The following is a 115343-nucleotide window of genomic DNA, read 5'->3' as shown; positions in this document are numbered from 1 at the left end:
TTTTATAAAATATTGCACCATCTTGCATAACATCGCCCGATTTTACTATCTTGCAATCAAGATTTTTATAACCTTCATTTTTAAGATTCTGTATAGCTGTATCCGTAGGACAAAATAATATATCACTTACTCTATCTGTAAGGATTCTATTTACTTCTTCAGGCATACGCATATTGAAGCTTCTAAGTCCTGCTTCAATATGCGCTAATTTTATATGAAGTTTGCTTGATACTATTGCACCTGCCAGTGTAGAGTTTGTATCACCATATACCATAATCCAATCAGGTTTTTCTTTGATAGCTACCTCTTCAATTTTCTCTATCATTTGTCCAGTCATAGCACCATGAAATTTTCCACCAATTCCTAAAAAATAGTTTGGCTTTGGAATTTTCATCTCATCAAAAAATATATCACTCATATTTGTATCATAGTGTTGACCTGTGTGCACTATGATTTCTTCTATTTTATTATGTTTTGATATCTCTCGACTTACGCTTCCTGCTTTTATAAACTGTGGCCTTGCACCTAAAATTGTTAGTATTTTCATTATATATTCTCTACTATATACTCAATCTCTTCATCAGTAACATAAGGATTCATAGGTAAACTCAGAATTTCATTTGATACTATTTCTGAAACAGGGAAATCACCTTTTTTATATCCAAGATATGTAAAACACTCTTGAAGGTGTAAAGGCATAGGATAATGTACTGCTGTTGGTATTCCTGCCTTTTTTAATTTTTCTTGTAACTCATCTCTATTTTTTACTCTCAATGAGTATTGAGCCCAAGCTGATGTTGCTTTTTCATCTATATATGAAAGAACTAAATTTGATTTGTTTGCTAAAGCTTTTGTATACTTAAAAGCAACTTCTTGTCTTAAAGCCAAATCTTTTGCATAGTATTTAAGTTTCACATTTAAAACAGCTGCTTGAATAGTATCTAGTCTTCCACCAATTCCTATATATTTATGATGATATCTTTTTAGCTGACCATGAAGTCTTAAAGATTTCATTTTATTTGACAAAATTTCATCATTTGTAAATATGGCTCCTCCATCACCATAACATCCAAGAGGTTTTGCGGGGAAAAATGAAGTTGTTGATATATCTGCAAGTGATGAGTCCATCGTGCCATTGTAAGTACTTCCAAAACTTTGAGCACCATCAACTATCACTTTTAAGTTATATTTTTTAGCTATTTCATTTATTTTATCCATATCAGCTGGCTGTCCATATAAAGACACAGGAATAATAGCCTTTGTTTTTGAAGTGATTTTTTCTTCTATTAAATCAGGATTGATATTATAAGTTTTTTCATCAATATCTACAAATACTGGAGTTGCCCCTAAAAAAGCAATAGTTTCAGTAGTTGCTATAAAAGTAAATGGTGTTGTTATCACTTCGTCACCTGGTTTGATGTCTAGTGCCATCATTGCGAGAAGTAAAGCATCTGTACCACTACTACAAGATATAGCATATTTTGCACCTGTAAACTCTTGAAGACTAATTTCGAGTTTTTCTACTTCATTTCCCATGATAAAGTTGCAATTTCTTGCTACTTTTAAAATAGCTTCTTCTATTTCATTTTTATATAATTCATGTTGATATTGTAAGTTTGCGAAATCTATCTTCATATTTATTCTTCTATTATAATTAAATTATCATTTTGGATTTTATACTTTGTATTATCAAAGCTATCAATAGCCATCCCATTTTCATCAAATTTTAGTGTATTTCCAGCTTTTGATACCCATCCAATTTGCTTTGCGGGTACTCCAACCATTAAAGCATACGGTTTTACATCTTTATTTACTACTGTTCCACTTCCAATAAGTGCATATTCTCCAATTGTTACACCACAAACTATCGTTACATTTGCACCAATTGAACACCCCTTTTTAAGAACTGTTTTTTTAAATTCTTTTCGTCTTACTATAAATGCTCTTGGATTTGTAACATTTGTAAACACCATAGAAGGTCCTAAAAATACATCATCCTCTATTTCAACACCTTCATAGATAGATATATTATTTTGAACCTTTACACCATTCCCTATATTTACTTTTGGGCCAACTACACAGTTTTGACCAAAAGAACAGTTAGTTCCTATATTTGAACCACTTAAAATATGAGAAAAATGCCAAATCTTTGTATCATCACCTATATTTACATTTTCATCTACGTAACTTGATTTGTGAGCAAAAAACTTAGCCATTAATTTAATACCTTTTTACAAAATGGATGATATTCACCTTGGAGTCCAAGTGGCGTTAGTTTTCTAATAACTGAAACAATATTTATAGAGTTTCTAGCTTCTTCAAGTCCAAATCCACTACCATTTAAGATATGTTCATAAGATCTTGTATGTAAATCTGTAAATCCTTCAGAGAACTCAAACTCTTCACCATCAACGATGATACTCCTAAAAGTTGTTTTTCCAGTAGCTTTTACATTTTCTGGAATATAGTCATAGTTTACAGATAAAAACCATCTTACATTTGCATTTTTTAACTTCATTAATCCTGCGTTTGCATCTGGTTGTTTTAGATGTACTATATTTTCTTCAATTGGTCCAAATATCCAAGATAGCATATCAAAAAAGTGAACACCTATATTTGATGCGATTCCACCACTTTTTGCTTCATCACCTTTCCATGATACAAAGTACCATTTACCTCTACTTGTTAGATATGTTAAATCAATGTCATATACCTTATTTGGATTTTGTTCCAATTCTTTTGTTATTTTTTCTTTTAAGGCGATAATAGAATCATGAAGTCTTAATTGTAAAATATTATAAACTTTTTTACCAGTTTCTTCTTCTATTATTTTTAATTGGTCAATATTGTGTGGATTTAAAACCAAAGGTTTTTCACAAATAGCATGAGCACCATTTTTTAGTGCAAATCTAATGTGTGAATCATGTAAATAATTTGGAGTTGTAATTCCTATATATTCTATTTTTTTATTTCCATCTCTATGCCATTTATCCACAAATCTATCAAATCTTTCATATTCAGTAAAGAAATGAGCTTGTGGAAAGTTACTATCCATTATACCAATACCGTCATAAGGGTCAAGTGCAGCTACAAGTTCATTTCCTGTCTCCTTTATAGCTCGCATATGCCTTGGTGCGATATACCCACTAGCACCGATTAGCGCAAAAATTTTTTTATTTAGCATTTTTTACAACCTCCATGTTGGTTTTTCAACGATACCTTTAACATCGATAATAATTGGGTCACCATTTGACATACTTGCATATTGTTCTGTTGTGATTTCTTTGAATTTATCGTGCCCAACAGCAACTATAATAGAATCATATTTTTTACTATATAATGGTAATTCATCTATGAAATTAAGATGTTTGGTTTCTTTATCACTTCTATCTACCCAGTAATCATAAACTGCAACATTACATTCATACTCTTCAAGCTCTTTAATAATATCCATAACTTTTGAGTTTCTAATATCTGAACAATTTTCTTTAAATGTAATACCCAATATTAATATGTTTGTATTTTTTAGTTTTTTATCGAATTTAACCATCTTTTTGATAGCTTTATCAGCTATTAGTTTACTCATTCCATTATTTATTTGTCTGGCACCAAGAATCAAATTTGGCATATATCCTAAACTTTGAGCTTTATGAGTCAAATAATATGGATCAACACCAATACAATGTCCACCTACTAATCCTGGAGTTAATTTGATAAAATTCCATTTTGTTCCAGCTGCTTTGATAACATCATGTGTATCTATATTCATAAGGTCAAAAATCATGGCTATTTCATTAATAAGTGCTATATTTACATCTCTTTGAGTATTTTCTATAACCTTTGCAGCTTCTGCAACTTTGATAGCTGGAGCTAAGTGAGTGCCTGCTGTTATGATAGATTTATATAAATTATCTACTTTTATAGCTATTTTAGGAGTTGAGCCAGATGTGATTTTAAGTATTTTTGTAACAGTATGTTTTTTATCACCTGGATTGATTCTTTCAGGAGAGTAACCACAGAAAAATGTTTCATTAAATTTTAATCCAGATTCTTTTTCAAGTATTGGTACACAAACGTCTTCTGTAACACCTGGATATACTGTACTTTCATAGATTACAATATCATCTTTTTTTAAGATTTTTCCAACAGTTTCAGTTGATTTTATAATAGGAGTTAAATCAGGTTCGTTATTATCGTCAATAGGAGTTGGAACAGTAACTATATAAATATTACAATCTTTTATATCTTCTACATTCAGAGTAAATTTCATTCCATTTCTTATAGATTCTTTTACTTGTATTTCTGTTAATTCTAAAGTTCTATCAAAACCACTATTTAAGTTATCAATTCTAGTTTTATTTATATCAAATCCTACAACTTCATACTTCTCACTAAAAGCATGGGCTAAAGGAAGTCCCACATACCCTAATCCAATTACACATATTTTATCTTTCAAACTTTCCTCCAATTGTAATTTTCTCACTCTACAATAATTGACTTTGCTAAATTTCTTGGCATATCTACTATATACTACACAAGAGTATTTACCAAAATGATATCTGTAGGCTTGCCATGTGTTGTCCATCTCGTATGCTCAATACTATTTTGACAAGATAAGAGATTTTGATTGACTTTCTCTTCAAGGTTTACAAGCTTTTCTACATCTTTATAGGTTTTTATATTTTTACCAAAAACTAAATACCAGCACTGTCGTAATTTCTTATTCTAACCTCTTTTAAACCATCAATTGAAAATTTCTTAGTATCGTTTTTTCTTAAATATAGTAGACAATACCACACAAAGCATCTAAACTATGCTTAGATTCTCAGCAAAGTATCTCTTTTGCCAAAGTTGGTTGGTTCTGAATAAAACTCTGCAATGTCTCCTGCATGCCTTGGCATAATCATATAAGGTATATCTTTACCACAAACTTTGTTAAAAAAAATTAATAACCTCTCTAATACACAATAGCCCTTTTGGGCACCAAAATTAATCACTGTCATTGAGGTTTATTCAATTGATTGAAGAGCTTTAACATGACCAAAAGCTAGACCAATGACATGGATATAATCTCTTACTCCTGTACTGTCATGAGTAGGATAATCATCCACCGAAAAAATTAACTTTATCTTATCTACCAATAGCTACTTATGCAATATAAGACATAAGGTTATTTGGAATTCATTGTGGAAATTCACCAATGAGACCACTTTCATGTGCCCTTACAGGATTTATAATAACGAAGAATAATTATCTACCATGTGTTGAATTATTCGCATACAAATTGTGTAACATCTCTTCAACGACCAGTTTTGTTTAAGCATAAAATTTGTTGTACGTAAATGATGCTTTTCTGAAAAAGGTAAAAATTTTGGTTCGCCATAAACAGTGGCAGATGAACTAAAATAAATAATATTTATATTATGAATTTTAACAAGCATTCGCTTTGTTTTAAGTTAATTTTTTTTCCTATTTAATTAGAAATTATTCAAATATTTCCTAGCAAAAGTAGTTATAATCTCCAAGCATACTTAGTATTTTCAAAGTACGTCTTAAATATGAAATCTTTGTTTTAATAAACTTAATGATGTACTTTAACAATTTTTTTTAATAATTAAAATAATAGAAATTTATAAATCTATTTTAGTTTGATTTTGTCTCAATCACCATAGGTCAATCAATTATAAATACCACTTAAAATTTTATTTATATCAAAATAAATAAGATACTCTTAATATTTTAGACTTTTAAAAAAATATCTTATTTCTAAAAAATATTTCGTATAATAGAAATGATCTGTTATTTTTTATGTTACATGTAAGGATTAAATCCTTACATGTAACCATGTTTAAATCTTCTCAATGTGCACAGGAATCGCTTGCCTTGCATTAGAGCCAACCACAAAATCACTGAGTGTGGCAGTATTGAGGCGAGAGGCGTCGCTTAGCCCTAATGTGTTGATATTCACGCCGCTTCGTCTGGCGATTCTGCCCTCTTTTTTGACACCATCAATCTGTACACTTAAACCGCCCTCGCCCTCTCTTCCACCACCATGTTCGATGCCAATGGAGCGAGGATGCAACCCTTCACGAATACGACAAATGCCCTGCACTTTTCCTTCACTTGAACGCACAACTACATGATCTCCATGGGCAATGCCATAGTTTTTTGCGGTTGTCGTGCTAAGATCAATAAACGTGGTATAGCGGGTATCGCGTAAGCTCTCCACCGAAGCTGAGGCAGAAGAGAGTACATTGGATTTGTAACTAAACGCTAAGAGATTGAACTCTTTAGAGTCCATATCAATCTTTGCTCCCGTGTAAAATCGAGGTGCATAGTAACGTGGCACGCCACTGTAAGGCTCTCCATTCATGGAATTAAACGCGGTTCCGACACTTTGGTTGTAAATGGCAATCGGTTTTTTGTAAGCATTACTCATTTTATTGCCTTCATATGCACTCGCCTTATCGGCAAAGCGTCCGCCCCTGCTCATCACATACGCGACTCTTCGCCAGTTATCCGTACAGATACGCTGCAACAAAGGAACGTATTCCTCAAATCCTGCAAGAGCGATCTCATCATCACTCGCTTCTGGCGCAGGAGTCGCTCCATCCATAGCAACGTTTTCAAAAGCGCGTAGGTAAAAGTCTTCAGGCTTATCAAAATCAAACTTTGCATTTGTACCATTAATCGCATTTTTGCCAAAGCCAGCCAATCCCAAAGCTTTTCCAAGCTCAATCATAAAACTATCCATACTGATAGGCTCACCGTTAGCAAATGTCGCATTGGGCGATTTTAAAATCGGATAACGCACATGCGTTGTTTTAGTGAGATGTCCCGCCCAAGGCGCCAATACACCCCATGTCTCATACAACACCGAATCAGGCACGATATAATCTGCGTAGCGGCTCGTTTCGTTGATAAACGGATCAATCGCAACAAAAAGAGGAATCGCCTTTGCAGGGTCTTTGAGCAGCGGCAACAGATGCTCACTCCCGCTTTGACCATAGACAAAATTTGCATTCCAACTAATAAGCGCTCCTAGTTTATAAGGGTATGCGTTGGCACTGCTGTTAATCACCTCTGATTCAATGGCAGGGCTAAAAGGAAACCACGCATCTTTGGCAGGATAAGGATTGACGCCTTGCTCGATTTTACGTTTGTACTCACTACTTTTTTCATACGCCATCCTCGCTCTATCAATGCGAACCCCAAAGGGTTTTTGCTTACCGACATAGGCAAGAAGATTGTAACAAGCGCCATTAAAGTCTTTGAATTTTCCTCCCCCTACGCTCATACCGCCTTTATGATTGAGATTGCCCACGAGGGCTCCTAGCATCATAATGGCATAGGTCGTGTAAAATCCTGTCGAATGCATTGTTCCACCGTGACAATCCACGCCAACACTTCTGCCATAGGAGGTAAATTCACGGGCAAGTTCTAGAATCGTTTTTTCATCGACCCCACTCTCTTTGGCATAAAAATCAAGGGGGTGCTCAAACGCAGCCTCTTTAAGCAGGACAAAAGAGCTTTTTACAGCATATTTCACGCCCTCTAGGCTTACTTCACCTTCATACAAGATGTCGGCTTCCAAGACATTAGCAGCATTTTTAAGCAATCCATCGGTTTTGTCAATGACATGTACCGCTTTGTTTGCATCGACTAAAATCTCACCTTTTTTTGCTCCATCTATAATGACAAGATGCGTTGCATTGGTAAAGCTCACCTCGTTCAATGTTTTTTGAGCAACATCACTCGGTATCGCAAGATAGGATTTTAAATAACGCTCTTCTTCAATAATCACACGAATCATTCCCATCACCAACGCCAAATCGCCACTGGGTTTGATCGGCAACCAACGTGAGCGATCCCCCACCGCAATCGAGTCACTGTTGGTTAAGATAGGTGTTACGATCACATAACGAAGCGCTCCGCTTGTGCGTCCTTTGGCAAGCAGTTTGGCTTGCCGCTTAAAGGGGTTTCCCGCTTGTGCGGGAGCGGTTCCGATGCTAAGTAAAAATTCACAATGTTCAAAATCTGGCTTCATGTGGGGAGAGCCTGCAAAATCATCCAAATACGCCGCTTCTCCCGCACGCATGGAGAGCCCACAGATGGACGTGTGTCCCATAAAATTGACTGTGCCAAAGCTTTGGACAAAACGGTGTACCATGTAGTTTTGACGCCCTTCATCCGCCGTTCCTAAAACACAGAGTTTATTGGCGATGGGACCATACTCTGGATTTTGCGCATCGATCAAGGTTTTAGTATCTGCCAAAGCCTTAAGTCCTTGCACGTCGCCTTCACCAAAGAGATTGCCACCTTCGCTAATCTCTTTAATAAGCTGTTCGATGGAAATGCTCGCCCATTTATCTTCGCCTCTCTTGCCTACACGTTTAAGCGGCGTTGTGACACGGAAAGGATCTTTCAGTTTTTCATAGACAAGATTACCGCGTGAACATGCCGTTGAGCGCATCTCTAGCCCACTCTCTTTCCAACCTGACGTCGCTTTAAAGCTCTCTTCCAATGGTGTTTTGTACGGTAGCCACGGATCACTCGAGAGCAAACTATAAGGATTTCCAAAAACACGTACCACGTCGCCACTTTTGGCATCGATTTTGACACGCACCGAACAAAAGGTTGTACAGCCATTGCAGACACTTGGCTTGACAACAAAATCGTTTGAATAGGCGATTTTGCCCTCTTTTTGGATGATCTCCGTCACAGGTGCATTGCCATAGATCGCATCTTTGACTTTTTCACCTCTTCGCTGCATCGTGATGGCTTTTCCGAGTGTCTCATGATACCCTCCCACCGCGGCACTTCCTGCTACGATGCTTGTGCCGATCAAAAAATTTCTGCGTGATTTTTCCATGATTATCGCTCCTCGTGTTTAACATAATAATTTGCCATCTCTTTATCCCAAGGGAAAAGCACCATCACCAAAGCGATCAATGCAATCAAAAGACTCCAGTTAGAAAGTACCGAGAGGATGCTATCAAACCCTGTAAAATGCGGATGGTATTCAAGTAAAAAAGGTGTGGTTTTGCCAATACTTTGACCTCCAATAACGGTATTCCAACGAAAAATCCACACACCAATGGCGGAGAGAACACCTGCAAAGAGAACCCATTTGAACGAGCGTACGAAATAGTTTGTAAAGCCGATGATCATAGGCACAAAAAGACAAATGACGTAATCAACGATCAACACTTCCCAAAAATTTTCACCAAAGAAAAGTTTGAGCGCGTATTTTTCTTCACCGTTAAACGTAATGGCAAAGGTAAGCCAAAAAAAACGAATCACAAGATCAATCACAATAAACCATGCTAAAAGACGCGCAAGTCGTTGCATCATTTCCATGTCTACGCGTTTAAAATCCGTAAAAAACTTTTGAAAAATGGGGAGTAAAATAATGAGCAATCCTGTTCCAGAAACCATCGCCGAAGCTAAAAATAAAATAGGCATCAGTGGTGTATGAAACAAGGGTATCGCATGCACAGCCCCTAAAATATAACCAGTGTATCCATGCACACTGAGTGCTAAAGGTATACCAATCGCACCTAAAATAACGCCTAAATGGTGGTCTTTTTCGATTTGTTCTTGGCTTCGAACAATCCCTTTTGAAAACCAAAAATAGGGGCGGTACAGCACCAACGCTTCGACTAAAATGAGCAATGGATAAGCGATCAACAGTAAAACACCCCACTTCATTGGTGACGTAGGGAAATTCTCCCAGCCATAGAAGAAAAAGTTGATGATGCGCCCTGGTTGGCGAAGATCATCGATCAAGTTCATAGGTGCGGCAACAAGCAACACAAAGGCTAAAAGAAGGGAAAAGCCCGCGATGGGTTTGTACTCTTTCATGCCAAAAACATGGGCAAAACTGGAGATAATAAACGCCGCCGCAGAGCTTCCCGTAAACCAAAAATAGTTGGGAATATCAATGCCCCAAGGGCGATCGGGCGTAATTGAGTTTATCGTATGTAGTAGTGTTCCAAAGTCCATCTTATTCTCCTTTTCCTGACCACTCGTGTGTAGCTATTCCATCGATTTTTCGTGCCATATCGTCTAATACTTTTGGAGAATACGGCAAGCTTTGAATTTCGCCACTAAGCGCTATGTAAAAGACTCGTGGCTTGGTTCCACTGGCAGGTTTTAAAACCGTCGTTGGGAAGCTTGAAAGGAGTTTGGAAACAGCAGAGTGAGGGTCATTAAAATCACCAAAAACACGCGCCCCTCCTACACAGCTCTCCACACACGCAGGCAATAAGCCGTGATCGACTCTGTGCGCACAAAGCGTGCATTTATCAGCAACATTGGTAATAGGATTGAAATAGCGTTTGTCGTAAGGGCAGGCGTTGATGCAGTACCCACATCCCCAACACACTTCACTGTCGACAACGACAATGCCATCTTTGCGTGCAAACGTCGCACCCGTAGGACAGACACTCACACAGGAAGGTTCAGCGCAATGGTTACAGAGTTGGGGTAAAAATGCCTTATGAACATTGGGGTAACTCCCTAGTTCATACTCAGGCACATAGGTTCTAAATTTCTCTTTAGGGACTCTGTTTTCGCTTTTGCAGGCACTCGTACACGCTTGGCAACCAACGCATTTGCGTAGATCCATCACCATTCCAAAGCGTTTACCCTCTTGTCCGATGTAGCGCGCATCGCCACTTTCACGTCCCGGGTTGGTAAGGCTTATGGCTTTAGCACTTGGTGCGGCAAGTACAGCGGCACTTAAAAGGGCGGTTGTCTTTTTGACAAATCCCCTTCGACCTTGTTGCAGCTCTTTCTCATCCATCATAACTCCTTTTGGTCTATTCCAAAAGAAATCATAACAATCACAAGAGAGAAACTAGGGAGAAAGCCTTAGAGGATGATCTCAAATACTGCGCCTTTATCGCTGTTATAGGCACGTAAAATGCCATTGGCATTTTTTTCGATGATGGTTTTGCTCATATATAACCCAATGCCAGTCCCACTCTTGGCGTGTTTGGTACTCACATAAGGCTCAAAGATTTTTTCGATCGGCTCTAAGGCAATGCCGCCACCATTATCCGCAATGCGAATCAGCGTTTTTCCCTCTTTACATGTAAGGGTTATCCAAATCGTTGGATCACTGATGGCGCGCTCTAAAAGAATGTCTTTGGCATTGCTGATGATGTTTAAAATGGCTTGGGCAAATTGGCTGGGGTAGCCCTCCACTTCACAGCGATCAACTTCGTGAAACTCAAGTGCGATGTGATGGTTTTTCAAAGCAGATTCAATGAGACCGAGTGATTTATAAATCGCCTCATTGACACAGTAACGCTCTTTTTGATTGTCACTGGCAAAGAAGTTACGAAAATCATCAATCGTTTTGGACATGTAGGCGATCAAACCTTCTGAGCGCTTAATACGGTCCTCAAAAACCGACGTGGTAAGTTTCTGTTTTTCCCAAAGGATTTGCAGATTCATCAGTGTTGCACCCAGCTCACTCAGAGGCTGGCGCCATTGATGCGCAATATTACCGATCATCTCACCCATACTGGCAAGCCTGCTTTGGTGCATCAAAATTTGCTCATTTTCCATGCGCCTTGTTATCTCTTCATTAACACGATCTTCGAGCGTATGGTTGAGCTCTTTGAGACTTGATTCACTCTCTTCGAGCCTTCGAATCAACACATTAAAACCATAATTGAGGATGATGAGAAGCACAGCCATCATACTCAGTGCCACAAAAAAAGCTTCATACACCGCATCTAAAAGCTTTTGTTGTTGATCGCTAATGTCTTGGAAAAAGAGCAATTGTGCTAAATCGTCTCGGATGATCCCCTTGAGATTAATAACATGGGTAATGTAAGTGCTTTTTTTATTTTGAGAAATTTCACCATCACGAAGGCTAATGCCTAAAAGTGCTTCATCAGGAGGTATAAACTCCTCTCCTTTAAAAAGAATATACCCTTTAAGCCCCGAAAATTCTTGAACTTCATTGAGAAAAAACTCAGGCGCAATCGCAAATTCTAACATGCCAATGATTTTTTGATTGACAGACACGGGAACAATGATGTGATACGCTGCGTAATGTTTTGAGAAGAAAAAACCAATTTTAGGCTCACTGGGAACTTCACCGCTTTGCTCGATCTCTTCTTGTTTAGGCTCTTTTCCAAGGTATGCAAGAAGGGAGAGTTTTTCATCGTAAAAACGAATTCCGAGCAAAAAAGGATTTTCTTGTTTGAGTACATTCCAGCGAAAACTTGAAAGCCCTGTAAGCTGTTCAATATCTTTTTGCGCTAATGCCTCTTTAATGCCATAAGAATCAAGATTAGCGTAAGCACGGTTGAGATAAAAAGCACTGGTACGCTTCAGTGTCATCTCATAAATACTGTGAATTTGAAGCGAATAATCTTTACGGGATTTTTCAATCCCCTCTTTTACATCCAAATAGCGCATCCAGCCAAAAATCGTCGCCATCGCAAGAAAAAGTATCAATACAAAGATCATGGTTTTGGTCTTTGTTGAAGGAGTGGAAAGGACTTTAACGTATGGCAAGTTTATATCCTATGCCAAAAACATTTTCAATGCTCTCTTTGTCAAGCTTTTTACGCAGCTCCTTAACGAGTGCTTTAAGCGCTTCTTTACTACCACCCTCTTCTGCCCAAATAGCCTCTTCAAGCTCTTCAAATGAGATCACTCGGTTTTTTTGACGCAAAAGATACTCAAATAAGAGACGCTCTTTTTTGGTCAGTAAAAATTGCTCTTTTTCTTTTAACAGCATCCCCGAAATTGGGTCGTAAAAAAGGTCGTTTCCAACACGAATCAAACCCCCTTCTCCCCATTCATACATCCATCTCGCGCAGGTTTTGAGTGCGTCTAGAAAACTCTCTTTCGAGAAGGGCTTGAGAAGGTATTTGCAGATATTGAGTTCAATGGATTGTTGAAAATAAGCAGGTTCAGCATAGGCACTCATAATGATCACGGGGACTCGTTTATGCGATTTACGAATCTCTTTAAGCAGTTTAAGTCCATCGCATTTTGGCATACAAATATCTAAAAGTAAGATGTCGGGCTTATGCTCAAAAAAAAGTTCGAGTGCTTCTTCGCCATCTTTTGCTTCAATGACTTTATCAAAAAAAATCTCCAGTGTTTGACACACACTTCTTCGTAAACTCTCTTCATCTTCAGCATACAAAATGGACAAACGCTCAAACAGGGCAAGAGAATTGTGCATATCTTTCCTTATGAAAAAGGACTATTCTAACGCACATGAGAACAATTGTCAAATAACTTTACATGTAAAGATTTTTAATGTTTGATAACACCTAAATCTACGCAAGCGATATGTGTGGGTGTTGCTTTTGCACTCTTTTTCAACACACCAAAGATCTCATTGAGCTCATTATCATCAAGGTCATGCTGGTAGCCAAAACCATGGCAAATCACAGCAGCACTGACCGTCATCAAAGAGAATGGCTGTATGACGCCATCACGGTTTTTCGCCATAATATAACCCGAACTCAGTCCTTGTTCACAATAAAAACTTTTTATATCTTCCGAAAACTTGGTGACTATTTCTAAAATAATCCCATAGACTTTCTCAAAGGTGTCTTCCTCTTTGAGGCTCCAACCGAGAAAGAAGTCATCGCCGCCCACATGCCCAACCAAACACTCATCAAACCCCACAGAGCTTTTTAGGATGTCCGCAAAAAGCGTAATCGCGCGATCTCCTTTACGAAAACCATAATAGTCGTTGAAGGGTTTGAAGTTATCAAAATCAAAGTAAGCCATCATCACTTTCTCTTTGCTATCCATTGCATTGGCAACAAACTCATTGATGATACGATTGCCTGAAAGCCCAGTCAGCGGGTTTTGATCTTTTGCATCCACAATATTTTTTTCATTGACAATATCCAAAAGGGTTTTTGAACTTAGATAGCCCAAATATTTCTCATTTTCCGTAATCAAAATGGCATCATTGTCATCATCAAACGCATAGATTTTCAAAATCTTCTCAATGGGATCGTTGATGTCCGCTCGCCCGCAATGTGAAATAATTTTTTTAAGGCTCCCTTGCGTCAGATTATAAAGTAAAGCTTTGCCATAATTGGAGTAAAGATACGCCTTAATATCGGCATCCCTGATAATGCCAAGAGGTGTAAAATCACGTGCAAGGACTGGCACAAAATGGTTTTTTTTGTCCCCTTTAAGCACTTCATACACATCGTTAATAGGTGAATCTATAAAGACCGTATGGCTTTTTTGGAGGTATTTTTCGATATTGGCGATCTTTCCATTTTTGCGTTTATCACTTTGAGCGACCATCTTGAGATGTTCATAAGAAGAGAGTATTTCCCACACATCAAGGGTAGGTTTTTGAACAAAATAACCTTGAACCATATTGCAACCAAGTTTTTTGCACTCGTTATATTCCTCTTCGCACTCGACACCCTCAGCAATGGTAAAAATGCCCATGGCTTGCGCGATCTGAACAATGGAGCTGACAAAAAGTTTCTTCTTTTTACTAAGATGAATTTCGCTGATAAAAAAACGGTCTATCTTGATGAAATTTGGATCGGCATTGAAAAGCATTTGAAGACCTGAGAACCCCACACCAAAGTCATCAATCGCCATCTTATAACCTTGTTGTTTATAGAGATTAAGAACAAGCTTGTCGACGCCAGCATACATACCCACTTGATGCTTTTCAGAGAGTTCAAAACAGATATTGGAGGTGTCCATTTCGTATGTGGAAAGCAGCTCACAGGTATAACCAGACTTAAAATCGGGCATCATCGTAATGCGATTATCAAGATTATAAAAGAGTTTAATATGCTTAGAAAAAGGGAGTAATGAAAACTTGTGAATGGCTTTTTCACGTAGTTTTACATCAATAAGATAAAGTGTTTTTTCACTATAGGCTGTGTCAAATATGCAGTCAATTGTCGTAAAACCAGCCGGTTCGTAGTTGCGTATCAATGCTTCAACAGCGTAGAGTTTACCTGTATAAATATTGACAATGGGCTGAAAGGCAAAGTCTGCCACTTCAATGAGCTTTTGCCATTTTTCGTTTAACATCGTTTATGATTCCTTCATGGGAAATGAAGGAATCATACATTCAAGCGATTACTAAATCATTACATGTAAAAGTTTTTAGTCGCAGTTTTCCACACAGATTTTATGCGGTATCACTTGACCACCACACCCCACAAAGCAGTTGTCATAACTTTGCTCACATCCACAATTTGTGGTACAAAAACTCTGCTGATTCACTAAAATCTGCTCAAAGGTTGGACGAGCAGGCACATAAGGCTCACGAGGGCGTTCATGGCTTAAACGATTTATATAGTGACGTAATTCATCACGCTTTTTACAAGCATAAGGGTCTTTATCTCGCTCACATTGGTTTTGATAATGGCTAAGATCACGACTGTAATCATAATAATCTCTCTGCCAATGTTGTAATTCAAACTGATAATGTGTGTAGTCCATCTGATAACGACTGTAAGCCATCTCGTAGGCGCGTTGCTCATTCACTTCCACCGCTTTGGCTTTGGCATACGCATCATCAAGGCAATACTGATAATTTTGCTGACACTGGTTTTGACACCCTTGTCGTATATGGGAACAGTTATTCAAGCACGTTTGGGATACGGCAGAAGAAGGAGGAATATATTGATTTTTAATGACGTAACGTGGTCCGCAACCTGCGAAAAAAAAGATAATACCTACTAAGATGAAGCGAATCATACAACCTCTTTTAAACATTTTGGCGTATTATAGAGTAAAATTGTCAATTTTTGTGAAAATTAGGGTTTTAGCACAGCTCCATTGAGGTAATTGGATACAAGACGATCATACATGCTACCACCTTTTCCATCAGGCTCTTTTAAACGGTTAAGTTGTGCTTGCATGATATTAAACTGCTCTTTAGGCACCTCTTTACCCACGCAAATATAATAGTCTGTATTTAAAATGACATGTGCCATACGGTATTGTGAGACATCTTGTCCTTCACTCACTAAGTAGTAAACAAAAGGAACATCGGTATAGATAAGGGCATCAATTCTGCCATATTCCAACATCTTATACGCTTGAATAGGCGTTGAAACACGTGTAATATTAAGCCCATGCTTTTCGCCAATTTCTTTAAAAAGTAATTTTTCAGAAGATGTCTCTTTGATGGTCGCCAATTTAAGAGGACGCAAAATTTCCATAGTGGTTTGACCTTTTGGAATATCGGTTGTTCTCTTGGTTATAAGCCCCAATCGCACAGTTGCGATAGGTCCAAGCCAATTAAACTGTTGTTCCCGCTCTTTAAGTCTCACCATCGTTACTAAAAAAGATTTTGGATGTCTAAGCGCTTCATCATACATCTTGTTCAACGCTTCAAGTTCAATCTCTTCTTGCGCAAAACGCGGTCTTATGGTAGCAAGACTCGCCTCTAAAAGATCAATACTCAACCCTTTAACAGCACCTTTATCTCGAAAACTAAATGGAGGATTAGGAACAGCATAGAGTGAAGTTTCTCCTGCTATGAGAGAGCTCATGACTGAAATGATTCCACACAATATAAAAGCTTGAAAACGCATGTTCTGTCCTTACAAAATTATTTAAGAAAGGCTAACAGTCTCAAAACTTAAGAAATTATTTAAAATAACACTTAAAATTGTAACACATGCAGACTTACGAGAAACTCAAATGATTAGGAAAAGAAGAAAAGAGCGTTTCTTAAATGTTCGGCTCTTTAGAAACAGCGTAGCTTAAATAGAGGATATTGCTCATTGCACCACTGCTTAAAATCATTGCCATGACAACAATCTGATAACGCACAGCAATGAGTGGATCGACACCAGAAAGAATTTGTCCTGTCATCATGCCAGGCAATGAGACAAATCCAACGGCTAGAAAAGAGTTGATTTGAGGAATCATTGAAGCTCTAAAAGCTATGGCTCTCGCTTTTTCCTTTTCGTGATGTTCCCTCTCTTTTTCATAACGCTCTGCCGCCAACGAGATGGCATTCATAGCATTCGCATAGATCATACCCGCAAGCGGTATCACAAAACGAGGATCGAGTGGATTTTCAAGATCTAACACGCACCATAAAACCAGCGCTAAATTGATAGAACCGCCAAGCGCGATAGCGACTAAAATCGCACTATAGGTTTGAAAATCTTGGTGGTGAAGGTTGCGCCTTACGATAAGAGAAGCCGTCGTAATCATCACTGCAACCAACAGAGCTAAAAGCCACAAAGCATTGGTTGTAAATAATGAGGTTAAAACATACCCAATCAAAATAAGCTGTATGCTCATACGTGCTGTTGCAAGCGCTATTTCTGCTTTTTTGCCTACCCAAAGGTAATAAAAAAAAGCAACCACGCAAAGGGGTAAAAGCATATAGGTTAAATTAATTAAAGGTATGGTTTGCATAAATGTGCCTTAGAAAATTCAGAGATATGCTAAAAGCATACCTCTGAGTAAAAAAACAAGTGATTAAATACCTTGGTTTTTGAGTGCCGCAACAATCGCCGCAATGTGCTCATGTTTGGTTTCATCTTCTTCGATGTCGTGGATGGCATCAAGCGTGAAGGTAGGGAGTTTTTTATCAAGGTATGTGGTGTTAAAAATACCTTGTTTAAAATCTTCATCACGTACAATTTGACGGTGAAGAGGAATATTGGTAGGGATACCTGAAATGATAAATTCATCCAATGCACGTCTGGCTTTTCGTACAACACCATCCCAATCAAGCCCTACGATGATCAATTTACCAATCATAGAGTCATAGTTTGTAGGTACCACGTAATCTTTAAAACCAATCGCATCAAGTCTTACACCAGGGCCGCCCGGTGAAAGGTAAGTTGTAATGCGACCAGAAGAAGGAATAAAGCCATTTTTAGGATCTTCTGCGTTGATACGAAATTCAATCGCATAACCTCTAAATTTGATATCTTCTTGCATCACAGGAAGTGGTTCACCCTCAGCAATGCGAATCATGCTTTGAACAATGTCCATACCCGTAATAGCTTCGGTGATCGTATGTTCGACTTGAACTCTGGTATTCATCTCGATAAAGAAAAAATTGTCATCTTCATCAACAAGATACTCAACCGTTCCAACACTCTCATAGCCCAATTTGAACATCGCTTTTTTAGAAGCGCGGAGCAACTCTTTACGGACTTTGTCATTAAGGCGTGGACTTGGAGCTATTTCAACTACTTTTTGGTGACGTCTTTGAATCGAACAGTCACGCTCGCTTAAGTGAATGACATTACCGTATTTGTCAGCCATAACTTGCACTTCGATATGACGAGGATTTTGAACATATTTTTCAATAAAAGCATCACCTCTACCAAAAAATCGTTCAGCTTCTTTTGTTGCCGCTTCAAACATCGCAACAAATTCTTCCTCTTTTTTAACAATACGCATACCTTTTCCACCACCACCAAAAGCTGCTTTGATGATAACAGGAAAACCAATTTCACGCGCCACTTTAATAGCTGCATCCATCTCAAGAATCGGCTGATCTGTACCACCAAGAACCGGTACACCCACCGCTTTCATTGCGATTTTAGATGCCATTTTGTCACCAAAAAGCGCAATATGGTCAGGCTTTGGTCCAATGAAAACAATGTCATGATCAAGACAATACTGTGCAAAATCAGCGTTTTCAGACAAAAAGCCGTATCCTGGATGAATCGCATCTGCACCTACCTCTTTGGCAAGGGCTACAATATTTTTATAATCCAAATAGACTTGAATAGGATCACCTTTGAGCAGATAACTCTCATCTGCTTTACGGACCCAAACACCATTCGCATCAATTGTTGAAAAAACACAAACACTTTTGATCTCCAACTCTTTACATGCTCTAATGATCCTAAGCGCGATTTCCCCGCGATTGGCGATCAATACCTTTGTGATTTTTCGTTTGTACACTATTCTCTCCCACTTCAAAATAGAGCATAAATTATAGCACTAAAATATTAAACTAACCTCTGATTTAAAGACATAATTTTTACATAACTCTCAAAGCCAATCAGATCGTTTGACACTCTCGTCTATATCGCGTCCCATGGACTGATGCAATGACCAATAATAACCCACAAACGAGCGAACACTTGGCTCATGAGGGAGATAAACGCCTTCTTCTTTAGTCGCAAATTGCTCTAAAAAGAGTTTGGCATCTTTTTTGTCAAGATAATGATTTAAAAGTTGTGTATAAGTTTTGAGATACCATGCTTTTAACACTTCATAAGCTTCATTGGAGAGATCGATGTGCAATGTGTCATCAAATTTCAAGACACCGCTTTGAAAAAGCCCTGTTAGATGGATCAATCCTTCACAGTAGTATGGCTCAACTTCGCCTGTTTTCATCCAAGCAACCAATCCAACAGAACGCTTAATTGTATCACGCAAGATAGCCTCTTTTAAAGAGGTGTCTTCATCAAAGAAAAAGGAAACAAGACCGCCTGTGGTCGCTTTAAATTCTTCAATATTTTTGAAAACACCGCTTTGATTCATCTTCGTTTCAGTGTCATGATCCATCCACAAAATATGCCCAAATTCATGCCCTATGGTTGTCACTTCATAGACGCGATGCCATGTTTTTGCATCATGGAAAATAAGTTCTCGCTCTTTATCCATAAAAGCTTTACCAAAGACCTCTAGATTAATTTTTAAAAAAGGTTTTGCACGCAAAGAATCTAAGATGTTATCGGAAAATGCAAAAATCTTTTTGCCCATTTCTCGACTGACAGTTTCGTCGTTTGGAACAACTTGAGCCGAAAAAAGTCCATTGAATTCTGCCGCATAAAAAAGAGCAGGTCTGCCAATGTAAAGCTGAACATTTTTGAGGCTGGAGAGAACGTTATCTTTTACATGTAAAGCATTGGCTCCATTTTGATCAAAAAGGCGAATGAAGGCTTTAAGAATTCGCTCATACGTTACATAAGCGCCTTTATTCTCAGGATTTGAAACTCTTACATCCCACTCAAGCGCAACCGCTTTTTTGTAGTGGTCTTCATAGTACTCTAAAGGATGTCCGATTTGAATCGGTGTTGTAATACGCATCCATTTTCGATCAACCTCCGCCCATTTTGCGATGAGTTCACTGCGATCTTCTTCACCAAACGCCTCATCAATCGCTTTGAGATATTCAATATATGCCTCTTTTTGATCAAAATCAGGATCGTCCATTTCAGAGAGATCATCGCACAAACCCTGAAGCGCATTTCGTACGTGTGAAACTTCTTTAGCAAAAGCGGTGGCATAAGCCTTCGCAACATAACCGCCCTCCACTTTTTCCAAAACAGAATACGACCTGTCGCCATCATTTCCCAAAGGATCAGGATCAAAAAGCCCTTTTTCATGTAACATTGTTGCGATGGCTTGAGCGTCTTTATTGAACTCTAATTCTAAAAGAGGATTGATGGTGTTGATGATGTGCTCTGTCCAATGAGACTGCCATGCGCTTAATGCAAGCCCTACTTCATGAATGCCTCGAAGAAGCCTCCGATAAAAAGGTGAAAAGAGCCACTCTTTTTGTATCTGCGCGATTAATTCAGCATGTGCTTTGAGGTAAAACTCTTTAACCCAAAGATACGCTTTTTCTTTGGCTTGTGCTATAAAGACTTCATCTTTGCCCTCTTTCTCTAACGCTTGCACCATCTGTTCATCGCGAAGATTGATCAAACGCGTAAGTGCCGCTACCCTATTTTCACGAATAAGACTTAGCTCAATACTCTCTAAAAAGGTATCAATAAAACTCTCAATTCGCTTATCGTAATCTTCTGATTCAACAATGTTAAAGTAACTCCCAAGTGCTCGTTGACGTTCCCCTAGAAGCTCGTAAAATCGTTTCAAATCATTTTCAAATTTTTGGTTCATTTTCATTCTCACATTTTTTTGTATTTTTTTAAGTATAATTTTATCTCCCCTTATATCATGAAGAGATTAACTATTGCCTTAATATGCCTAAATGTTGAAGTTAAATCTTTACGTAGGCTTTTTGTGCAAATGGGGATTACGCCACATCATAAGGAAACGCTATGACCAGTCGCTATGAGTCCATAAACGCTTATCTCAATCGAGGCATTATTGAGGCCAATATTGCTTACGCAAAGATGCACCAAACCTCTTTTTCGATTGTTAAATTTGGATTTGAAGTGGACTTGGAAGATGGTTTTTTCTTTAAAGACCTCATCGCGTTCATTCATGCCGAACTAGGCTTTCATACCCTTCTTCAACAAAGCGTTGACACTTTTTTGATTGTCCTTCGAGATATTAAAATTCATCATGCCAAAAAAGTGCTCAAAAAGCTAGAACACAACATCAAACAAAACTTCAAAATTGAGATTAAAAACATCGGACTCACCCTCTTTGATGCAACAGATTCGTATAAAAGCTTGTTAGACCGCTTGGATAAATACTACGTTATGTCGCGTCTTTCTACTCGTAAAAAGATCTTTTACGGTACGCTTGATTTTGATTTTTACGAAACCCAAAATAAAAACGATGTTTTAGCCGCCATTCTTCGCAAAGAAAAAACAGTGACCCTGCACAATCTTTACAATGGCATTCCCATTAAAGAAGAGGCGATTATCGCAAAATTCGATGAAGGCATTGCCCAACTTAAAGTCAATACACCTAAGATTCTTTACTACTCCAAAGAGAGTTTTACCTTTATCCAACACGACAAAATCCCTAGCATCATTAAAGCTAGAATCATTAAAGTTGACCCAACAAAATCACTGGTCGTATTGGCAAATTTAGAGTTTTTAGATGCGTCTCCACTGGATCGTAGCTATATTAGAGTTCAACCTCAAAAGCCTATCAACGCGACACTTTTACTGAATAAAATCAAAATGATAGACGGTCTTATCGATACAATTTCAGAAAGTTCCATTGTTTTACATGTAAAGCTTGCTGACATTGAAAAACTGCTGCATAAAGACCTTATTGAAAAAGAGTTTGACATCTCGTTTCAAATCCCAACAGATAAGGGATTTTTGACCATGATTTCATCTAAAGCGACAATTTTTAGCATTATAAACGAAACAATTGTGCTTAACATTCAACCGAATACCTTTATGAAATCCAAAATAAGACAGTACGTCGCACTGCGCCAAAGTGGGCTTTTAGTGGATTTGAGACAACAACTTAAACACCTAAGCTAACAAGGTATCACGATATTTGGAGCACTCGATTCATCGCTCAATGCGTAAAATTAATGAAGAAAAAGCTATAATATCTCTATATCAATAGGAGTAAAACTCCTCTAGTTTTTTAAGGTTTGAGTTCACACTAAATCTTATTTTTATATTTATCCCCTCGCTTGACACGCAAGGGAGCGTCTACATGTAACACTCTTTCGAGTCGATAAACCGCTGTGACACAACGTCTCTTTATGACAACCCAAAAGGAAACCCCAATTTATGTTATTTTCACAATTAAACCTTAGTGCGCCTATCTTAAAAGCGATTCAAGATGAAGGTTACACGACCCCAACACCTGTTCAAGAAAAAGCGATCCCACCTATCTTAGAAGGCCGAGATATGCTAGCAGGTGCTCAAACAGGAACCGGTAAAACCGCTGGCTTTACGCTTCCCATCTTAGAACTTTTGTCTAAAAAACCTCATAACAAAGCCAGACCCATTCTTCGTGTACTTATTCTAACCCCAACACGTGAGCTTGCTGCGCAAGTACAAGAGAGCGTTAAAGCCTACGGTAAATATTTACCCTTTAAAAGTGCCGTCATCTTTGGAGGGGTGGGTATTCATCCCCAAATTCAAACATTACGCGCTGGTATCGACATTCTTGTCGCAACACCGGGACGTTTACTTGACCATGTATCGCAAGGCACGATTGATCTTAGGCATATTGAAACGTTAGTGCTTGACGAAGCCGATCGCATGCTTGATATGGGCTTTATCAAAGATATTCGCCGTGTCATCGCCCTGCTTCCAACCAAGCGTCAAAATCTGCTTTTTTCAGCGACTTACTCGGATGACATCAAAAAACTGTGTGAATCTATCTTGAAAAACCCCGCGATTGTCGAAGTTGCCCGTCGCAATACCTCCAGTGAACTCGTCAATCAACGTGTTATTATGGTTGATTGCAAACGTAAAACGGCACTTTTGGGCAAGCTTATTCAAGAAAACAGGTGGGAGCAAGTGCTGGTCTTTACACGTACTAAACACCATGCGAACAAAGTCTCAGAATACCTTGCAAAAATTGGCATTAGCTCTGCCGCCATTCATGGCAACAAAAGCCAAAGTGCCCGTACTAAAGCTCTCAGTGATTTTAAAAATGGCTCTATCAAAGTGCTTGTAGCCACTGACATTGCTGCACGAGGTCTAGACATCGACCAGCTTCCTCATGTGGTCAATCTTGAGCTTCCAAACATTGCCGAAGACTATGTTCACCGTATTGGTCGAACCGGACGTGCTGGCAATAATGGAGAAGCCATTTCTTTGGTGTGTGTCGATGAGCATGAGTACTTAAAAGGCATCGAAAAGCTGATTAACCGTAAGTTTGAGCGTGAAATCGTTGAAGGTTTTGCACCCGATCCAAACATCAAAGCAGAACCGATTCAGCAAGGAAGAGGCCAAAAACCTCAAGGTCAACCTAAACGCAGAGACAACGCTCCTCGCGAATACGTCGAAAAAAGAAGAGAAAGACAGCGATGATGATCTACGTCGATGCCGATGCCTTTCCCAACACACTCAAAGAAATTCTTCTTCGAGCGGTCTTTAAACGCGGCATCACCACGCATTTTATCGCCAATAAAAAAATACCGCTTCAAGACTCGCCGCTGCTGAGTATGATCATCGTGGCACTTGGAGCGGATGAAGCCGATCACTACATCGTTGAACACGCCTGCGCTGAGGACTTGGTCATCACAGCGGACATCCCGCTAGCGGATCGTTTGGTAAGCAAAGGCGTTCTTGCCCTTGATCCTAGAGGTACAATTTATGATGAGAGTAACATCAAAAGCCTACTTGCCATGCGCAATCTTATGCAAGAACTTCGCGATGCGGGAGAGATCACAGGAGGGCCAAGTGCCATTGGTGAAAAGCAAAAAAGAGCCTTCGCCGATGCGCTCAATACCCTTTTGCAAAAAAAACCCATTAGACACTAATAAGCAGTCTTTTCTAAGAAACTGCCAACTCGGGCTTAGAAGAGTTTGTCAACACATAAAACCATGAATGTTTGAGTGATTCTAGGTGCATTTTGATGTATTTGTTATCGCTTGGTTTGATGTATCTAAACAAGGGGATGCCTGATAGATTGCCAACATGTTCAAAATCTTCCAAGGCGTTAATGCTCTCAAAAAAGGCGTGGGTCTCTTCGAGTTTTTCAACAAAATTTTCCAATCTTTTGGTCGCAAATGCACTGTTTAATTGTCCATCGTGACATAAAGAGTATCCAGAATCCTGATTGACAGAGGGACAAGCGGTGTCGATAAAGAGCTGCTCAAAATAAGGACTTACAGGATAAAGTTTACACGCAGGTGGTCTTTGCAAGTAAATGCTACATTGTTGATTGACATAATATCTACAATAATTTTTGCCATCGTTTAGAAGGACATACGCCATTAGTTTTTGTTCTGTGACACTAAAAAGAATCGGAAAGTTTTTATAAACCTCTTCAAAATCTTCTAAAATGAGAGGAGACGCGGCAAAACCCTTAGCCCCATTGCAACAGTGACCTTCACAGGTTGAACAACCGTGAAAATGAAAATTGTGACTCTTAATATTGACAAAACTTCCTATACTTTCCATCAAACCCACTTTGCCATAAACTATAATTTTGCGCGTTTATACTTAAAACGACATCTACATGAAGTCTAGAAAAGCATGATTCATTCCAAAACGGCTAAATATCCGCAAACGCCTACATATAGGCTATTCGGACGTTTACGGAACAAGAAGTTTTGTAGTCTATTATTGCAGCTTATTTCCCAAAAATGATGGCTCCGTTTGTCCCTCCAAAACCATAATTGGCACTCAAGACGGTACGCAACTCCGCTGCTCTTGCTTTGTTGGGAATGTAATCCAATTGCATATCTTCGCTTGATGCTTCGAAATTAATCGTAGGCGGCATGATATTAGCATTTAATGCCATAATGGAGACAACTGCTTCGATTGTCCCCACAGCACCAAGTGTATGGCCTGTTGAGCCCTTGATGGAGCTTAATGGCGGGACTTTTTCAAATAGGCTTTCAAACATTTTGCTCTCATACAAATCGTTGTAATAGGTGCTGGTTCCATGCGCATTGATGTAATCAATTTTAGGACTTCCTGCCATTGCAAGTGCTGCTTTGATCGCCCTTGAAGCACCTTCGTGATTAACCAAAGGCGTTGTAATGTGATGAGCATCAGCACTCTCCCCAAAACCTAATAGCTTGGCATAGATGGTTGCCCCTCTTCTTTGAGCTGATTCTAGGCTCTCTAAAATGAGCGCTCCCGCACCTTCTCCGAGAATAAAACCATCTCTGTTTTTGTCAAAAGGGCGTGAGGCATGAGTGGGGTCATCATTGCGTGTGGAGAGTGCATTCATGTTCGCAAATCCTCTTAAACCAATGGGGCAAATACACGCTTCAGCACCAACCGCAACCATCGCGTCGGCACCGCCAAGCATAATCGTTTTTGCAGCTTCCGTGATCGCATGAAGCCCTGCTGTACATGCAGTGGTACTGGAAAGATTGGGCCCTCTTAAATCGTGATAGATAGAGACATATCCGCTTAACATATTGGTGATGGTAGAGGGAACAAAAAAGGGTGAAACACCTTTAGCCCCTTTTTGAAAACTACTAATAACATTTTTTTCAATAGTAGGAAGCCCTCCAATACCGGTCGCGCCACACACACCAAATCGATCTCGATCAATATCTTCAATTTTGATATTAGCACGTTGCATCGCTTCTGCAACTGCTTGCAATCCAAGATGAATAAATCGATCCGCTTTTTTCTGCTCTTTCTTGTCCATCACGTCATCAGGATTAAAATTTTTAACTTCGCAGGCAATGCGTACTTTTTCATTGCTTGCATCAAAATGAGAGATGATGTCTACGCCACTTTTGCCAGCCAAAAGAGCACTAAAGGCATCGTTCGCGTTATTGCCTACACCATTAATCATGCCGTATCCCGTGATGACGACTTCGTGAATTTTCATACTACTTCTCCAAATACAGTGCTTGTTTTTACGAATGCGTTGATATATACGCTTTATTGAGCATATTAAGTGCAAAACTTGGAGCGATGCGACTCATCATTTTAAGGAGATTACTCTGCCCTGGCCTTATCTCTTCTTCATCACTCTTAATGCCTTCTATTGCTAACTTGGCCAATTTTGTGACATTCATAATTGACATACTTTCTTGTTCACTCGCGTCAAATTCATTAATTAATGGTGTCTCTATAGCAGGTGGTGCTAATTCAAAAATTTTGACCTTAGTATTGCGCAATTGAACGCGTAACGATTGTGTATAAGAGTGTAGTGCTGCTTTCGTTGCACAATATACTGGTGTACTCACAAAAGGAACAAAAGCAAGTGCCGATGAAACATTGATAATTGCCGCATTTTTTTGCTGTTTCAAATGAGGCAAAAACTGTGTACACATGCGTAGAACACCGTTTACATTGATATCGATCTCTTGTGTGAGTGTCAGCAGGTCAACCTCTTGTTGCAAATCAATTTTTTTCATTATCCCCGCATTGTTCACCACGATATTAAGGGCAGGAAACTGTGTTGTGACGGCTTGATGCAAATTGATTATCTCTTGAGGATTGGCTACATCGCATTGAAATGTGTGAACATTTTTTAAGTTGGCTTTAGCCTGATCCAGTTTTTCTTGATTGCGCCCCGTTATGATGACTGTGTTGCTTTCGCAAAGTTGACGAGCCAGCTCATAGCCAATGCCGCTTGTTCCACCTGTAATGAGGATTGTATTATGTGTCATATTCATTTGCTTTCCTTTTGATCTATTTGAATACAATTTTACTTGCATGATGATAGTATAATATTTTTGCTATAATAATGCAAGTAAAATGGAGAATCTTATGAAACGAAAAAGTTACAATGAAATGCCATGCCCCATAGCCCAATGTTTGGAGCATATTGGAGAGTGGTGGAGTTTGCTCATTATTAGAGATGCCTTTAGGGGGCTTAAACGATTTGATGAATTTCAAAAAAGCCTCGGCATTGCGCCCAATATACTGACACGAAGGCTTAACGACCTTGTAGACTCTGGAATTTTAGAACGCCAGAGTTATGGAGAAAGCACGAAACGTTATGAATATGTTTTATCCAAACAAGGTAAAGATTTGTACCCTTTAATGGTCGTTATGTTTGAATGGGGAGATAAACACTCTGCCCCAAAAGGTCTAAAAAGCCACTTCATCAATATTAAAACGGGAGAAATTGCAGAACCTGTTTTAATCGACAAAAAAACAGGACAGGAGATGACTCTTGATGCCTATGAGGCAACTTTTGTATCAAACAACGGATAACTTTCGAATAGAGTGTAAACGCCAACATACAAAGGTTTTGGCGTTTACATGTAAAGATTTAAAGTGTATCAATGTGTCGTTCAAAGACCTCTTTATCCCAAACACCACCGAGTTATTTGTAAAGTGAAATACTTGCTAATATATAGGCTAAATAAACCCTATTTTTAGTCATTTTAGACTTTATTGCTTGAACTAATTTATATTGAAGAATTAATAAGTTTTAATGGCTTATATCGATAGAAAATAGTCTACTATAATTTCCTAATTCTGCTTTTACATTGACAGATAATGCCTCAAAACAACACTTTAATTCTCTTCTAAAGCATAATACCTGTTGTAATCAAATTGTAATGAAGTCTTATTAAAATTCAACCTGTTAAAACAAGGGTAAATGGGGACAGGCTACTTTTTCTTTACATATAAAAGATTTATTTTTCAATTTCATTAAAGTAGCCTGTCCCCTTTATCTTCCCTTTATCTTTTGACTGTCCCTATTTTCTTTGCTAGAACGTTATTTGGATTCATTTTCTTCACTGTAATACCACTCTAAAAAGTCATAAAATGAAGTAAAAAGTGGTTGCAACTTTCCAGCCATGAAATCATCCATATCTTTCCACTCTACCTCGTAAACGGCATCAGTCTCTTTGTCATAAAAATAACTTCCTTCTCCTTCTATGGACGAAATTCTTAAATATTTTTGTTCAATACCTGGATATTTATCTCCCCAAAATGGATGTCTATATTCTTCTACTATTTCTTTAAGATTCATAAAATGCTGTATTATTATTAATCTTAAGTTCATTTAACACTTGAAGTGCTTCATCAACAGTTAGAATTTTAAAAACTTTATTAAATTCCTCTGAAACTTCATTACGATTTTTAGGGCGTATTCCTTTATATGTATACATAAATTTTGGTAACATTACTTTCCACCTTCCATCTCTTTTAATCTATCTTTCCAGTATTGAGTTCTGTCTTTATCAAATGCACTTCTATCGACAGGATCATTTGGATTTTTTTCATTTCCATAAGAAGTGTAAAGTGTAAATGGGGACAGGCTACTTTTTATTACATGTAAAAGATTTATTGCTTAATTTCATTAAAGTAGCCTGTCCCCTTTATTTTTATTCCTAATAAAATTAAGAATAATGTAAAAAATTAAAATAGGCAGAATTAAAAGTAATCCATATCTAATTTTTTTCCACCAAATAGAATCAGTGACGCTACTTTTATTCATTTCCTCAAAAATATTTTCAACATAATAAAGGCTATATTTAGGAGTAACAACTTCTTTCCAAAAATCATCTCTCGTTTTTGGTTGAATCTTAAAATCAAAAATATTATTTATATCAATGTTTTCATTTAGCGTATTTTCTATACATTTCCAGTTAGCTTTTAAATAATAATTTTGATCAGCAGGATACCAATTAATATATCTTTCCGTCATGGTAATAATAGACATAAATTGGAAAATATTTGTTTTTTCAATACAATAATTATTTGTAGGGGGCAAATAATTTTCATATCTATAAGGAATTACATAATAATTTCCATTCAATTGATAAAAGGCTCTATAAAAAGTGATTACTTTAGATTTATCTGGACTCTCATAATAAAAAGTTTGATACAATGGAATACAATTCATTATTATAAGCAATACAATTAAACCACTTGTCAAATAAATTATTTTTTTCATTTAGTCTCCATTTAATTTTAATCTTGTAATTTATTAGTTATTGCTTGATATCCTTTTTCCCAACCAAGGAATTGTGCAGAAGTTGATTGTCCAACTTCTGTACCATCTCCAAAAATATTACCATTTTGTTTGGCTTGAAAACGCTCAAAAGTAAATTTTGATAAATTCCATGGCATTAAACCATATCCAGCTACATACCCTGCACCAATGTTACCAAAGTCTCTCGCACTTGCATAAACACCTGGATAAATTTGACTACCTCGATAGGTATAATCAGCTCTTTCTTGACCTGGAGGATACTTTTCTGCCCCTATATCCTTAAAATTATAATTCCTCCATTCATTTATGTAAGATGCAATAGAAGGAGTATCTGAGTAGATTTTGTTATTTAAAAAATTTGCCCCCTCTTTAGAAGTTGTATCAATAATTCCTCTCGCTAGAGTAGCTTTAGATGAACCATCTGCATAATAAAATGAATCTATAAATATTGATTCACCTATTTTTTCACCAGTACGTTCACCTTTGTCATTAACAACATATATTGATTTATCATTGTCTTTCAAATTAACATTCACAACTTTATATCTTCCATCAGGTAATTTTTGAACATCCGTACTATAATCCACATTTTTTGGATCATTAATAGCCTTATCCATAAACCACTCTGTGTTTTTGTCTATCAGTGCAGAATCACCTTGGGTGATAGGTTTATTGACATTGTCAGTTTTTACTTCACCATACCCTGCATTGGTATAGACAAACACAAAGTCTTTATTGCCATATCCTTCCATAAGTCTAGCGTATGCTTCATTAAGTTCTGGAGTTCCTCTATTGCTGATAAACCCTTGATTTATGCCAGCATGGATTCCTTCATGGGTGGTTGTCTCTGCATAATCAAGTGCATTATTGTTGCCATTGGCATTGACAACAATCGTATTGGATTTAGGTTGATTATACGTTGCCCCTTTCATAAATGAAGCAGCTGCGATCAGTTTTGCTTCATCAAGAGAAATGTTGTATTGATAAGCAATGACTTTAGAAAAAGCATTGGTTGCTTCTTGGATCTGCTCTGGTGTTGCATTGACTTGGTCATTCCATATTTTGGCATATTTACCATCTTCGGTTTGTATAAACTGCTTCATGACTTCATAGGTTGCATCTACAACACCTTGATGTTCAAAGAAGTTTTTGAGTCCTACTTCATCTTTTGTGATGGCATCACCCATGGCACTAAGCGCATTACTTGCTTTTTTGACATCTTCTTTTATCTGATTCCTTCCATCTTCTGTGAGTAACCTATGATCTAGTACCGCTGTCACCGAAGTACCCACACTTCCTGAGTAAAGCTCTTTGTTGACTTTCGTGGTATCTCGGTTAAGTCTAGTAAGGTCATCGGAGTTTTCAGTGTCGCCTACTTCTAGCTTGCCTTGACCTACAGTGGCTAAGGTTTTAGAACCACTGTAGCCCATTTGATTGCTAAGTGATAGAGAGGAAGAATTGACTTTAGTGGTTGATTCTTTCACATTAGTTTTGGCATTGGTTTTTGTTTCAAATCCTATATTAGCTCCTACATTAAAGCTATTGCTAGAGCTAAATTGGGTATTGCTAGAGTTTGCAAAGGTTAACGTATCGGTTTTGAATTTGAGATTACCATTATCTTCAAACTGACCTTGCTCATTGGTACTACCTGCAGCTATAAGGGCACCTTTGATGTTCGTATTTTTCTCAACATCAATATTGACATTATCTCCTGTCAGAGAGGTAAGAACCGTTTGTTTACTTTGGCTTGTCCCAGTATTGGCTCCAAAGCTGGCTCCTGTACTGCCTAAGCCATTACCAATTCTAGCACCTGCTGTTTTATTGAGCGCATTTTGTGCAGCTTTATATGCTTCTGGAGTTGCGTAATCACTTTGATTTGCTGTGTAGTCTTTATCCTTCCCTAAAGAGGCACTGACACTGACATTAAACCCTTTGGAGTTAGAGGAGCTACTATCTCTTTGAGATTCAACACTGAGGTCACCTCCAACTTTGACATTCAAGGTATCGTCTGCTTTAACTGTGGCTCCTTTAAAGGAAGCATCGTTTGTGGTAGTGATGTTGATGTTTTTAGCAAGGAGTTCTGCATTGGTATTGGTGGTACTATCACTGTTTTGATGTCCTTCGCCATACCCTAGTGTAGCTCCTAGTCCACTGCCTCCACCGTACATGGTCATAGATAGCGTTCCACTGAGGTCTTTACTGTCTTGTTTGGAGGTTGTGGTATCGACTGAGGATTTTACATGTAAGTCATGGGTTGTGATATTTAGGTTATCTTTTGCTGCTAAGGTTGAACCACTTACTGTCGTTGTGGTGTCAGTTGCAGTGTTGGTGTTTATAAGGATGTCATTGCCATAGATACTTGAAGCAAGGCTTTTGGTGTAACCAGCATCACTGAGCAGTTGAGAGCCTTTCATATCGAGGGCTAGTCCTGCGGAGAAGCCCCATGTACCTGAACTTGCAGCAGCTGTAGCGACTTGAGATGCGATAGCAACGGTTTTAGTAGCCAGATCCGCTGCAGCCGCGGCAATTGCTGCTACATAGTACTTTTCATTGTCTTTGACATTGTCAATTAGGTCTTGAAGATCACCGATGTCTTCAAAGTCAATGCCTGCTTCTTTAGCTTTATAGCGTGCTTTAACATCACTGAGAGTTGATTCGAGTTTGCTGACTTCATCTTTATACTTGCTGTAGTCCTCTTTGACTTTTTTAAGTTGTTTGGCGGACTCTGCGGCTGCTTTAACGGCAGAGCCTATTTCCACATATTCGTTTTGTACGGTGATGCTTACTTCTGCACTGGCATGTTTTTCTTTAGCGTTTTCAGTAAAGGTGTCTATGGACTCTTTGATGGTGACATCGCCTTCTTGGGTGGTGAGTTTCACTGTTTTAGCCGCTTCAAGTTTGGAGCCATCGACCATGATGTCTTTTTTAGAATCCATCACGATGTCACCGCTTTTACTGGTAAGCGATGAGCTTTTATGGGTTAGGCTCTCAGTTGATGTGGCTGAGTTGTCATAGGTTGCTTTGGCGACGGAGATTTTTATCTTTGTGTCTTGGTCTTTACCCGGTTGTGGCGTAACAACTTTTTGAATGGACTCTGCCATCTCAAAGATATTGCCTAAGCTCACTTCTGTTTTTTTACTGACACTTGAAGTTTTTGCACTCTCTTCAGCGGAGAGCACTTCGATGGAGCCTGTGTTGGTTGTGGCTTGGATGGTGTTAGTCGCACTGAGGTTCGAGCCTACCACTTTGGCATTGCCACTGTCGATGATGATGTTATTGCCACTGTTAATGTTAGAAGACTTTGCACTGACTTTGGTCTTATCATCTTTCTTAAACTCTGATTCATACACAGGTCCTGTTTTAGTAAGACCAAATGTTGCAAGAGAAGTGAGCATATTGCCTAGGTTGAAGCTGCTTTTTTTACTCCACTGTTCATTTTGGCTAAACTCTTGGGCTGCTGCTATAAGTACTTCATTGGCGGCTTGGAGTTGTAGGTCTGACGCGGCATCGATGTTGGAGCCGATGACTTTGATGTCATTGCCTGATTTCATGATGATGTTCAACGCTTCAGTTCTAAGCTGTGCTTCTTTGGCATTTAAGGCATCGACTCTGTTCATGGAAGCACTTTGGCTCAAACCTCCCCATGAAGACTTACTCGTAGAGTGCATCTCACCTTCTCGGTACTGTTTGGCAAGAACATTGATGTCAGTTTTTGCATCAACGACGATGTTCTCTTTAGCGATAAGATTGGCTGATTCTAAAGTGGCACTGCCTGTATCTGCTTTTATGAGGATGTTATTGGCTTTAAGGTTACTTTGGACAACGGTTTCTTTATATTTGGTGTCTTGTTGTGTTTTTTTACCAAAGAATCCGCTCTTACTAGTAATTTTGGTGTCCTGGTAGGTCAGATCATTGGCAGCTAAGATGTTCACGCCTTCTTTACTGTCTAAAACGATGTTTTCATTAGCATTCATGTTGGAAGCTATGACACCCACTTGGTTGGCATTGATAGCGATGTTTTTACCCTCTACGGTTGAGCCATTTTGGGTAATGGAATTGCCTCTGTTGTAGCCATTTTTTAATTGGAAGTCATAGGTTTCTTTGGTCTCTACTGCTTCAATGTTAACTGCCCCATTGCTAGAAACAAGGGCAATATCACCTTGGGCTTGAACATGGGTATTGGCAAGTGTGATGTCATCATTGGCTTGCATTGCAAGGCTGCCACCAGAAGTGAGCTGGGAAGCCTTACCTTTTAGTGTGGTAGTTTGTGATCCTTGTCCATAGTTATAGGTTTTATCTTGTGTTAGAGCAGAACTAGCGATGCTCCCAGCTTGGAGGCTCATGTCGCCACCCGAAGTGATGGTTCCGCTTAGGTTTTCCAAAGCACCTCCTGAAGATAGAGCCATAGTTCCACCCGAAGTAATAGCACCGTTTTGATTGGTGAGTTTGGAACCTGTAGCAACTTTAAGTGAGCCATCTGCTGCGATGATGCCATCGTTAAGCAGGGTATCTTGGATGACAAGGTCGATATTCCCTGCGGCTATTTTTGCGCCATCGCTTCCTACATTGGTACTTGCAAGATAGACTTCTGGAGCCAGTACGCTCTGTCCATCGACGACTTTTTCCACCATCCAGACGATGTTTTTACTCAGACGTGCTATTTGATCAGAAGAGAGAGCAATGCCTAGCTTTAACTCCAAAGAAGATTGGAGGCTTAGGGCATTATCCATCAGTCCTTGAAACTGCGAAAGCTCTGAGCCATAACCTTCAAGGTAACGACTGCCACTAAGGCGTATGACACTGTTACTTACAAGCTGCGTTTCATACATCGCATCGCCTAGACGTTTGAGGGTATTCTCTGGGCGGTAATCGAGCTTTTTAAGCATATAATCTGAGCTGATAAAGGTGTTGTAGTTCGTATAAAGAGGGTTGGCTTCGATGAGATAGGGATGATCTTTGGCTTTATCAACTAAAAACACACCATACTTACCTTTCGGAAGTGTGATATTGTCGATGATGGTGCTGCTATTAGCCGTATAGGTTACCGGTGTCGTTGGAGAGAGTGCATTGTGTGTATTGGTTTGGTATAAGCCTTCATTAGCGGTAATGATTTTATATTCGACATTGTTTTGTTGTGCTAACGCAGTATTGACTTCGGTGCGAAGTGTGTTTCCAACAGTTTCTAGTCCTGTTGAAAGTGGTGTAATATTGAGTGTGCTTAGTGCTTGTGCGCTTTGAGAAAATAGATCATTCATAACGACATTGGTATCTATGAGATTTTGCTTTTTAGCGGTAGCATCTGCAACAACGACTAGGGAGTTTTTTATCGTATCGAAATCAGTTAAGTGGCTCTCTGCTAGGGTAATATTGTTTTTAAGTACGGCTATCGTGGATTCTAGAGAGGTGGTGTTATGGGTTATACCACCTGTGTTTCCCAATGCTTTGATGGAAGTAACGATAGCTTCTAAAGAGGAGAGGGTTGCTTTTACGTCATCAAGAGACTCTTGAAGTCCTGTTTTTACGGAAGCTAAATCCGTTTTAAAAGTATCCAAATCGCTAAGCGTTACAATAGCTGCCACGGCTCCCGTGATGGTGGGTGCATCGGAGGTCATCTCTTGTGCATTGGTAGTTGAATCTGTAAGAGAGGTTGTTAGTTTTTGTAAATTTTTAGCGTTATTTTCCACACTGTCAATCGTGGTTAATTTAGCTTGAATTTGCTGAGCATCTAGCGAACCATTTAACTGGTCACTGATGTTATTGAGGGTGACAACATTACCAGTGATGCTTTTTTTAGCTTGGATCCCGTATCCTGCTAGGGGAAGTCTGGTGGTGTCGCTTTGTGTAAAGGTACCTCTATATCCAGCGTAGGTATGGCAACCATAAGTTACGCCAAATTTTTTCTTACAACTTTTGGTATTACGATATTGGGTGGTGACGATGTCTGTTGTGGTCACGATGACTTTGCCGACATTGTTGGCTAACGTTGCATTAAGGACGATGTTACCATCGGAGGCTATAAGGGAGTAATGATTGTTTAATGTACCAAGATCAAGCGCAATATCGCCAGAGGCTATAATCAATGCAGGAGTAGTTGGAATATCGACTATTTGCGTTTGGGTTGTTGTTGTGACAACATCATAATCATTAATGCCACCTTGAGAAACCGTTGTGGAGCCAGAAGTTGAGACTTGGCTTATGGTTGGGGTACTTGCTGTATTGTTCAGTGTTTGGGCGGTGATGGCTATGTCTTTATCCGATTGGATGGTGCCGTAGTTGGTTACTGTATTGATTTTATCTTTGGCACTATTTGCAGCGATATTTAACGTATCGTCACTGTAGATAAGCCCATTTGCTTGATTGGTAAGAGAGCTTTCGATAAGAAGATCTATGGCTTTATTGCTTCGAATGACACCATCATTGTTTAGTGTTTGAGCTGTAACTACTAGATTATTTTTAGAATAAAATGCACCCGTGTTGTCAATGCTACTGGCTTTTACATCCACATCATAACCGCCAATAAGCCCTTCATTGTTGATGTTCCCTAAAGCGGTAATGCTGCTTTTCCCTGTGCCTAAAAGAGCATTCAATTCACCTTTATTGCTAATGGTTTCGGCTACGATGGTCATGTCTTGAAATGATTGAATGACTTTATTTTCTGCAACTAGAAGCTCTTTACCTGCATTAAGGGCAATGTTATTGGCTGTTACATCATTGGTAAGATTGACATTGGCACTTTGAGAGGTCAGTGCTACGTTTGTGCCTGCAACGACTTTAGAAGCAACGATGCTACCATCGGCAAGAAGTTCTAAGGAATTTTGAGCAAAGACTTCAGGCGGAAGATTGACACCAATGCCTTTGTCAGTACTTTTGAGCGTTATGGTATTGGCATAAATGCCTCCAAGTAGCGTTGAGTCGATAGACACACCACTGCCACTTTTGTTTTTAGGCGTAACACTGCCATCAAGGGATATGGTGTTTTCCCCTATCACAACATTGAGCCCATCGGCGTAAAGTTTAGCATTGAGTTGTAACGCCTTAGCGTAGAGATTGACTTTAGCAATATTATTACCATTAAAGCCATCTCCGTCAATGACGATGCTTCCGCCACTAATGTCAAAGCCTTGCAACAGGTTTCCATTCATCATAGGTGTACCTGTGGTAAGTGTTGCACTAGGTGTATTGATAAATCCTCCACCATTAACACTGATACCATTAGGATTAGCGATGATAACATCAGCAGCTACACCTGCCACTTCCGTATAACCTTGCAGGAGTGTTTTACTCGTACCTGTGACTTCATTGAGAATGAGTTTAGCATTATTGCCTGTTAAATTTGGGTTGTAAGAGATGTATCCTGCAAGCTGCGTATTAGCAATCGTTTTAGCATTATTAAGGATGAGACCTTGTGAATCGACATTGAAATTTGAGAATTTATTGTGCGAAAGCCCTTGCGAATTGGGCGTTACTATATTGACAATTGTCGTTCCACTGGGTGCTTTAATGAGGTCTGCTTGATTGGCTTTAGGCGCACTGGTATCTATGGTGAGTTCTGCTGCTAGGAGTGTTTGGTTTAATATTAAAACGGTGCTAACAATAACGGATACAACTTGTCTACTTGTCATGTGTTTCCTTTGTTCGTACATTCATGGTTGATTAAAAACGGTAATTGGCAGAAACGCCAAAGAAATTGTGAGTGACACTCACGTCTTTTTTATAAAGAGGCATTGCATAGTAAAGTGTCATATCAAAATCACCTCTTTTGAGCTTAAGTCCTAAAGAATCACTCAGCAAAGTACCACCTTTAGTATCGACTTCTTTTTTGATTTCGCCACCATCAAGGGCTATAAAATAGGTCTGATCAAAGTACTCCATAAACTTGACTTGAGGGGTATAAGAGAGCTCATTACGTACATAATAGCCAGTATTGCCACTCAGCCCCTCTTTTTGGTAACCGCGAATACTATAATGCCCGCCTATGCTGATTTGATTGGCACTAAAGAGTTGGTCATTGGAGTGTTGATAGTGTCCACTAAGCGCGTATTGAAATTCATCAAGGCGCTTACTTAGTGAAGCATCAATAGTATAAAGAGCGTATTTTTCATTAAGAGCTGTTGGATTGTGAGCGTTAAACCAATCGGTTCCTTTGGTGTAATTGAATGCTACATACGTGTAAAAACCTGTTGTTTGATACATATAATCTATCATTGCGCCCGCTTTGGAGAGATCATAACTAGAGGTTTCAATCAGTGCTTTGCTCATATAGTTTTGTGTTTGATACTGCGATACAGAAGTTCCAACGCTAACACGATGTGATTCATTATGAAAGAGCTTATAATTGAGTGCTAAGGTATAGGTTTTAGTATCGCCATTAGATTCATAGCGATTAATGCCGCCATTAACGTATTGCTCATAACGACTTTTTCGATAGCTTAAAGTAGTCAGTAACCGTTCAAAAGGGATGGAATACTCATAGCTATCACCTACGGAATTTTCATTTTGAAAGTGTTTATTGGTACTGTTGAGATTGATTTTAAACTGATCATTAAGCCTTAAAGGATCGTCAAGATTGAGCTCAAGAGAGCCTTGCTTATCGCCTGTCTTTTTGGTTCCAAAATTATTAAGTCCAATATTTCCATTGATGCGGTTTGTGGTATTGTTTTCAATATTAACATCGGTATAACCGACCTTTTCACTAGGAACCATATCCATTGTGGCATGATTGCTTGGCAAACGATTGATCATCTCAACGGCATTTTCTAAATCACGAAGATTGAGATAATCCCCCTGTTGTCCTATAAAAGCACTGTTGATATAACGCTCATCGGGAGATATTTTTTCTATTTTTCCTTCAACAGCATAAAGTGTTACTTCACCTGAAGCGATATTTTGAGGTTTGATATAAACTTGTGAAGTGATATACCCTTTATCAAGGTACAATGCAGTAAGTTCGCGCGCTAGATTGGATAGATCCGTAAGGGAATTGCACTTGCCAATGTACTGCTCATATAAAAATTGTTTCTCACTATGAGAAAGTAATGTTATACCTTCGTCCTTAATTTCTTTTATCTCAAAACATTGCTCATCTTTTTGGGGTAAAAGCTCGGGCTTTTCAACGTTATAACGCATAATGTTTTCATCTTGGCGCTTTTCAAGTTTTTCAAAAACCTCTTTTTGTTTCTCAAACTGCTCTCTTTTATCGATTAAGTCAGTAACAGACTCGGCGTAAGCAAGACTTGCCATCACTAAAAAAAAGGTGCAAACTTTAAATTTTCTCCGCATAGGATTCCTTAGTCTCTTTCCCAATTGTAGGGAATTGTTTTATTTGTGTTGCGCATATTATCTTTACATGTAATGGCAATAGTAATATTCAAAAAATACATATTAAAGAAGAAAAGTACTAGATTTTTTAGTAATTTTCTACATTAGTTATATTTAATATTAAATAAATGTTAAATACAACACATATATTTTATTTTTAAAATTATTAAAGTCATCATTCTAACTAAAACGTGTCACAGTTTGCGTCACAGAAATATTATTTTTTATAAAAAGTACAAAAAAATCATATTTTTATATTTTAACTCTATTTTTAAAGAGAGGTGGGTAAGTTTTATTTTTGTGGATTGATTGAGTAGTCTCTTATTTCATATTCTAGTGCTGTTTGTCAGTCAAAAGATTCATTAAGCCCATTAGAAACTTGTGCAAAATCAAGAACGTTTCTTTCCTTATATTGTTTCATGAATTCTTCTGCTTTATCTTTACTTGCAAAAACAACTAAAGTCTCCTAAGAAATTTATTTTTAACTTCCTTAGATTATAAAATGCTTTGTGTGACAACATGTAAAAAATGTCAAATGAAAAATGAGTGTCTCATCAATGTACTTTTGCATTTATAGCTAATGTCTTAGCGCAACACTTCAATTCACTTCAAAATGTATTGCATGTTGTAATCAAATTGTAATGAAGTCTTATTAAAATTCAACCTGTTAAAACAAAAAAACAAGGGGTTTTTCAATGAATAAAATGCTTCTTCTCTCCGCTCTAGCAGCAGTGAGTCTTATGGCAGCAGATAAAATCAGTGGCGCGGGTGCGAGTTTCCCTGCTCCTATTTATTACCAATGGGCACATGCGTATGAGGCAACCACAGGTATTCAGGTGAACTACCAATCCATCGGAAGCGGTGGTGGAATTAAACAAATTCAAGCACGTACGGTTGATTTTGGTGCATCCGATGAACCATTAGAGCCTGCAAAATTAGCTCAAGATAAATTATTACAATTCCCTGCTGTTGTGGGTGCGATTGGTTTAGCGTACAACATCCCAACACTTGAAGGCAAAGAAGTAAAACTCTCCAATGCTGCAGTTGAAGGCATTTTTATGGGAACTATCACCAAATGGAATGACCCAAAAATCGCTGCGGATAATACAGGTGTTGCACTTCCTGATCAAGCGATTACCATTGCACACCGTTCAGACGGAAGTGGTACAACATGGAATTTTACCTATTGGTTAGACCAAATCAGCCCGGTATGGCATGAAAAAGTTGGTCTTGGCAAAACCGTTAAGTGGCCAGTAGGCATAGGTGGAAAAGGCAATGAAGGTGTGACCAACATGATCAAGCAAACTCCAGGCTCAATCGGTTATGTTGAAACAGCGTATGCTGAGAAAAACAACCTTCCAATGGTAACCATCCAAAGTGCTGAAAAAACATGGGTTAAACCAACGACTGAAAATATCAAAGCAGCAGCAGCCAATGCAAAATGGAAAGCAGAAGAAGGATTTTATCAAATCCTAGCAAACCAACCGGGTAAAAACACATACCCAATTGTAGCTGCAACGTTTATTTTATTGCCAACAGAAAAAGCAGACCAGAACAAAAAAGTTGCAACATTCTTTGACTACTCATTTGAAAAAGGTGCCGAAGAAGCACAAAAATTGGGTTACATTCCTCTTCCAAAAGAGACTGTTACTGCTATTGTTGCTTACTGGAAAGCAAACGGCGCTAAGTAAAGCAATTGAATTTTTCAGCAAGGGGTTTTCCTCTTGCTGTTTGTACACTTTTATCTTTACCAAACAAGGAAACACGAAAACAATGAAGAACTTTAACGTTGGCGACTTTATCTTCGAAAATGTCTCAAGAGTCATGTCCATCTCTGTGCTTGTCATTCTCGTGAGTATTTTTTATGTTTTATACGACCACGCTAAACTTTCCATTGATACGTTAGGATTTGGATTTATTTTTGACACTGAATGGGCTCCCAATCTTGAAAAGTTTGGAGCATTTCCTGCGATTTATGGCACACTAACGAGCACCGCAACGGCAATGGTTTTAGCCACACCTCTTGCTCTTGGTATTGCCATTTTCCTCTCTGAAATTGCAAGAGGACGTCTAAAATCATTGATCGGAACAATGATCGAGCTTCTTGCTGCAATTCCATCGATTGTTTATGGTATGTGGGGGCTCTTTTTCTTTGTACCACTCATTCAAAAACTAACAGGAACGTCAGGGATTGGAACATTAACGGCGAGCATTATCCTTGCCATTATGATCATCCCTTTTACAGCAGCCGTATCACGCGATGCGATGGACACAACACCTGACATCCTCAAAGAGTCTGCCTACGCACTAGGAGCGACCAAATGGGACGTCATTAAAGATGTCATTATTCCTTTTGCCAAAGTGGGAGTAATAGGTTCTGTTATTCTCTCTTTAGGACGCGCGCTTGGCGAGACCATGGCGGTTACCTTTGTGATGGGCAATAGCACCAATATGCCTTCTTCCATCCTAGAGCCAGCAACCAGCATTCCTGTCATCTTAGCCAACGAATTTAGTGAAGCCGATGGAGACTTGTACTACTCAAGTCTTTTCTATTTAGCGCTTATCTTGTTTGTGGTCAGCTTTACCGTGATTGCCGTTGCAAAATTTGCATTTTTACGAAAAGTGAGAAAAAATGGTTAAGGTTAACTCATCTTATAAAAAACGAAAAATTACCAATATCATTGCACTCTCGCTCGCCTCTTTAGCAACACTCATTGGTATCTTTTTTCTCTTTTGGATTTTGGGAGTGCTTGTTTTCAATGGACTTTCGCACATCTCCTTAGATCTCTTTATCAAAGATGGCGCACCTCCAGGTATTGCACCGAGCGGACTTCGTCATGCTTTAGTCGGACATTTGATGCTTACCTTTGCTTCTACGATTATCGGTGTGCCGATGGGGCTTTTAGCGGGAACATACCTCAGCGAGTATGGCAGAAGTTCACGCTTTGCAAACTTTACGCGTGATCTTTCCGATATTATGATGTCAGCACCTTCGATCATCATTGGTGTTTTTGTTTACGGTATTTTGGTTATGCCTCTTGGTCATTTCTCAGGATGGGCAGGAAGCGTTGCACTTGCTATTATCATGATTCCTGTCATTATTCGCACCACCGATGACATGCTAGCCCTTGTGCCTATTGAACTGCGAGAAGCGGCTTACGCACTGGGTGCGCCAAAATGGAAAGTCATCGTGCAAATTGTTTACAAAGGTGCGATTACGGGCATTACAACCGGTGTCCTATTGGGCGTTGCAAGGGTTGCAGGAGAGACAGCACCGCTTCTCTTTACCGCCTTCAATAATAACTTTTTCGCCACCGATATGAGCAATTCAATGGCATCTTTAACTGTGACCATGTTTAATTACACAATGAGTCCTTTTGAAGACTGGCAAGCCATTGGTTGGGCAAGTGCAGCTATCTTAGCGTTTGCTATTCTTGCGATCAACATTGGCGGTCGCCTTTTAATTAAAAAATAGAGTTCTTCCAGAACTCATAACACGCCTTCAAAGCAAAGCTTTTCAAGCTACGCTAACACTGGGTTTTCTTCGGCAGAAAGCCCGCGCACCTTTGGTGCTTTTAGTTCTTGCGAAATTGAGTCGTAAGAAATTTACTTAATAAAGGAATTTTATGGCTACCATTACGCCTATGAACGATGCTCTTGAACTTGAAGTTAAGAATTTTAACTTCTACTATGCAGGCAAGAGCGACCCAAACCTCAAGTCCATTGATATGCCTATTGCAAAAAAGAAAGTAACCGCGCTCATAGGACCTAGCGGTTGTGGTAAAACAACCCTGCTTCGCTCTTTTAACCGTATGCACGACCTCTACCCTGGCAATCGTTATGAGGGAGAGATCCATTTTCATGGCGACAACCAAAATCTTTTAGATAAAGATATAGACCTCATAGCACTTCGTATGAAAATTGGTATGATTTTTCAAAAACCAACCCCTTTTCCAATGAGCATCTTTGACAATGTCGCTTATGGTTTACGCCTGCAAGGATTAAAAGATAAAAAAATCTTGGCACAAAAAGTCGAAAAAGCGCTGCGTGGGGCAGCCCTTTGGGATGAAGTGAAAGACCGTTTAAAAGATGGAGCTTCCGCACTATCAGGCGGTCAACAACAACGCCTTTGCATCGCGCGTGCGGTTGCCGTTGAACCAGAAGTGTTGCTTTTTGATGAGCCAACCAGCGCGCTTGATCCGATTTCAACGCTTGCGATTGAGCAGTTGATTATTGAGCTGAAAGAGCAACTTACCGTCATCATCGTAACACACAACCTCCAACAAGCTGCACGTCTTTCGGACTATACCGCATTTATGTATTTAGGAGAGCTCATTGAGCTTGGTGCTACCAAAGACATGTTTGTCAATCCAAAAGAGCGTTTAACAGAAGAGTATATTACGGGAAGATTTGGATAATTCCAACTCCTCCCTTATCTTTACATGTAATGCTAAAAAACCTTTCAAATCACCCAAACCCACTCAATGAAAAAGCAAATTAAGTATTATGCGTTAACCGCTTATTAGTAATCTATTGGTATAATTCCACATAAAAGTTTTCATCTCTTCGGGCTAAACAAGGAGTCTTTATGTTATCCACCATACGCGCCAAACTCTTCTTTTTACTTATTGTTGTTCTCTTTGGTACAGTAAGTCTTAGTTATCTGCTTATTTCCAACACCAGCAGTGCAGAACAAGCAACCGATAAAATTCAAACAACAGGTGAAATTTCAAAGCATACGGCAGAGCTTCTTATGCATTCAAGAGGGTATCAGCTCTATTTTGATCAAAAATCATTAGACAATTATGCTCTTTCTTATAAGAATCTATTGGAACATCTTGATGAATTAGAAAAAATAATTCACTTTAAAGAGAATCTAGCCCTTCTACACCAAATTAAAGAAGACCTCAAGCAACACCATATAACCAATACAGCTCGTTTAGAAATTATAAAAAAATACAAAATAAATATTAATTCACCAGAATTCATCGCTTCTTCTGAGGGGCAAAATTTTGCAAAACTCACAGAACAACTCCGCGTTGAAAACACTGATATTGAAGAGAAAGTTGAAAAACTCTCTGATGCTATTATGGCTTATGAAGATGCTCAAGTAGAGAGATCACGCATCATTGGGATCGTTATGGCACTGATCATTTCAGGAGGTGCTTGTTTTCTTTTCTGGTTTATTGCCAACCAAATCAAACGCTCCATTCAAAAAGCATCTGAAGAGTGTACCTATATTGGTCAACATAAAGACCTTCAACATACCATACAAACTATTGGTAACGATGAAATTGCACACATGATGCAAACGGTCAATACCCTGCTTTCAGAGCTCCGTCAAGCACTCGATAACGCGAAGCGCACGGCTATAGAAAACGCAGCGGTAGCTGAAGAGCTCTCTTCGACATCATTGCAAATCGGCAAACGTACTGAAGATGCCGCTAAAGAGGTTGATGAAACCGTTCAAGCAACCAAAACGGTTGCGACCATCTTAAAAACCAGTGAAGAGAGTTCAACGCAATCGGGCAATATGATCGCAAGCGTTGCCGATGAGTTAGGAAACGCTTCTAAAGAGGTGCTCTCTGTCTCTTCAGATCTTCAAACCATTGTCGTCAGCCAAACCGATCTCTCCAGCAGACTTGAACATCTTGATCAAGAGGTCTCACAAGTTCAACAAGTGCTCTCTGTTATCTCTGATATTGCAGAACAAACCAATCTTCTAGCGCTTAATGCTGCTATTGAAGCGGCGCGTGCAGGAGAACATGGGCGTGGATTTGCTGTTGTTGCCGATGAAGTGCGAAAACTCGCTGAACGTACCCAAAAAAGTCTTGTGGAAAGCAATGCAACCGTAGCAGTCATCGTTCAGTCGGTCAATACCTCAACAGATATGATGAAAAAAAGTGCTGAGGAGATCCAAGCACTTGGACTTCGTGCTGAAAACACACAAACACTTATGCTTCAAACCGTAGACAATATGAATGAAGCCAAAACCTTAGCTTTGCGTACGGCGAGTGATGCAAAAGAGGGTAGTGCCAAAGCCGGCGAAGTGATGAACCGCATCAGTAACATCCACCAGCTCTCCACGACCAATGCGAGAAGTGTCGAAGAGATTGCCAGTGCGGCTGAACATCTCTCTAAACTCTCTGAAAGTCTAAGTCAAACGCTTTCTGCCTTTAAAACAGCCTAAGGAGAGTTGATGCCACCAATCATGCCAAGCCTCTTTTTGGGGCACGGCTCGCCTATGAATTTGATCTTGGAGAACAGTTATACCGAAGCGCTGGAAGCCCTCTCACGTGAACTTCCTACGCCAAAAGCCATTCTTGTCATCTCAGCACACTGGTACACCAATCAAACAAGTGTGAGTATCAGTTCGGGTATTGCGTATGAGACACTGTACGACTTTTACGGATTCCCGCCCGCTTTGTATGAACTCAGCTACAAATCACCCAGCAACAATACACTCTCAAAACGTATTGCAACCCTTTTAGATGCCCCTTTGGTAGAACGTGGACTTGACCATGGTGCGTGGATGCCTCTTTTTTATCTCTTCCCCAAAGCAAGCATTCCCGTTATACAACTAAGTATCAATAAAAATCTCCCGCTCTCTTTACATGTAAAGATGGGTGAACAACTTCAAGTACTTCGTGAAGAAGGTATTATGATTATTGGGAGTGGCAATTTAACGCATAATTTAGGGTTGGTTGACTTTTACAACATCAATGCACCCGCAGTTGAATGGGCGAAAAATGTCGACAGCTTTATTGACAAAGCGTTTACATGTAAAGATATAGACTCGCTCATTAGAATTGAGTCATTGTGTCCTGATTTTAAAACAGCACACCCATCCATCGACCACTATTTGCCACTGTTATACATCGCAGGAACACTGAAAGAAAATGAATGTGTACAATCCATCGTCCCAATTTTTCAAAATAGCTCTTTAAGTATGCGAGGTTTTATCACGAAGTAGTGATAAGCCTTGCTCTTCTCTTTTCCTCCCTTTTTTAAAACTCTTTTTTAACGGTCAAATTCTGTCACAATTATCGCCCTAAGTTCTCTTTTACGGTCAGTTTCTGTCAAACCTATCCGATACCATTCTCTTATAAAATTTTGTTTTAAGGAGAAAGTTATGGCATCTGGTTCAATAGATAGTAGAGTATTTGGTGTGCTTTTTGCAAGCGATGAGATGAAAAAGATTTTTAGCGATGAAAACCGTGTTCAAAAATGGCTCGATACAGAAGCGGCACTTGCACGTGCTCAAGCAAAACTTGGCATGCTCAAACCAGAGTACGCAGAAGAGATCACTAAAAAAGCAAAAGCGGAGCTTCTAAATTTAGATGAAATCGGCGAAACCTACAAAAGCACGATTACCATCGTTCCACTTCTCAAAGCTTTCAAAAAAGTTCTTGACAACAACGCTGGTGAGTTTGTTCACTGGGGTGCAACTAGCCAAGACATCATGGATAATGGTTTGATTCTTCAAATGAGAGAAGGTCATGCGCTTTTAGTAAAACTCCTTACTAAAACATACGAAGAATGTCTCAAAATTTCTGAGAAATACAAAGACACTGTTATGGCTGGACGAACACATGTTATTCATGCACTTCCTATTACATTTGGTTTCAAAACTGCGATGTGGGCGGATGAAGTCAAACGTAGTCTTATCCGTCTAGAAGAGCTAAAACCTCGACTTCTAAAAGGACAACTTAGTGGTGCTGTTGGAACCCTTGCTTCTCAAGAAGGTAAAGGTTTTGCAATGCAAGAGTTGATGATGAAAGACTTAGGTCTTGCCGTTCCTGTTATCTCTTGGCATCCAACGCGTGACCATATCGCTGAGTATGTTTCACTTCTTGCCCTCATCTCTGGCACGATCAGCAGAATCGCACACGAAATTTTAAGCCTTCAAAGAACAGAAATCTGTGAAGTAGAAGAGCCTTTCTTCATGGGCAAGATCGGAAGTTCTACCATGCCACACAAACGTAACCCACAAGTCTGTGAGAGCATTATCGCGTTAACAAAAATCGTTCGTGCGCAAGCACCTTTGGCTGTTGAAATCATGCAATGTGAAAACGAGAGAGACTGGGGCTGTGAAGCCGTTGAATGGGACATTGTGCCTAAAACATCTATCTGTTTAGCTGCTGCTTTAGAGAAAATGAATGACACCTTAGAAAACCTCATCGTCTACCCCGAAAACATGAAAGAGAACTTGAACAAACTTAAAGGCGCGATGCTGAGTGAAGCCGTTATGTTACACCTTGGCGAGAAATTGGGTCGTTTAACTGCCCATGAAATCGTTTATGAAGTCTGCATGAAGGCGTTCTCTGAAGGCACGATGGTTATCGATGCACTACTTGCACGCGAAGAAGTGGCAAATGCATTTACAAGAGAAGAGCTTGCAGAGATTCTTCGACCAGAAAAATACACAGGGCTATCATCAGAATTTGTAGACAGGGTATTAGCAGATCGTTTAAAATAATTCTATAAGGGGTATCCGATGAATAAAAATATTATTAACGGCCTTATTGTGGTTCTCGTAGGTGTGAGCATTTGGTTTATGCCCTCCCCTGAGGGTATTACGGCGCAAGGATGGCATTTGTTTGCCATCTTTGTGGCTACGATTTTAGGATTTATTTTGCAACCCCTATCCATGGGGGCTTTAGCGTTCATTGCCATTACTCTGACCATTCTTTTGAATGTGTTAAAACCTTCCGAAGCACTCTCAGGCTTTGGCAATAACACCATTTGGCTCATTGCCTCAGCCTTTATCTTTGCAAAAGGGTTTATCGTCACAGGCTTTGGTAGAAGAATCGCCTATGTGGTCATTAAAATGATCGGCGATAGTACATTAAAACTTGGTTATGCTGTGGCCATCAGCGATCTTATCATGTCGCCAGCGATGCCTTCCAGTGGTGCAAGAGCGGGTGGTGTTCTTTACCCCATTGTTCGCAGTCTTTGCACCGCATTAGGTTCTGAACCAACTGATGGGACGGAGCGAAAAGCAGGTGGATTTTTGATGCAGATTTTGTATCAAGGAAACACCATCACAAACGCCATGTTTATGACGGCAATGGCAGCAAACCCACTCATCGCAACGCTCGCTCAAAAAGCGTTAGGAATTGAAATTTCATGGGGACTATGGGCACTGGGTGCTTCGGTACCAGGCTTACTTTCTTTAATGATTATCCCCTATTTTCTTTATAAGGTTTATCCTCCTGAGATTAAAGCCTTTCCACAAGGAAAAGAGATTGCTAAGGCAGAGCTAGCCAAAATGGGACCTCTCTCTTTTGGTGAAAAGGTCATCTGCGGTGTTTTTGTGGGTGCGCTTATTTTATGGTCAACTTCACAGCTCACAGGCATTGATGCAACCGTTGTTGCGATGCTAGGGGTGAGTGTGATGGTCATCACCAAAGCGTTGGATTGGAAAGATGTGTTAGAAGAGAAAGGTGCGTGGGATACACTCATTTGGATGGGAACACTCATGACTTTGGCTGGATTTTTAACTAAATTTGGCTTAATCGGACTCTTTTCAAAAGCAGTAAGTGCTCAAGTTGCTGGTATCTCTTGGCCACTGGCTATGACCATTCTCATCATTGTTTATGTCTATTCTCACTACGCATTTGCAAGTTTAACCGCGCATATTACAGCGATGTATGCCGCCTTTTGCGCCGTCATGGTAGCTGCGGGTGCACCTGCTTATCTCGTAGCGCTTTCAATGGCGTACATGTCTAACATCTGTATGTCTATTACCCATTACGGTGGAGCACCTGCACCGATTATTTTTGGTGCGGGTTATGTTGATCAAGCAACATGGTGGAAACTTGGATTTTATACCTCAATCATTAACCTATTGGTTTGGGTAGGTATTGGTGGTCTTTGGTGGAAAGTAATAGGTTTATGGTAAAAGCCACGCATACACTCGCTACTTAATGTTATGGTAGAATTATACTGACTACCTTGAGCGAAGAGATATCCTCTTCGCTTTCTAAAATTATACAAAGAGCAACAATGAACGGTAAAAAAATATTTGAAGTATTTGAGCTCCTACAAGAACTGACAAGAGGTAAAGAAATCGTCATTAGTGATTATGCAGCCAAAAAAGAGATTTCAGAAAGAACGCTAAGACGATATTTTGAAGATTTACGATCTTTTTTTGGAGAGCATTCGATCATTCAAACCGCACGTGGCAGTTACACCTCTATCAATAAAGAATTCTTCAATCATGCCCTTTTACCAAGCGTAGAAGATAAAATAGAGATAGAACACCTCATTGACCTCTTGCATATCATCAACCCTGGCTTTACGAACGAACTGCCTTCGATGCACCGCAAAGTGGACAATAAAATTCAAAAAGAGCTGACACAAGTTTTTCTCATCAAAGGAAGTCCTTCTGAAACACTTCCCTCACAAGAAACATTTGATACCCTTAAAAAAGCAATCAAAGGCAGACGCTATTGCGATATTGTCTATGAAAAAGAACTTTTAAGCGATGTTAAACCACTTAAAATTATCTACTGTAAAGGGAACTGGAGTTTAGCCATTTTACATGAACATGAACCTTCCAATAATGGCTTTCGATTCATTCGTGTAGGCTTTATAGACTCTATTACACTGCAAGCCAAAACATTCAATAAAGATACATACTCCGAAAATTTTGTCTGTAATGCCCAAAGCTTTTTTGAAGGCTATAAAATTCCAAGCTATGAAGCAATTGTTGCTATACCTCCTTACCTAGAGAAATTCTTTCGTCAAAAATCTTTTTCGCGCACGCAAAAGATTTTAGGCACCTTGCCTAATGGTTGGATTAAAATTTCTTACCAAATTACAAGTAACGATTTTATCTTGATGTTAGCCCGCAGATGGTTCCCTGATATGATCATACTCGAACCCAAAGAGGCACGTGAAGAGATCAATGCCATGATTGAAAAGTATCAAGACAATAAGGCTCAATTTTTCAATGAGCCTTTAGATGATTAAGCTCCTTTAATATAACGCGCCTTTTTGGCTTCTTTGATTTTGGTGATGTCCACTAAGATGAAGCTATCGACACAGTTGGCAAACTCTTTGTCAATATTAAAGTCCAAAAAGCAGATACCGCCCTCTTCGCAAAGCTCTGTGTACTGTTTGTAGAGGGTTGGCACGCTGAGATCTATATGCGAGAGTTGTTCTTTTAAAACGGCAAAATCCTCTTTATAGTCATTGCCTTTAAAAAAGGCCTGCGCTTCTTCTTTTTCCAATTTACTCATAAAAAAGCCATTGCGCGCACTCACGAGCTCTTTGTCTGTCGAAAAGTAGAGTGCATAAAAGGTCACAATAAGATTTTTGGCGATCTTAGGATACACATCGCTTAGGCTGACAGGTCCGTACATGTAACGAATATGCGGGTTTTGAAACAAGTACGCTCCAATGCCCTGCCAGAGGTAATCAAGCGCCCTACTTCCCCAGTAACGCGGTTGCACAAAACTTCGTCCTAACTCAATGGAGTTGTTCAAATAAGGCTCAAATGCTTGCTTAAATTCAAAGAGTGTTTGTGAGTAAAACCCATCCACACCAAAATATTGATTGATAAAATTAGCTTCACCAATACGATACGCACCGACCACTTCAAGCTCTTCATCATCCCATAGAATAATGTGTTTGTAGTGTTTATCAAACGCGTCAACATCTCGCTTAGAGCCTGTGCCCTCTTCGACTTTACGAAATGTAAACTCCCTTAAACGCCCGATCTCTTTCATTAAAATAGAACCGCTCTCATAGGTATAGAGATAGATCTTTTTGCCATCACTCGTCTGCCCTAAAAGTGTCGATTTTTTAAGTTCAGCACGAATTGCTTTACGCTCCTCAGGATGCGCAATCGCCGTTTGGGTTGTGAAGATACCTTTTTTACCTTTACTGATTTTGTAGAGGTGTTTTTTTAAGAGATTAATGAGTGTATTTTCACCCAGTTCTGATTTTTGCAGTGTCTTAAAAGCGATCATTTCGCCTACTTTAAAACTGATGACTTTAGAGCGTTTTTTAAACATCTCACGCGCAAGCAAAAAGGTGGAAAGCTTTTTGTTGATCATGGAAAGCGTGTAAAAAAGTGGCGAATTTTTAGCGTCGATGAATACGGGTAAAATGGGCGAATTGCTTTTTTGCGCAAATTTCAAAAACCCTTTTTTCCACTTTGCATCTTTAATGCCCGTTGGGTGGGCACGAGAGACCTCACCGGAGGGGAAAACGATGAGTGCTTCATCATTTTCAAGCGCATCATACACTTTTTTAATCGACTCTTTCGCCGTAGATCCACTAAGATTGTCAATAGGAATCAAAAGCGAACTTAGGGGCTCTATCTGCATTAAAACATCATTGGCAAGCACTTTCACATCACTACGTATCTCTTTGACAAGTGAAATGAGGGCAAGTGCATCCAGCGCGCCTAAAGGGTGATTTGCAATGATAATCACACGACCCGATGAGGGGATATTGGCTTTATCTTTATTGGAAACGGTGTAACCAAAATTAAAATACTCCAAAACCGCTTCAACGAAGTCAAAACCACGGTACGCTTCACCATGCACCATAAAATTGTTAATCTCCTCTTCGTGCAGTACTCTTTTTAGCAGATAAACCACAAAATTTCTCACAATAGAGGGATAATAAACAATTCTTGGGTACTTGAGGCTTAGTGTCTTTTCTACGTCTACCATAAATGCTCCTTTATGTCTCTTTTTATGGATGGATTATAAACACAGAGCATTACGATGTGGTAACGCTAGAGAGGATTTTATGTTACCATATTGTAATGATTTAAAACTACAATAATGGCAAACTATTGTAAGGAAAATATATGCTTCAAAAATATGAAGAGAGACTGATAGAAATCAAAAAAATGCTCATAGATTTGGGTTCTGAGATCACAATGGCAAGTGAAACAGCACTCAGTGGTATGGAGAGTTTGGACATTGCTCGCTTTGAATCCTCTCGTACACTTCTTAAAAATATCGAAACCCAAGCTAACGCGATTGACAACGAAATTGTCGTTACCTTAGCCCTTTTTGGTCCTGAGGCGAAAGACCTTCGCAAGATGGTGGCTTACCTTAAAATCACCAACGAACTTGTCAAAATTGCGGAAAATATTCGCAGCTTTAGCAAACGCATGGCACTTCATCTCCAAGGCGATGTTCCATTTATTTCATTGCATGAATACTCAACACACCTATGCAAAACCGCTATCAAGGCCGTTTCTCTTGCCATTGGAACGATTGATGTTGCAGACAAAGATACCCTTGAAGATGTTTACCGCCGTGTCAAAGTTGAAGAGAGTAAAAGTGATGATCTCTACTCTATTTTAGAGAAAAACATCCTTAGCGACATCGCCAAAATGATCGACCAGTCGGCTGATTTTATTCAGATTTTAAGTACAATGCGAAAGTTAGAGCGCATGGCAGACCGTAGTGTGAACATCGTCCAACTGATGATCTTCGCACGTGTTGGCGGAGAGATGAAGACTTACTAGGAAGCAAATGAAGCAGACTATTTTAATTATTGAAGACGAAGAAGACTTGCTTGAACTTTTGGAGTATCACCTTCAAAAAGAGGGTTATGAAACGCTGGGCTTTTTAAGCACTAAAAATGTTGAAAAGTGCCTTCAAGAAGAGCCTATTGATCTTCTGATTGTTGATCGAAACTTACCCGGTGTTGAGGGAAGTGAGTTTGTTGAAGCCCTGCGCAAAAAGGGCTTTATGCAAGCGGTTATCTTTGTTACAGCCAAAGACAGCGATACGCACATTGAAGAGGGTTTTCTACGCGGATGCGACGACTACGTCACCAAACCTTACAATATGAAAGAGCTTTTGCTTCGCATCAAAGCGATTCTCTCTCGCACCGCACCTGCCAATAACAACATGCTCTCCTATCGAGACCTTGTGTTAGACCTAGACGCGCACCGTTTACATGTAAACACTAAAGAGGTTGAACTCACCAAATTAGAGTTTGATTTGCTTCGCACGATGATTGAAAATAAAAGCGCTGTTTTAAGCCGCGAGTTTCTACTCGAGCATGTCTGGAAAAATGATGAATTTTTTCAAGACAAGACGGTCAATGTCGCCATCAACCGCCTGAAACAAAAGATCGACCCAACCAAAGAAAAAGAGTACATCAAATCTATTTGGGGCGTAGGATATAGCCTATGCTAATGCTCCATCAACACATTACAAGAGCCCTTCTTGCCCTTTTTTTGGGCACGCTGTGTCTTTCTGGTTTGGTCAGTTACTTTACAATTAAAAATGAAAATATTGATCGTTACAAGAGTGAACTTGAAACGCACATCAAATTTATTCAGGCTCAACTTCCTTACATCAATGACCTTGAAAGTTACGCCAAAGTTATCAAAGAGAGTTATGGCATTCGTGTGACATTGATTGATCAAAATGGCGTTGTTTTAGTCGATAGTGACAAAGATAACGAAACCATGGATAACCACGCTCATCGCGAAGAGATCATCAAAGCCCATAAAATTGACTATGCTCACTCTGTGCGTTTCTCAGACTCTGTCAAAAGTAACTTTTTGTATGTTGCGCACCGCTTTGAGAGAGACAATAAAGTCTTCTTCTTGCGCCTTGCCACCAACATTGACACCATTATGCACAACTTTTACCACTTATGGGTAAAAATCGCTGTTATTTTTACACTCAGCATTTTAGCGGGTCTCTATGTGACGTATATTTTCAGCCAAAAAGTGCGCAAAGAGATCGATAAGATCGTTACAAATCTTCAGCAAATTGCCGACAAAGACTATAAAATCACCATCACTTCACACTTTAGTTTGGAGTTTTTTGAAATTGCCAATTACCTCAAAAAATTAGCCTCCAAGTTGGAAAAACGTGCGAAACAAAAACGCAAGTATACGGCTAAAATCAAGCTCATCTCCCAACAACGAAGCGATGTCATCTCTGCCATTAGCCATGAGTTTAAAAACCCTATCGCTTCCATTATGGGCTACGCGCAAACGCTTCTGGATGATCCCAATGCAAACCCGCAAATCAGAGAGCGTTTTTTAGGAAAAATTGTCCAAAATGGACAGAAAATTTCAAATATGATCGACCGACTCACCCTGACAACCAAGTTTGAAAACGGCGACTTTAACGCACAAACAAGCCTCTTTGACATCATCAAAGTAACCCAAGAACTTGTGCAGAGTTTTCGTGAAAAGCACCCTACGCGCACTATTTCGTGTGAGCTTCCGCAGACCTATATGATCACGGCTGATCGCACGATGATGGAGATCGTCATCTCCAACCTCATCGACAATGCACTCAAATACTCCGAAGAAGCGATCATGGTTACACTGGAAAATGATGCTTTACATGTAAAAGACAGCGGTGTGGGAATTAAGGCTGAAGAGATCGAAAAAGTCACCCAGAAGTTCTACCGCGCCAACGCGCATTCGTGGGACAACTCCATGGGATTAGGACTCGCTCTTGTGACGTACATTCTCAAACTTCACAATACTGCCCTTGAGATACAAAGTAGCTTAGGCGTAGGATCTGATTTTTCGTTTAAATTACCTTCAAACAATACTGTATTATGATACACCATTCAAAAGAGGCTACAAAAATTTAGCCTCTCTTTTCATTGTAAAGGCTCTACATGCATAATATGGGTGAACCGCGCATTAAAATTGTCGCTATGCCAAAAGACACAAATCCTGCTGGCAATATCTTTGGTGGATGGATTATGTCGCAGATGGACATTGCAGGAGCACTCGCAACGCGTGATCTCAATGTAGGACGCGTTGTAACTGTCGCTGTACAGTCGATGGAATTTCGTGAAGCGGTCAAAGTAGGCGATGTCCTTAGCTGTTACGCTAAGATTATCAAAATTGGGAGAACCTCCCTTACAGTACGCATTGAAGTCAATGCCGAGCGCTCCATCGAAGGCACTCACCGCTGTTTACATGTAACCAGTGCGGTGATTACCTACGTGAATGTCTCAACAGAAGGCAAAAAAATACCTATCCCTTACACCGAAAACGAACTCCTAACACTCGGCATTGAAGCTAAAGAGTAACGCTTTTACTCAGACTGTACAAATTGGCTCAGAGGTGTCTCACCGACAACAAGGTCTTCGATGACGCCTTTTCCTCCCAAGACTCTAAGCTTCGCTTTAACACTGACACCACTGCGCGCTCTTAGCACTTTCTCTGCTTTGGGGGCTATGTCTTCGCGCATGTAAAAACGATCAAATGGCAAAGAAAAATACACATTGGCATGCTCAGGCTTTTCAGCACTTTTTGGCACACTTCCTTGATTGATGTACTGCACATTTACTTCCAAAAAATGACCGTTTGCAGGCTTTGAAAAACGTACTTCCTTGATTGCATCACCTTTTTCCTGATGCTCCAAGAGCGCATAACCTTTAGGTGATGTTTCATCCATTGACTCATTAGAAGCCAAAGGCGCTTTGGTTGCATTTTCAAAACGAAGGGTGACATAACGTCCACGGAACGGATCGTACGGATCGAGCGGAAGTACTTTAAAATAGAACACCTCACCCTCTTTTAAAATGCGCTCATAACTCATCATCTGAAAAAGGATGGCACCAAGTTGCACAACACACAAGACGCCAAAAACAATCCCTAAAAAAAGTTTAGTCCCTCTCATGCTTTTGCTCCCAAACGACGTCTTAAAAAGGCGTTCATAACCAAAAACGCTACACCCGTTGCTATAAATGCCACACCTTTGGCAACCAGATCAAAATTGGCATCCATAAAGTGAATCCAAATACTCAAGGCAATCAAAATCGTACCTTGATTGATCAACCCTATTTTAGACTCTTTTGCACCACACACAATCATCCAAATAGCACCAAGGAGTACCGAGGCATTTATAAAGAGCATCGCAGCGTAATGCGAAGGCTGAGGTTGATTTTGCAACAGACTGTAGACAAAAAAGATCAAAGGTGTCGCGATGACAAGTATTTCTGCGGGAACCTGTTTGAGTTTGCGCCCCAAAACGACTAAAAGGGCTAGAAAAAGCAGGGCTAAACTTATCATGAGCCAGCTTGTGTGCGTTGGTTCTTCCACGTATCCAACCGATCCGCCCATCCAAAGCCATGAGCGAAATGAAACATGGTAAAGCACTAAAATCAAAGCGCCAAACTTGCCAATACGCAAAAAAGGAGCCTGCCAAAAACGATCCCCATGCGAAAGGTAAAGCATACCCGCCATATAGTAAATCGCAAAAAAGAGTGCTAAGAAGTTGAGTATACTGCGAAGATTGCGAATTTCATGTGTTTCTATCACAATTTCGATGATAAAAACAAGAAATAAACTGATAGCAAGTCCCCAACTAAGCAACAACGTTGCATTAGCATTTTTTGCCATTTTAAGTTGCCATACATAATAGCCAATCCAAACAAGCGCGATGGTAAGCAGTAAGAGTGGACTTAGATGAGAGCCTATGTTGGCATCGAGGAGCGTTGTAAAATCACTTCGATTCATAATCCACACCGCTGTCCATAAAATGATTTGCAAAAATGCAGCACCGGATGAAGGAAGCAACCATGCAATCGCAAATGTAAGCAAAAGCCAGATGCTCAGAAAATCAAACATATTGCCACCCAAATGATACGTCTGCCCAATAATCGCAAGCGACGCACCCATCATCAAAAACCAAAAAATGCCACTGCCTTCACGAAGCGACCCGTCATTTGGACGATAATACTTCGCCCAAAAACTCAAACCCTGCGCACCCACTAAAAGAGCAATCGCTAAGATAGTTCGCTCCAAATGCCCAAGTGCATCCCAGTTATACGCCAAAATGGAGATAATCCCAAGCCCCACAAGCGCAAACCCCAACAAACTAAATGCCATACCCGAAGAGCGCTGCGTTGACGTTTCACCCGCATAACGACTCAGAAGTACTTTCGCATTTTCCTCCGTAACAATGCCCTCTTTAACCCAAGAAGGAAGCTCTTTTTCAAGCCATCTGTAATTTTCTTTGCTCATAAATACCTTTACATGTAAAGCTTATTTTTCTTTTTTACAGCCATATTGTGCTGCATACGCTTCACCAAACGTGTGCATGGAACTTAGGACTTTTTCAAGCTCTTTGCCAATGGGGCTGAGTGCATATTCCACGCGCGGGGGCACTTCTGCAAAGACGGTTCGCACGATGATATGATCGGCTTCTAGTTCTTTAAGCTTTTGTGTCACGGTCTTTTGCGTAATTTGCGGAAACGCTTCACAAATATCTTTAAAACGTTTCTGCCCACTTAACAAAATATAAACGATAAAGATCTTGCTTTTGTCGTTTATAATACCCAACGTCAATTCAACGGGGCAATGGAACTCTTTTTCATCTATCATTATCATAATTATCACCTCTTATTTTGAATTATACCATAATAACCATTTTTGTTCTTTACTTACTTTTTTTTCTGTAAGGTAATTATAAGTTGTTTAGGTATATATTTTCCTAAATAATTCAAGGAGTTTACCATGAAAAAAACATTGATTATCTTAGCGCATCCTAATATTGCAGAATCAAAAGTCAATAAAGCGCTGATTGAAAGTATTAAAGATGAACCTAACATCACCATCCATGATCTTTATGCTACTTACAAAACCGTTGAAGCTATTGATGTTGCGAAAGAGCAAGCACTTTTAGTCCAATTTGACCGTATTATTTTTCAATTTCCACTCTACTGGTACAGCGCACCTGCTATGTTAAAAGAGTGGCAAGACAAAGTGTTAGGCTATGGCTTCGCGTATGGACCAGAGGGGAGTAAACTTGCAGGCAAAGAGAGTAAAATCGTTGTCAGTACTGGCTCGCCCGAGTATGCTTACCAAGCGGGTGCGTACAACAACTTTACACTCAGCGAATACCTAAGACCGCTTCAATCAACAATCGTTTTTACCGGTATGGACTTTAAAGGAATTTTTGCAGCTTATAGTGCCATGAAGCTTACCGAAGAAGCATTGCTCAAAGACATTAGCCATTATCAAAAAATTCTCAAAAGCGAAGATTGGAGTACCTCACTCTTTAAGTTTCTTGCAGAATAATCAAGAGGGCTTAAAATGCCCTCTTTCTTGTACTTATTGATTAGGCTTCGTTGCGTGGCAAGACGATGGTCACGAACAGTCCTCCATTTTCATTGGAAGCGTTGATAGAGCCTTGCATACTCTGCTCAACAATCTGTTTTGACATGTAAAGACCAACACCCGAACCTCTTTTTGGATCTTTTGTGGTAAAAAATGGATCAAAAATATGTGGCAACTGTGCTTCATCGACGCCTCCACCATTGTCGGAAACTTCGAGAATGAGGTAATGCTCTTGCTCATAGCCTTTAATGGTAATTTCGCCGGCTTGAATGTGTTGCTCAATGATTGCTTCTTTCGCATTATTGATCAAGACCAAAAGAATGTGCGATAGCTCTTTTTTAAATCCATACACCATGATCTCAGGTGGACAATCGATATGAAAAACAATGTTTCTATTGGCCATACCCCCATCGGTGATGCGGATACTCTCTTCAATACATTGATGCAAAGAAAACGTGACTTTTTCGGTATCGGCTAGGAAAAATTCTTTAAAATCATCGATTGTTTTCGACATACTCTGGATTACAACTCTTAGTTTTTTAATCTCCTCCTCAAGGCTTTCAGGAGTCAGTTTTTGCGCTTTGCTATCTAGAAAAATTTTATTGATAACAACACTGATGTTATTTAGCGGTTGTCGCCATTGATGTGCGATGTTGTTCAGCATCTCACCTAGAGCTGCCAGTTTGGCTTGTTGAAAAAGCATTCGATCTTTAAGCCTGCTATTTTCAACCTCTTCTTGAATCTTTTTCTCCAAGTTTTTATTGAAATATTCAAGCTCGTCTTTGTTATCAAACGATTCACAAAGTGCGGTAGCAATGGCTCCGTATTCATTCTCTTTGAGTAAATATCTTCGTAAAGGTTCTTTACTTTTAGCATTGAGCGCAATCGTAATATCGTGTAATGGAATTGAGATAAATTTAGCGATTAAAAGCGCGAAAACAATCATCAAAATAACCGTATGCGCAATCGTAAGCTTCATATCTTTTGCACCATAATGATCCAAGACTTCACTCATGCGATTATGAATATGCAAGTAGAGTGTCCCCACTTTTTCACTTTGAATTCCTTGCAAAGGAATCTCATGCACCGTCATATAGTCATGATCGTTTTTAATCGCACTCAAGCCAGCCTCAGCAATACCGTAACCACTAAGCTCTTCCAAAAAAGCCTCATCCCAGTGTTTTGCAATGACGACAAACCCTTTAGCTAAAACATCACTACTTACTTTCTCATCAATACGATGAATGGGTGCGACATAAAACTCGACAACGTTTTGAGTGGTTTTGGTGAAAAAATGGAGAACCTCATCACTTGAAGTATCCAGTAAGTTAGGGGGAAGCAGGGTCGTCACTGTTTCTAAAAAAGGTTTATCGGCTTCTGTGAAGATGACTTTTTTTGCGCTGTCTAAAATATAAAAGCCGCTAATACCAAACTGAATACTGCTACCTTTGAGGTTATCATCAGCCCATTGTTGATCTTTTGTTTCTGTAAAATTTGCAAGATCATTCCATGCAGCATAGTCCATCGCTTGCTTTTTGAAAGGATCAGACTTTAACACCAAAAGCTGCTTAAACCCTTGGACGATCTCTTTCGCATTCTGCTCTGCCATGACATTAACATTTTGACGTTCATCCATCAAAATAAAAGACTCAACGGCAATAGCAATCAAAAATGTTAACATCGTTAAGATGAAAAAAGAGGACTTCACACTCATCGCAGTACTCCTTTGCTAAAGAAGCTGTTAACACTACGTTTGGGAAAGATGACTATGCCTAAATAGCATAATCATCTTTACATGTAAAAACTTACATGCCTTTTTCGTAGGCTTCCCAGCCCGCTTTTCTCAAGATACATGCTGGGCACTCACCACAGCCGTATCCCCATGCGTGTTTTTCCTTATGATTGCCATTATAGCACGTATGTGACTCGTTGAGTACAAGCTCTAAAACACCCTCTTTATGCGAAAGTTCAAATGTTTCTGCTTTAGTCAGGTGCATAAGAGGTGAATGAAAGGTAATGTTTGCTTCACTTCCAAGATTGAGTGCTAGTTCAAGTGCCTTTACAAAAGGCTCTCTACAATCAGGGTACCCTGAATAATCGGTCTGATTGACCCCGATGATAATATGTTCAATGTCTTGCTTTTGTGCAAAAGCGTGTGCAAGGGTAAAAAAGATGGCGTTTCGATTGGGAACAAAAGAAGCTGGAAGATTGGTGTGCGTTCTGTGATGTGCGCCAATGTCTTGCGTACTGTCAATCAAGGCAGAGTCATTAAGTTGTGAAAAAGCATCTAAACTAAGGAGTGTGTTTTTTACATGTAATGCCTTGGCAATCTTCTGCGCCTGCGCAATTTCAACACGGTGTTTCTGCCCATAATCAAACGTAATACTCTCCACATAACCAAAACGGTTTTTTGCCCAACCCAGACAAGTCGTGCTGTCTTGACCACCACTAAATACCACCAGTGCCTTAGAAGCAATTTTTGCCATTATTCCACTCCTAAAAACTTATGCAACTGCGCACTTAAAATGAATTGGGGATGCGCTTTGACAAACTCAATGCAAAAATTGACATTCTCTTTGTTGGGGCGATCTACCTCATTTTGAGGCTGAATAAAGATGGGTTTATAGCTTTTAAATTCCAGTATTTTCTCCACAGGTGAGTCTTTACTCACCACAAATTTGATCTCATCATAACCAAATTTCTCGATTTTATTCCAATCTTTTGGACTGTATGTTACCCAGTTGGCATTGGAAATATTTGAAAAATTATACCCATTCGTTTCAACGGAAACAGAGTACATGTAAGCTTGCAAAAATTCGATAAAGCCATTGAGATTGTAGATCGTTGGTTCACCACCCGTGATGATGACTTGCATCGAAGGATAGCCTTTAATGCGCTCTAGCACCGCTTCAAACGTCAGCTCTTCATACTCGCCTTTGTGCAGTATTTCGTCGCAAAATGGGCATGTTAGATTGCACCCGTACAGACGAATAAAAATGGAGGGAACGCCTACCTGCGAACCTTCCCCTTGAATGGAATAAAATATTTCGACAACTTTTAACATACCGTTTTTTTCCTCAATAATGTTTAACATCATTATTATCTGCTATCTAACATTATAGTATGAAATGGATTAGAAGTTTATTTGAAAAGCAGCCTCTTGTTTTAGGTTTAACAAGAGGCATGCAGGGTTACATGTAAGATTTTAGTGGTGCGATTTAAGAATTAAGATGGTCATTCTGATGTTAATCATAATGAATTTTATCAATTGCCAAATCACACAAGTTCTCATAAAAATCGTAAATTTTGAAGGAATCGGTGTAAAAGAATTTTGTGAATACGGTGTTAATTTCATAGTGTTCTCCTTTGTTTTCATTTTTGTCACGCCTTTAGAGCAAAGCTCTAAAGACTACGTTAACACTGGGTAATGCTTGGCGCAATGCCCGCGCATCTTCGATGCTTTTAAGTTCTTGCAGAACTTTGTCACGCATTCAAAGCAAAGCTTCTCATGCTACGCTAAAGCACTTTATTCAGGAATGATGGACCAAAATGGTTTCATTTTCGCTTTCCAGATAAAAGCATGGTGCAAGAGATGTTTTACCCAATGCCCTGCCAGACCAATTTCACCAAATGTTCCACCGAAATCTCTGCCGTAGTCAGGGTATTTTTTATAATTGGGGATAATCGGATACATGGTCATCGCAACAGCCGTTCCTGAGAACAACCCTTTTCCTGCGCTGGCGACACATGCCGCACCCATTTCCGCCATACAAGCACTATGGGTTGGCTCACTAGCACCGCCGATCATATCAACAATGCTTCCAGCAACCGCTTTTCCCATCATGGCACTAGGCATACCTGTACGAGGAGGTGTTGGATTGATCGGTGTTCCATTAGGAGACTTCATCGGTTTAGAGATAATGTGAGGAGGCGCAAACGCGATACCTGCGGCAAAAATGTTTTTGTATTTTTGGTTTTGACACGTTTTTGGCCAATCAGACGCATCCCATGTTTCATAAGGCGCTGTTGCTTTGCTGTAATCACCATCAACAAACATAAAACCACCCGCATTGAACATAGAAGAGGTAATGTCTTCTTCGTTTTTATTAAACGCTTTCATACCCGCACCTGCAAACGGAGGAATAAGCATTGAAAAATCATACGGCTCTTCTTTCATTTCGCCGGCAAGGGTCTCATAATGCACTTTGTCTTTTTCAACTTTATTGACATGCGCTCTGGTGATCCATTTGACATCGCGTTCCGCATACAATGACTCGGCAAATACTTTACCGCTGGTGATGTATCCGCCCATTTTAAGGTGCATTCCGCCAACACCAAAGTCACCTAATTCATACTCATTTGAGATATAAGTAATAGTCGCTTTATCACGAACACCCTCAGCACGTAAGCGATGATCGACATTAAACGTGTACTCAAACGCCGCACCCTGGCACGTACACATACCATGTCCCGTACCGATCAAAATTCTCTTCTCTTCGCCTTTTTTCAAAGCCGCGATAATCTTCTCAAGCTCATCTGCCGCATGTTTTGCGTGTGAAGCAGTACACACAGACACGGTATAACCATTGTCTGGTCCTAAGCCCTCTGTTGCAGCGAAATTGAGTCTTGGTCCTGTAGCATTAACAAGAAAGTCATAAATTATTTCCTCTTTTTCACCTTCTCGTCCAGCACTGGTGTGTTCTATAGTAACAAAATTTTTACTATTCTCCCCTCTTCCTTCGGGATAAATCATAACAGCTTTTGCTTGTACATAGGTAATTCCAGCCTTTTCATACACCGGTGCCAAATCAAAAAGTACCTCTTCTTGATCCATTTGTCCAACACCTACCCAGATGTTTGATGGTATCCAATTCCACCTACTATTGGGCGTTACAACAATAACCTCATGGGTTTTATTGAGCCATTTTCGCAAAAACTGCGCGGCTGTATGCCCTGCAACACCCGCTCCCAAAACAACAACTTTAGCCATAGATTATCCTTATAAAAAATATGAGTCTTGTTGATTTTATAATATTGAATAGCAAATAAAAGATAAAATAAAATTGTACTATGACAAATCCAGAGTTGTTTAAGATTTAAAAAAGGTTATATTTCTTTATAGTTTATTTTAGATATGATTACACATCATCCTATGAAATAGAAAGGTTACATGTAAATGCTTTGGCAAATTAGTAAAGAGTTTGATTTTTGTTACGGACACCGCGTTTGGTCGCAAGAGCTGGACGCTGAGTTTTCACTGAGTGGGTGTTTAGCATGTCGTCACCTTCATGGTCATCAAGGCAAAATCATCGTTTTTTTACAAAGCAGTGAGCTCAAAAATGGCATGGTCACCGACTTTCATCATCTCAATTGGTTCAAGCTCTTTTTAGACACCACGTTAGATCATAAATTCATCATCGATATTCATGACCCGCTTTTTGAAACATTGTTGCCACATTTTGCAGACAAAAAAAACCTTATTGAAAATGAAGCAGGCTATAAAACTCCCGACTTAAATACGATCACCGATCAACCAAGCCACATCGTAGAGATGTATGAAGGCTACATTATCGTCGATTTTGTGCCAACCAGTGAAAACATTTCAACATGGTTACTCGGTATCATTGCGAAAAAGATGAGTCGTTTGGGAGTGGAAGTCTCACACGTAGAATTTTTAGAAACGCCTAAAAGCAGAAGTATCGTTTACAATAAAAAGTAGGGAAAAGCCCATTAGAGTTCTACAAGAACTCTGTACACATCTTTGAAGCAAAGCTCCAAAGACTACGTTAACACTGTGTTTTGCTCGGCGCAACGCCCGCGCACCTTTGGTGCTTTGACAGCTTGCAATATTAATTTTGCAAGCTGTTTTTTACGCCTTTGGATAGGCTTTTTCGAGCTTTTTATAAAGTGCATCGACCGTTGGAGCAGACTCTCCTTGTAGGAGCGAGAGCATCACTTCGTTGTCCTCTTTGCCATTCCATACTTTGATGTAATGTCCCTCTTTGTACCCATGATCCTGACGGAACTGGTTCAGAACATTTTTTGCCACATAAAATTTATACAATACTTTGAGGTTAATGCCACATTTGCGTGAGAGTGTAAAATACTCACATAAAAGCCCATCGTAAAGGTCTATCTCAAAGCCTGTTGTATCGTGGATAATGCTCTCAATGTCGTTAATAAGCTCCATCGGATCAGCAGAACCTGCGGATAATGGCTCTTTGGTAAATGCTTCAAAACCTTGAACATCCAGTACATCTAAAACGAGTTGTTCGATGTCGCCTTTGCCATTGGTTTTATAATCTTCTAACAATAAACTCATAATAAAATGCCAGATATCGACGATTTCAACGGTGACATTGTCCCAGTCAGTAGGTTTGTTAATGTTTTTCCAATGTTTCCAACTAAAACTATCAATGAGCTCCGCACACTCCATATAAATACATCGTTTCCAGTTAATCATGCGGTTGTTTTTTGTGTACCCATTTTCCCAGCCAATGCCGTTGGTTTCATCGTTCAGCTTTTGCTGAAGGGAGAACATTTGGGTTAAATAATCTTTGCTTGTCATTCTATTCCTTTGATCACATATCACCTTTAAAAAGATTAGATTATACTTTGTTGTGCCATAAAAGTCAAAATAGACTCACTGCCTTTAGCGTAACCTAGCTCAAAACATGCCTCTAATTGCCCAAAAGTAAACAATCCAAAATTATCCAAAGCAGGATCGCTGATGCACAAATCACTCTGCTCTATCTGTTGCTTGGAAGAAGCTAGGATGGAGAGATAAATCGCCCGCTCAAAACTGGAAAAAAGTGTCCCTTTTGATTTTACATGTAAAGGAAAAAGGTTGACACTAACGATAGGATTGCCAAGCCCTAAAAGTGGCTCTACGGGTAAATTGTCCATAAACCCACCATCAATAAGCATATAATTTTCATACGCGATGGGGCGAAAAATAGGAATGAGTGCAGAGCTTGCAATGGCGAGCTTTATCGTTTCACCCTGAGAAAAACGTACGATCTCACCACTAGGAAGATCCACACAGGTTATAAAGGTTGGGATTGGCATCTGCTCTAAGCGAGAAATAGGTGCTATCTCTTTTAAAATAGTTGCCTTTTCATTGATGCGAAGAAGTCCTTTTCGAAAATAGTTAAAGTGAAACACTTTGCGAAACGCTTTGCTTTTAAAAATGCGAATCATATCAAATGCGCTCACACCCGATCCTACGCCTGCGGCAATGACCGCACCAATGCTGGTACCTGAAACGGCAGCTATCTCTACATCGTGCCTCTCAAAGGCGGCAATGACGCCTAAATGAAACGCGCCCCTAGCCGCCCCTCCTGAAAGCGCAAGTGATATTTTCAATGTCCCAGCCATCGTATAATCCTAAATTCACCCTCTAAGGTCTCAACGATTGCCGTGCAGGACTCGACCCAATCGCCACAATTTAAATACTTTATACCCTCAATATCCCTGATTTCTGCCTTATGAATATGCCCGCAAATCACGCCATCGTAGTGATGTCGTTTGGCATGTTCACTGAGGATGTGCTCAAAATCCGTAATAAAAGAGATGGAGCTTTTGACATTATCTTTGACATACTTAGAAAGCGACCAGTGGCTGTGGTAACGAAGCTTCTTACGAAACCAACCAATGACTTGATTGATGTTAAGAAGAAGATCGTACCCCAAATCGCCCAAAATGGCGAGCCACCTTTTCGTCATCGTAATGCTGTCAAAAAAATCACCATGCGTAATGAAAAAACGCTCTTTGTTGAGGCTCATATACTCTACCTCATCGACTACTTTGATGTGATCTCCCAATCCCAAAGGTAAAAAAGAGCGTAAAAAGTCATCGTGATTGCCAGTGATATAGTAAACGTTTGTGCCTTTACGTGCTTTTCTGAGCACTTTTTGAATAACATCGGAGTGTGACTGCGCCCATTTGATTTTGCGCTTAATCGCCCAGCCATCAATGACATCGCCGACTAAGTAGAGGTTTTCCGAATGAGAGTATTTTAAAAATTCCAAAAGCTCCTCCGCTTGGGAAAAACGTGTTCCCAAGTGAAGGTCAGAGATAAAGATGGAGCGAAAAATGATCGGGTCTTCATCCCCACTAAATTGGTATTTGGTCATTTGTGTTTGTCGCCATCCCCAAAAATATCATCGGCAAAGTGCGAGAATTTACCGCGTACCGATTTGTCTAACTCTATCGCAAAAAGCGAAATGTGTGTCTGCGGTTTTTTGGTCTGTTTTAACAGTGATGTCAAACCGTTGTTAAAGCGGTTAAGATACATATTGTCGATCTGTCTGTTTGAACCAATCACGATGGCTTTACAGTTGTTATCAAGGCGCGATAAAATGAGCTGTGTGGTGTTATTTGAGCTGTTTTGCCACTCGTCTAAGATGACGATGGCATTTGAGAGTGTACGACCTCTCGCTTCACCTGGCCAGAGCTTTTCGATGTTGTACTTGGTCATGAGCTCCTGTACTTTTTTCTCTATCGCTACTTGCGGTTCTTGCGTATTATCGCGCTTTTTCATCCGTTTTTTAGCGATAAATTCAAGCGTATCATACAGTGCCATATTGTAGATGCGGAACTTCTCATCGTTACCTGAAAGATAGCCAACGTCCGCACCTTTATCAACGCTTTCGATGGAGTTTCTAACATAGACAATTTTCTCGTAACTGCCTTTGCTCACAAGCCTCATCGCGGCAACAAACGCCATCAAAGTTTTACCGCTACCTGCACGGGCATCAATGACATGAATGTCGTACATGTTGGAAAGAAGTGCTTTCATAAAAAACTTCTGTTTGAGGTTGATCGGTTTGACTTCTAAGCCTCTAAAATCAAGCTCTTCGTTGAGCATGTGGATGATACCACCAGGGGAAATAATGGCGTGTTCAGAGTTACCATCGCTACTGACAAACTCGTAGCAATAATTTCCACTGTTATATTCTGGATCATACTCCTGAATCAGCTTTTTATCGAGTGTATTGAAAAGTGCTGAGTCGATGGGAAGTTGTTTTACAAACTCAAACTCTGGCACATCGCTTCGATCTTCACGCAAGGATTCAACGGTGACATTGTAGAAAAGTCCAAACATACGCGCATAAACGTCTAAGGAGAGAAAAATCACTTTATAATCAGGGTAGTACGTCTGAGCACCCGATGCCACTTCGAGAATACGCTTGTCGTTGGATTCATTGATAAATTGCGAGTCTATATCGGAGTTGTAAACTGTCTTGGAGAAGAGGTGAATCGCAATATCTTCTTCATAGCGCATCTTAACCACACGAAAAAGCTCACCACTGTCGACCTCTTCTACTTTGCAGGAAGCCAGCATTCTAGCAAAACTTCTGGCTTGGTAACCCAGTTCCGTGAAGTTCTTTTTAAAATCTTCCAGCTCTATAAGCACCGTTTCTGGGATTACAATGATGTTGTTGCCGCCATCACACAACTCTTTAATAAAATTGGTATTGTGCAAGATAATGTTGGTATCGAGCACATAAACTTTGTTGACTGACATCCCACTTCCTTTCATGCGATAATTCTATGAAAACATTATATCAACTTGGTAACAAAAGGGATGGTTTTTTATTGAGCATTTTCTTTTACATGTAAAGAGTTCAGAGCGCTTAAGAATTCGAGCAAACCCCCTATGCTATAATTGAATCTTATATCTAAGTGTCTCTCTTAGATTCAAGGAGGTTATCGATGGATCGCTCTATGAAAATTTATCTCTTTTCACTGCTTCTTTTTGGTGGTGGTATCTTTTTAGTTATAAACTATGGCAATGCCCTTTATATAGGCACAGGATTCATTTCGGAGCCTGTTTCAGTTGGAAGTTTTTGGGATAATCTACAAACGACATTTACCAAGCAACTTTCCCATCCACTCGCACTTTTGTTGGTGCAGATCATCGTTATTATGGGTGCAGCTCGTACCTTTGGCATTTTGATTTCCAAACTTTCGCAACCGCCCGTTATCGGTGAGATTTTTGCAGGTGTCCTTCTTGGACCGTCTCTCTTGGGTCTTGTTTTTCCAGAGTTCTCAGCACTACTGTTTCCTAAAAGTTCATTCCAGAACCTACACTTTTTAAGCCAAATTGGTCTGCTTCTGTTTATGTTTGTCGTGGGAATGGAGCTTGACTTTGACAAACTCAAACAACAGAGTAAAGCTTCTATTGTGATTAGTCATATCAGCATTATCTTTCCCTTTTTCTTGGGGACTATACTTGCTTATGTTATTTATCCCTCTTTTGCTTCCTCTTCAGTCACGTTTACTGCTTTTGCACTTTTCATCGGCATCGCGATGAGCATTACTGCCTTTCCAGTACTTGCGCGTATTCTCAAAGACCGCAACCTTACCAAAACCTCTTATGGCGCGATGGCACTCACGTGTGCAGCGGCAGATGATGCAACGGCATGGTACATCTTAGCCATTGTTATTTCCGTTTCAACATCAACCAATCTTTTAATGTCAGTGCTTATGCTGATTCCTATTGTTATCTATATCATGGTGATGCTGTTTATCATCAAACCTTTTTTACGAAGTCTTGGTAAACAAATGCACGAAACACTTGACATGAAAGTTACCACCATTGTTTTAGTCATTTTACTAGCAAGTTCTCTTACGACAGAATTATTGGGTATTCATGCCCTTTTTGGTGCGTTTATGGCAGGTGTTATGATGCCCTCAACCAGCGAGAGTGAGCTTAAAGAACGCATTGCCCCTCGTTTAGAGTATGTGAGTCTGCTCGTACTTTTACCGCTTTTCTTTGCCCTTACAGGACTCCGCACACAGATCAATTTACTTGAATCTCAACATTTGATGATCTGTCTGGCTATCATTGTGGTTGCAGTTGTGGGTAAATTTATCGGTAGTGCTATTGCGAGCCGTTTTATGAAAATCTCATGGAAAGACTCTCTTGCCATCGGCGCGCTAATGAACACAAGAGGACTTATGGAGTTGGTTGTTTTAAACATCGGCTATGAGCTAGGCATTTTATCCCCTATTTTATTTACGATGTTCGTCATTATGGCACTTGTAACCACGTTTATGACAGGACCTCTTTTATACCTCATCGACTTAGGATTTAAAAAGCACTAGAGTTTTCTAGTGCTTTACACGTAAAAAACTCAAACCATGCTAAAATAGTGTAAAATTATTTTATGAGGAATATAAGTGATCATTGAATGGGATGAGCGATATAGCGTACATCATGAACTGCTAGACCTTCAACATCAAGAGCTATTTGAGCTTGCCAAAACGGTGCAAAAGCTTGATGCCGCTACAACAACTAAAGCTGAACTTTCTAAACTTTTCAAAGAATTTTACGACTATATGGCGAAACATTTTAAAGAAGAGGAAGCGTATATGCAAAGCATTCACTATCCTCTGTACATTAAACATCGCAAACTACATGAAAGTATCATCGAGGGAATGAATAAAATTCTCAAAGAGAAAAAAACCATTGAAGAGTTACAAACCAGCATGCAGATGATTGCGAAAAAATGGCTCGCAGAACACATTTTGGAGAATGATCTCAAAATTGAAAAGTGGCGTAAAAGTATCACGGTTACAGATGAAGACCTCAAGGGTGGTACCCCTTTATGATCGATGAGACTATTACCACTTTTTTAAAAAAACATCATCTTCTAAACTTGGCAACATGTAAAGACAATCTCCCCTATTGCGCCACCTGTTTTTATGCGTTTGTTGAACCAAGTGCTACCTTTGTCATTGCAACTGATGAGAAGACAAGGCACGGACGTGAAGCGCTGGAAAATGCACACGTGGCAGGCAGTGTTGCACTAGAGACAAAACTTGTTGGGAAAATTCAAGGGGTGCAGTTTACGGGAGTGTTTAGAGAAGCCAATGACGTGGAGGAAAAAGCCTATTTTAAACGCTTTCCTTATGCGATTGCGATGCGACCTCATCTTTGGAGCATTGAGATACGCTATCTTAAATTCACAGACAACACATTGGGATTTGGCAAAAAATTGGAGTTTTTTGCCTCCAATTAAGTGCCAAACCTTTTTACATGTAATAGACTTCTTGCAAAACTACATTTACAAGAAGAAAAGCACCAAAGGTGCGTGGGCTTTCTGCCGAAGAAAACTTAGTGTTAACGTAGTTTTCGAAGCTTAGCTTCGAAAACGTGTTGAGAGTTCTTCAAGAACTCTCCTATTTAAATATTCAGTGGTTTTGTTGAACACGCCGCGGTAAAGACAACGTCTGTTGAACTGTTTAGTGCGGTTTCTGTTGAGTCTTGAATCACGCCAATCAAAAAGCCAATCGCCACAACTTGCATCGCCAATTGATCGCTAATACCAAAAAGTCCACATGCCAATGGAATCAACAACAATGATCCACCCGCAACGCCTGAAACACCTGCTGCTGCGATGCTTGAGACGACACTCAAAAGCAATGCGGTTGGAATATCCACCGAAATACCGAGTGTATTAACCGTTGCAAGCGTTAAGACCGTAATGGTAACGGCTGCGCCTGCCATATTGGCGGTTGCGCCCAAAGGAATAGAGATCGAGTAAGTATCTTCATCCAACCCGAGTCTTTTGCACAGTGCCATATTGACAGGAATGTTTGCCGCCGAACTTCTGGTAAAAAATGCCGTAACGCCGCTCTCTTTAAGACATAGAAAGACGAGTGGGTAAGGATTTTTGCGCATTTTAATATAGACAATGATGGGATTAAGCACAAGGGCGACAAACACCATAGTGCCGACTAAAACGATCAATAATTTTCCATAACCAAAGAGTGCTGAAAAGCCAGTTTCGGTGAATGTTTCAGCCACAATACCCAAAATACCAAATGGCGCTAAACGAATAACGGCTTGAACAATCTTTGTCATGGCATCACTCGCATCTTGCATCACTGTTTTTGTCTGCTCACTGCTGTAATGAAGCGCAAGTCCTGCTGCAATTGCCCAAGTGAGAACACCAATGTAATTGCCTTTTGCAAGCGCATTAATAGGGTTATCCACCATACTTACTAAAACGCCTTTAATGACTGTAATAATGCTTTGAGGAGGTGTTAAACCAGCATCTGCGCCATTGGCTAATACTAATGTTAAAGGGAAAGTAAAACTGACGACAACGGCAATGAGTGCGGATAAAAATGTACCAATGGCGTAGAGTTTAACGATAGGCTTAATGTTTGTCTGAACACCCACCGGCTTGGTTGCAATCGCTGTTGCGACCAACACTAAAACCAAAATAGGTGCAACGGCTTTAAGTGCCCCTACAAAAAGTGTACCTAAAATTGAAACAGCCTGTGCTGCTGTTGGAGAAATAAGAGCGATTATAACGCCCACCACCATACCAATGAGAATCTGAACAATCAGATTGCCCTCTTTATACCTTGCAACTAAACGCTCCATTGTGTTCCTTTAAGACGCTTACGCATCGCTCTAAGATGTCAATAACCAAGGCTTAAACAATGCCCCAAATTATTTTAACATCTCAAAGCGACCTCAATGGGACGAAAATTTTTAGAGTTTTGACGTATCGAGCTTTAACGCTTCATTATCCATTACACCAATCCCTGAGGAAAGAATACTCGAAGCAATCGTATGTGCCTCTTCTAGCGAGTGCATTTTATAGGTTCCGCATTGGTAGACATTAAGCTCAGGAATGTCATTTTCACTCTTTACATGTAAAATATCATTCATCGAAGCTTTCCACGCTTCTACCACGCGGGAAGCCTCAGGTGAGCCAATTAAACTCATGTAAAAACCGGTACGACACCCCATCGGTGAAATATCGATAATCTCAACACCTGCTCCATTCAAATGGTTGCGCATAAAACCCGCAAAAAGATGTTCCAACGTGTGAATACCACGTTCTGGCAAAATAGCTTGGTTAGGTTTGCAAAAACGAAGATCAAATACGGTAATTTCGTCACCGTGAGGTGTTTTCATCGTTTTAGCAACTCTGACTGCAGGAGCTGGCATTTTGACGTGATCTACACAGAAACTATCAAGTAATGGCATTTTAAGTCCTTTTATTAATGAATTTTCTTTAAAAAAGTGTACAATAATTTCCCATATACCATACTTTACATGTAAAGGAATATTTTGAAACGACTGTTCCTTATTGTGGTGATTATCGCCCTGTCGTATACTTTTTTTCAAAGTCAGAACATGCTCCATATTGCAGCAGGCGTGGCAATCTTTTTGTTTGGTATGCAAAGTTTAGAAGAAGGGTTTCGCTTCTTTGTCGGTGGTCTTCTCGACAAGTTTCTCAAAAAAATCACACATAATCTTTACCGAAGTATTCTCTTTGGCGCACTGATTACGACACTCATGCAGTCAAGTGGATTAGCCGCTGTTATCGCCATCTCTTTTATCAGTGCTGGACTCATTAGTGTTGCACAAGGTATTGGTATCATTTTAGGCGGCAATATTGGCACGACCACTGGTGCTTGGCTCATCGCAGGATTAGGGCTTAAAATCAGCATTGCCACCTACGCACTTCCAATGCTTGTCTTTGGAACTTTATTTATTTTTCAAGAAAGTAAACGTCTTAAAGGCATTGGTTATGCCCTTGCTGGGATTGGTTTTTCCTTTTTAGGAATTGCTTATATGAAAGAAGGGTTTGACGCGTTTAAAGCAACGATTGATCTTACCCAATACTCCGCCGATGGGTTCAAAGGTTTGCTTCTTTTTGCTTTTATCGGTGCTGGCATAACCATCATTATGCAATCCTCTCATGCCTCCTTAGTCTTGATTCTCACAGCACTCTCCGCTTCACAGATTACCTATGAAAACGCGATTGCGCTGACCATTGGTGCCAATATTGGAACGACCATTACCGCGATCATTGGTGCGCTTGGTGCTAGTTTTGAAGGTAAAAAACTTGCGGGTGCGCACTTTTTAATTAACAGTCTCACAGGCTTTCTACTCATTTGGTTTGTCCCACAATTTATTCATTTTATCGATATTACAGCTCCATTTTTTGGCATTCCAGCACATGATTACACGCTGAAACTTGCTTTGTATCATACCTACTTCAATCTTATCTGTGTGCTTTTATTTGCGCCTGTGGTGCATGGACTTGTCGCTCTTTTAAACCACTTATTCAAACCTGAAAAAGTAGTCGAAAGTGAGAGAGATGATGTTCTTTTTATCAACGATGTCGCACTTGATTTCCCCGATACCGCGCAAATAACACTTCTCAAAGAGACCAAGCATCTTTACAATAATGTTTTTGACATCATTGCCAAAGGGATGAGCGTGACGAAAGAAGACATTACTTCGGGTATGGAGATAGACGATATTTTAAAACTACGCAATAAAGCAATACAAGTCAATATGGATGAGTATTATGAAAAACGTATCAAAGAGATTTATGGCAAAATCATTAACTTTGCAATTCTTGCACAAGGTAAATTTTCCGATGAAAGTAACCGAAATTTAATACCTATTAAAAATGCCACCATCGGCATGGTTGAAGCTTTTAAAGCCTCTAAACACATGCAAAAAAATATGCTTCGTTACCTCGAATCAGACAATGATGACATTAAAAATGAATACAACCATATTCGCAGAAACCTCATTAAGCATCTGCGCAATATGCAGCTGATTATTAACACAACCGAAGAAGATGTAGCTGTTTTACTTCTGAGCAAACTTCAGCTTGATGCTCAGAAATATGATATTGCGGCAAATAAATCACTCGATAATCTTATTCGTACCAATAAAATTACCTATACAATGGCAACATCCTTGATGAACGATACCACATACGCTTATACCATTGCTTCGGAACTCACAAAAGTAGCCCATGTTCTTTTCATCCATGCCGATACAGAGTTCTCAGAAGGTCGCGAAGCTTTGATCTTAAATGAGAACGAAGTAACCGATCTAACGCATACAACCGAGCCAAGGAGTACCTCATGAATGGCTTAAAATTTATTCAGAAAATCAAAGATATTTTTGGCATAACTGTTCAAAATGAAGAGAGTACAAAAAAACAGACCATTAAAGAGCTTCTTAAAAAACTGAAACTCAGACGCATTACACTCAAGAAAGAGCTTAAAGATGAAAGTGATCTTATCAAACGTGAAGCGATTCACGATAGCATCAAAATCATCAAAAAGCAGATCAATAAAGGAAAGGAACTTTTGGATGGTTAGACTCTGCTTTTTTTTGGTTTTTTTTCTTTGCGGTTGCGCTACAACCAACACAAACCCGCAAGAAAAAATAGGTGAAGTGCTACAATCTCATGGTGCGGCATCGTTGCATTATGACTATAGCAAGGTTATTGAAAACCTTATTACCTATAAAGAAAAGCTTGACCTTCGCAACCCAAAAAGTTACAGTAAAGAGAGCCAAAGTTTTATCCTTAACGAAATGCGCACCTCAAAAAATAGTATTCGCATGAAGTACAATGGTGTCTCTTTGAAATCTTACGATGACTATTTGCGCATAGCCTTTGATAAAAACAGTAATATCCCCGATCGAAATGATTTTCTCATCATTGGACTCTATAAATTGATTTGGGAAACCTATAAAATTGGAGAAGGTCATCAAATCACCACACTGACGTATGATCAAGAGGCTTTTAAAAAGCTCTACTATTACCTTGAAGTCGTGAAATGGAAAGTTAAAACGGCAAAAGATAAAAACGATAATTACCTCTTCTTAACGTGGCAAAACAACTGGCAAGTCGAGTTTCAAAATAGAGCCCACGCCGGAGAACAACCCTCTTGGGAGATGATCCAAAATCTTGCCTTTATCAAAAATCATAAAGAGAGTATTTTAGACCCCTCCAACTTTAACTTTGAAGTTCTGCTAAGCCAAATCATCTTTCAAGTTAAAAACAGTGCTAGAGTTATTGGAAAAGAGCCTGTGGATATTGGTATTGAAGCGATGATTAGCGTGGTTTTATTTTTATAGGCGTTTTTACAAAACGCTTGACGCCAACAAGCAAACCTCTTTTGGCTACGTTACACTAGGTTACTAAAGCTTGCCAACGATGTTGGCAGAATTAACTTTTATAGGCATTTTTACAAAACGCTTGACGCCAACAAGCAAAAGCTTACATGTAAACTTGATCTCGCTCAATCTTTTCTACTTTTTTTTTAACTATAATACCCAAAACTTAACAAGGAGCCTTTTATGGAAATTAACAATATTCAAGTGTGTAATGTTTGCTTGAGATCAAGTGACGAGAGCGCTGGTGCTGTGTTTATTAAAGCGATGAAGAATGGTGAAGAGATTCATGTCTGTACAGGCTGTATTCCTCATATCATTCATGGAAGTGGCGATGTGGTCAAATCAAACGCACAAGTGAGTGCGGAAGTACAAAAATAAAGTAAAGGAGAAGAAAAACTCTTCTCCTTTTTTCTCTCCTAAATGAGAGGACTTTCTTAGCCCTCTAACTCATTTGAAAAATCCGCACTTGCTAAACGATTTAATTGTCTCCATCTGCGTTGTGCATCTTTTTTATTGTGCTCAAAAAGTGCTTGAGCATGCTCTGGATTTGACTTTTTAAGTGACGCATAACGTACTTCGTTCATCAAGAAATCATCATACAATGACCAATCAGGCTCTTTTCCTGTAATTTTAACAGGATTTTTACCCTCTTTTTCAAGGCGAGGATCATACGTATAAATTGGCCAGTAACCACACTTCGTTGCAAGTTCACCTTGCGTTCCAGAGTGACCCATACCACCTTTAATTCCGTGTGCAATACATGGAGAATACGCAATGATAAGTGAAACGCCGTTGTAAGCCTCAGCTGCTTCAAATGCTTTAATGGTTTGTGCTGCAGATGCATTAGAGTTGATCTGTGCAACAAAAACGTTACCATAAGTCATAGCGATATAACCAAGATCTTTTTTCTGACTAGGCTTTCCTGCTGCTGTAAACTGAGCGATAGACCCCGCACGAGAAGATTTTGAGCTTTGACCACCTGTATTTGAGTAAACCTCAGTATCAAGAACCAAAATGTTAACATCTTCACCACTTGCGATAACATGGTCAAGTCCGCCGTAACCGATGTCATAAGCCCAACCATCTCCACCAAAAATCCATTGTGATTTTTTAGAAATAAATTGTTTGAGGCTTAAGATCACATCTGCACCAGCGGCTGTTGGATTCGCTTCCAACAAAGGAACAAGAAGATCGCGAATTTCAGTACTTTTTACTCTATCATCTCTAAACTCAATCCAGTCTTTATAAAGTGCTGCGATTGCATTTGGAGCTTTCTCAACAGATGCTTCCATCACAGAGTGAACTCTATGGCGCATTGTTTCTGTTGCAACATGCATACCTAGACCAAATTCAGCATTGTCTTCAAAGAGTGAGTTGCCCCATGCAGGACCGTGTCCTTCAGCATTTTTGCGATAAGGTGTAGAAGGTGCTGAACCACCATAAATTGATGAACATCCTGTTGCATTAGCGATCATCATACTATCGCCAAAAAGTCTTGTTGCTAGTGTAATATATGGAGTCTCACCACAACCTGGACATGCTCCATGGAACTCAAAGAGTGGCTGTGCAAATTGTGCGCCTTTAAGCGTACTTTTTGAAAGAATATCATCTTTATACGTTACTTTTTTGAAGAGGTAATCAGCATTTTCTTGTTCACCCGCTTCTAAACTCTCACCCAGTGGAACCATCACAAGTGATTTTTCTTTGGTAGGACATGCTTCAACACAAAGATCACAACCAGTACAATCAAGTGATGAAACTTGGATCTTGTATTTAAAATCTTTAAGCTCTTTTCCTTTAGCATCCAATGCATGTGCTTTTACGCCCGCTGGTGCGAGGGCAAACTCTGCATCATTGATAAGGAATGGACGAATAACCGCATGTGGACATACAAAGGTACATTGATTACATTGAATACAATTCTCTTCAATCCATTTTGGTACCGTTACACCAACACCACGTTTTTCATACTCAGTGGTTCCATGCTCAAATGTACCATCTTCATAACCATTGAAAACAGAAACAGGTAAGCTGTCACCTCGTGCTGCATTGATTGGTTTTGCAATTTTTTCTACAAATGCTGTTCCAACATATTTGTCATCTTCTTTTTTCGCATCTTCAGGAAGATTTGCCCATGATGGATCGACATCTACTTTGACAAGTCCACTTGCACCCACATCGATGGCTTTGTAGTTAAGCTCTACAATCTGCTCACCTTTTTTGTGGTAGGATTTGTACGCTTGTTTTTTCATAAATGCTTGCGCTTGTTCAAAATCAATAATTTCGGCTAGTTTGAAGAATGCTGATTGCATGATGGTATTGCTTCTATTACCAAGACCAATATCACGCGCAAGTTTTGTTGCATTGATAATATAAAAATTTACTTTTTTGTTTGCTAGAATTTTTTTAACACGATTTGGAATTCTTTTGATCGTCTCATCAGCATCCCAGATAGAGTTAAGAAGGAATGTTCCATGCTCTCTGATACCATCAATTACCTCATACAATTCAAGGTATGCAGCCACTGAACAGGCAACAAAGTGCGGGTTAGAGACAAGGTATGTTGAACGAATAGGATGTTTTCCAAAACGTAAGTGTGAACGTGTGAAACCACCTGATTTTTTGGAATCATACGCAAAGTATGCTTGAGCATACATATCTGTCTCGTCACCAATGATTTTAATAGAGCTTTTATTCGCACCTACCGTACCATCAGCACCAAGTCCATAAAACAAGCACTCTTTAGTCTCAGGCTCGCCCAAACTCATTTTTTCTTTAACGTCAAGTGATTTAAACGTAACGTCATCAACAATACCTACAGTAAAGTCGTTTTTAGGTTCAGCAAGTTTAAGGTTTTCGAAAACGGCTAACATTTGTGCTGGATCAACGTCTTTTGAAGAAAGACCATAACGTCCACCCACAATGATAGGCGCATTTTTATGACCATAGAAAGCTGCTCTCATATCAAGATACAATGGCTCGCCGATTGATCCTGCTTCTTTAGTACGATCAAGTACTGAAATCTTTTTAACAGATTCAGGCATAACATCCATAAGGTATTTGATACTAAATGGACGGTAAAGGTGTGGCGTAATCAAACCTACTTTTTCGCCTTTACTCATTAAATAATCAATAGTTTCTTTCAAACACTCAGTCACTGAACCCATCGCAACAACGATACGATCAGCATCTTTTGCACCATAATAGGTGAAAGGTTTATAATCGCGTCCTGTCTCTTTTGAGATTTCAGCCATATAATGGGCTACGATGTCAGGCAATGCATCGTAAAATTTATTTTGCGCTTCTCTGCCTTGGAAATAAATATCATCGTTTTGAGCAGTTCCCCTTGTTTTTGGATGTTCTGGGTTAAGAGCTTCATCTCGGAAACGTTGAACCGCTTCTTTGTCTAGCAATCTATCAAAGACAGCATAGTCCATCACTTCAATTTTTTGAATTTCATGTGAAGTTCTGAAACCATCAAAGAAGTGCATAAATGGAACGCGTCCTTTAATCGCACATAAATGCGCAACACCCGCTAAGTCCATAACTTGTTGAACAGAACCTGAAGAAAGCATCGCATAACCTGTTTGGCGTGCGGCATAAACATCTTGATGATCACCAAAGATTGAAAGAGCATGGGTTGCAAGAGTACGAGCACTCACATGGATTACGCTTGGTAACAACTCGCCTGCCATTTTATACATATTTGGGATTTTAAGTAACAAACCTTGTGATGCTGTATACGTTGTGGTAAGGGCACCTGCTTGAAGTGAGCCATGTACGGTTCCAGCAGCACCACCTTCGCTTTGCATCTCAACAACTTTTACAGGCATGCCAAATAAGTTTTTTTTGCCTTGACTTGCCCAAATGTCGGTAAAATCCGCCATTGGAGAAGAAGGTGTAATTGGGTAAATACCAGCAACTTCGGTAAAGGCGTAAGATGCGTATGCAGCAGCTTCGTTACCATCCATAGTTTTCATGACTTTAGCCATTAAATTCCCCTTGTGTTATTTTTTCATTCATTCTTTGGATTGATGATTTTCTCATTCTACTTAGCATTCTCTTAATAACTCATAAATGAAAGCTGAGAGCCTGCAATTTAATGAGAGTTTAACCAAGCCTTACGCAAAATCATAGTCTAAAAATATGATAAAGATATAACAAAACTATGAATGCTTTGCAATCATTTTTACAGCATCAAGTGCATCGTGGACAACAAAAGAAGTGTGTTTTTCGAGTTCATATTTCGTGCTATATCCGCACAAAACGCCAATACCATGAACTCCAGCTTCTTTCGCGCACATCAAATCCATTGGTGTATCACCGACCATCCATGTATGAGCAGGATCTGCATTTAAAGCCAATAAAGCCTTTTGTATAGGTTCAGGATGTGGTTTAGGATGTGTTACATTTTCACGCCCAATCAATACTTTGAAATGGTGCATGACACCTAAATGCTCTAATAATTCTTCTGAATAGTGCGCCGTTTTTGTAGTTACAATACCTAAGGTTGCAATTTTGGAAGCGTGTCTAATGGCTTCAAGGGCAAGGGGCAAAAGTGTTGTTTTTTTACGTGAAATAAGCCTGTAATGCTCTTTGTATGCCAAGACATAATCATTCGCTTCTAACGTGTCAATCCCTAACATCATAAACATCAAATCTAAAGGATGCCCAATCAGTTTTTTGATCTCATCATTCTCAGGTACTTGTCGTCCAAATGTCTCATACGCCACACCAAAGCTCTCAAGAATTGCATCGGTTGAATCAATCAGTGTGCCATCTAAATCAAATAAAATTGTCTTCATTTAAACCCTTAATAGTCCTTTTACATGTAAGGATGTATTATAACTGTAAGACCATTAAAAAGGAGATACATGTTACCAAAGAGCTTTATACTTTTAGCTCCGCTTATGCTTTGTGCAGCGAACTTCCAAGATGCAGTCAATACTGCCATAAGTGCAACATCGGCGCAAAAAACAGCAACTACAAGTAGTTCAGCAAGCACGCAAAGTAGTGCCACTTCAGGTGTTAAAGAAGCCCTCAGTCTTGGGGCCAAACAAGCTGTTTCATTACTTGGAACAGAAGGAGGATTTCTGAACAATAATGCGGTTAAAATTCCTCTTCCTGCCTCTCTCAAACCCGTAGCTACTGCGGCAGAGAAGCTAGGTGGGAAAAGCTATGTGGATGATTTTGTAAAAACCATGAACACAGCAGCATCAAAATCAGTTCCAAAAACGGCTTCTATTTTTAGTGACACCATTTCAACCATGAGTGTTGAAGATGCAAATGCCATTGTCAGTGGCGGAAATACAGCAGCAACCGATTACTTTAAAACAAAAGCAGGAACAAAACTGCTGAGTGCCATTATGCCAATTATTAAAGAGAGTATCAAAGATAGCCAAGTCATGAGTTCATACCAAAGCCTTAAAGGGTTTGCGGGTGGAAGCAATGCAACAGCTGGACTTTCCAATAATGCAATGGTAGGACAAGCCTCATCTATTGCAAAAGGCTTGGGTATGGGTGATGCCGTTCCTAGTGGTGATGAAAATATTGAAGATTATATTGGTCGAAAAACACTCGATGGACTTTTTTATATGATCGCAGAGAAAGAAAAAGCACTTCGCAGCAATCCAATGGCTAGTGGTAGTTCTATCATCCAACAAGTATTTGGAAAATAAGTAGTAATTACGCCTCAGGTGTAGCAGAGATAGGAGGATGAGGAATACTTATCCTCTTTGCATCAAAAGCAAGCTTCACTTTTTCAGTCATAGAAAAACTCACAGTAGCAGAGTCTTCGTTTTTAACCCAAAAACGCACCATAAGCTTTACACTCGTTTGTGCTAATTCACTTACTGCAACAAATGGGACAGGTTCCCTTAGAACATTTGGCTCTTTATCAACAATATCCTGCAACGTCTCTTTTGCTAAACGAAGGTCATCTTCATAACCAATATTAAAAATCAAATCAACGCGCGATGTAGGTTTTGCAGAAAAATTGATAATATTTTTTCCAATTACGGCAGAATTAGGAATAATGATCTGCTTATTATCACCTGTTTTAAGAACAACACTAAAAAGATTCAACTCTTCAACCGTACCATTTTCGCCTGCAACTTGCACAGAGTGACCAATTTTAAAAGGACGGAAAAAAACCAATAAAATACCAGCACCTACATTGGAAAGTGTACCTTGGAGTGCTAAACCAATAGCAAGACCAGCCGTTCCAAGAACCGCTAGAAAAGAGGTGGTGTTAATGCCTAGATTGCTTAGAGCTGCTAGGATTATCACCACCAAGAGACCAAAATAAATCACATTGGAAAAAAAGCTGGTAATAGTCTCATCAATCTTCGACTTGCGCATCCCTTTAACAACAACAGCTGTTAAAAGAGATGCTATTTTTTTACCAACGAAAAAAATCAGTAAAGAAGCAAGTACTTTCACTCCATAAAGAGTGATAAAATTGACAATCACTGTCCAGCTTAGATCCATGTGTAAATTCATTATAATCCTAAATTATTTTTTAAATACTGCGTCAACTCTTCTGTTTTCAGCACGGCCAGCTTCTGTGTCGTTTGTTGCAACTGGTTTGCTCTCACCATACGCTTCAGTTGTGATTTTTGCATTAGCAATACCAAGAGTTCCTAAAGCTTTTGCAACTGCTTTTGCACGTTGATCTGAAAGTTTTTGGTTGTAAGCATCGCTACCTTTAGAGTCTGTATGACCCTCAAGTACAACACTGTATCCTGGGTTTTGTTTCATAAAATCTGCAACTTTTTGAATTTCAGGCATAAACTCTGGTTTTACAGCTGATTTATCAAAGTCAAATTTTACATGTAAACGAATGATTTTTGGACAACCATCTGCATCAACAACAGTACCTTTTGGAGTATTTGGGCATTTATCTTTATCATCATATACGCCATCACCATCGCTATCTTTAGGAGCAACTGCTGCTGCAACTGGAGCCGCAACTGGAGCCGCTTTTGCTGCAACTGGAGCTGATTTTGCATCGAAAGGAATCGTAAAGCCAAGGCTGTAGAATAAGTTGTTGTCACTATGCGTAAATTTAACGGCATGGCGAACTTCTGCTTTAAGTGCAAAACTGTCTGTTACCCAGTATTTTACACCACCACCGTATTGTGCAAACATGCTGTCTTTGTTGTCTAATTGTGGGTTAGTTACATCTTCATAACCAAGTCCAACCAAAGCATACAATGCTGCTTCTGGAGTTAATTTGTACTCTTTAACGATGTTTGCATAATAACGGTTAAAGTTTGTATCGGCATTTATGCCTTTATAATCTATGTTGCTAGATCTATCGTAACCAAGTTCAATTTGGTTAATAATATTATTATCAAGATTGATACCAAATCTCAAACCATAAGTCAGTTGATTTTTAAGATCAAGATTACCTTCTGGTAAAACGCCACCAATAGTTGGTGTTACCTCATAGTTGTATGCAGTTGGTGCTGCAAATGCCAAAGATGCTAGTGCCGCTAATGAAAATAGAGTTTTTTTCATTTTTTTTCCTTTAGTATTAATATTTTTCAGATTTCTCGTGTGAAGATGTAAATTATAGCATAGTTTTGAGCAAAAAGGGATTAAAGTTCTGGTTTAATCCAATCAATGGTATTGTGCATAACCCCAATTATCGACGTTGAAACAGGAGTAATCTTTTTATTTACAACAGTAATACTACTAGGAATAACTAAGAAAAGATAAGGGTTGTCGGCTACAATTTTGGCAAAAATTTCTCGGTACAATGCATCAAATTTCTCTTGATCGACTACTTTTTCTGCCTCTTTGATAAGTTTATCGACCTCTGCATTTTCATAGCCAATGAAATTAAACCCACCTTTGCGCATAGATTCGCTATGCCAAATGCTATAAGCATCGGGCTTTAGTCCCAAAGACCACCCCATCAAAACCGCTTCAAAATTACGCGGTGTTATAACGGTATTTAGAAATGCTTGCCACTCCATAATGCGAAGTTTCATCACAACTCCTGCTTTTTTTAGCTGATGCTGAAGAATTTGCGCGGAATAACTTCCTGTTCCATTGGCACTGGTACTCAGTTCAAATACAAAAGGATGGGCATCATCATATCCTGCTTCTTTGAGCAACGCTTTAGCTTTTGCAATATCAGGTTTTGGGGCTTTTATCGTTTCATTAAAGGCTCCCGTTCCTGGCAAAAAAGGACCTGTACAGACTTTGCCATGCCCAAAATAGAGAATATCGACTAACTCTTGGCGATCAATCGCTAAAGAGAGCGCTTCACGAACGCGTGAGTCTTTGAATTTCTCAGATTTTAGATTAAATCCCATGTACGAAAAAACATGTGCAATGTCTTCGTAAACAGTGTAATGTTTTCTAAAATCCTCATCAATCTGGCGTTCCAATTGTAATGGCGTAAGCGTTCCAACATCTAATTTTTTAGATTTAAGCATTAAAAATTCAGCGGATTTGTCGGGCAAATAATGAAAAATGATCTTTTCCAAGTTAGGCTTATGAATAAAATAACTTGGATTGGCATCTAAGGATATATCTTTGGAAATATTAAATTGTTCAAGCGTATAAGAGCCCGTTCCAACGGGGTTTTGATTAAATTTGCTGGTCATCAAATCTGTTTCGTTTTTGAGAAGATGCTCTGGCAATATCTCCATCATCCACACTTCAAGTGCTTTAAAATATGGATATTTGTATTTCACTTCAACCGTAAATTCGTCTAACATCTTTACATGTAAAATATGCATAAAACCTGACGCATAGGGTGTAAAGATTTTAGGAGAGGTGATTGTCTCATACGTAAAAAGCACATCTTTGGCACTAAAAGGAACGCCATCACTCCACGTGACATCTTTTTTAAGCTCAAAAATAAGTGTTGTGTCATCCACGAAATGGTAACTTTGAGCAAGTTCTGAGATAATGTTCGCATCTTTATCATACGTCACCAACGCGTTAAACAACCATTTAGTCACATCAGCACTCGTTGTATCTGTCGAAAGTATAGGATTGAGACGGCTAGGATTTGCCGAGATAGCAAGATGAAGCGTGGCTGCTACCACATTACATGTAAAGAAAAAAAGGATCAGTAAAAGTGTTTTCATGGGAAGGATTATAACATAGTAGTGGACAATATTCTGACGGCAATGTGCTCAAGCTTTGGTGCCATAGCGACTAGTATCGTTAAAAAGGCTTCGGTTTTTTTGAGTGTGAAAGTATAAACTATTCTGCCTCATAAGAGGCAAGCTTTAGCGCCTCAGTGGCTAACGTAGCAAAAAGAGCTTTGCTTTTTTTGCGTGTTAAAAGTAAAAAAGCTTCCAGACCGGGCAATCTGGAAGCTGATTTTTAAAGTTGTTAAGTTATTCACAAAAAGGAGGTAATTGTCTTGGTAGTGAAAGTATAGAGTAGTTATTTAAACGCTCTATTAATCTTTCGTAAACAAAAAGTTAATAGGAGTTATTTTCTCTTTTTTATACTATTTGTTTTACTTTACACACCTTAGCGTTGATAGTACGAAACCAATGTTGCTTTTGCAATGGTATTGGCATTGATCATAAAGCCAACGAGGGCTGGCATGGAAGACGCATCTAAAGGGAGTTTGTCAACACTGAGTGCATGTACTGTAAAAACATAACGATGTGCTTTATCGCCTTTAGGCGGGCACGCCCCACCAAATCCAGCTTTACCAAAATCTGTCATACTTTGAATCGCTGAAATAGTGGTTGCTTTATTCACATTGCCAAAATCAGTAGGCAACGCATTGACAGATGAAGGGATATGAAAAACAACCCAGTGCCACCAGCCACTACCTGTTGGAGCATCGGGGTCATAGACTGTCACCGCAAAACTCTTAGTGCCAGAGGGCACGTTGCTCCAGTGAAGTTCAGGAGAGATGTTTGAGCCATCACATCCGTGAGATGAGGCTTCTTGCTTTTTTGTGAGCTGTCCAGCAAGGTCGTTACTGTAAAGCGTAAACTCTCCTGCAACAAGTGTACTTACCATAAACGCCAGTAGCGCTAGTAGGTGTCTGATTTTCATAACAATCCTTTTGAGTAAAATTTCAAGGATCATTTTACATGTAAAAAGAGGTGATAGGTTAGTCTGTAAGGTTTGACTTTTTATCTATAAGGTTTTTTGGTGTCAGCGCGTGACGTGCTTTAAAAAGACGAGAGAAATGAGACTGGCTTTTAAAACCTGCCCTAAACGCTGCCTCACCAATACCAAGGCCTCCTTTTTCGATCAGAAAATGAGCACGCTCGACGCGCTTGTCAAGTATCCATTTCATAGGTGTGGTTTTTAACTGTGAAACGAACTCTGTTTTAAACGCACTCAAACTTCTGCCGCTGTGTCTTGCAAACTCTGATATACTCCAGTTTTGCGTAAAATGCTCCTCCATAAAAACTTTAAGATCAACGCTTCGAGGAAGCAGTGTTTGAAAGTAAGAGACAAGTTTTGCACCCTCAGCAGAGCCCAAAAGCAAGAGCAATAGTTCTTGCAGTTTCAACACCAAAATCGTGTCCACAAAAGCGGGCTTTTGCTCAATAAAAGGGAGTAGCGAAAGCGCTGTACTCTTTATAAAGGGAGTTAATTCTATCTTGCAAAAAGGCTCAATTGCAGAATTGGGCATCTTTACATGTAACGGTATTTTCTCTAAGATGGGTGATAGCCAATTCCGCATCACTTTTTCATCAAAAAAGATCAACAAACACGCATAATTTCCACCTTCACAGACTTCACTCATTACGTATTCACCACGCGATAGAAAAAACGCCTCACCCGCTCTTACTTCAACATCACCATTTTGAGTGTGGAGCATTTTTTTACCCTCTAGGATAATGTTGAGAAGGTTTTGCTCCATATACGCTTCAGCTTTATAATGATCACTAACAGCAAAATAACGCGCTATGACCACACCATTGGCTTCAATCGTCTGGTCTTTATAATTTTTTTTAATGTATTCAAGTACGTGAATGGACATCTGCATTTCCTGTTTGTTAACTCTATTGAGCTATAATCTTAGCATGATACCTCTTTGAGGAAATAAAAATGACACAAAATCTTTCGCGCTGTGGATGGCTCAAACTAAGCGATCCTACCTATGTGGCGTACCATGATGAAGAGTGGGGAAAACCTCTGCATGATGATCGCGCTTTGTTTGAGCTTTTCTGCCTTGAAACACAATCTGCTGGACTAAGTTGGCTCACCATTTTAAAAAAACGTGAAGGCTACCGCAATGCTTTTGCCAGTTTTGTCCTCGAAAAAGTGGCGCATTTGGGCGAAATGGATGTGGAGCGCATTTTGAGTGAAGGCGAAGTCATCAAAAGTCGTCCAAAGATTGAAGCCATCATTAACAATGCCAAACTTTTTCAAACCATTGCTCAGGAGTTCGGCTCACTCGATGCCTACTTTTGGGGCTATGTGGATGGAAAAACCATTCTAAACAATGTGAGTGATTATAAAACAGCAGCAACAACCTCGCCCATTTCGAATGCAATGACCAAAGATCTCAAAAAACGAGGCTTCAAATTTATAGGCTCAACCACCCTTTATGCGTTTATGCAGGCGTGTGGTATGGTGAATGACCATGAAAACAGTTGTAGGTGCAAATAAAATGACGTTTGAAATCTTAAATAATTACTGCCTGAGCCATATTGGTGCTACAAAAGAGTACCCCTTTGATGAAACAACCGCCGTTTACAAAGTAGGACATAAAATCTTTGCACTGGTCGATGAAGAGAGTAACCCACCACGCATCAACCTCAAGTGCGATCCCTACTACGCGCGAGAACTAAGAGAGATGTACGAGAATGTCATAGCGGGTTATCACATGAACAAAAAGCACTGGAATACGGTTATCTGCGATGATGACATTGATGAGTCAATGCTTTTTGGCTGGATCGATGACTCGTATGACCTTGTTTTTAGCTCGCTCTCTAAAAAAATGCAAACGTTTGTCCGCAATTCATAACAGGAATCTTTATGTTTATCATCGCTTTAACCTATCACAAATCCCTTGAGGAAGTCGATGCACATCTGAGTGCGCATGTCGAATTTCTCAAAGACAACTACGAAAAAGGTCTTTTTTTAGCCTCAGGACGTAAAAATCCCCGCACGGGAGGTGTTATCTTGGCATTGGCCGCTAACAGGGCTGAGATTGAAGCGCTCATCGCGTGTGATCCTTTTTACATTCATGATGTAGCCACCTATGAGATCACGGAATTTACGCCGTCCATGACTTCACCCGAGCTTGCTTTTTTGGCCAATCGCTAAAGGAATCTCATGGCGCTTAAATGGATCTATAATAACGAAAATATCGATTGGGAAGCGTTGTCACACCTCTATAAAATTGCTCCACTGGGTGATAAAAAACCTGAAAACCTGAAAATCGTTTTTTCCAATAGCCGCTATGTCTGTTTTATTTATGACGATGCCCTATTGGTTGGGGTTGGCCGCGCACTTGCGGATGGTGTAGACTGCTCGTATATTTGTGATGTCGCTATTCATCCTGATTTTCAAGGGCTTGGCATTGGTAAAGCCATCGTGAAACAACTGGTTGAGTTTTCAAAAGATCATACTAAAATCATTCTCTACGCAAATCCTGGTAAAGAGCCTTTTTACACCAAACTTGGTTTTTACAAGATGAATACGGCAATGGCTATTTTCAAAGATCAGCAAGGAGCACTTGAGCGAGGAGTCATCTGTGAACCCTAATCTACAAGGTTATCTTCAAAGTTCATTCGTCATTGATTTTGAGCACCCCTCTATTTTGGCAAAAGCAAAAGAGTTAAAAGGGGACGCAAAGAGCGATGTTGAGATTGCCAAAAGTTGTTTTACCTTTGTGCGAGACCACATCCGTCATACGGGAGATCATAAAGATGCCATCATTACCTGTAAAGCCAGTGATGTCTTAGCGTATCAGACGGGGTGGTGCTATGCCAAAAGTCATCTTTTAGCAGCTCTGTGTCGTGCTAATAGTATCCCAGCAGGATTGTGCTACCAAAGACTCAGCCTTTTAGATAATGGAGGAGAGCCTTACACATTGCATGGACTCAATGCTATTTATCTCAAAGATTTTGGCTGGTACCGCGTTGATTCACGAGGTAATAAAGAAGGTATCCATGCAGAATTTTCTCCACCGCTTGAGCAACTCGCCTTTAGAGTCAAAGCATCTCATGAAATCGACTTCCAAGAGATACTGAGCGAGCCTTTAAGCATCGTCATCACGGCCTTGCAAACGTATACAAGCTTTGAAGAATCCCTCAAACACCTACCCGATTGCACGGAAATAACACGGCTTTAGCTTTACATGTAAAGATTTAAAGTCTCTTTTACGCAGACTCAAATGCTTCACGGATGCGCTTGATATCCCGTATCGGAGGCAGCCCAAAAAGACGTGCGTATTCGCGGCTAAACTGTGAAGGGCTTTCATAGCCTACTTGGAACGCCACATGACTCGCTTCCATCTCTTCGACCATTAGTAGTCTTCGAGCCTCTTGTAAACGCAGGGATTTTTGAAACTGCAAAGGGCTCATCGTCGTTACCCGTTTAAAATGATAATGCAGTGATGAAGAACTCATCCCAATCTTTTGCGCCAATGTCTCAATACGCAAAGGTTCTGCAAAATCCTCTTTGATCATCGTAATGGCTCGTGAGACACGCTGTGCGAGACTACCATTTTTTGCAAATTGTCGTATAATCGCTCCACCTTTATCTTGTACGATGCGGTAAAGAATTTCACGCGTGATCATCGGAGCGAGGATGTTGATGTCTTTAGGATTTTCAAGTAAACGCACAAGCCGCAGTATGGGGTCAAGCAACAAAGAAGAGTTTTCGCCAAAGTAAAGCCCGCATTGTGGCTGGCTCACTCCTTTATCTTCCTCTTGGTCAAACTCTTTAAAAATCTCTAATATCTGATCCATTGAAAAAGTGAGTTGCAACGACAAATAAGGTTTTTCAGGCGATGCCTCTTGAATTTGTACCCGCGCAGGAAGATGTACTGAGGAAATAAGGTAAGCGTTTTTGTCATACGAAAAAAGTTCTTCTCCCAAGCCCACCGCTTTGGAGCCTTGAGCAATAAGGCACAAAGAAGGCTCATAGAGTGTATGTAAAAACTCCGAGGGTGTTGTGGTACAAAAAAAGCGTAGAAAAGGAATAGAAGTAGCGCTTCCACCCATTTTTGGTGCGTGTTTTTCAATAATCTGTACAAGTTCATCTTGTTGCATACTAAGGCGTTCATTGGACATACTCATTTATCTCTCTTATTCGGTCATTTTGGCGTATTATAAACAAATTTGGAGGAATAGGCAAGAACTATGCGAAAATGTTCTACCACTTGTTGACTCTTTCAGCCTATAATATCGCATAGAAAATAAAAGGAGAACGTATGGTTGATTTTACCTATCACAACCCCACAAAAATCGAGTTTGGAAAAGGAAAAGAGAATCTTATTGGCGCTGAGATTGCAAGAGAAAATATCACAAAAGTGTTGCTCTGCTACGGTAGTGAACGCATCAAAAGCGATGGTCTTTATGAGAAAGTTACCGCTTCACTTAAAGCAAAAGGTATCGCTTGGGTTGAGCTTTCAGGCATCGTGAGCAATCCAAAACTCACCAAAGTCAACGAAGGTATTGCTTTGGCTAAAAAAGAGAAGGTGCAAGCCATCCTTGCCGTGGGTGGAGGATCTGTGCTTGATAGCGCTAAAACCATCGCCGTTGGAGCTTTACATGGTAATGATGTTTGGGACTTTTTTGTTGGCAAAGCAACGATTGAGAAAGCGTTACCCATCTATGCCATCATGACGTTAGCCGCCACGGGTAGTGAGATGAACGGTTATGCGGTTGTAACCAATGATGCGACGGCGCAAAAGTATCATATCTACTCTGAACACATCTATCCACGTCTTTCTATTCTCAACCCAGAGCTCACCAAAAGCGTACCAAACGACTACTTGGCGTACTCTGCCGTTGACATCATCGCTCACGTTATTGAGGGCTATTTTACAGCAGTAGAGCAACCGCATTTTCAATCACGCATGGTTGAGGGTATCATTCAAACCGTTATGGAGACGACTGAGATTTTGCTCAAAAATCCTGAAGATTATGATGCAAGGGCTGAGTTTACATGGGCGGCGACACAAGCACTTAATGGCTCGACGACGGCTGGAACCAACCTTACGGGTTTTCCAAATCACATGATTGAGCACTCGATTTCAGCACTTTTCAACATAGCGCACGGTGCGGGTCTGGCTATCGTCATTCCTGCATGGATGAAGTGGTTTCACACGCAAAATCCTGCTCAATTTAAACGTTTTGCAGAAAAAATCTTTGGAAAGAAGAGCGCGGAAGAAGGAATTGTTGAACTCAAAAAATGGTTTGCCAAAATTGGCGCACCTGTCAGTTTAGCCGATGCTGCTATCAGTGCTGATTCAATTACGGCTATCGCTTCCAATGCCGCACAATCTGCCATCAGAGAAGGCGTAAGTAAACTTTATACTCAAAAAGTCATCAAAGAAATTTTACACAACGCATAACTTCTAAAAGCAAAAAGGGCATTTACCCTTTTTGCCTCCAAAAGGCTTCGGCTAACGCCAACTCCTCTTCGCTAAAAACAGGAATGCCGCTCTCTTGTAAAAGCTTACATGTAATCCCAGAATCATTGACTCGTGTGCTCGTAAACGTGCCATCGTAGATGATGTCTTTGCCACACGATGGGCTTCTGGCTTTCAAGATCGCCATGCAAACGCCCTCTTCTTGTGCCATACGCAAACTCTCTGTCGCACCTTTGGCAAAAGCGATACTGACATCTTCACCACTTTTGCAAACGACTCTATTGGTTCCTTCAATCACTTCGCACGCAGGTCTAGGAACACCAAGACCTCCAAGCACTTCAGGGCATAGAGGCACTAAAAGCCCCTCCTGCTTCCACTGCTCAAGAATCTTTACATGTAAAGCGTTATTGCCGCCATCGTATTTGACATTTTCGCCAATTAAACATGCGCTGATAAGAATTTTACGCATCATCATTCCTCTTTAATTTTTAACTTTGGATGCTTTTTGTATGATGATCTCTCTCAAAAAATACTGCCAGTACTACCAAAGGAAATTCATGAAAGCCCAAAAACTTGCTCACATATTTTACGCATGGGAAGGCGATATTCTCGTTTTAAATATCCTTGGAACACCCAGTGCAAAACGTGACGCCATAGGCAAAGTCAAAGGGAACCAACTCAAAATTAGTGTCACCGCCGCACCTGTAGCGGGCAAAGCGACAGATCACATGGTGCGTTTTCTTGCTAAAGAGTTCGGCATCACCGCTTCTGATATTGAAGTGGTCTATGGGCGCATGAATGTTAACAAACAGCTACGCTTCAAAGCGCCCAAAAATCTTCCTTCGTGTATCACAAAGGAATAAACTTAATCGTTATCCGATAATCGCTGAGACAATCTCTTTCGCTTTTTTCTTTGCCGCTTCCACTTCATCTAAAACAAGAGCAACCGCCATACGACGTCCCACATGACTCACAGGTTTTCCAAAAACACGCACAAAAGAGTTTTTGGAAAAGGCACTCTCTGGAATGGTTAGTGTTGGAACATGCTCTTCGCTCAAGCTCTTAAACGCTCCACTCGCACCCGCTCCGTAAAAGGTAAAGTCCAGTGGCAAGCCAAGAACGGCTCTTACATGTAACGCAAATTCGCTCTGGCTCTGTGTGATCATCGTGACCATGCCTGTGTCGTGTGGACGAGGACTCAGTTCGCTAAAGTACACTTCATCATTTTTCACAAAAAATTCAACGCCAAAAAGTCCACGGCCACCCAAACCATCCGTCACCGTTTTTGCCATGACTTGCGCTTTGGCTAACACTTCAGGTTTCATCGGTACTGGCTGCCAACTCAAAACATAGTCACCGTTTTCTTGGATATGCCCGATAGGCTCACAAAAGACCGTCTCCTTGCCATTGCGAACGGTGAGAAGCGTGATCTCATAGTCAAATGGCACAAACTCTTCCACGATGAGCTCGCTCGCGTCACCTCTGGCTTCTTTGGCGATCTCCCATGACTTTTGGATGTCCGCCTCACTTCGGATGACACTTTGTCCATGCCCAGATGAGCTCATAACAGGTTTGACAACACAAGGAATGCCCAGCTTTTTAGTTGCTTCTCTTAGCTCTTCAAGTGTTTTAACAAAAACGTATCCACTGGTTTTAAGCCCTAGTTTCTCTGCTGCAAACTCGCGAATGTTTTTACGGTTCATCGTCTTTTTAACTGCATCCGCATTAGGAATCACACAAAAACCCTCTTTCTCCGCTTCAATGAGCGCATCAATGCTGAGTGCTTCAACCTCAGGCAAGATGAACGTTGGCTTTTCACGGCGAATCACCTCTAAAAGTTCCTCTTTGTTTTTCATATTGATCACATAGCTTTTATTGGCAACGAGGTGCGCGGGTGCTTGTGGATAAGAGTCCACCGCTACAGTTTCGATGCCTAAACGTGTTGCTTCGATGACGACTTCTTTGCCGAGTTCGCCACTGCCAATGAGCATGATTTTGGTGCTGTTGCTTTTAAGGGGAGTTGTAAAGTGCATGGGATTCCTCTTTGTGTTAGTTTAAGAGATTTTACACAAAAGTGGTTTAAGAAATGAAAGAAATTTAAAATTTTATAGCTCTTGGTTCGATATACTTTCACATCAACCCTATTTACATGTAAAGGTTTTTTGTGGAAATTTTCTTCACCATTTTTGCCATACTCATTCTCCTTGGCTTTTTATTTCTGGTGCTAAAACCTAAAAAGCAGCCAAAATCAAAAGAACAAAAACAAGAAGAGATACGCCAAAACTTCCTTGAGAGACTTAATACCGAACTTTCAGACATCGAAAACCATGATGAGCGCCAAACGAAAAAAATTGCGTTACTTAAAGTGTTTGCCAAAGAGTTAGAGTTCAATCTCTTTTTTGATAAAGACGAAGTGAAAGTATTGATTCAAGAATTGGCGAGTTATTAGGGAAGAGTAACATCTATTCTTCCCTTTTATATTATTTAGGATTATCGATGATTTTAACTTTTTTATCAAACACAGCTTCACATGCTTTATGGACTTGCCCGTCCTTGATATAGGCAACATTGAAAAATTCATGTTGCTTAGACAAAGGAATATTTTTAGGAAATTTTGTCTCATAATATGTAATTCCATTATATATAAACCACCCCGTATCATTGCCTAAATAATAAGGAGGCATTATAAAGCTACACTCTCCTGATTTATCTGATTCAACATATATGTTTTCCATTTCATACAATAAAATAGCCTCTTTAGTTGTACAACTCTCTCTATAGTGATGCTTTGCATCCAATATACTAAAAATTCTATACTTCATATTTTTTAACCAATGCGTGGCTGATTTTTCATGCACGATCTCTTCTGTTCCATTGTTGAAAATATCTATTCTTGCAACTTTTATAGAATCTTCAAGTGCAATTGTTTCATAGGTAATTTCCTTTACATTATTTACTTGTTTTTTCGAAGGAATCCTCAATACTCCTTGAGAAAACTTTTCTTCCTTAAATTCAATAAAAGGTGGGTGCTTGTCTGTTTCAAGCAATGGACATAAAACAGGATCTGATTGAGAAGAAAATTTATACGAAATTTCATTTTTAAAAATACATTTCTTTGCTCCTTGATATCTCTTTCCTATAGGAAATACACTATCCACAAATTCCCCATCAGCGGAAAAGAGCAGATACTGCTGGTCATAAAAAGGGACAGGATTGATATTATTTGAATGAGAATTTTGAAAATCTAAGATTTCGGTACCTATAGATATTTCTTTATCGATTGCTTTATCGAAAAAATATGCATCTTCAAATCCGAAGCTTCCTATAAGTGCAATTTCAACTTGAAAAAAGCCATTGCCATCTTCTTTTTCTACCGATCTCCCACTTCCATATACCTCTTTAAGCCGTCCTTTGTTGGCATAATCTACTATATACTCACAAATATCGTGAGGAGGAGTATCAACAAGATTAAAATGTAAAAAATCATCTATCCAAGGAGTCGTTTTTTGACTCAGTTTTTTATACTCAAGATAGGCTTTTTTAACCTCCTTTGTAAGTTCTACCTTTTCTTGATAGGTATTGAGAGTTGAGAGTTTTTTACGCAATGTATCGGCGAGATTGAGATAGACAATAGCACGCAATGGATCTTCCGCAATTGCTCTTTGGTAAAGGGCTATCGCTTCGTCATACTGTCCTGTCTGTATAAGATAACTTCGATATTCAGAATGAGAAATTTCACTTAATCTATTTTCTGAGCGCTCAATTTTTTTTACCAGAAAAAAAGCATAATCATTCAAAATGTGTGCAAATCGTTTCGACGAAAGATTTTCAGGTCTTTGAATATGCAGTAAATCAAACGGTTCTAACACTTTAATAGTATTGCGTAAACGATTGTAAGCATAAGTTTCCTCTGTGCGAGCATACTCTTGCAACGCTTTCTCATGTGCAGCAATAAGCTTTTCAGCAGAAACACTATTTGGGGTATCACTTGCAAAAAGTGAACATAATACGAAGATAAAAATACTGTATCGAAGTAACATCATTACCCTTATTGGTGAACATATATTGATGTTTTAAATAATACTCTTTTTGAAATTAAAGTTTTTGAAAGATTGAAGGAGAGAAATGCAAGGGAAAATCCCTTGCATAAAGTACAAAAGTCTCGAAAGACTTTTGTAAAGAAACGATTAACGTTTTGAGAACTGAGGACTTCTTCTTGCTTTTTTGCGACCGTATTTTTTACGCTCAACAATTCTTGAGTCACGAGTCAATAAACCATAAGGTTTAAGGATCGCTCTAAAGTCAGCGTCCATTGCTGCAAGCGCTTTAGAAATACCGTGACGAACAGCATCAGCTTGAGCTGAATAACCGCCACCTTGAGTAGAAGCTACGATGTCAAAGCTTGTCTCTTGTTTTGTAAGAGCAAGTGGTTGACGAACACGTTTTTTAATGGTCTCATGACCACCAAGCCACGCTTCAAAGTCAATACCATTAACAGTGATTGAACCTTTACCAGGTGCGCTTACCCATACTTTAGCGATAGCTGTTTTTCTTTTACCAGTTGCGTATACTTTTGCCATATTACTTTACCTCTGCTTTAACTTGCGCTGTATGTGGATGCTCACTACCGGCATATACTTTTAGCTTTTTGATCATCTCTTTAGCAAGATTTGTTTTAGGTAACATGCCTCTTACCGCAAGTCTGTACAATTTCGCTGGGTTGTTGTTCAAAAGATCACCCAATTTTTCAGTTTTAACGCCACCGAAATATCCTGTGTGTCTGTGATACAATTTTGTGTCTAATTTTGTTCCACTAAACTCTACTTTTTCCGCATTGATGATGATAACGAAATCGCCACAATCAACATTTGGAGTAAAATAAGGTTTATGTTTGCCTCTGAGCAGTGTTGCTACTTCTGTAAGGACTTTACCAAATCTCTTACCAGCAGCATCCACTACGATCCAGTCGCGTTTAACTTCGCTTGGCTTAATCGCTTGTGTAGCTTTCATCTGTCATAACCTTTGACGTATTTATTTAACGAAGTGCAAGTTTAATCAAAATATACTTAAATACTACTTAAATTAAGTGTACTATAAGCTTTTGACAAGTTCAACGCCATCGTTTTGTAAATAGCAAATATACGCTTCCACAGGTAAATTATAAATCGTAGAAAGTGCGTCTTGATAGAGCTTCACTTGTGCTTGGTGTTTTGCACTCTGCTTTTTCGAACTTTTGTAATCAATGACAATAATGCGATCGGGAAATTCCAACAAAAGATCGATCTGCTTACGCTCTTTTTGGTAAATAAGCGGTTGCTCTTTATAGATTTTTGCCCCCTCGATCAAATCCAAAAAGGCTTTACATGTAATCAATTTTTCGCCACGCTGATAGATCGCTTGCAAGGTTGGCTCATCCAAAAGCGGTGCAAAACGGTTTTGCAGTGCGATGTATGCTCTCTTTAGCGAAGATTCATCAAAACTGTCTAGCATCTCCAACAAATAGTGCTGTGCAATACCAAACGTAATGGAAGCAATCTCAGCGCTCTCGCCCTCAACTTCCGGCGCACTTGCCACCTCTTGCGCGCCATAACGCTGAGGCTGATAGACATTCATCGTGCTTGGAATAAGCGGTGTCTCTTTGGTAGAAACGCCGATCACGCCTCGTTCTGTTGTACTCAGTTCCAGCATCTCAAACGCACTGTTTTGCGCTTTGGCACAGACGAAGAGTGAACGCTTCGCTCTCGTGAAGGCAACATACAGCGCATTGAGCCTGTCTTCGTACATCAAAACGCTCTCTTGCTCTTTAGCTTTGGCATAGACCGCATCAACGGCTTCTCTGCCACCCATGGTCAGATAAAGCCCTTTAATGTCCACCTCATCGTAGCTAAATAAAATCGTATCGCTTCGATTGTTGTCGCGACTCAAACGATCACACACGATGACATGCTCAAACTCCAAACCCTTGGACTTGTGAACGGTGAGGACACGCAAACCATCCACATCTTCACTTTTGGCTTCATCGCTCAATTCATCCAGCGCAAATAAAAAGCTCTCGATCTCTTCATAACGACTGGCAACTTCTAAGAAACTGAGCAGATCAGCACTCCCATCAAACAGTCCATAGGTTTTAATGATTTTTTCGACCAAAACGAGTGGCGTCGCGTCTAAATCCCATCCGCTACGAGAGAGCGGTGTATCCCACGTCTTGCCGCAAAGAGCTAGAAACGCTGCTTTGTAAAGTTCATCGCCAAAATAGAGGTATTTAAGCAACGCAATGATGGCTTTTATGGAGCGCACTTCAATGAGTTTCAAGGTCGCCTCAAGTCTTACATGAAAAGCGGGAAACTGCTCTTGCACCAACGCTTTAAAGACTTTGGCATCTTTGTTCGTATGCACCAAAAGTGCGATGTCTTTGGGCTTAACACCCTCTTTTAGAAGCAAAGCAATCGCCTCTAAAACAGAAGGCTCAATCATTTCTTCAATGCGCACATTGATGTAGCCCTCACCCGTGGCTTTGGCAACCTTTTGCGCTTCATAGCCTTTGATTTTACATGTAAAGATTTCATTGACAAAATTAACAACTTGCTCGGTACTGCGGTAATTCGTATCGAGCGCATTCACGTCTAAGTGCAAACTCTTTTTAGCGTACCCAAACAGCTCTTTAGCCCCACCGCGAAATCGGTAGATCGACTGCTTCACATCACCTACAAAAAAGAGTGTTTTAAAATCTTTTACGCCCTGCCCTGCGCGTATCTCTTCAATGAGTGGCAGAAGAATCTGATACTGCACAATGCTTGTGTCTTGAAACTCATCGATCAGTAGGTGCTCTATCACCCCATCAAGGCGAAAATAGAGAAAATCTTTGCTAATTTCCTGACGCAAAAGGGTGTAAAGCAGATTGGTCACGTCATCAAAACGAAGCTCACCATACTCGCTCATTAAGCTTCGCAGACTCTCATCGTAAATGGCAAAGAGTTTGCCCAGCTGTCCTAAAAAGTATGCCTCCTTGGCATTGACATAAACATTTAAAGCCTGCTTGAGTTCTCGCAAAAGTGCATCGGTTGTCTCATTGGCATACTTTTTATAGTCCCAATACCCAAAGTCTTCACGCTCCAAATACTTCTTGGAAAGCAAATCGCTTAGTGTGTCCGCTTTGAGTGTCGCAAGCCCACGCGCGGAGAGTCCACTTTGCTCAAAATAGTCCCTGATGTGCTCTAAAATATCCAAACACGGTTTTAAGGATGGGTAATGTCCCTCATCTAAGGTGCTAATGTCAAGCTCTGATTTCTTCTGATACAGCATATCTAGCAGGCTAAAAAGATCATTTAGCTTCTTATCTTCGTTAATGCTAAAAGCGATTAGGGCATTGTAGAGATTTTTGCTTTTGCACCCTTTGATGAAACGCTCCACCAGCTCCTCATCAAGCCCATTTTGCCCCACTTTGAAGTCGGGTTGTAACCCTACATGTAACGCAAAATGGCGCAAAATCAAAGAGAAAAAAGAGTCCAGTGTCGAGATCTTGATGTCGGCTTGCAGCAAAGTTTGCATGACACGCTCTTTCTCAAAGAGTAACGTCTCTTTTGACTTGCCCGTTTGCACGCAAATCGCCTCTAATTCATCTTTCTCTTCTAAGTGTTTAAGCGTCTCAAAAATGCGCGTTTTCATCTCTGCTGCAGATTTATTGGTAAAGGTGAGTGCGACGATCTTTTGTGGATTCGCACCCATAAACAAAAGGGAGAGGTAACGAACACTGAGAGCAAAGGTTTTTCCACTTCCCGCACTGGCTTCGAGTGCTAAATAAGCACTTAGATTCATATCTGCTCCTCACGTCCGCACAACTGCACGTAAGGACAAAGCCTGCAATGTTTGATCTCCTCGCACAACTCGTAGCCATTGATCGGTTTGGATAGCTCTTGTAGTTTTACATGTAAAAGCGCTTTCTTCTCTTCCAAAAAGTTTTCAGGTACTAAAATACCCTCTTTGAGATCGTAATAATAAACGCCTCCAACCCTACCTAATGAACTTGCAATGTACGCGTAAAAGACCAGCTGAAAATCGGTAGTACTTTCTAGTGTTCGCTCGCTCGTCGTTGGCACTTTCCCACTTTTATAGTCGATGACAAACAGCTCATCTCCTTTTTGATCAATACGATCGATCTGCCCTTCCAATATAAAACCCTCATACGGTACGGCATGCACAAACTCTTTTTTGAAAACCCGAAAGCCCTCATCAAAGCGACGGATCTCATTGTGCATAAACGGGCGAAGTTTTTGAAGCCAGACATCGACAAAGTAACCCCAGACTTCATGGTGATTGTTCTCTTTTAAAAGCATTTCAAGTTTGGCATAAAGGCTCTTTTCATCCAACAGTACTTCATCGCAAATCGCATCTTCAAGCACTTTATGAAGCGTCAAGCCAATGACTTGCTCATCAATTTGAGCACTTGGCATCTTCGCCTCTTTAAGCCTTTGGATGTAACGAAAGTAAAATTGCCGTTTACATGTAAGCAGTATCTTGAGCTTTGTTGCCGAAAGGGGAAACGCTTTAAGATCGTAAGGTGCATCGATGAAAGGCTGATCGTAAAGCGTTTTGGAAGCATTGACATCGAACAGAAGCGGTTGCAATGCTTTTTCATCTGCCATAACGGTTGTATTAAAGCCAAGCTCATCTAAAAAGCGTGAAGGCATACTTGTCTCATTTTTCACATAGGCAATGGCAATTTTCTGCGCACGCGAGAAAAGCTGATGGTAGTAATAGCGTTGTAAATTTTCGCGATCTCTCTTGGTGGGAAGCCCAGCATGTGCGCGAACTGCCGAAGAGAGAAAAAGGTCTTTTTGGCTCCGCTTGGGCACAAACTCATCGTTAAAATCAAGAACAATAACGCCTTTGTAGGACACACCTCTGGTTTCAAGCACACCGAGCACGGTGACCTTTCCACCTCGAACATCATCTTGACTCAGCACTGCAAGACGGTTTAAAAAGAGTTTGGTGACTTGTTCAAAACGAAGAGAGGGTGCATGTTTTAAAAAGTGGGTAAAAGCAAAAAAGGCTTCTTGAAAGAGAGGATTTTGCTGCTCTTTGGCATCACAGGAAAGCAATGTTTCAAAGAAACTCATCGCCGTTTCGTGGGAGACTTTTTGATGCCAAATCTCTTTACATGTAACCATGATTTCGGGTTCTATTTTTAAGCGCGTAACGCGGAGATGATCTTCGATTTCGTCATTGCGCATTGCCTTTTCAAGGGCACTCAGTTTTTGATAAAATTGGCTCTGTTTCAAGCTTATGCCCATCGCAAAGTTGAGATTATGCCATGTGTCAAACGGGCGCAACACTTCAGCAAAACGCTCATCCGGCAAAACCACCACAATCTCTTCTGGGCTCAAACCCTCTTCCACAAACTGAGCTGTGGCACTTTGCACATACCCCATTTGCGCGAGGCGCGATGAAAAACCATACGCTTGAATATCTTGATTGGAAGCATTTTGAGGGTTTACATGTAAAATCTCTTTCGTGGCGAGATTGATCTCATAGGTGTTGTTTTGCTCCAATGCGATACCAAGATCCGCAAACAGTAATACCATTTTTTGATTGTAAGCATTAATAGTAACATTTACATATAAAGGAATCAGCTCTGCAATTTGGATTAAAAGCTCCACCTCAAAACGGCTCAAAAAGCCCTCTAAATGAATACGAACAGCCCCCAAGGAGCGAATGTATGAAACATTGAGTTCATAGCATTCAGGAAGCGTGATGCGGTCATACAAGCTATGCTTTGATAAAAGTGCTTTGTAGTGTTTTAAAAGCGTTTGCAACACTTCCAAGTGTTCGGCATAGTGCTCATACGTATCGGCACTCAACAACGCATCAAGTGCCACTTTTTCGTGGCTAAGTTCTTCAAAAAAACGAAACAGATAGCTTGAGTTTTTCAAAAACGTGAAAAATTCACGTTCAATATAAAGAAGTTCAAATTTGGTAAAGCGCGAAGCCTCCTGCATGAGAAGTACACGCATATCTTCATCGACTAAGGAATGATGTGGCACAAGAACGGCTTTTTGCTCTAATTCTGCAATGGTGATGGCTTTGGGAAGAAGGGTATTGGCATCTAAAAACGTGTCATAGAAAGAGCGTACCGCGCGACTTGTTGCAAAAACTTCTAGCATCTTTCCTCACTCATATTTGATGGTAAGCATTATAACAAAGGAAAGATTTGAGAAGAATTTTTATGTCAAAATGAAAGAAAATGAGTGGCACGCTATTGACTAACAACGTGCCCTAATATTTACTTAAATGAATAAGCTTCGTTTTTGTGATAGCCTTTAAATTCACCAACCTCAATCTTACTGAGAATCTGCCAGCGACCTGGCTTTGTAATCTCAAAAGGTCCAAAAGTGTAGTTCCCATTCTCAACTTTAGAAGGGCTGAGTTGTTTATTCTCTTTGTTGCTATCAGGACGAGAAAGCATCATTGTAATCGTTGCATTATCAATTGCTTGACCATTTTTGTCGGTCAATTTGAGCGTAATACTATTTTGTCCCATATTAAACTTTTCAGTCGAATACGCAAGATCAAACTTGGCGTTAAATTTGTCTTGAAGCTCTAAAATCTGATTGATGTCCTGATCCACCTTTTGGTATTTCTCCATATAAAAGGTATCCATTTCAACAGGATTGTCTGTAGCAATTTTAATCGTATAAGCACACGCAACGACACATCCTAAAATCATTCCAATAACAACATGAGGGTAATAAGTGTGTTCACTTTTCGTTTTATCCACGATTTTTTATCCTTTTATAAATGATGAATACGACAACAAAAGCCATAAAGCTATACAACACAAGTCGTACAATATTAATCGTTGTTTTATTGGCACTCCCAATAGCACTCTCTAACTCTATTTTACGGTACTTTGCAATCTCTTCAACAAGTTCAGCATACCCATTGAGCAATGCAGGGCCTACGCTAACCTCTTGCTTCTTTGAGGTAAGTAATGGAATAATGGTTCCTTTCCATGGAAGAGGTGAAAGGAGTGCTTCTTTATCAAACTCTTTTTCAAGGCCTGCGGAATAATATACATCTACTTTTTGCTCCGCTTGAAAAAGGGTTAAAAGAGCATACGGAGGTTTTAGATCTTTGGCAAAGTTTTGCTCATAGGTGAGAATATTTTCACCACCATTTTTTTTGGCAATTAAAATGACTTTGACGCCACTTTTATTAAAAAGTTCACTGCCCATCTCTTCAATTTTCTGAGCCGTTCTCTCTTCCAAAATATCATCATATATAACAAAATCTTTGGCAAAAATCCCAAGAGGAAATAAGACAATAAAGCAAAGAAGCCATAGCTTCTTTGCTTTTACGTGTAATAAACTATTCATTAACCGATGAACAAGTGGTGCTGCGTTAGTACTGCCCACGCTGCAATTGCAGCAATAAATACCAATCCAACGACAATGATTTTATCCATATTTTCAGCCATTTCCTACCCCTTACTTCGCTATAACTTTCTGATTCGCATTCGCAGCATCTTTCATTTGAAGTGCTTGTGGATCAGTAATTTTATAAGGTTTATCAGCCACCGCTTGTTGTGCTTTTAATCCAAAGAAAGTGAGTACTCCAAGGATAGAAAGCAATAAGACTGTTGCAATCAACATTCCTGTAATGCCATTTAGCGCAAATACGTTTCGATTTGTATTTTCCATTGACGAATCCTTATTTAGCTAAAGAGCTGACATAAGTGCCAACTGCTGTTTTTTGAACATTTGTTAAACGTCCATCATTGAATTTAGGCATGTTACCAATCATTCCTTTTTTACCCATACCAAGGACATTGACAACAAATTTAGCATCACCGTAAACACTAAGGTCAGCAGCACTTCCTGCCATACCTTTACCGTCTTCACCATGACATGCTGCACATGTTGCCCAAAGGGCACGACCGCTTTCAACTAAAGCAGGATTTTTTGTTTTTTTAACAACAGAAATCTCTTGCATCACATAAGCTGCAACAGCTTGCGCACTTTCAGCATCCAATAATCCTGCTGGCATCTCACCAAGAGGATAGTTTGAACCTTTAGCACCATTGAGAATTGAAGCAACAATTGCTGCCTCACTACCCCATTTTGAAAGGTTAAGTGCTTTGCCGTTCATTCCATCTCCAGTAACGCCATGACAAGGAGCACATTGGACTAAGAAAACGCCTTCACCCATACTCATGAGAGTTGATTTATCAGGATTGGCAAATTTACTCTCGAATTTTGTATTGTAACTTTTTACCTCTTGATTGTATTCACCAAGTTGTGAATAACTAGCAAGAGGATACCCTGCAAGAAAATACCATGCTGCCCACACAATAGTTCCTACAAAGGAGAGTGCCCAACCAATAGGAAGTGCATTTTTATATTCTCCGATGCCATCCCAATTCTCTTTTGCTAATTCTCCGCTACCTTTGTCGGTTTTCATTTGTTTCAAATACTTACCAATAATAAAAGCACTGAGAATTAAAATTGCTGCTGCACCAAGCAATGATAACGCATTTACATTGTCATTCAGCCAATTCATTTATCGCTCCTCTTTATTCTTTCTCTTTATTTGATGGAGTACGGTTTTCAATTGGAGCATCATCAATATTATCGTGTAGTGCGATATTGCCATATTGCTCATAGTTTCGCGTACCTTTTTTTTCAGCCTTATAAAGGTGATACAAATAACTGTACATCATCACGACCAAAAAAATTGTTGCCACTATATAGGCATAAGCTTGAATCTCTCTAATTGTTTCCATACTCACCGTTAACACCTTACTTTAATCTATTGAGATAGGCAATAAGTGCCACAATCTCTTTGATCTCACCGCGTTTAAACGCTTCCTTTACCTCTTGGCTCTTCATGTCAGCTACAACAAGTGCGGCTTCTTCCATGACAGCTTTTTTAGCCTCTTCATGCGTACCAAGTTTAGGCATATTAGGTTGATCGTAAGGAGCATTGAAAACTTTTTTTACGGTCAATGCTTCTGCATACGCAGTATCAATATCAGCATTGTTTTTAAACATATGTTTGTATGCTGGCATAATAGAACCTGGCACTACACTTTTTGGCTCTAGCATGTGATATTCATGCCAATCACTTGTTCGATAGTTACCAACTCTCATCAAGTCTGGACCTGTTCTTTTAGAACCCCAGAGGAATGGTCTATCGTAAGCATACTCACCACTTAAAGAGTACATACCATAACGGTCAGTCTCTGATTTGAATGGGCGAATAAGTTGTGAATGACATGCATTACAGCTATCTTTAATATAGACTTGACGACCTGCTAATTCAAGCACCGTATAAGGTTTTGTACCGACTACGGGACGCGCTGTCTCCATAAAATCAGGCAAAATCGTTACAGCACCCGCATACGCAATTACCAAAAATACACCTACCGCAAAAAAGAATGGGTTTCTTTCTAACCAATGAAACATAATCCTATCCTCCTTTTACGCTGCCATAGGTGAAGCATTTTGAGGCTCAGACTCAATTGCTTTACTTGCAGTCATTGTTTTATACATATTGTAAGTGAACATGAAGAAACCGATAAGATACAATAAACCACCTGTTGCACGAATAGCATAATATGGAATAAGTACCGTTACAGTATCAATAAATGAGTAAGCAAGGTTACCAAATTGGTCCGTTGCTCTCCACATCATACCTTGAGTAATACCTGCAATCCACATACTTGAGAAATAGAGTATTATACCTGTTGTTTGAATCCAGAATTGTGCTTCGATCAATTTTTTACTGTAAATTTCACGCTTAAACATACGAGGTGCCATATGGAACAATGCTGCCATTGTCATAAAGCCAACCCAACCAAGTGTACCATCATGAACGTGTCCTGGAATCCAATCTGTAAAGTGCGCAAGTGCATTAACAGATTTAATCGATAAGATTGGACCTTCAAGTGTACTGAACATATAGAAAGTTGAAGCAAAAATCATCAATTTAACCAATGGATTCTCTTTGAGTTGACCCCATTGTCCTTTCATGGTAAGGAGAATGTTAATCGCACTACCCCATGATGGAAGAATCAAGATAATTGAGAAAATTGAACCCATTGTTTGTACCCAGTCAGGCACTGTTGAGTAAATAAGGTGGTGTCCACCTGCCCAAAGGTAAACAAACATCAAACCCCAGAAAGAAAGGAGTGAAAGTTTATAAGAGAAAACGGGTTGTCCAGATTCTTTTGGTAAGAAGTAGTAAATCATCGCAATAATAGGCACTGTGAAAACAAAACCTACCGCATTATGGCCATACCACCATTGAACCATTGCATCATTTGAGCCTGCATACATAGAAACAGAGTGATACCATTTTCCTGTACCTGCAACAAAATATGTTGGAACTTCCATATTATTGAAAAGATATAACATAGCTACACCTAAGAAGCTTGCTATAAAATACCATATAGAAATATAAAGAGTCTTTTCACGTCTGATACCAATGAGACCAAAAATATTAAGTCCCCAAAGCACCCATACAACAACAACAAGAATGTCCAAAGGCCACTCTAGCTCTGCATACTCTTTTGAAGTAGAAATACCCATAAAAAGGGTAACAACTGCGATAACCATTAGGATCATATAAAGCCAAAAGTGAAGCTTTGAAATGAACATCAAAAATTTTGATTCTGCCAATGAAACCTTGAGTACTCTTTGCCCAATATAGTACCATGCTGCAAAGATTCCGCTTAGTAAGAATCCAAAAATTACTCCTGAAGTGTGTAATGGTCTTAAACGACTGTAAGTACCATATTCACCCGCCAAGTAATTCAACTCAGGGAAAGCCATTTGATAGGCGATAACAACGCCTATTAACATACCAACGATTCCAAATAGAATCGCTGCGTAGGTAAAACATTTGGCTACTGAATAGTCATAGTTCAATGCATCTCTAGCCTGCATCAATTCCTCCTACTTGTGTTTTTATGTCACAAAAATATCACATAATGTAAGAATTATAGTGCAGCAAATCTACAACGAAGCTTAAGAAGATTAAATTTGTGTTAAATAAAAAAAGTTAAGGAAATATTAAATATTGAAGTTACAAGAACGATGAAATTATCGTTCTTGCGTATTGATTTTGTAGCCAAGACCGGGGATATTTTTGATAAATTCTTTGTCAGTTTTTTCACGCACTCGTTTAATAAAAGTACGGATGGCTGAATCTGTTACTTTTTTGTTTGTCCAAACATACTTTTTAATCTCTTCATGAAGAACGAATACACCTAAATTTTTAACTAAGATTGAGATAAAAAGTAACTCCTTCTTTGTTAAAAAGATTGTTTTCCCTTCTTTAACAAGAACACGTCTGCTTTTGTCAAACTGATACCCGAAACCAAGTTCGACACTATCACTTTGATCTAACATCTCTTTGGAAACAAACTGTAGTGTTTTTAGAAGCTCATCTGGATCAATAGGTTTAATTAAGTATTTATCAATACCTACATCAATTGCCTCTAAAAGGCGCTCTTTTTCACTAAATGCACTTAAAATAACAATTGGGGTCTGTTTTGAGATGTGTTTGATCTCTTTAGCCATCATTAAGCCATCCATTACAGGCATCATAATGTCAGTTACAACAATATCTGGCTTATATTTTTTAAACTTTTTCAATCCATCATCGCCATCGCGTGCAACAATAAACTTGGCAAATTCATCTCCAATTGCACTTTCTAAAGCATTTCTTAGATATTCTTCATCCTCGACAAACAAAACCGTCAATTTTGATAATCCACTCATTGCTCTTCCTTTTCACTCAATTCTGCTGGAATAGTAATGGTAAAACAAACGCCATCATTGCAATTTTCTGCAACGATAAATCCTTTCATGCTATTATTGATAATCATCTTACTCATATAGAGCCCTAATCCTGTCCCTGCACTTGCGTGCTTTGTTGTAAAATAAGGTTCAAAAATCTTATCTAAAATAGTTGGTTCAATTCCACCAGCATTATCGCAGACTTTAATTATAGCATCTCCTTGCCCTAATGTGTCAATTTCAATATAAATTAATCTATTTTTTATTTTATTGTGTGAAAATGCATCAATTGTGTTATTCATTAAATTTATCAGAACTTGAGAAAATTCATTGAAATAACCTTTGATTGCTGCATCATGCTTTATCTCTATCTTAATCTCAATCTCATTTTTTTCAAGTGTCCCTCTCATAATGTCTACGGCTTCTTTTGCAACTTGGCTAAGGGAAAAATACTCACTTTGACGATCGGGGCTAAAGAAATGACGAAAATCTTCAATCGTTTCAGACATTTTGGTGATAATCTTTTTTGCATGAGCATAACTGTCTTCAAACTCTATGTCTTTACCATCATTTTGACGACGGTAGAGCTTATTCATTTTATAAAGCGTTATATTCAGCTCAGAGAGTGGCTGTCGCCATTGATGTGCAATATTAGCGATCATCTCACCCATGGAAGCAAGACGTGATTGCTGAAATAAGAATCGATCTTTTTCTCTATTTTTTTCCACCTCTTCTTGCACGCGCTCTTCCAAGGTCTGATTGAGTATTCTCAAAGCTTTGGTCTGCTCTTTAACTCTTTGCTCTAGCGTTTTATTGAGCTGTTCTAGCTCCTCATCTTTAGCGATTAACGCTTCACTTAAACGCACACTTTCTGTTACATCATAACGAATAGCAATAAACTCTTCAATATCGCCATTTTCATCTAAAATAGGAAAAACTGTTGTATTGACATAAAAAGTGCTACCATCTTTTGCTAAATTTTTAACCGTTGATTTATAGGTTTTTTTCTGAAGGATCGTTTGCCATAGCTGTTTAAAGGTTGAGGCAGGTACATCAGGATGCCTTACAATATTGTGATTTTTCCCTACCAACTCTTCTTTAGTGTAACCAGAAATCTTGCAGAACTCATCGTTAACAAACGTGATAATGCCAAAAATATCGGTTTTAGAGATGATATTACTGCTTTCAATCGCACTCTGGTATTGTTCTAACTTCATGCTATTGCCGCACTATAACCAAGATACGTCATATAGATACCGTAACCTATAATAATTAAAGATGCTATTTTAATCATCACTTCTCGAAATCCGCTTCCTTTTAAGAAGCCTACAACAAAGCCAAGTCCAAGCATTGCTGGCATTGTTGCAAGTCCAAACATCACCATGGTTAATCCACCAAAAAGAAAAGAACCTGAGGTAGCAGCTGCGGCTAAGAAAAAATAAACCAAACCACAGGGTAAAAAGCCGTTCAGAAGTCCTAGCCCATAAAAACTTGCTATGCTATTGGAGTGAATAAGATGAGAGAAAACTTTTTTAATGAAAGGATTAAAAGCAATCGTTGCTTCTAGCGAAGTTAGAAATTTTATTTTCCCCATCATCGAGAATCCCATGAGGACCATCATAATACCAATCACAAAATAAAAATAACCATTGATGTGAGAAGAAAAAGTAAAGACACTTCCAAGAGCACCAAAAAGCATTCCTAAGAGTGTATAAGAGCTAATTCTGCCTAAATTGTAAGTGAGATGACACAAAAATTGTCTTAATGAAGAAGTGGAAGTGTCAATCTTAGCGCTACTATACGCCATGACAAACCCTCCACACATACCGATGCAATGCCCTAAGCTTCCTAGAAAAGCAACACTGATGATTGCTGTAATATCGATGGCGTTAATGGCATTGCTCCATTTATTTAAAGTTCTTACAGAACTCTTAACACGCTTTCAAAGCAAAGCCTTGAAAGCTACGCTAACGCTAAGTTTTCCTTGGCGGAAAGCCCGCGCACCTTTGGTGCTTTACCTTTTTCAGAAAGGTATTTATAATCTGTTGGCAAACTCTTGGAAAATATATCTACTCTCTTGTGGACCTGCGCTCGCCTCTGGATGATGCTGTACAGAGAAAATTGGAGAGTCATTATATTCAAGTCCCTCAATGGTGTTGTCAAAAAGGTTGACATGTGTAATACGTGCAATTTGACAGATGTTATCAGGTACATTGTAATTGTGGTTTTGTGTTGTAATTTCTACAATATTGCTTTTTATATTTTTAACAGGATGATTACCACCATGCTGTCCAAATTTAAGCTTATACGTTGGATACCCATGCGCAATAGAGAGTAATTGATGCCCTAAACAGATGGCAAACATAGGCACTTTTGCCTCAATTACTTTACTTACTTCTGCTGCTTCATTTTTTAAAATAAGCGGATCACCAGGGCCATTGGATAAGAAAATTCCGTGAATCTCGCCTTTTTTATAACGTGCAATCACTTCATCAGCATTAAAATTGTGAGGAATAACTTCAACATCCAACCCTACTTCGCATAGTTCATTTAGGATATTGCGTTTAATACCTAAATCGACAGCAAGAATTTTCTTACCAATTCGTTTTGGGGTTGCATTGTAAGCTTGGGCTTCTGCATCCCATACCCCGTTTACATGTAAATAAGGTTTTGAGGTACTTACTTTTTCAATATAATTGACTTCTTCAATACGAGGGCTAGCTAAGAGCATAGCTTTGAGCTTTTCAGGGTCACTCACTTCAGTCGATGCGATCATCATTTTAGGACCGTTATCTCGAATCATTTTAGTCAAATAACGTGTGTCAATATCACAAATACCCATACTTTGATATTTTTTCAAAAATGACGGCAATGTGTCTGTAGATCTAAAGTTAGAAGGCATTTCGTTCAAACTTCGTACAAACATTCCACTTGCGTAAATGGTGTTACTTTCCATGTCATTGTCATTGGTTCCAACAATACCAATTTCAGGCATCGTAAAAACAACAAACTGTCCTGCATAACTTGGATCACTCATAATCTCTTGATAACCGCTCATAGAGGTATTAAAAACGATCTCTCCTGTTTTTGAACCTTCAAAGCCAAAACTTTTTGCTTCTAAGAAAACGCCATTTTCAAGATAAATCCATACAGGTTTTAACATCATACTAACATTCCTCTTCTTCTAAGCTCTTCTTCATAGAGCTTTTCAAAAATCAAATCATACTCTTCTGAGCCAGGGACTAGCTTTCGCTTATAGTTTGAAATTTTCTCAGCCACTTCATCTTCAATAGCTTGGAAATGTGATACATACGTCTCTATCGCATTAAAAACAACATTTTTTACACGGTTTTCAGTAACATTGTATTCAATCAAACCCATTTTCCAGCACGTTTCTAAAATTTTATGTGATATCTCGTTGTATCTATCTTCATACGACAAAATAACACCAAACTCGCGTGCTAACTTTTTCTTGATCAACCAAAACATATTTCGGCGATCAACGCGTTGAAACTCCATCTCATCTTCATTTTGTTCCAAAATTTCTGTTACACGCTCTTCTAGCGCAGTCTCTTGTTTAATATCGGCAACAATCAAATCCTCTGCGACTTTTACAATAGGCTCTAAGCCCTTAAGCATGGTAACAAATCCACAATTTAAAATATCAATCGCTATTTTATTGGCAATATAAGGGGCATGAGGCAATCTGATTTTCATCCATAAACCTTACTTCTGAATTTTCACATATTGTATCAAACATAAGGTAAATATCTGTTTAGAGAAATGAGAGGTGAGTTTTGTCACTCTTTTGTTTTGTTGTCATCCACAAAAGGAGGACCTTTTTTGAGGCGTTGTGTAATATCTGAAGCAACTTGAGGGTTCATTTTTGCCATGACTTGAGAAATCTTTTTGGCCGGTAATCCAAACATAATTGCCGCACCTTCATGAATTGGTAATTTTTCAATAATTGCAGCAGCGGCTGCATCTTTCATTTTTATATAAGTTTCATCAATCTTTTCGCTTTTTTTCGCTTCAACCAAATCTAAAAGTCGCTTGTTTTCAGCAAGCATTGCTGCAATTTGCTTCTCTTTTTCTTCAATCTCTTGTTTTGTTTTTGCAATACTGTTTTCTTTCTCTTTTAAAGCAGTTTTTTGTTTTTCAAAGAGTGCATTGGTTGCACCTTGCAGGGCTTCAAAGGATTGGCGCGCTTCATCAATTTTCTCAACTTCACGCAAAAGCTCTCCTTTACGCGTTTCAAAGACCTGAGTACAATCAATCGTCTCTGCGCAAAGTAAAGTGCCTATCAATAAGATCCAAATATATTTCATCCTCTACCTCTTTTACTCATTTCACCGGCAAATAACATCGTTGATATTTCATCTAAATAGAGCTGTTCTTCGCGTTTAATCTTGTCCATCATCGCTTTAAGCTCTTGCTCTTCAAGGTATTTAATTTTTTCATATTCCACATGCGCTTTTTGGTATTCTGCTTGAAGCTTTTTAGTATTGCGCTCTACGACAAAAAGTTCTTGCTCACAATGTTTTTTTTCACGATTTAAAATATTTTTTTGCTCACCCACCATAATGAGCACCGATACCATGCCCTCTTTGGGCATCTGCACGGCAGCAATTTCATCAAATAAAGCGGTAATTTTATGGTGTAACATTCGCTCTTTGTTTTGACTCTTAAGCAGCTCTCTTTCGATTGCATCACGTTTTTGTTTTCGGATTTTAGCAATCTTAGAGAACTGGCTTTTCATGCGTTCACACCTTTACATGTAAAGATTATAGAATAATGGTATCGTTCCTATCTGGGCTGGTAGAAATGAGTCCTATTTTAGTTCCTGTTAACACCTCAAGGCGCTTAAGATACGCTTTTGCAGAGTCAGGTAAATCTTCAAATTTACGACATCCCACAACACTTTCCCAACCTGGAAGTTCTTCATAGATTGGTTTAACATTATCCAAATCTTCAGGCAATGTCTCGACTCTTTGGCCGTTCACTTCATAGGCAACACAGACTTTAATGGTTTCAAAGCCATCTAGAACATCAAGTTTCATAATGGAAAGATCATCACATCCATTTATACGGCTCGCATAACGACAAGCAACTGCATCAAACCAACCGCAACGGCGCGCACGACCTGTTGAAGTGCCGTATTCATGCCCTTTTTCACGTAGTTGATCACCCTCAGCTCCAAAATCTTCCGTAGGAAATGGACCATTACCCACACGGGTACAATACGCTTTTACAATGCCCGTTACTTTACCAATATCTTTTGGATTAAGACCAAGCCCTACACATGCACCCGCACTAATAGTATTTGAACTGGTTACAAACGGATAGGTTCCATGATCGATATCGAGCATTGTTCCTTGAGCACCTTCTAACAATACTTTTTTGTTTTCATCCAAACATCTCCACACCATGTGTGTCGTGTCCGTTAAAAACGGTAAAAGTACTTTTGCATAGCTATCTAACTCTTTTTTCAATGTTTCAAAATTAGGGGTTACAATACCAAGTGCACTGAAAAGTGCTCTGTTCTCATCGTAAAATTCAACCAAAGCAAGAGCGAGCTTATTGGTATCGCGAAGCTCTCCCAAACGGTGTCCACTACGCTCTATTTTACTACCATAACTTGGTCCAATGCCACGTCCTGTTGTACCAATGGCTTTAGCCCCTCGTAGTTTTTCTTTGGCTTGGTCAATTAAAATGTGATGATTAAGAATCATGTGCGCTTTATCGCTCACAAAAAGACGACCTTCTAGTTTATCAAACTGCGCCATCTCTTTAATGAGAGCTTCAGGGGAAACAACTACACCATTACCAATGACATTCAGTGCTTTTGGATTTAAAATACCGGAGGGAATCAAGTGAAGTGCATAACGTACACCATCAACCCAGATCGTATGACCTGCGTTGTGACCACCTTGATAACGGCATACAACATCGTAATCCTGCGCTAAAAGATCAACGATCTTGCCTTTACCCTCATCACCCCATTGAATTCCTACGATCATATCAGCTTTCATTTTATTGTCCATCTCTTTTAATTAGTATTTCGATCAAATCATCGGTGTAAAGACCAAAACCACTTGAGCCAATGCCCTCGCAGTCATAACTTCCACCCACACCCAGTGTATAATTTTTATGAATAAATCTAAAAAACAGTGCATTATAATAGCGCATTTTCACATAGTAAAGCGGTGAAAAGACAACATTATCATAAGTAATATGAGCAGAAAGAGTTTTCAGCTTTTCAAGCTCAACTTTAAGCACATCAGGAACCTCTTTAATAACTGCTTCAAGCTCGTCGAGTGTTTGCAAACAGGTGAGCTTTGTAAGCCATGGAATATCAAGTGCCAAAAGCTTTTGAAGCTCCCCTTTTTCAAAGATTTTGAGGTCTAAACTCAGCATCTCAGAGAGGATTTTAGGGATATTAATATTGCTTACATGTAAAAGTGGTTTAAGTGAAAACTTCTCAAAGATGGACAAGCTCGTCGCAATACTCAAGCTCAAATTCTCTTCGCCAATAAGCTCGGCACCAATTTGATGCACTTCATGACTTGGATAGCGAAAAACGGGCTGGATGTAAAACCATTTAGAATGATTGGTACTTCGACCAACCCTTTTGGTGCTTAAACGAACCACGTCCATCGTACTATCAGCTCTTAGAGAGACAATATGATTTTGTTCATCTGAAAAACGCAACAACTCTTTTTCATCAATGCTTTGGTGTTGATGATAGGAGAAAAAGGGTGTTACAATCTCTTCAAAACCTGCATCGTAAAAAAGTTCACTGGCCACATTTTCAAGCTTGCGCTTTAACTTGGCACTCTCTCCAAAATAAAGCTTACTTCCCGTGGGTATCTCGTGCTCATAAATCATTATTAACCTTGGTAAAATTCTTGGGTAAAGACCCTATTGGCAGTTCCATCATAAGCGCGTTTGCCTAGTTCTGCAAGTGCAAGCTCTACAGCATTAAGCGTCCAAGCCGTCTCATACACATTCACAAGTCCCATGTGGTTGATTCTAAAGAGTGTATCTTTAATATGATCTTGTCCACCGGCCATATTAACGCCATATTTTGTTTTTAAAATTTTGCGGATTTTACTCGCATCGTCATGCAACACTGCACTCATAGCATGAGCAGGCACTTTTGGGTAAATGTGAAGCCCAAGAGCTTGCAAAGCTTTATTGGTAGCTAACGCTCTTTTTGCCGTATCGGCATAAAGTTTATCCAAACCGCCTTCAGATTCAATGAGCTCAAACATGGCAACAAGTCCAATCACAAGCGTTGTTGCAGCTGTCCATGCGGTGGTGTTTTTACGTTGGTTTTTAAGTTCGGTTTTGAGGTTAAAATAGTAACCTACGCCTCCATTTTCAATGATCTCTAACGCTTTGGCATTCAGACCAATAAATGCAAGTCCCGGAGGAAGCATCAACGCTTTTTGGCTTCCAGAAATGAGTGCATCAACATTGGTCGTGTCGACTTTTTCAACACCTACAGCCGTAATGCCATCGGCAATCACCATGATGTTAGGACGAATGGCTTTAACAGCTTTTGCAACTGCTTCAACAGGATGACGAAGTCCACCCGCACTTTCACACACTTGCATACAAACAGCATCAATGCTTTCATCGTTTTTAACAAGCTCAACAATGGCATCAACACTAACAGGTGTATCCCATTCATTTTTGATTTCGACAAATGGCTTATTGTACGCTGCGCAAATCTTGCCAAAACGTTCACCAAATTTGCCCGAATTGACGACAATCGCTTTACTTTGGCACAAATGCAGAACACATGCTTCCATCGCCCCAGTTCCACTGCTTGCGAGCATTAACACTTCTTCCATATCAAACAGTTGTTTTAAATAGCCTCTAGCTTTTTCAAAAATCGCCTCAAACTCTGGTGTTCTATGGTGAATCGTAGGTGTACCCATTGCCATACGTACCGCTTCAGGAACGGGAGTTGGTCCTGGTGTCAAAAGTAACATAAGAGATCCTCATCGTGTAGTTTTAGAAGCGATTGTAACAAAATCTTGCTTGTTGTTTCTTTAGTAGCCATCTTCTTTGTTCATGCATTATTTTATAGAAAAAAGTCTCGTAAGAGTCTCTTTTCTGGTTTAAACTTACATAAATAATGTAATCTTTAAATAACAGCTTTTTATTATGATTTCATTGTGTATTCTTTATTATATTAATTACCTTCTACACCACTAAGGAGAAAGCGCATGTCGTTTAAAGCCAAAATCATTCTAACCATCTCTGTGTTAATGTTTTTAAGCTTAGGAACATTTAGCTTATTTAGCTATATGGATACAAAGAAAAATAGCGTTGTGCAAGTTGAAGCTAGCCTACAGATGGCATCACATGCGCTCACTGACTATATTGATCTCTGGGTCTCATCCAAAAAAAGTGGTGTCGCTGGTACTGCACGCTCTTTAACTAATTCAATGGATGATGCTGATTTAGAAGCCAGGCTAAAAGAGATGACTAAAACATTCGATGCAATGGAATCATACGCTGGTTTTGAAGATGGCAAAATGATCTATGGTAGCGGCAAGAAAAAAGCGGAAGGTTACGATCCAAGATCTCGGGGTTGGTATAAGCAGGCTAAAAGCGAAGGAAAAGTCGGCATAACCGATGCCTATGTAGGCGCAACTGCCAAAGTGCTTATGGTTACCGTGATGGCTCCTATTATGAAAAACAATACTTTGATCGGTGTTGTAGGTATTGATCTTCCCTTAGAAACCTTAGTAAAAGCCGTTGGAGATGTTAACTTTAACGGTGGATACGGAATGCTTCTTGACACAAAAAAAATGATTGTGGCACACCCTAAAAAAGAGCTACTCGGTACAGAATCAACACTGAGTAAAGAGTTTAAAGAAAAAAAAGAGGGATTTGTTGAGTATGAATTCCAAGGTGCTAATAAAATTTTTGCCTTTAAGGTATCAACAGAGACAGGCTGGACTCCTGGTATTACCTTTGATAAAGAAACTGCTTATGCCTTTTTGAGTGCTCAAATTAGGGACTTGATGCTTATGGGGCTTGTCATGCTGATTCTCTCCATTGGAGTGATGATCGTGTTAATTAAAGCCTTGCTTCGCCCTCTTGATAATCTCAACACTGTGGTAGAAGAGCTCTCAAGCTCAGAGGGCGATCTTCGTCAACGACTTTCTGCCACTGCTAATGATGAATTTGCTCAAGTCTCTCGTAATATCAATAAATTCATCGAAAAACTCCATGAGATAGTCAAAAAATCTAAAACAATTAGTAATGAAAATGCTTCCATTTCTGAGGAGCTCTCACGTACCGCATCAGAAGTGGTTAGAAATGTGGATACAGAATCTAAAATAGTAGAAAATACCAAAGAAGAAGGAATTGCTTTAGTTAAAA

The 115343-nt window shown here is 39.5% G+C and carries 106 protein-coding genes (1 of these 106 running past the window's edge); 36 read left to right on the top strand and 70 right to left on the bottom strand.

Annotated elements, in window-relative coordinates:
- The 16 genes from wecB to ciaB all read right to left on the bottom strand — a co-directional run.
- Nucleotides 1-547: the 5' portion of a non-hydrolyzing UDP-N-acetylglucosamine 2-epimerase gene (wecB, locus tag N0B29_RS12575; protein WP_263834073.1), read on the bottom strand. It extends 521 nt beyond the left edge of the window; the window shows 547 of its 1068 coding nt (coding positions 1-547); the start codon lies at nucleotides 545-547; its stop codon lies off the left edge, out of view.
- Complete coding sequence (locus N0B29_RS12570) at nucleotides 547-1635, bottom strand: DegT/DnrJ/EryC1/StrS family aminotransferase (RefSeq protein ID WP_263834072.1); 1089 nt, start codon at nucleotides 1633-1635, stop codon at nucleotides 547-549. The genes wecB and N0B29_RS12570 overlap by 1 nt, the downstream gene beginning before the upstream one ends.
- A gap of 2 nt (nucleotides 1636-1637) precedes the next feature.
- On the bottom strand, nucleotides 1638-2216 hold the full coding sequence (locus N0B29_RS12565) for an acyltransferase (RefSeq protein ID WP_263834071.1): 579 nt from the start codon (nucleotides 2214-2216) through the stop codon (nucleotides 1638-1640).
- Complete coding sequence (locus N0B29_RS12560; protein ID WP_263834070.1) at nucleotides 2216-3184, bottom strand: Gfo/Idh/MocA family protein; 969 nt, start codon at nucleotides 3182-3184, stop codon at nucleotides 2216-2218. Before N0B29_RS12560 ends, N0B29_RS12565 begins: the two co-directional genes overlap by 1 nt.
- Nucleotides 3185-3187: 3 nt before the next feature.
- Nucleotides 3188-4456 carry a nucleotide sugar dehydrogenase gene (locus N0B29_RS12555; protein WP_263834069.1) on the bottom strand — a complete coding sequence of 423 codons (1269 nt, stop codon included), beginning with the start codon at nucleotides 4454-4456 and terminating at the stop codon, nucleotides 3188-3190.
- A gap of 1392 nt (nucleotides 4457-5848) precedes the next feature.
- Entirely contained in the window at nucleotides 5849-8872 is a 3024-nt protein-coding gene (locus N0B29_RS12550; RefSeq protein WP_263834068.1) for a molybdopterin-dependent oxidoreductase, read from the bottom strand.
- Nucleotides 8873-8874: 2 nt separating this feature from the next.
- On the bottom strand, nucleotides 8875-10005 hold the full coding sequence (nrfD, locus tag N0B29_RS12545) for an NrfD/PsrC family molybdoenzyme membrane anchor subunit (protein WP_263834067.1): 1131 nt from the start codon (nucleotides 10003-10005) through the stop codon (nucleotides 8875-8877).
- 1 nt (nucleotide 10006) lies between these two features.
- The gene (gene dsrO / locus N0B29_RS12540) at nucleotides 10007-10807 is read right to left on the bottom strand and encodes a sulfate reduction electron transfer complex DsrMKJOP subunit DsrO (protein ID WP_263834066.1); all 801 of its coding nucleotides are present in this window, start codon (nucleotides 10805-10807) and stop codon (nucleotides 10007-10009) included.
- Nucleotides 10808-10875: 68 nt separating this feature from the next.
- On the bottom strand, nucleotides 10876-12537 hold the full coding sequence (locus tag N0B29_RS12535) for an ATP-binding protein (RefSeq protein ID WP_263834065.1): 1662 nt from the start codon (nucleotides 12535-12537) through the stop codon (nucleotides 10876-10878).
- On the bottom strand, nucleotides 12524-13216 hold the full coding sequence (locus N0B29_RS12530; protein WP_263834064.1) for a response regulator transcription factor: 693 nt from the start codon (nucleotides 13214-13216) through the stop codon (nucleotides 12524-12526). Before N0B29_RS12530 ends, N0B29_RS12535 begins: the two co-directional genes overlap by 14 nt.
- A gap of 74 nt (nucleotides 13217-13290) precedes the next feature.
- Complete coding sequence (locus tag N0B29_RS12525; RefSeq protein WP_263834063.1) at nucleotides 13291-15060, bottom strand: GGDEF domain-containing protein; 1770 nt, start codon at nucleotides 15058-15060, stop codon at nucleotides 13291-13293.
- Between the two features lie 75 nt (nucleotides 15061-15135).
- Nucleotides 15136-15732, bottom strand: a complete 597-nt coding sequence (locus N0B29_RS12520) for an Aq_678 family protein (RefSeq protein ID WP_263834062.1) — start codon at nucleotides 15730-15732, stop codon at nucleotides 15136-15138.
- Nucleotides 15733-15791: 59 nt separating this feature from the next.
- On the bottom strand, nucleotides 15792-16574 hold the full coding sequence (locus N0B29_RS12515) for a substrate-binding periplasmic protein (RefSeq protein ID WP_263834061.1): 783 nt from the start codon (nucleotides 16572-16574) through the stop codon (nucleotides 15792-15794).
- 139 nt (nucleotides 16575-16713) lie between these two features.
- Nucleotides 16714-17412 (bottom strand): ABC transporter permease, encoded by a 699-nt coding sequence (locus N0B29_RS12510; protein ID WP_263834060.1) that lies wholly within the window; start codon nucleotides 17410-17412, stop codon nucleotides 16714-16716.
- 63 nt (nucleotides 17413-17475) lie between these two features.
- Complete coding sequence (locus tag N0B29_RS12505; RefSeq protein ID WP_263834059.1) at nucleotides 17476-18921, bottom strand: acetyl-CoA carboxylase biotin carboxylase subunit; 1446 nt, start codon at nucleotides 18919-18921, stop codon at nucleotides 17476-17478.
- 90 nt (nucleotides 18922-19011) lie between these two features.
- A complete protein-coding gene (ciaB, locus tag N0B29_RS12500; protein WP_263834058.1) occupies nucleotides 19012-20871 on the bottom strand; it encodes an invasion protein CiaB in 1860 nt (619 codons plus the stop codon).
- A gap of 161 nt (nucleotides 20872-21032) precedes the next feature.
- Here ciaB and N0B29_RS12495 point away from each other — a divergent pair, with 161 nt between their 5' ends.
- The 3 genes from N0B29_RS12495 to N0B29_RS12485 all read left to right on the top strand — a co-directional run bounded on the left by N0B29_RS12495 (nucleotide 21033) and on the right by N0B29_RS12485 (nucleotide 24124).
- Nucleotides 21033-22160 (top strand): hypothetical protein, encoded by a 1128-nt coding sequence (locus N0B29_RS12495; RefSeq protein ID WP_263834057.1) that lies wholly within the window; start codon nucleotides 21033-21035, stop codon nucleotides 22158-22160.
- Between the two features lie 258 nt (nucleotides 22161-22418).
- Complete coding sequence (locus N0B29_RS12490; RefSeq protein ID WP_263834056.1) at nucleotides 22419-23672, top strand: DEAD/DEAH box helicase; 1254 nt, start codon at nucleotides 22419-22421, stop codon at nucleotides 23670-23672.
- A complete protein-coding gene (locus N0B29_RS12485; protein WP_263834055.1) occupies nucleotides 23669-24124 on the top strand; it encodes a YaiI/YqxD family protein in 456 nt (151 codons plus the stop codon). The genes N0B29_RS12490 and N0B29_RS12485 overlap by 4 nt, the downstream gene beginning before the upstream one ends.
- 13 nt (nucleotides 24125-24137) lie before the next feature.
- Here the strand turns inward: N0B29_RS12485 and N0B29_RS12480 are convergent, their stop codons facing one another.
- The 3 genes from N0B29_RS12480 to N0B29_RS12470 all read right to left on the bottom strand — a co-directional run bounded on the left by N0B29_RS12480 (nucleotide 24138) and on the right by N0B29_RS12470 (nucleotide 26953).
- Nucleotides 24138-24767, bottom strand: coding sequence for a YkgJ family cysteine cluster protein (locus N0B29_RS12480; RefSeq protein ID WP_263834054.1), 630 nt, complete (start codon nucleotides 24765-24767; stop codon nucleotides 24138-24140).
- A gap of 172 nt (nucleotides 24768-24939) precedes the next feature.
- On the bottom strand, nucleotides 24940-26154 hold the full coding sequence (gene fabF / locus N0B29_RS12475; protein ID WP_263834093.1) for a beta-ketoacyl-ACP synthase II: 1215 nt from the start codon (nucleotides 26152-26154) through the stop codon (nucleotides 24940-24942).
- Nucleotides 26155-26188: 34 nt separating this feature from the next.
- Complete coding sequence (locus N0B29_RS12470) at nucleotides 26189-26953, bottom strand: SDR family oxidoreductase (RefSeq protein WP_263834053.1); 765 nt, start codon at nucleotides 26951-26953, stop codon at nucleotides 26189-26191.
- Nucleotides 26954-27047: 94 nt separating this feature from the next.
- Here N0B29_RS12470 and N0B29_RS12465 point away from each other — a divergent pair, with 94 nt between their 5' ends.
- The gene (locus N0B29_RS12465) at nucleotides 27048-27497 is read left to right on the top strand and encodes a winged helix-turn-helix transcriptional regulator (RefSeq protein ID WP_263834052.1); all 450 of its coding nucleotides are present in this window, start codon (nucleotides 27048-27050) and stop codon (nucleotides 27495-27497) included.
- Nucleotides 27498-28008: 511 nt separating this feature from the next.
- Here the strand turns inward: N0B29_RS12465 and N0B29_RS12460 are convergent.
- From N0B29_RS12460 to N0B29_RS12440, 5 genes are all read right to left on the bottom strand, one after another.
- Nucleotides 28009-28266: a hypothetical protein gene (locus N0B29_RS12460; RefSeq protein WP_263834051.1), complete on the bottom strand. Its 258-nt coding sequence runs from the start codon at nucleotides 28264-28266 to the stop codon at nucleotides 28009-28011.
- On the bottom strand, nucleotides 28256-28420 hold the full coding sequence (locus N0B29_RS12455) for a hypothetical protein (protein ID WP_263834050.1): 165 nt from the start codon (nucleotides 28418-28420) through the stop codon (nucleotides 28256-28258). The genes N0B29_RS12460 and N0B29_RS12455 overlap by 11 nt, the downstream gene beginning before the upstream one ends.
- A 176-nt stretch (nucleotides 28421-28596) precedes the next feature.
- Nucleotides 28597-29193: a hypothetical protein gene (locus N0B29_RS12450; protein WP_263834049.1), complete on the bottom strand. Its 597-nt coding sequence runs from the start codon at nucleotides 29191-29193 to the stop codon at nucleotides 28597-28599.
- 17 nt (nucleotides 29194-29210) lie between these two features.
- Nucleotides 29211-36854, bottom strand: a complete 7644-nt coding sequence (locus N0B29_RS12445; protein ID WP_263834048.1) for a two-partner secretion domain-containing protein — start codon at nucleotides 36852-36854, stop codon at nucleotides 29211-29213.
- A gap of 31 nt (nucleotides 36855-36885) precedes the next feature.
- The gene (locus N0B29_RS12440) at nucleotides 36886-38511 is read right to left on the bottom strand and encodes a ShlB/FhaC/HecB family hemolysin secretion/activation protein (protein ID WP_263834047.1); all 1626 of its coding nucleotides are present in this window, start codon (nucleotides 38509-38511) and stop codon (nucleotides 36886-36888) included.
- Between the two features lie 734 nt (nucleotides 38512-39245).
- Here N0B29_RS12440 and pstS point away from each other — a divergent pair.
- From pstS to N0B29_RS12395, 9 genes are all read left to right on the top strand, one after another.
- The gene (gene pstS / locus N0B29_RS12435; protein WP_263834046.1) at nucleotides 39246-40241 is read left to right on the top strand and encodes a phosphate ABC transporter substrate-binding protein PstS; all 996 of its coding nucleotides are present in this window, start codon (nucleotides 39246-39248) and stop codon (nucleotides 40239-40241) included.
- Between the two features lie 82 nt (nucleotides 40242-40323).
- Nucleotides 40324-41190 (top strand): phosphate ABC transporter permease subunit PstC, encoded by an 867-nt coding sequence (pstC, locus tag N0B29_RS12430; protein ID WP_263834045.1) that lies wholly within the window; start codon nucleotides 40324-40326, stop codon nucleotides 41188-41190.
- On the top strand, nucleotides 41183-42025 hold the full coding sequence (pstA, locus tag N0B29_RS12425) for a phosphate ABC transporter permease PstA (protein WP_263834044.1): 843 nt from the start codon (nucleotides 41183-41185) through the stop codon (nucleotides 42023-42025). Before pstC ends, pstA begins: the two co-directional genes overlap by 8 nt.
- A 151-nt stretch (nucleotides 42026-42176) precedes the next feature.
- Complete coding sequence (gene pstB / locus N0B29_RS12420; protein ID WP_263834043.1) at nucleotides 42177-42968, top strand: phosphate ABC transporter ATP-binding protein PstB; 792 nt, start codon at nucleotides 42177-42179, stop codon at nucleotides 42966-42968.
- Nucleotides 42969-43138: 170 nt separating this feature from the next.
- Nucleotides 43139-44740, top strand: a complete 1602-nt coding sequence (locus N0B29_RS12415) for a methyl-accepting chemotaxis protein (protein WP_263834042.1) — start codon at nucleotides 43139-43141, stop codon at nucleotides 44738-44740.
- A 9-nt stretch (nucleotides 44741-44749) separates the two neighbouring features.
- On the top strand, nucleotides 44750-45523 hold the full coding sequence (locus tag N0B29_RS12410; RefSeq protein ID WP_263834041.1) for a dioxygenase family protein: 774 nt from the start codon (nucleotides 44750-44752) through the stop codon (nucleotides 45521-45523).
- Nucleotides 45524-45682: 159 nt separating this feature from the next.
- The gene (gene purB, locus N0B29_RS12405) at nucleotides 45683-47029 is read left to right on the top strand and encodes an adenylosuccinate lyase (protein ID WP_263834040.1); all 1347 of its coding nucleotides are present in this window, start codon (nucleotides 45683-45685) and stop codon (nucleotides 47027-47029) included.
- An 18-nt stretch (nucleotides 47030-47047) separates the two neighbouring features.
- Nucleotides 47048-48454 (top strand): anion permease, encoded by a 1407-nt coding sequence (locus tag N0B29_RS12400; protein ID WP_263834039.1) that lies wholly within the window; start codon nucleotides 47048-47050, stop codon nucleotides 48452-48454.
- Nucleotides 48455-48558: 104 nt separating this feature from the next.
- The gene (locus N0B29_RS12395) at nucleotides 48559-49527 is read left to right on the top strand and encodes a helix-turn-helix transcriptional regulator (protein WP_263834038.1); all 969 of its coding nucleotides are present in this window, start codon (nucleotides 48559-48561) and stop codon (nucleotides 49525-49527) included.
- On the opposite strand, the gene olsF is transcribed toward N0B29_RS12395, so the two are convergent.
- A complete protein-coding gene (gene olsF / locus N0B29_RS12390) occupies nucleotides 49524-51239 on the bottom strand; it encodes a bifunctional ornithine lipid synthase OlsF (RefSeq protein ID WP_263834037.1) in 1716 nt (571 codons plus the stop codon). The two genes, N0B29_RS12395 and olsF, sit on opposite strands and share 4 nt — an antisense overlap.
- A 140-nt stretch (nucleotides 51240-51379) precedes the next feature.
- Between olsF and N0B29_RS12385 the strand changes: the two genes are divergently transcribed.
- From N0B29_RS12385 to N0B29_RS12370, 4 genes are read left to right on the top strand one after another with little or no spacing between them, the layout of a single operon-like run.
- Nucleotides 51380-52048, top strand: a complete 669-nt coding sequence (locus N0B29_RS12385) for a phosphate signaling complex PhoU family protein (protein WP_263834036.1) — start codon at nucleotides 51380-51382, stop codon at nucleotides 52046-52048.
- A gap of 7 nt (nucleotides 52049-52055) precedes the next feature.
- Entirely contained in the window at nucleotides 52056-52727 is a 672-nt protein-coding gene (locus N0B29_RS12380; RefSeq protein WP_263834035.1) for a response regulator transcription factor, read from the top strand.
- Nucleotides 52721-54121: an ATP-binding protein gene (locus tag N0B29_RS12375; RefSeq protein WP_263834034.1), complete on the top strand. Its 1401-nt coding sequence runs from the start codon at nucleotides 52721-52723 to the stop codon at nucleotides 54119-54121. The genes N0B29_RS12380 and N0B29_RS12375 overlap by 7 nt, the downstream gene beginning before the upstream one ends.
- Before the next feature lie 59 nt (nucleotides 54122-54180).
- Nucleotides 54181-54600, top strand: a complete 420-nt coding sequence (locus tag N0B29_RS12370; protein ID WP_263834033.1) for an acyl-CoA thioesterase — start codon at nucleotides 54181-54183, stop codon at nucleotides 54598-54600.
- A gap of 5 nt (nucleotides 54601-54605) precedes the next feature.
- Here N0B29_RS12370 and N0B29_RS12365 read toward each other — a convergent pair whose 3' ends face one another.
- From N0B29_RS12365 to N0B29_RS12355, 3 genes are read right to left on the bottom strand one after another with little or no spacing between them, the layout of a single operon-like run.
- Nucleotides 54606-55193: a GDYXXLXY domain-containing protein gene (locus N0B29_RS12365; RefSeq protein WP_263834032.1), complete on the bottom strand. Its 588-nt coding sequence runs from the start codon at nucleotides 55191-55193 to the stop codon at nucleotides 54606-54608.
- Entirely contained in the window at nucleotides 55190-56539 is a 1350-nt protein-coding gene (locus N0B29_RS12360; RefSeq protein ID WP_263834031.1) for a DUF2157 domain-containing protein, read from the bottom strand. Before N0B29_RS12360 ends, N0B29_RS12365 begins: the two co-directional genes overlap by 4 nt.
- 21 nt (nucleotides 56540-56560) lie before the next feature.
- Complete coding sequence (locus N0B29_RS12355; protein ID WP_263834030.1) at nucleotides 56561-56905, bottom strand: winged helix-turn-helix transcriptional regulator; 345 nt, start codon at nucleotides 56903-56905, stop codon at nucleotides 56561-56563.
- Nucleotides 56906-57031: 126 nt separating this feature from the next.
- On the opposite strand from N0B29_RS12355, the gene N0B29_RS12350 reads away from it, so the two are divergent.
- Nucleotides 57032-57595, top strand: a complete 564-nt coding sequence (locus N0B29_RS12350; RefSeq protein WP_263834029.1) for an NAD(P)H-dependent oxidoreductase — start codon at nucleotides 57032-57034, stop codon at nucleotides 57593-57595.
- Between the two features lie 40 nt (nucleotides 57596-57635).
- On the opposite strand, the gene N0B29_RS12345 is transcribed toward N0B29_RS12350, so the two are convergent.
- The 4 genes from N0B29_RS12345 to N0B29_RS12330 form a co-directional block, all read right to left on the bottom strand.
- On the bottom strand, nucleotides 57636-59348 hold the full coding sequence (locus N0B29_RS12345) for a sensor histidine kinase (protein WP_263834028.1): 1713 nt from the start codon (nucleotides 59346-59348) through the stop codon (nucleotides 57636-57638).
- A 91-nt stretch (nucleotides 59349-59439) separates the two neighbouring features.
- Nucleotides 59440-60120: a 7-cyano-7-deazaguanine synthase QueC gene (gene queC / locus N0B29_RS12340; protein WP_263834027.1), complete on the bottom strand. Its 681-nt coding sequence runs from the start codon at nucleotides 60118-60120 to the stop codon at nucleotides 59440-59442.
- Entirely contained in the window at nucleotides 60120-60698 is a 579-nt protein-coding gene (locus N0B29_RS12335; protein WP_263834026.1) for a 7-carboxy-7-deazaguanine synthase QueE, read from the bottom strand. The genes queC and N0B29_RS12335 overlap by 1 nt, the downstream gene beginning before the upstream one ends.
- A gap of 462 nt (nucleotides 60699-61160) precedes the next feature.
- Nucleotides 61161-62624, bottom strand: a complete 1464-nt coding sequence (locus N0B29_RS12330; protein ID WP_263834025.1) for an NAD(P)/FAD-dependent oxidoreductase — start codon at nucleotides 62622-62624, stop codon at nucleotides 61161-61163.
- A 186-nt stretch (nucleotides 62625-62810) separates the two neighbouring features.
- Between N0B29_RS12330 and N0B29_RS12325 the strand changes: the two genes are divergently transcribed.
- Entirely contained in the window at nucleotides 62811-63353 is a 543-nt protein-coding gene (locus tag N0B29_RS12325) for a 6-carboxytetrahydropterin synthase (protein ID WP_263834024.1), read from the top strand.
- A 150-nt stretch (nucleotides 63354-63503) separates the two neighbouring features.
- On the opposite strand, the gene dut is transcribed toward N0B29_RS12325, so the two are convergent.
- From dut to N0B29_RS12305, 4 genes are read right to left on the bottom strand one after another with little or no spacing between them, the layout of a single operon-like run.
- On the bottom strand, nucleotides 63504-64202 hold the full coding sequence (gene dut / locus N0B29_RS12320; RefSeq protein WP_263834023.1) for a dUTPase: 699 nt from the start codon (nucleotides 64200-64202) through the stop codon (nucleotides 63504-63506).
- A 35-nt stretch (nucleotides 64203-64237) separates the two neighbouring features.
- Nucleotides 64238-65011 carry a patatin-like phospholipase family protein gene (locus N0B29_RS12315; RefSeq protein WP_263834022.1) on the bottom strand — a complete coding sequence of 258 codons (774 nt, stop codon included), beginning with the start codon at nucleotides 65009-65011 and terminating at the stop codon, nucleotides 64238-64240.
- A complete protein-coding gene (locus N0B29_RS12310) occupies nucleotides 64996-65769 on the bottom strand; it encodes a UDP-2,3-diacylglucosamine diphosphatase (RefSeq protein WP_263834021.1) in 774 nt (257 codons plus the stop codon). Before N0B29_RS12310 ends, N0B29_RS12315 begins: the two co-directional genes overlap by 16 nt.
- Nucleotides 65766-67163 (bottom strand): PhoH family protein, encoded by a 1398-nt coding sequence (locus N0B29_RS12305; protein WP_263834020.1) that lies wholly within the window; start codon nucleotides 67161-67163, stop codon nucleotides 65766-65768. Before N0B29_RS12305 ends, N0B29_RS12310 begins: the two co-directional genes overlap by 4 nt.
- Nucleotides 67164-67351: 188 nt before the next feature.
- Here N0B29_RS12305 and N0B29_RS12300 point away from each other — a divergent pair, with 188 nt between their 5' ends.
- From N0B29_RS12300 to N0B29_RS12290, 3 genes are all read left to right on the top strand, one after another.
- Nucleotides 67352-68746 carry a cation:proton antiporter gene (locus N0B29_RS12300; protein WP_263834019.1) on the top strand — a complete coding sequence of 465 codons (1395 nt, stop codon included), beginning with the start codon at nucleotides 67352-67354 and terminating at the stop codon, nucleotides 68744-68746.
- A gap of 75 nt (nucleotides 68747-68821) precedes the next feature.
- Nucleotides 68822-69253 carry a bacteriohemerythrin gene (locus tag N0B29_RS12295; RefSeq protein WP_263834018.1) on the top strand — a complete coding sequence of 144 codons (432 nt, stop codon included), beginning with the start codon at nucleotides 68822-68824 and terminating at the stop codon, nucleotides 69251-69253.
- A complete protein-coding gene (locus N0B29_RS12290) occupies nucleotides 69250-69663 on the top strand; it encodes a pyridoxamine 5'-phosphate oxidase family protein (protein ID WP_263834017.1) in 414 nt (137 codons plus the stop codon). The genes N0B29_RS12295 and N0B29_RS12290 overlap by 4 nt, the downstream gene beginning before the upstream one ends.
- Nucleotides 69664-69827: 164 nt before the next feature.
- Here the strand turns inward: N0B29_RS12290 and sstT are convergent, their stop codons facing one another.
- Together sstT and luxS are read right to left on the bottom strand one after the other, a co-directional pair.
- The gene (gene sstT / locus N0B29_RS12285) at nucleotides 69828-71036 is read right to left on the bottom strand and encodes a serine/threonine transporter SstT (protein WP_263834016.1); all 1209 of its coding nucleotides are present in this window, start codon (nucleotides 71034-71036) and stop codon (nucleotides 69828-69830) included.
- 111 nt (nucleotides 71037-71147) lie between these two features.
- A complete protein-coding gene (gene luxS, locus N0B29_RS12280) occupies nucleotides 71148-71648 on the bottom strand; it encodes an S-ribosylhomocysteine lyase (protein WP_263834015.1) in 501 nt (166 codons plus the stop codon).
- 84 nt (nucleotides 71649-71732) lie between these two features.
- On the opposite strand from luxS, the gene N0B29_RS12275 reads away from it, so the two are divergent.
- The 4 genes from N0B29_RS12275 to N0B29_RS12260 all read left to right on the top strand — a co-directional run bounded on the left by N0B29_RS12275 (nucleotide 71733) and on the right by N0B29_RS12260 (nucleotide 74972).
- Nucleotides 71733-73556, top strand: a complete 1824-nt coding sequence (locus N0B29_RS12275; protein ID WP_263834014.1) for a Na/Pi cotransporter family protein — start codon at nucleotides 71733-71735, stop codon at nucleotides 73554-73556.
- Nucleotides 73553-73792 carry a hypothetical protein gene (locus N0B29_RS12270; RefSeq protein WP_263834013.1) on the top strand — a complete coding sequence of 80 codons (240 nt, stop codon included), beginning with the start codon at nucleotides 73553-73555 and terminating at the stop codon, nucleotides 73790-73792. The genes N0B29_RS12275 and N0B29_RS12270 overlap by 4 nt, the downstream gene beginning before the upstream one ends.
- A complete protein-coding gene (locus tag N0B29_RS12265; protein ID WP_263834012.1) occupies nucleotides 73785-74555 on the top strand; it encodes a hypothetical protein in 771 nt (256 codons plus the stop codon). Before N0B29_RS12270 ends, N0B29_RS12265 begins: the two co-directional genes overlap by 8 nt.
- 222 nt (nucleotides 74556-74777) lie before the next feature.
- Nucleotides 74778-74972: a hypothetical protein gene (locus N0B29_RS12260; RefSeq protein ID WP_263834011.1), complete on the top strand. Its 195-nt coding sequence runs from the start codon at nucleotides 74778-74780 to the stop codon at nucleotides 74970-74972.
- Nucleotides 74973-75028: 56 nt separating this feature from the next.
- On the opposite strand, the gene nifJ is transcribed toward N0B29_RS12260, so the two are convergent.
- On the bottom strand, nucleotides 75029-78586 hold the full coding sequence (gene nifJ, locus N0B29_RS12255) for a pyruvate:ferredoxin (flavodoxin) oxidoreductase (RefSeq protein WP_263834010.1): 3558 nt from the start codon (nucleotides 78584-78586) through the stop codon (nucleotides 75029-75031).
- A 174-nt stretch (nucleotides 78587-78760) separates the two neighbouring features.
- A complete protein-coding gene (locus N0B29_RS12250) occupies nucleotides 78761-79399 on the bottom strand; it encodes an HAD family hydrolase (RefSeq protein WP_263834009.1) in 639 nt (212 codons plus the stop codon).
- A 69-nt stretch (nucleotides 79400-79468) separates the two neighbouring features.
- On the opposite strand from N0B29_RS12250, the gene N0B29_RS12245 reads away from it, so the two are divergent.
- A complete protein-coding gene (locus N0B29_RS12245; protein ID WP_263834008.1) occupies nucleotides 79469-80272 on the top strand; it encodes a DUF4197 domain-containing protein in 804 nt (267 codons plus the stop codon).
- A 7-nt stretch (nucleotides 80273-80279) separates the two neighbouring features.
- On the opposite strand, the gene N0B29_RS12240 is transcribed toward N0B29_RS12245, so the two are convergent.
- From N0B29_RS12240 to N0B29_RS12220, 5 genes are all read right to left on the bottom strand, one after another.
- A complete protein-coding gene (locus N0B29_RS12240) occupies nucleotides 80280-81095 on the bottom strand; it encodes a mechanosensitive ion channel family protein (RefSeq protein ID WP_263834007.1) in 816 nt (271 codons plus the stop codon).
- Nucleotides 81096-81107: 12 nt separating this feature from the next.
- Nucleotides 81108-82115: an OmpA family protein gene (locus N0B29_RS12235; RefSeq protein WP_263834006.1), complete on the bottom strand. Its 1008-nt coding sequence runs from the start codon at nucleotides 82113-82115 to the stop codon at nucleotides 81108-81110.
- A gap of 80 nt (nucleotides 82116-82195) precedes the next feature.
- Nucleotides 82196-83701, bottom strand: a complete 1506-nt coding sequence (locus tag N0B29_RS12230) for a peptide-binding protein (RefSeq protein WP_263834005.1) — start codon at nucleotides 83699-83701, stop codon at nucleotides 82196-82198.
- A gap of 394 nt (nucleotides 83702-84095) precedes the next feature.
- A complete protein-coding gene (locus tag N0B29_RS12225; protein ID WP_438874168.1) occupies nucleotides 84096-84629 on the bottom strand; it encodes a YbhB/YbcL family Raf kinase inhibitor-like protein in 534 nt (177 codons plus the stop codon).
- A 64-nt stretch (nucleotides 84630-84693) separates the two neighbouring features.
- Nucleotides 84694-85575, bottom strand: a complete 882-nt coding sequence (locus N0B29_RS12220; RefSeq protein WP_263834003.1) for a helix-turn-helix domain-containing protein — start codon at nucleotides 85573-85575, stop codon at nucleotides 84694-84696.
- 68 nt (nucleotides 85576-85643) lie between these two features.
- Between N0B29_RS12220 and N0B29_RS12215 the strand changes: the two genes are divergently transcribed.
- Genes N0B29_RS12215 through N0B29_RS12195 form a run of 5 tightly spaced genes read left to right on the top strand, consistent with a single transcriptional unit; the run spans nucleotide 85644 to nucleotide 87897 of the window.
- Complete coding sequence (locus N0B29_RS12215; RefSeq protein WP_263834002.1) at nucleotides 85644-86207, top strand: DNA-3-methyladenine glycosylase I; 564 nt, start codon at nucleotides 85644-85646, stop codon at nucleotides 86205-86207.
- Complete coding sequence (locus N0B29_RS12210) at nucleotides 86182-86565, top strand: MmcQ/YjbR family DNA-binding protein (RefSeq protein WP_263834001.1); 384 nt, start codon at nucleotides 86182-86184, stop codon at nucleotides 86563-86565. Before N0B29_RS12215 ends, N0B29_RS12210 begins: the two co-directional genes overlap by 26 nt.
- A gap of 11 nt (nucleotides 86566-86576) precedes the next feature.
- Complete coding sequence (locus N0B29_RS12205; protein WP_263834000.1) at nucleotides 86577-86867, top strand: YciI family protein; 291 nt, start codon at nucleotides 86577-86579, stop codon at nucleotides 86865-86867.
- A 9-nt stretch (nucleotides 86868-86876) separates the two neighbouring features.
- Nucleotides 86877-87308 (top strand): GNAT family N-acetyltransferase, encoded by a 432-nt coding sequence (locus N0B29_RS12200; RefSeq protein WP_263833999.1) that lies wholly within the window; start codon nucleotides 86877-86879, stop codon nucleotides 87306-87308.
- Complete coding sequence (locus N0B29_RS12195; protein WP_263833998.1) at nucleotides 87298-87897, top strand: transglutaminase-like domain-containing protein; 600 nt, start codon at nucleotides 87298-87300, stop codon at nucleotides 87895-87897. Before N0B29_RS12200 ends, N0B29_RS12195 begins: the two co-directional genes overlap by 11 nt.
- Nucleotides 87898-87925: 28 nt before the next feature.
- Here the strand turns inward: N0B29_RS12195 and N0B29_RS12190 are convergent, their stop codons facing one another.
- Nucleotides 87926-88846 (bottom strand): AraC family transcriptional regulator, encoded by a 921-nt coding sequence (locus tag N0B29_RS12190; RefSeq protein ID WP_263833997.1) that lies wholly within the window; start codon nucleotides 88844-88846, stop codon nucleotides 87926-87928.
- Nucleotides 88847-88980: 134 nt separating this feature from the next.
- Here N0B29_RS12190 and N0B29_RS12185 point away from each other — a divergent pair, with 134 nt between their 5' ends.
- Nucleotides 88981-90126, top strand: coding sequence for an iron-containing alcohol dehydrogenase (locus tag N0B29_RS12185; protein WP_263833996.1), 1146 nt, complete (start codon nucleotides 88981-88983; stop codon nucleotides 90124-90126).
- 22 nt (nucleotides 90127-90148) lie between these two features.
- On the opposite strand, the gene N0B29_RS12180 is transcribed toward N0B29_RS12185, so the two are convergent.
- Nucleotides 90149-90613 (bottom strand): 2-thiouracil desulfurase family protein, encoded by a 465-nt coding sequence (locus tag N0B29_RS12180; protein WP_263833995.1) that lies wholly within the window; start codon nucleotides 90611-90613, stop codon nucleotides 90149-90151.
- Nucleotides 90614-90701: 88 nt separating this feature from the next.
- On the opposite strand from N0B29_RS12180, the gene N0B29_RS12175 reads away from it, so the two are divergent.
- Complete coding sequence (locus tag N0B29_RS12175) at nucleotides 90702-91007, top strand: DUF167 domain-containing protein (protein WP_263833994.1); 306 nt, start codon at nucleotides 90702-90704, stop codon at nucleotides 91005-91007.
- A 9-nt stretch (nucleotides 91008-91016) separates the two neighbouring features.
- On the opposite strand, the gene purT is transcribed toward N0B29_RS12175, so the two are convergent.
- The gene (gene purT, locus N0B29_RS12170; RefSeq protein ID WP_263833993.1) at nucleotides 91017-92177 is read right to left on the bottom strand and encodes a formate-dependent phosphoribosylglycinamide formyltransferase; all 1161 of its coding nucleotides are present in this window, start codon (nucleotides 92175-92177) and stop codon (nucleotides 91017-91019) included.
- A 131-nt stretch (nucleotides 92178-92308) separates the two neighbouring features.
- Between purT and N0B29_RS12165 the strand changes: the two genes are divergently transcribed.
- On the top strand, nucleotides 92309-92593 hold the full coding sequence (locus tag N0B29_RS12165; protein ID WP_263833992.1) for a hypothetical protein: 285 nt from the start codon (nucleotides 92309-92311) through the stop codon (nucleotides 92591-92593).
- Between the two features lie 31 nt (nucleotides 92594-92624).
- Here the strand turns inward: N0B29_RS12165 and N0B29_RS12160 are convergent, their stop codons facing one another.
- From N0B29_RS12160 to N0B29_RS12050, 22 genes are all read right to left on the bottom strand, one after another.
- A complete protein-coding gene (locus N0B29_RS12160; protein WP_263833991.1) occupies nucleotides 92625-94184 on the bottom strand; it encodes a tetratricopeptide repeat protein in 1560 nt (519 codons plus the stop codon).
- A gap of 147 nt (nucleotides 94185-94331) precedes the next feature.
- A complete protein-coding gene (gene rpsI / locus N0B29_RS12155) occupies nucleotides 94332-94724 on the bottom strand; it encodes a 30S ribosomal protein S9 (RefSeq protein WP_263833990.1) in 393 nt (130 codons plus the stop codon).
- Nucleotide 94725: 1 nt separating this feature from the next.
- Nucleotides 94726-95154 (bottom strand): 50S ribosomal protein L13, encoded by a 429-nt coding sequence (rplM, locus tag N0B29_RS12150; protein WP_087439343.1) that lies wholly within the window; start codon nucleotides 95152-95154, stop codon nucleotides 94726-94728.
- Between the two features lie 81 nt (nucleotides 95155-95235).
- Entirely contained in the window at nucleotides 95236-97959 is a 2724-nt protein-coding gene (locus N0B29_RS12145; protein ID WP_263833989.1) for a RecB-like helicase, read from the bottom strand.
- Nucleotides 97956-100304 carry a PD-(D/E)XK nuclease family protein gene (locus N0B29_RS12140; protein WP_263833988.1) on the bottom strand — a complete coding sequence of 783 codons (2349 nt, stop codon included), beginning with the start codon at nucleotides 100302-100304 and terminating at the stop codon, nucleotides 97956-97958. Before N0B29_RS12140 ends, N0B29_RS12145 begins: the two co-directional genes overlap by 4 nt.
- Nucleotides 100305-100423: 119 nt before the next feature.
- Nucleotides 100424-100918, bottom strand: a complete 495-nt coding sequence (locus tag N0B29_RS12135) for a FixH family protein (protein WP_263833987.1) — start codon at nucleotides 100916-100918, stop codon at nucleotides 100424-100426.
- Nucleotides 100911-101516, bottom strand: coding sequence for a TPM domain-containing protein (locus tag N0B29_RS12130; protein WP_263833986.1), 606 nt, complete (start codon nucleotides 101514-101516; stop codon nucleotides 100911-100913). The genes N0B29_RS12135 and N0B29_RS12130 overlap by 8 nt, the downstream gene beginning before the upstream one ends.
- Before the next feature lie 111 nt (nucleotides 101517-101627).
- Nucleotides 101628-101840 carry a DUF4006 family protein gene (locus N0B29_RS12120; protein WP_263833984.1) on the bottom strand — a complete coding sequence of 71 codons (213 nt, stop codon included), beginning with the start codon at nucleotides 101838-101840 and terminating at the stop codon, nucleotides 101628-101630.
- 10 nt (nucleotides 101841-101850) lie between these two features.
- Nucleotides 101851-102699 (bottom strand): c-type cytochrome, encoded by an 849-nt coding sequence (locus tag N0B29_RS12115; protein ID WP_263833983.1) that lies wholly within the window; start codon nucleotides 102697-102699, stop codon nucleotides 101851-101853.
- A gap of 13 nt (nucleotides 102700-102712) precedes the next feature.
- Entirely contained in the window at nucleotides 102713-102922 is a 210-nt protein-coding gene (locus N0B29_RS12110; RefSeq protein ID WP_438874167.1) for a cytochrome c oxidase, cbb3-type, CcoQ subunit, read from the bottom strand.
- A gap of 16 nt (nucleotides 102923-102938) precedes the next feature.
- Nucleotides 102939-103604: a cytochrome-c oxidase, cbb3-type subunit II gene (gene ccoO / locus N0B29_RS12105; RefSeq protein WP_263833981.1), complete on the bottom strand. Its 666-nt coding sequence runs from the start codon at nucleotides 103602-103604 to the stop codon at nucleotides 102939-102941.
- A 15-nt stretch (nucleotides 103605-103619) separates the two neighbouring features.
- Nucleotides 103620-105086, bottom strand: coding sequence for a cytochrome-c oxidase, cbb3-type subunit I (gene ccoN / locus N0B29_RS12100; protein ID WP_263833980.1), 1467 nt, complete (start codon nucleotides 105084-105086; stop codon nucleotides 103620-103622).
- Between the two features lie 156 nt (nucleotides 105087-105242).
- A complete protein-coding gene (locus N0B29_RS12095) occupies nucleotides 105243-105923 on the bottom strand; it encodes a response regulator transcription factor (protein WP_263833979.1) in 681 nt (226 codons plus the stop codon).
- The gene (locus N0B29_RS12090) at nucleotides 105920-107158 is read right to left on the bottom strand and encodes a PAS domain-containing sensor histidine kinase (protein WP_263833978.1); all 1239 of its coding nucleotides are present in this window, start codon (nucleotides 107156-107158) and stop codon (nucleotides 105920-105922) included. The genes N0B29_RS12095 and N0B29_RS12090 overlap by 4 nt, the downstream gene beginning before the upstream one ends.
- Nucleotides 107155-107808, bottom strand: coding sequence for a sulfite exporter TauE/SafE family protein (locus N0B29_RS12085; RefSeq protein WP_318526708.1), 654 nt, complete (start codon nucleotides 107806-107808; stop codon nucleotides 107155-107157). Before N0B29_RS12085 ends, N0B29_RS12090 begins: the two co-directional genes overlap by 4 nt.
- Before the next feature lie 168 nt (nucleotides 107809-107976).
- Entirely contained in the window at nucleotides 107977-109107 is a 1131-nt protein-coding gene (carA, locus tag N0B29_RS12080) for a glutamine-hydrolyzing carbamoyl-phosphate synthase small subunit (RefSeq protein ID WP_263833977.1), read from the bottom strand.
- Nucleotides 109104-109658 (bottom strand): DUF507 family protein, encoded by a 555-nt coding sequence (locus tag N0B29_RS12075; RefSeq protein ID WP_263833976.1) that lies wholly within the window; start codon nucleotides 109656-109658, stop codon nucleotides 109104-109106. Before N0B29_RS12075 ends, carA begins: the two co-directional genes overlap by 4 nt.
- A gap of 83 nt (nucleotides 109659-109741) precedes the next feature.
- Nucleotides 109742-110269, bottom strand: a complete 528-nt coding sequence (locus N0B29_RS12070; protein WP_263833975.1) for a MotE family protein — start codon at nucleotides 110267-110269, stop codon at nucleotides 109742-109744.
- Nucleotides 110266-110700 carry a flagellar export protein FliJ gene (locus N0B29_RS12065; RefSeq protein WP_263833974.1) on the bottom strand — a complete coding sequence of 145 codons (435 nt, stop codon included), beginning with the start codon at nucleotides 110698-110700 and terminating at the stop codon, nucleotides 110266-110268. Before N0B29_RS12065 ends, N0B29_RS12070 begins: the two co-directional genes overlap by 4 nt.
- A 25-nt stretch (nucleotides 110701-110725) precedes the next feature.
- Nucleotides 110726-111973, bottom strand: coding sequence for an adenylosuccinate synthase (locus N0B29_RS12060; RefSeq protein WP_263833973.1), 1248 nt, complete (start codon nucleotides 111971-111973; stop codon nucleotides 110726-110728).
- A gap of 1 nt (nucleotide 111974) precedes the next feature.
- Complete coding sequence (locus N0B29_RS12055) at nucleotides 111975-112829, bottom strand: ATP phosphoribosyltransferase regulatory subunit (protein ID WP_263833972.1); 855 nt, start codon at nucleotides 112827-112829, stop codon at nucleotides 111975-111977.
- Nucleotides 112830-112831: 2 nt separating this feature from the next.
- Nucleotides 112832-113941, bottom strand: coding sequence for a pyridoxal-phosphate-dependent aminotransferase family protein (locus N0B29_RS12050; protein WP_263833971.1), 1110 nt, complete (start codon nucleotides 113939-113941; stop codon nucleotides 112832-112834).
- Nucleotides 113942-114178: 237 nt separating this feature from the next.
- Between N0B29_RS12050 and N0B29_RS12045 the strand changes: the two genes are divergently transcribed.
- On the top strand, nucleotides 114179-115343 hold a 1165-nt coding region (locus N0B29_RS12045), incomplete at its 3' end, for a methyl-accepting chemotaxis protein (protein ID WP_263833970.1).

Origin of the sequence: Sulfurospirillum oryzae, assembly GCF_025770725.1 — a bacterium.
GTDB classification, from domain to species: domain Bacteria; phylum Campylobacterota; class Campylobacteria; order Campylobacterales; family Sulfurospirillaceae; genus Sulfurospirillum; species Sulfurospirillum oryzae.
Note: the sequence above shows the minus strand (reverse complement) of the source record. Positions and strands in the feature narration are given on the sequence as shown.

Bases quoted from the DNA above. Each gene is read 5' to 3' on its own strand.
- N0B29_RS12570 (WP_263834072.1), bottom strand. From the start codon at position 1,635: ATGAAGATAGATTTCGCAAACTTACAATATCAACATGAATTATATAAA.
- N0B29_RS12565 (WP_263834071.1), bottom strand. From the start codon at position 2,216: ATGGCTAAGTTTTTTGCTCACAAATCAAGTTACGTAGATGAAAATGTA.
- N0B29_RS12560 (WP_263834070.1), bottom strand. From the start codon at position 3,184: ATGCTAAATAAAAAAATTTTTGCGCTAATCGGTGCTAGTGGGTATATC.
- N0B29_RS12550 (WP_263834068.1), bottom strand. From the start codon at position 8,872: ATGGAAAAATCACGCAGAAATTTTTTGATCGGCACAAGCATCGTAGCA.
- nrfD (WP_263834067.1), bottom strand. From the start codon at position 10,005: ATGGACTTTGGAACACTACTACATACGATAAACTCAATTACGCCCGAT.
- dsrO (WP_263834066.1), bottom strand. From the start codon at position 10,807: ATGGATGAGAAAGAGCTGCAACAAGGTCGAAGGGGATTTGTCAAAAAG.
- N0B29_RS12530 (WP_263834064.1), bottom strand. From the start codon at position 13,216: ATGCACAATTCTCTTGCCCTGTTTGAGCGTTTGTCCATTTTGTATGCT.
- N0B29_RS12525 (WP_263834063.1), bottom strand. From the start codon at position 15,060: ATGTTAAACGAAAAATGGCAAAAGCTCATTGAAGTGGCAGACTTTGCC.
- N0B29_RS12520 (WP_263834062.1), bottom strand. From the start codon at position 15,732: ATGATTCGCTTCATCTTAGTAGGTATTATCTTTTTTTTCGCAGGTTGC.
- N0B29_RS12515 (WP_263834061.1), bottom strand. From the start codon at position 16,574: ATGCGTTTTCAAGCTTTTATATTGTGTGGAATCATTTCAGTCATGAGC.
- N0B29_RS12510 (WP_263834060.1), bottom strand. From the start codon at position 17,412: ATGCAAACCATACCTTTAATTAATTTAACCTATATGCTTTTACCCCTT.
- ciaB (WP_263834058.1), bottom strand. From the start codon at position 20,871: ATGAACCAAAAATTTGAAAATGATTTGAAACGATTTTACGAGCTTCTA.
- N0B29_RS12495 (WP_263834057.1), top strand. From the start codon at position 21,033: ATGACCAGTCGCTATGAGTCCATAAACGCTTATCTCAATCGAGGCATT.
- N0B29_RS12490 (WP_263834056.1), top strand. From the start codon at position 22,419: ATGTTATTTTCACAATTAAACCTTAGTGCGCCTATCTTAAAAGCGATT.
- N0B29_RS12485 (WP_263834055.1), top strand. From the start codon at position 23,669: ATGATGATCTACGTCGATGCCGATGCCTTTCCCAACACACTCAAAGAA.
- N0B29_RS12480 (WP_263834054.1), bottom strand. From the start codon at position 24,767: ATGGAAAGTATAGGAAGTTTTGTCAATATTAAGAGTCACAATTTTCAT.
- N0B29_RS12470 (WP_263834053.1), bottom strand. From the start codon at position 26,953: ATGAATATGACACATAATACAATCCTCATTACAGGTGGAACAAGCGGC.
- N0B29_RS12465 (WP_263834052.1), top strand. From the start codon at position 27,048: ATGAAACGAAAAAGTTACAATGAAATGCCATGCCCCATAGCCCAATGT.
- N0B29_RS12460 (WP_263834051.1), bottom strand. From the start codon at position 28,266: ATGAATCTTAAAGAAATAGTAGAAGAATATAGACATCCATTTTGGGGA.
- N0B29_RS12455 (WP_263834050.1), bottom strand. From the start codon at position 28,420: ATGTTACCAAAATTTATGTATACATATAAAGGAATACGCCCTAAAAAT.
- N0B29_RS12450 (WP_263834049.1), bottom strand. From the start codon at position 29,193: ATGAAAAAAATAATTTATTTGACAAGTGGTTTAATTGTATTGCTTATA.
- N0B29_RS12445 (WP_263834048.1), bottom strand. From the start codon at position 36,854: ATGACAAGTAGACAAGTTGTATCCGTTATTGTTAGCACCGTTTTAATA.
- N0B29_RS12440 (WP_263834047.1), bottom strand. From the start codon at position 38,511: ATGCGGAGAAAATTTAAAGTTTGCACCTTTTTTTTAGTGATGGCAAGT.
- pstS (WP_263834046.1), top strand. From the start codon at position 39,246: ATGAATAAAATGCTTCTTCTCTCCGCTCTAGCAGCAGTGAGTCTTATG.
- pstC (WP_263834045.1), top strand. From the start codon at position 40,324: ATGAAGAACTTTAACGTTGGCGACTTTATCTTCGAAAATGTCTCAAGA.
- pstA (WP_263834044.1), top strand. From the start codon at position 41,183: ATGGTTAAGGTTAACTCATCTTATAAAAAACGAAAAATTACCAATATC.
- pstB (WP_263834043.1), top strand. From the start codon at position 42,177: ATGGCTACCATTACGCCTATGAACGATGCTCTTGAACTTGAAGTTAAG.
- N0B29_RS12415 (WP_263834042.1), top strand. From the start codon at position 43,139: ATGTTATCCACCATACGCGCCAAACTCTTCTTTTTACTTATTGTTGTT.
- N0B29_RS12410 (WP_263834041.1), top strand. From the start codon at position 44,750: ATGCCACCAATCATGCCAAGCCTCTTTTTGGGGCACGGCTCGCCTATG.
- purB (WP_263834040.1), top strand. From the start codon at position 45,683: ATGGCATCTGGTTCAATAGATAGTAGAGTATTTGGTGTGCTTTTTGCA.
- N0B29_RS12400 (WP_263834039.1), top strand. From the start codon at position 47,048: ATGAATAAAAATATTATTAACGGCCTTATTGTGGTTCTCGTAGGTGTG.
- N0B29_RS12395 (WP_263834038.1), top strand. From the start codon at position 48,559: ATGAACGGTAAAAAAATATTTGAAGTATTTGAGCTCCTACAAGAACTG.
- olsF (WP_263834037.1), bottom strand. From the start codon at position 51,239: ATGGTAGACGTAGAAAAGACACTAAGCCTCAAGTACCCAAGAATTGTT.
- N0B29_RS12385 (WP_263834036.1), top strand. From the start codon at position 51,380: ATGCTTCAAAAATATGAAGAGAGACTGATAGAAATCAAAAAAATGCTC.
- N0B29_RS12380 (WP_263834035.1), top strand. From the start codon at position 52,056: ATGAAGCAGACTATTTTAATTATTGAAGACGAAGAAGACTTGCTTGAA.
- N0B29_RS12375 (WP_263834034.1), top strand. From the start codon at position 52,721: ATGCTAATGCTCCATCAACACATTACAAGAGCCCTTCTTGCCCTTTTT.
- N0B29_RS12370 (WP_263834033.1), top strand. From the start codon at position 54,181: ATGCATAATATGGGTGAACCGCGCATTAAAATTGTCGCTATGCCAAAA.
- N0B29_RS12365 (WP_263834032.1), bottom strand. From the start codon at position 55,193: ATGAGAGGGACTAAACTTTTTTTAGGGATTGTTTTTGGCGTCTTGTGT.
- N0B29_RS12360 (WP_263834031.1), bottom strand. From the start codon at position 56,539: ATGAGCAAAGAAAATTACAGATGGCTTGAAAAAGAGCTTCCTTCTTGG.
- N0B29_RS12355 (WP_263834030.1), bottom strand. From the start codon at position 56,905: ATGATAATGATAGATGAAAAAGAGTTCCATTGCCCCGTTGAATTGACG.
- N0B29_RS12350 (WP_263834029.1), top strand. From the start codon at position 57,032: ATGAAAAAAACATTGATTATCTTAGCGCATCCTAATATTGCAGAATCA.
- N0B29_RS12345 (WP_263834028.1), bottom strand. From the start codon at position 59,348: ATGAGTGTGAAGTCCTCTTTTTTCATCTTAACGATGTTAACATTTTTG.
- queC (WP_263834027.1), bottom strand. From the start codon at position 60,120: ATGGCAAAAATTGCTTCTAAGGCACTGGTGGTATTTAGTGGTGGTCAA.
- N0B29_RS12335 (WP_263834026.1), bottom strand. From the start codon at position 60,698: ATGTTAAAAGTTGTCGAAATATTTTATTCCATTCAAGGGGAAGGTTCG.
- N0B29_RS12330 (WP_263834025.1), bottom strand. From the start codon at position 62,624: ATGGCTAAAGTTGTTGTTTTGGGAGCGGGTGTTGCAGGGCATACAGCC.
- N0B29_RS12325 (WP_263834024.1), top strand. From the start codon at position 62,811: ATGCTTTGGCAAATTAGTAAAGAGTTTGATTTTTGTTACGGACACCGC.
- dut (WP_263834023.1), bottom strand. From the start codon at position 64,202: ATGACAAGCAAAGATTATTTAACCCAAATGTTCTCCCTTCAGCAAAAG.
- N0B29_RS12315 (WP_263834022.1), bottom strand. From the start codon at position 65,011: ATGGCTGGGACATTGAAAATATCACTTGCGCTTTCAGGAGGGGCGGCT.
- N0B29_RS12310 (WP_263834021.1), bottom strand. From the start codon at position 65,769: ATGACCAAATACCAATTTAGTGGGGATGAAGACCCGATCATTTTTCGC.
- N0B29_RS12305 (WP_263834020.1), bottom strand. From the start codon at position 67,163: ATGTCAGTCAACAAAGTTTATGTGCTCGATACCAACATTATCTTGCAC.
- N0B29_RS12300 (WP_263834019.1), top strand. From the start codon at position 67,352: ATGGATCGCTCTATGAAAATTTATCTCTTTTCACTGCTTCTTTTTGGT.
- N0B29_RS12290 (WP_263834017.1), top strand. From the start codon at position 69,250: ATGATCGATGAGACTATTACCACTTTTTTAAAAAAACATCATCTTCTA.
- sstT (WP_263834016.1), bottom strand. From the start codon at position 71,036: ATGGAGCGTTTAGTTGCAAGGTATAAAGAGGGCAATCTGATTGTTCAG.
- luxS (WP_263834015.1), bottom strand. From the start codon at position 71,648: ATGCCATTACTTGATAGTTTCTGTGTAGATCACGTCAAAATGCCAGCT.
- N0B29_RS12270 (WP_263834013.1), top strand. From the start codon at position 73,553: ATGAATGGCTTAAAATTTATTCAGAAAATCAAAGATATTTTTGGCATA.
- N0B29_RS12265 (WP_263834012.1), top strand. From the start codon at position 73,785: ATGGTTAGACTCTGCTTTTTTTTGGTTTTTTTTCTTTGCGGTTGCGCT.
- N0B29_RS12260 (WP_263834011.1), top strand. From the start codon at position 74,778: ATGGAAATTAACAATATTCAAGTGTGTAATGTTTGCTTGAGATCAAGT.
- nifJ (WP_263834010.1), bottom strand. From the start codon at position 78,586: ATGGCTAAAGTCATGAAAACTATGGATGGTAACGAAGCTGCTGCATAC.
- N0B29_RS12250 (WP_263834009.1), bottom strand. From the start codon at position 79,399: ATGAAGACAATTTTATTTGATTTAGATGGCACACTGATTGATTCAACC.
- N0B29_RS12245 (WP_263834008.1), top strand. From the start codon at position 79,469: ATGTTACCAAAGAGCTTTATACTTTTAGCTCCGCTTATGCTTTGTGCA.
- N0B29_RS12240 (WP_263834007.1), bottom strand. From the start codon at position 81,095: ATGAATTTACACATGGATCTAAGCTGGACAGTGATTGTCAATTTTATC.
- N0B29_RS12235 (WP_263834006.1), bottom strand. From the start codon at position 82,115: ATGAAAAAAACTCTATTTTCATTAGCGGCACTAGCATCTTTGGCATTT.
- N0B29_RS12230 (WP_263834005.1), bottom strand. From the start codon at position 83,701: ATGAAAACACTTTTACTGATCCTTTTTTTCTTTACATGTAATGTGGTA.
- N0B29_RS12220 (WP_263834003.1), bottom strand. From the start codon at position 85,575: ATGTCCATTCACGTACTTGAATACATTAAAAAAAATTATAAAGACCAG.
- N0B29_RS12215 (WP_263834002.1), top strand. From the start codon at position 85,644: ATGACACAAAATCTTTCGCGCTGTGGATGGCTCAAACTAAGCGATCCT.
- N0B29_RS12210 (WP_263834001.1), top strand. From the start codon at position 86,182: ATGAAAACAGTTGTAGGTGCAAATAAAATGACGTTTGAAATCTTAAAT.
- N0B29_RS12205 (WP_263834000.1), top strand. From the start codon at position 86,577: ATGTTTATCATCGCTTTAACCTATCACAAATCCCTTGAGGAAGTCGAT.
- N0B29_RS12200 (WP_263833999.1), top strand. From the start codon at position 86,877: ATGGCGCTTAAATGGATCTATAATAACGAAAATATCGATTGGGAAGCG.
- N0B29_RS12190 (WP_263833997.1), bottom strand. From the start codon at position 88,846: ATGAGTATGTCCAATGAACGCCTTAGTATGCAACAAGATGAACTTGTA.
- N0B29_RS12185 (WP_263833996.1), top strand. From the start codon at position 88,981: ATGGTTGATTTTACCTATCACAACCCCACAAAAATCGAGTTTGGAAAA.
- N0B29_RS12180 (WP_263833995.1), bottom strand. From the start codon at position 90,613: ATGCGTAAAATTCTTATCAGCGCATGTTTAATTGGCGAAAATGTCAAA.
- N0B29_RS12175 (WP_263833994.1), top strand. From the start codon at position 90,702: ATGAAAGCCCAAAAACTTGCTCACATATTTTACGCATGGGAAGGCGAT.
- purT (WP_263833993.1), bottom strand. From the start codon at position 92,177: ATGCACTTTACAACTCCCCTTAAAAGCAACAGCACCAAAATCATGCTC.
- N0B29_RS12160 (WP_263833991.1), bottom strand. From the start codon at position 94,184: ATGTTACTTCGATACAGTATTTTTATCTTCGTATTATGTTCACTTTTT.
- rpsI (WP_263833990.1), bottom strand. From the start codon at position 94,724: ATGGCAAAAGTATACGCAACTGGTAAAAGAAAAACAGCTATCGCTAAA.
- rplM (WP_087439343.1), bottom strand. From the start codon at position 95,154: ATGAAAGCTACACAAGCGATTAAGCCAAGCGAAGTTAAACGCGACTGG.
- N0B29_RS12145 (WP_263833989.1), bottom strand. From the start codon at position 97,959: ATGAATCTAAGTGCTTATTTAGCACTCGAAGCCAGTGCGGGAAGTGGA.
- N0B29_RS12140 (WP_263833988.1), bottom strand. From the start codon at position 100,304: ATGCTAGAAGTTTTTGCAACAAGTCGCGCGGTACGCTCTTTCTATGAC.
- N0B29_RS12130 (WP_263833986.1), bottom strand. From the start codon at position 101,516: ATGAATAGTTTATTACACGTAAAAGCAAAGAAGCTATGGCTTCTTTGC.
- N0B29_RS12120 (WP_263833984.1), bottom strand. From the start codon at position 101,840: ATGGAAAATACAAATCGAAACGTATTTGCGCTAAATGGCATTACAGGA.
- N0B29_RS12115 (WP_263833983.1), bottom strand. From the start codon at position 102,699: ATGAATTGGCTGAATGACAATGTAAATGCGTTATCATTGCTTGGTGCA.
- N0B29_RS12110 (WP_438874167.1), bottom strand. From the start codon at position 102,922: ATGGAAACAATTAGAGAGATTCAAGCTTATGCCTATATAGTGGCAACA.
- ccoO (WP_263833981.1), bottom strand. From the start codon at position 103,604: ATGTTTCATTGGTTAGAAAGAAACCCATTCTTTTTTGCGGTAGGTGTA.
- ccoN (WP_263833980.1), bottom strand. From the start codon at position 105,086: ATGCAGGCTAGAGATGCATTGAACTATGACTATTCAGTAGCCAAATGT.
- N0B29_RS12095 (WP_263833979.1), bottom strand. From the start codon at position 105,923: ATGAGTGGATTATCAAAATTGACGGTTTTGTTTGTCGAGGATGAAGAA.
- N0B29_RS12090 (WP_263833978.1), bottom strand. From the start codon at position 107,158: ATGAAGTTAGAACAATACCAGAGTGCGATTGAAAGCAGTAATATCATC.
- carA (WP_263833977.1), bottom strand. From the start codon at position 109,107: ATGATGTTAAAACCTGTATGGATTTATCTTGAAAATGGCGTTTTCTTA.
- N0B29_RS12075 (WP_263833976.1), bottom strand. From the start codon at position 109,658: ATGAAAATCAGATTGCCTCATGCCCCTTATATTGCCAATAAAATAGCG.
- N0B29_RS12070 (WP_263833975.1), bottom strand. From the start codon at position 110,269: ATGAAATATATTTGGATCTTATTGATAGGCACTTTACTTTGCGCAGAG.
- N0B29_RS12065 (WP_263833974.1), bottom strand. From the start codon at position 110,700: ATGAAAAGCCAGTTCTCTAAGATTGCTAAAATCCGAAAACAAAAACGT.
- N0B29_RS12060 (WP_263833973.1), bottom strand. From the start codon at position 111,973: ATGAAAGCTGATATGATCGTAGGAATTCAATGGGGTGATGAGGGTAAA.
- N0B29_RS12055 (WP_263833972.1), bottom strand. From the start codon at position 112,829: ATGATTTATGAGCACGAGATACCCACGGGAAGTAAGCTTTATTTTGGA.
- N0B29_RS12050 (WP_263833971.1), bottom strand. From the start codon at position 113,941: ATGTTACTTTTGACACCAGGACCAACTCCCGTTCCTGAAGCGGTACGT.